General features: G+C 70.0%; 107 protein-coding genes and 6 pseudogenes (1 of these 113 only partly in view). 56 read left to right on the forward strand and 57 right to left on the reverse strand.

What is annotated here, in order from left to right:
- Positions 1–155: 155 nt before the first annotated feature.
- Both ABD357_RS07350 and ABD357_RS07355 read left to right on the forward strand, forming a co-directional pair.
- Positions 156–1,640: an NAD-dependent succinate-semialdehyde dehydrogenase gene (locus tag ABD357_RS07350; protein WP_344388396.1), complete on the forward strand. Its 1,485-nt coding sequence runs from the start codon at positions 156–158 to the stop codon at positions 1,638–1,640.
- 26 nt (positions 1,641–1,666) lie between these two features.
- Positions 1,667–2,365: pseudogene (locus ABD357_RS07355) on the forward strand (cytochrome P450 family protein); the annotation flags it as partial.
- A gap of 81 nt (positions 2,366–2,446) precedes the next feature.
- Here ABD357_RS07355 and ABD357_RS07360 read toward each other — a convergent pair.
- Complete coding sequence (locus tag ABD357_RS07360) at positions 2,447–3,673, reverse strand: cytochrome P450 (protein WP_344388399.1); 1,227 nt, start codon at positions 3,671–3,673, stop codon at positions 2,447–2,449.
- 151 nt (positions 3,674–3,824) lie between these two features.
- On the opposite strand from ABD357_RS07360, the gene ABD357_RS07365 reads away from it, so the two are divergent.
- Complete coding sequence (locus ABD357_RS07365) at positions 3,825–4,568, forward strand: maleylpyruvate isomerase family mycothiol-dependent enzyme (RefSeq protein WP_344388400.1); 744 nt, start codon at positions 3,825–3,827, stop codon at positions 4,566–4,568.
- A 21-nt stretch (positions 4,569–4,589) separates the two neighbouring features.
- On the opposite strand, the gene ABD357_RS07370 is transcribed toward ABD357_RS07365, so the two are convergent.
- Positions 4,590–4,997 (reverse strand): MarR family winged helix-turn-helix transcriptional regulator, encoded by a 408-nt coding sequence (locus tag ABD357_RS07370; RefSeq protein WP_344388401.1) that lies wholly within the window; start codon positions 4,995–4,997, stop codon positions 4,590–4,592.
- An 87-nt stretch (positions 4,998–5,084) separates the two neighbouring features.
- On the opposite strand from ABD357_RS07370, the gene ABD357_RS07375 reads away from it, so the two are divergent.
- Complete coding sequence (locus tag ABD357_RS07375) at positions 5,085–6,572, forward strand: MFS transporter (protein WP_344388402.1); 1,488 nt, start codon at positions 5,085–5,087, stop codon at positions 6,570–6,572.
- Positions 6,573–6,656: 84 nt separating this feature from the next.
- Positions 6,657–6,941 (forward strand): DUF6332 family protein, encoded by a 285-nt coding sequence (locus ABD357_RS07380; RefSeq protein WP_344388404.1) that lies wholly within the window; start codon positions 6,657–6,659, stop codon positions 6,939–6,941.
- Here ABD357_RS07380 and ABD357_RS07385 read toward each other — a convergent pair.
- Together ABD357_RS07385 and ABD357_RS07390 are read right to left on the reverse strand one after the other, a co-directional pair.
- On the reverse strand, positions 6,902–7,567 hold the full coding sequence (locus tag ABD357_RS07385; protein ID WP_344388405.1) for a response regulator transcription factor: 666 nt from the start codon (positions 7,565–7,567) through the stop codon (positions 6,902–6,904). The genes ABD357_RS07380 and ABD357_RS07385 overlap by 40 nt on opposite strands.
- Positions 7,564–8,904, reverse strand: coding sequence for a sensor histidine kinase (locus tag ABD357_RS07390; protein ID WP_344388407.1), 1,341 nt, complete (start codon positions 8,902–8,904; stop codon positions 7,564–7,566). Before ABD357_RS07390 ends, ABD357_RS07385 begins: the two co-directional genes overlap by 4 nt.
- 242 nt (positions 8,905–9,146) lie before the next feature.
- Between ABD357_RS07390 and ABD357_RS07395 the strand changes: the two genes are divergently transcribed.
- Positions 9,147–9,332, forward strand: coding sequence for a hypothetical protein (locus tag ABD357_RS07395; protein WP_344388409.1), 186 nt, complete (start codon positions 9,147–9,149; stop codon positions 9,330–9,332).
- Positions 9,333–9,622: 290 nt separating this feature from the next.
- On the opposite strand, the gene ABD357_RS07400 is transcribed toward ABD357_RS07395, so the two are convergent.
- The 3 genes from ABD357_RS07400 to ABD357_RS07410 all read right to left on the reverse strand — a co-directional run bounded on the left by ABD357_RS07400 (position 9,623) and on the right by ABD357_RS07410 (position 11,700).
- Entirely contained in the window at positions 9,623–9,865 is a 243-nt protein-coding gene (locus ABD357_RS07400; RefSeq protein ID WP_344388411.1) for a hypothetical protein, read from the reverse strand.
- Between the two features lie 2 nt (positions 9,866–9,867).
- Positions 9,868–10,773 carry a hypothetical protein gene (locus tag ABD357_RS07405; RefSeq protein ID WP_344388413.1) on the reverse strand — a complete coding sequence of 302 codons (906 nt, stop codon included), beginning with the start codon at positions 10,771–10,773 and terminating at the stop codon, positions 9,868–9,870.
- 183 nt (positions 10,774–10,956) lie between these two features.
- Positions 10,957–11,700 (reverse strand): TetR/AcrR family transcriptional regulator, encoded by a 744-nt coding sequence (locus ABD357_RS07410; RefSeq protein WP_344388414.1) that lies wholly within the window; start codon positions 11,698–11,700, stop codon positions 10,957–10,959.
- 215 nt (positions 11,701–11,915) lie between these two features.
- On the opposite strand from ABD357_RS07410, the gene ABD357_RS07415 reads away from it, so the two are divergent.
- Complete coding sequence (locus ABD357_RS07415; RefSeq protein WP_344388416.1) at positions 11,916–12,365, forward strand: nitroreductase family deazaflavin-dependent oxidoreductase; 450 nt, start codon at positions 11,916–11,918, stop codon at positions 12,363–12,365.
- 27 nt (positions 12,366–12,392) lie between these two features.
- Here the strand turns inward: ABD357_RS07415 and ABD357_RS07420 are convergent, their stop codons facing one another.
- A complete protein-coding gene (locus ABD357_RS07420; RefSeq protein ID WP_344388617.1) occupies positions 12,393–13,595 on the reverse strand; it encodes a geranylgeranyl reductase family protein in 1,203 nt (400 codons plus the stop codon).
- Positions 13,596–13,770: 175 nt separating this feature from the next.
- On the opposite strand from ABD357_RS07420, the gene ABD357_RS07425 reads away from it, so the two are divergent.
- Complete coding sequence (locus ABD357_RS07425) at positions 13,771–15,126, forward strand: dipeptidase (protein WP_344388418.1); 1,356 nt, start codon at positions 13,771–13,773, stop codon at positions 15,124–15,126.
- Positions 15,127–15,168: 42 nt separating this feature from the next.
- Here ABD357_RS07425 and ABD357_RS07430 read toward each other — a convergent pair whose 3' ends face one another.
- Both ABD357_RS07430 and ABD357_RS07435 read right to left on the reverse strand, forming a co-directional pair.
- A complete protein-coding gene (locus ABD357_RS07430; protein WP_344388419.1) occupies positions 15,169–16,212 on the reverse strand; it encodes an NUDIX hydrolase in 1,044 nt (347 codons plus the stop codon).
- A 271-nt stretch (positions 16,213–16,483) separates the two neighbouring features.
- Positions 16,484–16,687 (reverse strand): hypothetical protein, encoded by a 204-nt coding sequence (locus ABD357_RS07435; protein WP_344388420.1) that lies wholly within the window; start codon positions 16,685–16,687, stop codon positions 16,484–16,486.
- 204 nt (positions 16,688–16,891) lie between these two features.
- Between ABD357_RS07435 and ABD357_RS07440 the strand changes: the two are divergent.
- Positions 16,892–18,136: pseudogene (locus ABD357_RS07440) on the forward strand (glycoside hydrolase family 27 protein); the annotation flags it as partial.
- Between the two features lie 36 nt (positions 18,137–18,172).
- On the opposite strand, the pseudogene ABD357_RS07445 reads toward ABD357_RS07440, so the two are convergent.
- Both ABD357_RS07445 and ABD357_RS07450 read right to left on the reverse strand, forming a co-directional pair.
- Positions 18,173–18,992, reverse strand: a pseudogene (locus tag ABD357_RS07445) (IS5 family transposase).
- A 94-nt stretch (positions 18,993–19,086) separates the two neighbouring features.
- Positions 19,087–19,476, reverse strand: a complete 390-nt coding sequence (locus ABD357_RS07450) for a RidA family protein (RefSeq protein ID WP_344388421.1) — start codon at positions 19,474–19,476, stop codon at positions 19,087–19,089.
- A gap of 72 nt (positions 19,477–19,548) precedes the next feature.
- On the opposite strand from ABD357_RS07450, the gene ABD357_RS07455 reads away from it, so the two are divergent.
- On the forward strand, positions 19,549–20,457 hold the full coding sequence (locus ABD357_RS07455) for a LysR family transcriptional regulator (RefSeq protein ID WP_344388422.1): 909 nt from the start codon (positions 19,549–19,551) through the stop codon (positions 20,455–20,457).
- Here the strand turns inward: ABD357_RS07455 and ABD357_RS07460 are convergent.
- A pseudogene (locus tag ABD357_RS07460) lies at positions 20,454–21,397 on the reverse strand (IS481 family transposase). The gene ABD357_RS07455 and the pseudogene ABD357_RS07460 overlap by 4 nt on opposite strands.
- Before the next feature lie 231 nt (positions 21,398–21,628).
- The gene (locus ABD357_RS07465) at positions 21,629–22,588 is read right to left on the reverse strand and encodes an ROK family protein (protein WP_344388424.1); all 960 of its coding nucleotides are present in this window, start codon (positions 22,586–22,588) and stop codon (positions 21,629–21,631) included.
- A 285-nt stretch (positions 22,589–22,873) separates the two neighbouring features.
- On the opposite strand from ABD357_RS07465, the gene ABD357_RS07470 reads away from it, so the two are divergent.
- Positions 22,874–23,938: a LacI family DNA-binding transcriptional regulator gene (locus ABD357_RS07470; RefSeq protein ID WP_344388426.1), complete on the forward strand. Its 1,065-nt coding sequence runs from the start codon at positions 22,874–22,876 to the stop codon at positions 23,936–23,938.
- A 3-nt stretch (positions 23,939–23,941) separates the two neighbouring features.
- Entirely contained in the window at positions 23,942–24,703 is a 762-nt protein-coding gene (locus tag ABD357_RS07475) for a hypothetical protein (RefSeq protein WP_344388428.1), read from the forward strand.
- Here the strand turns inward: ABD357_RS07475 and ABD357_RS07480 are convergent.
- Complete coding sequence (locus ABD357_RS07480) at positions 24,689–26,389, reverse strand: serine/threonine-protein kinase (protein WP_344388430.1); 1,701 nt, start codon at positions 26,387–26,389, stop codon at positions 24,689–24,691. The genes ABD357_RS07475 and ABD357_RS07480 overlap by 15 nt on opposite strands.
- Positions 26,390–26,508: 119 nt before the next feature.
- Positions 26,509–27,813 (reverse strand): DUF6986 family protein, encoded by a 1,305-nt coding sequence (locus tag ABD357_RS07485; RefSeq protein WP_344388432.1) that lies wholly within the window; start codon positions 27,811–27,813, stop codon positions 26,509–26,511.
- Between the two features lie 212 nt (positions 27,814–28,025).
- Here ABD357_RS07485 and ABD357_RS07490 point away from each other — a divergent pair, with 212 nt between their 5' ends.
- Complete coding sequence (locus ABD357_RS07490) at positions 28,026–28,934, forward strand: endonuclease/exonuclease/phosphatase family protein (protein ID WP_344388433.1); 909 nt, start codon at positions 28,026–28,028, stop codon at positions 28,932–28,934.
- A gap of 81 nt (positions 28,935–29,015) precedes the next feature.
- Here the strand turns inward: ABD357_RS07490 and ABD357_RS07495 are convergent, their stop codons facing one another.
- From ABD357_RS07495 to ABD357_RS07510, 4 genes and pseudogenes are all read right to left on the reverse strand, one after another.
- Entirely contained in the window at positions 29,016–29,978 is a 963-nt protein-coding gene (locus ABD357_RS07495; RefSeq protein ID WP_344388435.1) for an electron transfer flavoprotein subunit alpha/FixB family protein, read from the reverse strand.
- A gap of 54 nt (positions 29,979–30,032) precedes the next feature.
- Entirely contained in the window at positions 30,033–30,818 is a 786-nt protein-coding gene (locus ABD357_RS07500) for an electron transfer flavoprotein subunit beta/FixA family protein (protein ID WP_344388437.1), read from the reverse strand.
- 214 nt (positions 30,819–31,032) lie between these two features.
- The gene (locus ABD357_RS07505) at positions 31,033–31,542 is read right to left on the reverse strand and encodes a flavin reductase family protein (protein WP_344388438.1); all 510 of its coding nucleotides are present in this window, start codon (positions 31,540–31,542) and stop codon (positions 31,033–31,035) included.
- 225 nt (positions 31,543–31,767) lie between these two features.
- Positions 31,768–32,164, reverse strand: a pseudogene (locus ABD357_RS07510) (TlpA family protein disulfide reductase).
- A 215-nt stretch (positions 32,165–32,379) separates the two neighbouring features.
- On the opposite strand from ABD357_RS07510, the gene ABD357_RS07515 reads away from it, so the two are divergent.
- Positions 32,380–33,108, forward strand: coding sequence for a lysophospholipid acyltransferase family protein (locus tag ABD357_RS07515; protein WP_344388440.1), 729 nt, complete (start codon positions 32,380–32,382; stop codon positions 33,106–33,108).
- Positions 33,109–33,150: 42 nt separating this feature from the next.
- On the opposite strand, the gene ABD357_RS07520 is transcribed toward ABD357_RS07515, so the two are convergent.
- Positions 33,151–33,627 (reverse strand): transglutaminase-like domain-containing protein, encoded by a 477-nt coding sequence (locus ABD357_RS07520; protein WP_344388442.1) that lies wholly within the window; start codon positions 33,625–33,627, stop codon positions 33,151–33,153.
- 83 nt (positions 33,628–33,710) lie between these two features.
- Here ABD357_RS07520 and ABD357_RS07525 point away from each other — a divergent pair, with 83 nt between their 5' ends.
- A complete protein-coding gene (locus ABD357_RS07525; protein WP_344388443.1) occupies positions 33,711–34,268 on the forward strand; it encodes a DUF2975 domain-containing protein in 558 nt (185 codons plus the stop codon).
- A complete protein-coding gene (locus tag ABD357_RS07530; RefSeq protein WP_344388444.1) occupies positions 34,268–34,513 on the forward strand; it encodes a helix-turn-helix domain-containing protein in 246 nt (81 codons plus the stop codon). The genes ABD357_RS07525 and ABD357_RS07530 overlap by 1 nt, the downstream gene beginning before the upstream one ends.
- A 17-nt stretch (positions 34,514–34,530) precedes the next feature.
- Here ABD357_RS07530 and ABD357_RS07535 read toward each other — a convergent pair whose 3' ends face one another.
- The 3 genes from ABD357_RS07535 to ABD357_RS07545 are packed head-to-tail and all read right to left on the reverse strand — an operon-like array spanning position 34,531 to position 37,789.
- Positions 34,531–35,601 carry a threonine aldolase family protein gene (locus ABD357_RS07535; protein WP_344388446.1) on the reverse strand — a complete coding sequence of 357 codons (1,071 nt, stop codon included), beginning with the start codon at positions 35,599–35,601 and terminating at the stop codon, positions 34,531–34,533.
- A complete protein-coding gene (locus ABD357_RS07540) occupies positions 35,598–36,353 on the reverse strand; it encodes an SDR family oxidoreductase (RefSeq protein ID WP_344388619.1) in 756 nt (251 codons plus the stop codon). Before ABD357_RS07540 ends, ABD357_RS07535 begins: the two co-directional genes overlap by 4 nt.
- Before the next feature lie 38 nt (positions 36,354–36,391).
- Entirely contained in the window at positions 36,392–37,789 is a 1,398-nt protein-coding gene (locus tag ABD357_RS07545; RefSeq protein ID WP_344388448.1) for a DUF6421 family protein, read from the reverse strand.
- 416 nt (positions 37,790–38,205) lie between these two features.
- Here ABD357_RS07545 and ABD357_RS07550 point away from each other — a divergent pair, with 416 nt between their 5' ends.
- Positions 38,206–38,889: a glycerophosphodiester phosphodiesterase gene (locus tag ABD357_RS07550; RefSeq protein ID WP_344388450.1), complete on the forward strand. Its 684-nt coding sequence runs from the start codon at positions 38,206–38,208 to the stop codon at positions 38,887–38,889.
- Positions 38,890–38,906: 17 nt separating this feature from the next.
- Here the strand turns inward: ABD357_RS07550 and ABD357_RS07555 are convergent, their stop codons facing one another.
- Complete coding sequence (locus ABD357_RS07555) at positions 38,907–39,452, reverse strand: GNAT family N-acetyltransferase (RefSeq protein WP_344388452.1); 546 nt, start codon at positions 39,450–39,452, stop codon at positions 38,907–38,909.
- A gap of 71 nt (positions 39,453–39,523) precedes the next feature.
- Between ABD357_RS07555 and ABD357_RS07560 the strand changes: the two genes are divergently transcribed.
- Positions 39,524–39,910 carry a VOC family protein gene (locus ABD357_RS07560; RefSeq protein WP_344388453.1) on the forward strand — a complete coding sequence of 129 codons (387 nt, stop codon included), beginning with the start codon at positions 39,524–39,526 and terminating at the stop codon, positions 39,908–39,910.
- Positions 39,911–39,921: 11 nt separating this feature from the next.
- On the opposite strand, the gene ABD357_RS07565 is transcribed toward ABD357_RS07560, so the two are convergent.
- Positions 39,922–40,293 (reverse strand): VOC family protein, encoded by a 372-nt coding sequence (locus tag ABD357_RS07565; RefSeq protein WP_344388454.1) that lies wholly within the window; start codon positions 40,291–40,293, stop codon positions 39,922–39,924.
- Positions 40,294–40,348: 55 nt separating this feature from the next.
- A complete protein-coding gene (locus ABD357_RS07570) occupies positions 40,349–41,314 on the reverse strand; it encodes an LLM class F420-dependent oxidoreductase (RefSeq protein ID WP_344388456.1) in 966 nt (321 codons plus the stop codon).
- 61 nt (positions 41,315–41,375) lie between these two features.
- Here ABD357_RS07570 and ABD357_RS07575 point away from each other — a divergent pair, with 61 nt between their 5' ends.
- The 3 genes from ABD357_RS07575 to ABD357_RS07585 all read left to right on the forward strand — a co-directional run bounded on the left by ABD357_RS07575 (position 41,376) and on the right by ABD357_RS07585 (position 43,349).
- Positions 41,376–41,618 (forward strand): DUF7218 family protein, encoded by a 243-nt coding sequence (locus ABD357_RS07575; RefSeq protein WP_344388458.1) that lies wholly within the window; start codon positions 41,376–41,378, stop codon positions 41,616–41,618.
- Between the two features lie 109 nt (positions 41,619–41,727).
- Positions 41,728–42,366: a diguanylate cyclase gene (locus ABD357_RS07580; protein ID WP_344388459.1), complete on the forward strand. Its 639-nt coding sequence runs from the start codon at positions 41,728–41,730 to the stop codon at positions 42,364–42,366.
- Entirely contained in the window at positions 42,363–43,349 is a 987-nt protein-coding gene (locus tag ABD357_RS07585) for an SMP-30/gluconolactonase/LRE family protein (protein WP_344388460.1), read from the forward strand. Before ABD357_RS07580 ends, ABD357_RS07585 begins: the two co-directional genes overlap by 4 nt.
- On the opposite strand, the gene ABD357_RS07590 is transcribed toward ABD357_RS07585, so the two are convergent.
- Positions 43,342–43,830, reverse strand: a complete 489-nt coding sequence (locus ABD357_RS07590; RefSeq protein ID WP_425584760.1) for a flavin reductase family protein — start codon at positions 43,828–43,830, stop codon at positions 43,342–43,344. The genes ABD357_RS07585 and ABD357_RS07590 overlap by 8 nt on opposite strands.
- A gap of 123 nt (positions 43,831–43,953) precedes the next feature.
- A complete protein-coding gene (locus tag ABD357_RS07595; RefSeq protein WP_344388462.1) occupies positions 43,954–44,322 on the reverse strand; it encodes a DUF6479 family protein in 369 nt (122 codons plus the stop codon).
- Between the two features lie 123 nt (positions 44,323–44,445).
- On the opposite strand from ABD357_RS07595, the gene ABD357_RS07600 reads away from it, so the two are divergent.
- Complete coding sequence (locus ABD357_RS07600; protein ID WP_344388464.1) at positions 44,446–45,495, forward strand: Ppx/GppA family phosphatase; 1,050 nt, start codon at positions 44,446–44,448, stop codon at positions 45,493–45,495.
- Positions 45,496–45,544: 49 nt separating this feature from the next.
- On the opposite strand, the gene ABD357_RS07605 is transcribed toward ABD357_RS07600, so the two are convergent.
- Positions 45,545–46,456, reverse strand: a complete 912-nt coding sequence (locus ABD357_RS07605; protein ID WP_344388465.1) for a GNAT family N-acetyltransferase — start codon at positions 46,454–46,456, stop codon at positions 45,545–45,547.
- A 167-nt stretch (positions 46,457–46,623) separates the two neighbouring features.
- Between ABD357_RS07605 and ABD357_RS07610 the strand changes: the two genes are divergently transcribed.
- Positions 46,624–47,385, forward strand: coding sequence for a VOC family protein (locus ABD357_RS07610; protein ID WP_344388466.1), 762 nt, complete (start codon positions 46,624–46,626; stop codon positions 47,383–47,385).
- 23 nt (positions 47,386–47,408) lie between these two features.
- On the opposite strand, the gene ABD357_RS07615 is transcribed toward ABD357_RS07610, so the two are convergent.
- The 6 genes from ABD357_RS07615 to ABD357_RS07640 form a co-directional block, all read right to left on the reverse strand.
- Positions 47,409–49,412, reverse strand: coding sequence for a glycoside hydrolase family 31 protein (locus ABD357_RS07615; protein ID WP_344388468.1), 2,004 nt, complete (start codon positions 49,410–49,412; stop codon positions 47,409–47,411).
- A gap of 99 nt (positions 49,413–49,511) precedes the next feature.
- On the reverse strand, positions 49,512–50,339 hold the full coding sequence (locus ABD357_RS07620) for a carbohydrate ABC transporter permease (protein WP_344388469.1): 828 nt from the start codon (positions 50,337–50,339) through the stop codon (positions 49,512–49,514).
- Entirely contained in the window at positions 50,336–51,298 is a 963-nt protein-coding gene (locus ABD357_RS07625; protein ID WP_344388471.1) for a carbohydrate ABC transporter permease, read from the reverse strand. Before ABD357_RS07625 ends, ABD357_RS07620 begins: the two co-directional genes overlap by 4 nt.
- 8 nt (positions 51,299–51,306) lie before the next feature.
- Positions 51,307–52,551, reverse strand: coding sequence for a sugar ABC transporter substrate-binding protein (locus ABD357_RS07630; protein ID WP_344388472.1), 1,245 nt, complete (start codon positions 52,549–52,551; stop codon positions 51,307–51,309).
- 25 nt (positions 52,552–52,576) lie between these two features.
- Positions 52,577–53,713, reverse strand: a complete 1,137-nt coding sequence (locus tag ABD357_RS07635) for a LacI family DNA-binding transcriptional regulator (protein WP_344388473.1) — start codon at positions 53,711–53,713, stop codon at positions 52,577–52,579.
- Between the two features lie 145 nt (positions 53,714–53,858).
- A complete protein-coding gene (locus tag ABD357_RS07640; RefSeq protein ID WP_344388474.1) occupies positions 53,859–54,389 on the reverse strand; it encodes a MarR family winged helix-turn-helix transcriptional regulator in 531 nt (176 codons plus the stop codon).
- Between the two features lie 213 nt (positions 54,390–54,602).
- Between ABD357_RS07640 and ABD357_RS07645 the strand changes: the two genes are divergently transcribed.
- The 5 genes from ABD357_RS07645 to ABD357_RS07665 all read left to right on the forward strand — a co-directional run bounded on the left by ABD357_RS07645 (position 54,603) and on the right by ABD357_RS07665 (position 58,524).
- Positions 54,603–55,154, forward strand: a complete 552-nt coding sequence (locus ABD357_RS07645) for a DUF5134 domain-containing protein (RefSeq protein WP_344388476.1) — start codon at positions 54,603–54,605, stop codon at positions 55,152–55,154.
- Positions 55,155–55,247: 93 nt separating this feature from the next.
- Complete coding sequence (locus ABD357_RS07650; RefSeq protein WP_344388477.1) at positions 55,248–56,183, forward strand: M56 family metallopeptidase; 936 nt, start codon at positions 55,248–55,250, stop codon at positions 56,181–56,183.
- A 68-nt stretch (positions 56,184–56,251) separates the two neighbouring features.
- Complete coding sequence (locus tag ABD357_RS07655) at positions 56,252–56,971, forward strand: phosphatase PAP2 family protein (protein ID WP_344388478.1); 720 nt, start codon at positions 56,252–56,254, stop codon at positions 56,969–56,971.
- 10 nt (positions 56,972–56,981) lie between these two features.
- On the forward strand, positions 56,982–57,674 hold the full coding sequence (locus tag ABD357_RS07660) for an HAD family hydrolase (protein WP_344388480.1): 693 nt from the start codon (positions 56,982–56,984) through the stop codon (positions 57,672–57,674).
- A gap of 139 nt (positions 57,675–57,813) precedes the next feature.
- Entirely contained in the window at positions 57,814–58,524 is a 711-nt protein-coding gene (locus tag ABD357_RS07665; RefSeq protein WP_344388482.1) for a TetR/AcrR family transcriptional regulator, read from the forward strand.
- On the opposite strand, the gene ABD357_RS07670 is transcribed toward ABD357_RS07665, so the two are convergent.
- Positions 58,503–60,014, reverse strand: coding sequence for an LVIVD repeat-containing protein (locus ABD357_RS07670; protein WP_344388483.1), 1,512 nt, complete (start codon positions 60,012–60,014; stop codon positions 58,503–58,505). The genes ABD357_RS07665 and ABD357_RS07670 overlap by 22 nt on opposite strands.
- A 213-nt stretch (positions 60,015–60,227) precedes the next feature.
- Here ABD357_RS07670 and ABD357_RS07675 point away from each other — a divergent pair, with 213 nt between their 5' ends.
- From ABD357_RS07675 to ABD357_RS07685, 3 genes are all read left to right on the forward strand, one after another.
- Positions 60,228–60,875, forward strand: coding sequence for a DUF305 domain-containing protein (locus tag ABD357_RS07675; RefSeq protein ID WP_344388484.1), 648 nt, complete (start codon positions 60,228–60,230; stop codon positions 60,873–60,875).
- Between the two features lie 206 nt (positions 60,876–61,081).
- A complete protein-coding gene (locus ABD357_RS07680) occupies positions 61,082–62,434 on the forward strand; it encodes an FAD-dependent oxidoreductase (RefSeq protein ID WP_344388485.1) in 1,353 nt (450 codons plus the stop codon).
- A 209-nt stretch (positions 62,435–62,643) separates the two neighbouring features.
- Positions 62,644–64,041 carry a nucleobase:cation symporter-2 family protein gene (locus ABD357_RS07685; RefSeq protein ID WP_344388486.1) on the forward strand — a complete coding sequence of 466 codons (1,398 nt, stop codon included), beginning with the start codon at positions 62,644–62,646 and terminating at the stop codon, positions 64,039–64,041.
- Here the strand turns inward: ABD357_RS07685 and ABD357_RS07690 are convergent.
- On the reverse strand, positions 63,961–64,320 hold the full coding sequence (locus ABD357_RS07690; RefSeq protein WP_344388487.1) for an ArsR/SmtB family transcription factor: 360 nt from the start codon (positions 64,318–64,320) through the stop codon (positions 63,961–63,963). The two genes, ABD357_RS07685 and ABD357_RS07690, sit on opposite strands and share 81 nt — an antisense overlap.
- Positions 64,321–64,512: 192 nt before the next feature.
- Here ABD357_RS07690 and ABD357_RS07695 point away from each other — a divergent pair, with 192 nt between their 5' ends.
- Positions 64,513–65,592, forward strand: coding sequence for an NADH:flavin oxidoreductase/NADH oxidase (locus tag ABD357_RS07695; protein WP_344388488.1), 1,080 nt, complete (start codon positions 64,513–64,515; stop codon positions 65,590–65,592).
- An 87-nt stretch (positions 65,593–65,679) separates the two neighbouring features.
- Here ABD357_RS07695 and ABD357_RS07700 read toward each other — a convergent pair whose 3' ends face one another.
- Positions 65,680–66,258, reverse strand: coding sequence for an Rv1733c family protein (locus tag ABD357_RS07700; protein WP_344388489.1), 579 nt, complete (start codon positions 66,256–66,258; stop codon positions 65,680–65,682).
- A gap of 211 nt (positions 66,259–66,469) precedes the next feature.
- Here ABD357_RS07700 and ABD357_RS07705 point away from each other — a divergent pair, with 211 nt between their 5' ends.
- From ABD357_RS07705 to ABD357_RS07720, 4 genes are all read left to right on the forward strand, one after another.
- The gene (locus tag ABD357_RS07705) at positions 66,470–67,555 is read left to right on the forward strand and encodes a WD40/YVTN/BNR-like repeat-containing protein (protein ID WP_344388490.1); all 1,086 of its coding nucleotides are present in this window, start codon (positions 66,470–66,472) and stop codon (positions 67,553–67,555) included.
- 132 nt (positions 67,556–67,687) lie between these two features.
- On the forward strand, positions 67,688–68,365 hold the full coding sequence (locus ABD357_RS07710; protein WP_344388491.1) for a uracil-DNA glycosylase: 678 nt from the start codon (positions 67,688–67,690) through the stop codon (positions 68,363–68,365).
- A gap of 14 nt (positions 68,366–68,379) precedes the next feature.
- The gene (locus ABD357_RS07715) at positions 68,380–69,402 is read left to right on the forward strand and encodes an N-acetylglucosamine kinase (protein WP_344388622.1); all 1,023 of its coding nucleotides are present in this window, start codon (positions 68,380–68,382) and stop codon (positions 69,400–69,402) included.
- A 119-nt stretch (positions 69,403–69,521) separates the two neighbouring features.
- Positions 69,522–70,445 (forward strand): sirohydrochlorin chelatase, encoded by a 924-nt coding sequence (locus ABD357_RS07720; protein ID WP_344388492.1) that lies wholly within the window; start codon positions 69,522–69,524, stop codon positions 70,443–70,445.
- A gap of 90 nt (positions 70,446–70,535) precedes the next feature.
- Here ABD357_RS07720 and ABD357_RS07725 read toward each other — a convergent pair whose 3' ends face one another.
- Together ABD357_RS07725 and ABD357_RS07730 are read right to left on the reverse strand one after the other, a co-directional pair.
- The gene (locus ABD357_RS07725; RefSeq protein WP_344388493.1) at positions 70,536–71,576 is read right to left on the reverse strand and encodes a lactonase family protein; all 1,041 of its coding nucleotides are present in this window, start codon (positions 71,574–71,576) and stop codon (positions 70,536–70,538) included.
- Between the two features lie 102 nt (positions 71,577–71,678).
- A complete protein-coding gene (locus ABD357_RS07730; RefSeq protein WP_344388494.1) occupies positions 71,679–73,196 on the reverse strand; it encodes an FUSC family protein in 1,518 nt (505 codons plus the stop codon).
- Between the two features lie 220 nt (positions 73,197–73,416).
- On the opposite strand from ABD357_RS07730, the gene ABD357_RS07735 reads away from it, so the two are divergent.
- Positions 73,417–73,893 (forward strand): Lrp/AsnC family transcriptional regulator, encoded by a 477-nt coding sequence (locus ABD357_RS07735; protein WP_344388495.1) that lies wholly within the window; start codon positions 73,417–73,419, stop codon positions 73,891–73,893.
- A 74-nt stretch (positions 73,894–73,967) separates the two neighbouring features.
- The gene (locus ABD357_RS07740; RefSeq protein ID WP_344388496.1) at positions 73,968–74,663 is read left to right on the forward strand and encodes an HAD family hydrolase; all 696 of its coding nucleotides are present in this window, start codon (positions 73,968–73,970) and stop codon (positions 74,661–74,663) included.
- Between the two features lie 42 nt (positions 74,664–74,705).
- Here the strand turns inward: ABD357_RS07740 and ABD357_RS07745 are convergent, their stop codons facing one another.
- Complete coding sequence (locus tag ABD357_RS07745; RefSeq protein ID WP_344388497.1) at positions 74,706–75,896, reverse strand: zinc-dependent alcohol dehydrogenase; 1,191 nt, start codon at positions 75,894–75,896, stop codon at positions 74,706–74,708.
- A gap of 113 nt (positions 75,897–76,009) precedes the next feature.
- Positions 76,010–77,038 (reverse strand): NAD-dependent epimerase/dehydratase family protein, encoded by a 1,029-nt coding sequence (locus ABD357_RS07750; protein WP_344388498.1) that lies wholly within the window; start codon positions 77,036–77,038, stop codon positions 76,010–76,012.
- 198 nt (positions 77,039–77,236) lie between these two features.
- Between ABD357_RS07750 and ABD357_RS07755 the strand changes: the two genes are divergently transcribed.
- From ABD357_RS07755 to ABD357_RS07775, 5 genes are all read left to right on the forward strand, one after another.
- Positions 77,237–77,662, forward strand: coding sequence for a PPOX class F420-dependent oxidoreductase (locus ABD357_RS07755; protein WP_344388499.1), 426 nt, complete (start codon positions 77,237–77,239; stop codon positions 77,660–77,662).
- Between the two features lie 234 nt (positions 77,663–77,896).
- A complete protein-coding gene (locus ABD357_RS07760; RefSeq protein ID WP_344388501.1) occupies positions 77,897–78,460 on the forward strand; it encodes a 2Fe-2S iron-sulfur cluster-binding protein in 564 nt (187 codons plus the stop codon).
- Positions 78,457–79,449, forward strand: a complete 993-nt coding sequence (locus ABD357_RS07765) for an FAD binding domain-containing protein (protein ID WP_344388502.1) — start codon at positions 78,457–78,459, stop codon at positions 79,447–79,449. Before ABD357_RS07760 ends, ABD357_RS07765 begins: the two co-directional genes overlap by 4 nt.
- Positions 79,446–81,587, forward strand: coding sequence for a xanthine dehydrogenase family protein molybdopterin-binding subunit (locus tag ABD357_RS07770; protein WP_344388503.1), 2,142 nt, complete (start codon positions 79,446–79,448; stop codon positions 81,585–81,587). Before ABD357_RS07765 ends, ABD357_RS07770 begins: the two co-directional genes overlap by 4 nt.
- Positions 81,580–82,866: an XdhC family protein gene (locus ABD357_RS07775; protein WP_344388504.1), complete on the forward strand. Its 1,287-nt coding sequence runs from the start codon at positions 81,580–81,582 to the stop codon at positions 82,864–82,866. Before ABD357_RS07770 ends, ABD357_RS07775 begins: the two co-directional genes overlap by 8 nt.
- Here the strand turns inward: ABD357_RS07775 and ABD357_RS07780 are convergent.
- On the reverse strand, positions 82,818–83,699 hold the full coding sequence (locus ABD357_RS07780; protein WP_344388505.1) for a fructosamine kinase family protein: 882 nt from the start codon (positions 83,697–83,699) through the stop codon (positions 82,818–82,820). The genes ABD357_RS07775 and ABD357_RS07780 overlap by 49 nt on opposite strands.
- A gap of 476 nt (positions 83,700–84,175) precedes the next feature.
- Positions 84,176–84,928: a LysR family substrate-binding domain-containing protein gene (locus ABD357_RS07785; RefSeq protein WP_344388506.1), complete on the reverse strand. Its 753-nt coding sequence runs from the start codon at positions 84,926–84,928 to the stop codon at positions 84,176–84,178.
- A 173-nt stretch (positions 84,929–85,101) separates the two neighbouring features.
- Between ABD357_RS07785 and ABD357_RS07790 the strand changes: the two genes are divergently transcribed.
- The 3 genes from ABD357_RS07790 (at position 85,102) to ABD357_RS07800 (ending at position 88,170) form a co-directional block, all read left to right on the forward strand.
- Positions 85,102–86,007 carry a glycoside hydrolase family 16 protein gene (locus ABD357_RS07790; RefSeq protein WP_344388507.1) on the forward strand — a complete coding sequence of 302 codons (906 nt, stop codon included), beginning with the start codon at positions 85,102–85,104 and terminating at the stop codon, positions 86,005–86,007.
- Between the two features lie 90 nt (positions 86,008–86,097).
- Positions 86,098–87,159 carry a Rieske 2Fe-2S domain-containing protein gene (locus ABD357_RS07795; protein WP_344388508.1) on the forward strand — a complete coding sequence of 354 codons (1,062 nt, stop codon included), beginning with the start codon at positions 86,098–86,100 and terminating at the stop codon, positions 87,157–87,159.
- Between the two features lie 120 nt (positions 87,160–87,279).
- Positions 87,280–88,170 (forward strand): glycoside hydrolase family 5 protein, encoded by an 891-nt coding sequence (locus tag ABD357_RS07800; RefSeq protein WP_425584762.1) that lies wholly within the window; start codon positions 87,280–87,282, stop codon positions 88,168–88,170.
- A 154-nt stretch (positions 88,171–88,324) separates the two neighbouring features.
- Here the strand turns inward: ABD357_RS07800 and ABD357_RS07805 are convergent, their stop codons facing one another.
- The 3 genes from ABD357_RS07805 to ABD357_RS07815 form a co-directional block, all read right to left on the reverse strand.
- Complete coding sequence (locus tag ABD357_RS07805) at positions 88,325–89,710, reverse strand: FAD-binding oxidoreductase (RefSeq protein WP_344388509.1); 1,386 nt, start codon at positions 89,708–89,710, stop codon at positions 88,325–88,327.
- 163 nt (positions 89,711–89,873) lie between these two features.
- The gene (locus ABD357_RS07810; RefSeq protein WP_344388510.1) at positions 89,874–91,571 is read right to left on the reverse strand and encodes a LuxR C-terminal-related transcriptional regulator; all 1,698 of its coding nucleotides are present in this window, start codon (positions 91,569–91,571) and stop codon (positions 89,874–89,876) included.
- A gap of 232 nt (positions 91,572–91,803) precedes the next feature.
- On the reverse strand, positions 91,804–92,949 hold the full coding sequence (locus ABD357_RS07815) for a ligand-binding sensor domain-containing protein (RefSeq protein ID WP_344388511.1): 1,146 nt from the start codon (positions 92,947–92,949) through the stop codon (positions 91,804–91,806).
- 466 nt (positions 92,950–93,415) lie between these two features.
- Here ABD357_RS07815 and ABD357_RS07820 point away from each other — a divergent pair, with 466 nt between their 5' ends.
- From ABD357_RS07820 to ABD357_RS07850, 7 genes are read left to right on the forward strand one after another with little or no spacing between them, the layout of a single operon-like run.
- Complete coding sequence (locus tag ABD357_RS07820; RefSeq protein ID WP_344388512.1) at positions 93,416–94,525, forward strand: amino acid ABC transporter substrate-binding protein; 1,110 nt, start codon at positions 93,416–93,418, stop codon at positions 94,523–94,525.
- A gap of 7 nt (positions 94,526–94,532) precedes the next feature.
- Positions 94,533–95,420: a branched-chain amino acid ABC transporter permease gene (locus ABD357_RS07825; protein WP_189322697.1), complete on the forward strand. Its 888-nt coding sequence runs from the start codon at positions 94,533–94,535 to the stop codon at positions 95,418–95,420.
- A 22-nt stretch (positions 95,421–95,442) separates the two neighbouring features.
- Entirely contained in the window at positions 95,443–96,537 is a 1,095-nt protein-coding gene (locus ABD357_RS07830; protein WP_344388514.1) for a branched-chain amino acid ABC transporter permease, read from the forward strand.
- Positions 96,512–97,279 (forward strand): ABC transporter ATP-binding protein, encoded by a 768-nt coding sequence (locus ABD357_RS07835; RefSeq protein ID WP_344388515.1) that lies wholly within the window; start codon positions 96,512–96,514, stop codon positions 97,277–97,279. Before ABD357_RS07830 ends, ABD357_RS07835 begins: the two co-directional genes overlap by 26 nt.
- The gene (locus ABD357_RS07840; protein WP_344388516.1) at positions 97,269–98,048 is read left to right on the forward strand and encodes an ABC transporter ATP-binding protein; all 780 of its coding nucleotides are present in this window, start codon (positions 97,269–97,271) and stop codon (positions 98,046–98,048) included. The genes ABD357_RS07835 and ABD357_RS07840 overlap by 11 nt, the downstream gene beginning before the upstream one ends.
- Before the next feature lie 37 nt (positions 98,049–98,085).
- Complete coding sequence (locus ABD357_RS07845) at positions 98,086–99,048, forward strand: hypothetical protein (protein ID WP_344388517.1); 963 nt, start codon at positions 98,086–98,088, stop codon at positions 99,046–99,048.
- Between the two features lie 22 nt (positions 99,049–99,070).
- A complete protein-coding gene (locus tag ABD357_RS07850) occupies positions 99,071–101,164 on the forward strand; it encodes a PQQ-dependent sugar dehydrogenase (protein WP_344388518.1) in 2,094 nt (697 codons plus the stop codon).
- Positions 101,165–101,205: 41 nt separating this feature from the next.
- On the opposite strand, the gene ABD357_RS07855 is transcribed toward ABD357_RS07850, so the two are convergent.
- The 5 genes from ABD357_RS07855 to ABD357_RS07875 form a co-directional block, all read right to left on the reverse strand.
- Positions 101,206–102,753, reverse strand: a complete 1,548-nt coding sequence (locus tag ABD357_RS07855) for an MFS transporter (RefSeq protein WP_344388519.1) — start codon at positions 102,751–102,753, stop codon at positions 101,206–101,208.
- A 138-nt stretch (positions 102,754–102,891) separates the two neighbouring features.
- Entirely contained in the window at positions 102,892–103,275 is a 384-nt protein-coding gene (locus tag ABD357_RS07860) for a hypothetical protein (protein ID WP_344388520.1), read from the reverse strand.
- Entirely contained in the window at positions 103,263–103,547 is a 285-nt protein-coding gene (locus ABD357_RS07865; protein WP_344388521.1) for a hypothetical protein, read from the reverse strand. Before ABD357_RS07865 ends, ABD357_RS07860 begins: the two co-directional genes overlap by 13 nt.
- 107 nt (positions 103,548–103,654) lie before the next feature.
- Positions 103,655–104,416 carry a PP2C family protein-serine/threonine phosphatase gene (locus tag ABD357_RS07870; protein ID WP_344388522.1) on the reverse strand — a complete coding sequence of 254 codons (762 nt, stop codon included), beginning with the start codon at positions 104,414–104,416 and terminating at the stop codon, positions 103,655–103,657.
- Between the two features lie 47 nt (positions 104,417–104,463).
- Entirely contained in the window at positions 104,464–104,784 is a 321-nt protein-coding gene (locus ABD357_RS07875) for a GYD domain-containing protein (protein ID WP_344388523.1), read from the reverse strand.
- 156 nt (positions 104,785–104,940) lie between these two features.
- Between ABD357_RS07875 and ABD357_RS07880 the strand changes: the two genes are divergently transcribed.
- Positions 104,941–106,263, forward strand: a complete 1,323-nt coding sequence (locus ABD357_RS07880; protein WP_344388524.1) for a hypothetical protein — start codon at positions 104,941–104,943, stop codon at positions 106,261–106,263.
- Between the two features lie 76 nt (positions 106,264–106,339).
- Here the strand turns inward: ABD357_RS07880 and ABD357_RS07885 are convergent, their stop codons facing one another.
- The gene (locus ABD357_RS07885; protein WP_344388525.1) at positions 106,340–106,774 is read right to left on the reverse strand and encodes a VOC family protein; all 435 of its coding nucleotides are present in this window, start codon (positions 106,772–106,774) and stop codon (positions 106,340–106,342) included.
- Between the two features lie 162 nt (positions 106,775–106,936).
- Between ABD357_RS07885 and ABD357_RS07890 the strand changes: the two are divergent.
- Positions 106,937–107,158 (forward strand): annotated as a pseudogene (locus ABD357_RS07890) (translocation protein TolB); the annotation flags it as partial.
- A gap of 51 nt (positions 107,159–107,209) precedes the next feature.
- On the opposite strand, the gene ABD357_RS07895 reads toward ABD357_RS07890, so the two are convergent.
- The gene (locus ABD357_RS07895) at positions 107,210–107,992 is read right to left on the reverse strand and encodes a dienelactone hydrolase family protein (protein WP_344388527.1); all 783 of its coding nucleotides are present in this window, start codon (positions 107,990–107,992) and stop codon (positions 107,210–107,212) included.
- Between the two features lie 270 nt (positions 107,993–108,262).
- On the opposite strand from ABD357_RS07895, the gene ABD357_RS07900 reads away from it, so the two are divergent.
- Complete coding sequence (locus ABD357_RS07900; protein ID WP_344388528.1) at positions 108,263–109,606, forward strand: ABC transporter ATP-binding protein; 1,344 nt, start codon at positions 108,263–108,265, stop codon at positions 109,604–109,606.
- Positions 109,607–109,675: 69 nt separating this feature from the next.
- Here ABD357_RS07900 and ABD357_RS07905 read toward each other — a convergent pair whose 3' ends face one another.
- Both ABD357_RS07905 and ABD357_RS07910 read right to left on the reverse strand, forming a co-directional pair.
- Positions 109,676–110,716: an MBL fold metallo-hydrolase gene (locus ABD357_RS07905; RefSeq protein ID WP_344388529.1), complete on the reverse strand. Its 1,041-nt coding sequence runs from the start codon at positions 110,714–110,716 to the stop codon at positions 109,676–109,678.
- Between the two features lie 79 nt (positions 110,717–110,795).
- Positions 110,796–111,423: the end of a class I adenylate-forming enzyme family protein gene (locus ABD357_RS07910; RefSeq protein ID WP_344388530.1), read on the reverse strand. Its footprint extends 899 nt past the window's final position; the window shows 628 of its 1,527 coding nt (coding positions 900–1,527); its start codon lies beyond the right edge, outside the window; the stop codon is at positions 110,796–110,798.

The following is a 111,423-nucleotide window of genomic DNA, read 5'->3' on the forward strand; positions in this document are numbered from 1 at the left end:
CCCTGGTGCGCTGGCTCGGCTCCGGACGGCAGGACTCCCTGCTCTCGGTCGAGAACACGGTAGGAGTCGCCGCCCCGGGAGGTGAGGCCGTATGACCACCCAGCGCTCATGCTCCCGTGGCACACCATCCTGCGATCATCGAAAGGGCCAAGTGCATGACTGACATGCTTGCCGCTCCCTCATGGGAGTCGGCAGTCCTGGAATCCGTCCCCCGTGGCTTCCTCGCCCACGACTGGCAACCCGCCGTCGGCGGTCGCGCCTTCGAGGTGCGCAACCCCGCAACCGAAGAAGTCATAGCCACCGTCGCCGATTGCGGCGCACAAGACGCGCTCAGAGCACTGGATGAGGCGGCCGCGGCCGCCGACCGGTGGGCCTTCACCAGCCCGCGGGACCGCGCGACCGTCCTGCACCGGCTCACCGACGCCATGCTCGAGCACCGGGAGCGTCTGGCCCGGATCATCACCCTGGAGGTCGGCAAGACGATCACCGAAGCCCGGGGCGAGGTCGACTACGCCGCAGCCTATTTCCGCTGGTACGCCGGGGAGGCGGTCCGCCCGCACGCTCGCAGCACCCCCTCCCCGGACGGCAAGAGCCACATCGTCACCATCGCCGAACCGGTCGGGCCCTGCCTGCTCATCACCCCATGGAACGTGCCCCTGGCCATGGCCGCCCGCAAGGCCGCCGCCGCCCTGGCCGCCGGCTGCACCGCCGTCCTCAAACCGGCCGAGCTCACCCCGCTGTCCTCCCTGGTGCTGGGCGAGCTGGCGCGTGAAGCCGGCGCACCACCAGGTGTCCTGACCGTGATCACCAGCAGCGACCCGGCAGCGGTCACCATGCCACTGCTGGCCGACCCCCGGCTGCGCAAGCTGTCCTTTACCGGGTCCACCACGGTCGGCAGGCTGCTGCTTCAGCAGAGCGGTGCCCGGGTGCTGCGCACCTCGATGGAGCTGGGCGGCAACGCGCCGTTCCTGGTCTTCGACGACGCCGACCTCGACCTCGCGGTCCGCGAAGCGATGATCGCGAAGATGCGGCTGGGCGGGCAGTCCTGTGTCGGCGCCAACCGATTCCTGGCCCAGGAGTCAATCGCCGACGCGTTCGCCGCGGCGATGGCCGAAAAGATGGCCGCCACCCGGGTGGGCCCCCCGGACCGGGAGGACACCGACCTCGGCCCGCTGGCCGACCACCGGGCGGTGGACAAGGTCCGCCACCTCGTCGAGGACGCCGTGGCCCGTGGTGCCGTAGTCATCGCCAAGGCGGACATCCCTGACGGGCCGGGCTACTACGCCGCCCCCACCGTGCTGGACCATGTCCCCGCCGACGCCGCGATCATGCACGAGGAGGTCTTCGGCCCCGTCGCCGCCATCCACCGGTTCTCCACCGAGGCCGAGGCCATAGCGGTGGCCAACAACACCGAGCACGGCCTCGCGTCGTACCTGATGACGTCCCACATCGACCGCGCCCGCCGGGTCGCCGCCCGTCTGCAGGCCGGAATGGTCGGCATCAACCGCGGCCTGGTCTCCGATGTCGCCGCACCCTTCGGCGGGATCAAGCAATCCGGCCTGGGCCGCGAAGGCGGCCCCGAAGGCCTCCACGAGTACCAGCAGCTCAAGTACCTGTCCCTGCCCGGCTTCCACACCTGAGCGAGCCGGACACAAGCGCAGGGCATCTGCGGATCTCCCTGGACACGGGCGAGGGCGAGGATCCGGTCGCCGCCTACGTCCGCGTACAGGAACGCATCCAGAAATCGGTCAAGGACAAGCGCGCGGAGCCCGGCGCGGACGTCGTCTCCCGCATGCTGGCCCACCCCGAGGGCCTGAGCGACGACGCGATCGTCCAGGACCTGATCTCGTCGTCGCGGCGGCCCAGCAGCCCACCGCCAACTGGATCTGCAACGCGCTGCGGCTGCTGCTCACCGACGACCGCTTCGCGCTCAACGTCTCCGGCGGCCGGGTCGGCGTCGCGGCGGCCCTCACCGAGGTGCTGTGGCTGGACACGCCCACCCCAGAACTTCATCGGCCGCTGGGCGGTGCGCGACACCCTGCTCGGCGGGCGCCGGATCAAGGCGGGCGACTGCCTGGTCCTCGGGCTCGCGGCAGCCAACACCGACCCGCAGATCTGGCCCGAGGGCCATGTCGGCGCCGGGGGGAACGGCGCCCATCTGTCCTTCTCCAACGGCGAGCATCGCTGCCCCCACCCGGCTCCGCTGCTCGCCGACGTCATCGCGCGCACGGCCGTCGAGACCCTGCTGGAACGTCTGCCCGACGTCGTCCTGTCGGTCGAGCCGGCGGAGCTCGTATGGCGGCCGTCCATCTGGATGCGGGGGCTGACCTCACTGCCGGTGGAGTTCACACCCACTCTGCGGTGAGGCCCGCCCGGGCCCGTAAGAGCATGTCCTACGAGCATGTTGTACGGGCATGTCGTACGGGCATGTCGTGGCCGGAAGGGATCAGGGCGTGGCCGGTGTGAAGCGCACCGGCAACGCCTGCGGTCCCCGCGTGAACACGCCCTGCTCGGCTGGCTGGAAACCATCGGCGAGCCGCAAGTCGGGCATGGCGTCCAGGAGTTGGCCCACCCCGATCTCGACCTCGGCACGGGCCAGCAGGGCGCCCACGCAGAAGTGGCGGCCCAGGGCGAAGGCGAGGTGGTCCGCCGCGGCGGAGAAGGCCTTCGTGGTCGTCAGATCGTCGCGGAAGATGTCGAAGCGGTCCGGCTCCCGGTAACGCGCGGGATCCCGGTTCGCCGCCCCGATCAGGCAGGTCACCGTGGCCCCCGGCGGAACGGTGCCACCGCTCAGCTCTACCTCCACGGCCGACTGACGCATGATCATGTGGACCGGCGGGGAGTACCGCAGGGTCTCTGCGAAGGCCCGGTCGATCAGTGAGCGGTCCTCCCGTACGGCCTGGAGCTGTTCGGGATGCGCCAGCAGGTTGGCGAAGATGCCCGCCAGCGCCTTGTCCGTGGTCTCCCCGCCCGCCGCGAGGAGCAGGCTGCAGAACGCCTTGATGTCCTCGTCGCTCATGCGCACGCCTTCCACTTCGGCGGCGCACAGCGTGGACAGCAGGTCGTCGCCGAGGTGGTCACGGCGGTGCCGGATGACCGGGATCATGTACTCGGCGAACTCCACACGGGTGCGCTCACCGGCCGCGGCGACCTCCGGATCGCCGGCGAGATTAGCGAGGAAGGCGATCACCGAGGTGTACCAGCGGTGGAAGCGGTCGTGGTCGGCCTTGTCCAGGCCCAGCATGTCCGCGATGACGTTGACGGGGAAGCGCGTGGCGAAGTCCGCGACGAGGTCGGCGCTTCCCGTGTGGCGGAAGCGGTCGATGAGCGCCCGGGCGTTGGCCTCGATGACGGGCAGGAACTTCTCCTGCAGGTCACGGCCGCGGAAGGCCGGGGCCACCAGGGCCCGTCGCACCGCGTGCTCGCGCCCGCTGAGCGTCAGGATCGTCCGGCCGTGCACCGGCTCGATCTGCCATGCGTAGTTGTCGGTGGTGAACTGTCCGTCGCGGTCCTTGAAGACCCGTTCGACGTCTTCGTAGCGCGACACGATGTAGCTCTGGGTGGCCTCGTGCCAGATCAGCGGGGCGCGCTCGCGCATGACCCGGTAGGCGGGATAGGGATCCTCGGCGAATTCGGTCGACAGGATGTCGGGCAGGTCCGGTGCTGTGGTCACGTGGGGGGACTCCTTGAAGCGTCAACCGGCAGACCGTCCAAGGTTATTGATCATGTGGGGCCGGGCACAGCCGATTACTGGCCGAGCCGCGCCCGGGAGACCAGGGAATATCCCTTCCCCTCGACCGCACTCCATCCGGCAGACTCACCACATGGAGACTGCGCAGTTCATCGGAACGCTGGACACCGAGGGTCAGTTGCTGGCGACGGCAGCCGAGGAGGCCGGGACCGACGCCAAGGTGCCCACCTGCCCCGGCTGGCAGGTGCGGGACCTGGTGCGGCACACGGGCATGGTGCACCGCTGGGCCACGGCGTTCGTCGCCGAGAGACACACCTCGTACCACCCCGGCGAGGGCCTGCCGGATCTGGACGGTACGGAACTGCTGACCTGGTTCCGCGAGGGCCACCGGCGGCTCGTCGACACGCTCGCGGGCGCCCCTGCCGACGTGGACTGCTGGAGCTTCCTGCCCGCACCCTCACCGCTCGCCTTCTGGGCACGGAGACAGGCGCACGAGACGACAGTGCACCGGTACGACGCGGAGTCCGCGCTCGGCGGGACCCCCAGCGCGATCACCGTCGACGTGGCGGTCGACTTCGCGGTCGACGGCATCGACGAGTTGCTCTTCGGCTTCCACGCGCGCAAGAAGAGCGCGGTGCGCACAGAGGTGCCGCGCGTGCTGAGGGTGCGGGCCGAGGACATCGACGCGGTGTGGACCGTACGGCTGTCGACCGGGACGCCGGTCAGCGAACGGGGCGAAGTGGCCGACGCCGACTGCGAGTTGGCGGGCCCGGCGGGCGAACTCTACCTGTCGCTGTGGAACCGCCGGCCGTTCCCGGGCGTGACCGGAGACCCCTCCCTCGCGACGCTGTGGCGCGAGAAGTCGGCGGTCACCTGAAGCGGCCCTGCGCGCCGGTGATCAGCCACCCGGACCGTCCGCCAGCATCCGCCCCAGCACCGCGCGCTGCACCGGCCGCACGTCGCCGTGCAGCGTGCGCCCCTTCGGCGTGAGCGAGACGCGTACACCCCGCCGGTCCTGGGGGCACATGCAGCGCTCCACCAGGCCGTCCTTCTCGAGCCTGCCGATCAGCCGGGACAGTGCGCTCTGGCTGAGATGGACCCGATCGGCGATCTCCTGGACGCGGTACGCACCGGCGCCATCCGAGGCGGCGCATCCTGCCAGCACGTCGAGCACCTCGAAGTCGCTGGCGCACAGGCCGTGTTGATGCAGTGCGCGGTCGAGCTCGGACACGGTGCGCGCATGCACCCCGAGGAGGTCGCGCCACTGGTCGACGAGCCCCTGCTCGGCGTTCTCCATAGCCGCCATGAGGTCGCAACGTAGCAGAGAACCGACTTTGTTGCATCCGAATTAAATGCGTTTGCATTGAATGCATGCGCATGTAGTGTGAGGCGCATGACCTCTCCGCTCACCAACTCCGCGGCCCAGGAACGCTGGACACCTCGCCTGTGGGGCACCCTCCTGGTGCTCTGCGCCGCGATGTTCCTGGACGCGCTGGACGTATCGATGGTCGGCGTCGCCCTGCCGTCCATCGGCTCCGAACTCGACCTCTCCACCTCGGCCCTGCAATGGGTCGTCAGCGGCTACATCCTGGGCTACGGCGGCCTGTTGCTCCTCGGCGGACGGACCGCCGACCTGCTGGGCCGCCGCCAGGTCTTCCTGGTCGCGCTGGCCGTCTTCGCGCTCGCCTCGCTGCTCGGCGGACTCGTCGACTCCGGCCCGCTGCTGATCGCCAGCCGCTTCATCAAGGGCCTGAGCGCGGCGTTCACCGCACCCGCGGGCCTGTCGATCATCACCACGACCTTCGCCGAGGGCCCCCTGCGCAACCGCGCTCTTTCGATCTACACCACCTGCGCCGCCACCGGTTTCTCCATGGGCCTCGTCCTGTCCGGTCTGCTCACCGAGGCCAGCTGGCGCCTGACCATGCTGCTGCCCGCACCCATCGCGATCATCGCCCTGATCGCCGGCCTCAAGCTTCTCCCGCACAGCGAGCGGGAGAAGGACCACAACGGCTACGACATCCCCGGCGCCATCATCGGCACGGCCTCGATGCTGCTGCTCGTCTTCACCGTCGTCCAGGCCCCGGAGGTCGGCTGGGCCTCGGCCCGTACGCTGCTTTCGTTCCTCGCCGTCGCCGTCCTGCTCGCGGTCTTCGTCCGGATCGAGCAGCGTTCGGCGGGTCCGCTGGTCCGGCTCGGCGTGCTGCGCTCCGGCAACCAGATCCGGGCCCAGCTCGGCGCGATGACGTTCTTCGGCTCGTACATCGGCTTCCAGTTCCTGGCCACGCTGTATCTGCAGTCGCTGCTCGGCTGGTCGGCCCTGGAGACGGCGCTCGCCTTCCTGCCCGCGGGCGCGCTGGTGGCGCTGTCCGCCACGAAGATGGGAGCCGTCGTCGACCGGTTCGGCACCCGGCGGCTGATCCCGGTGGGCTTCGCCAGCATGGTCATCGCGTACGCGCTGTTCCTGAACATCGACCTCAACCCCGTGTACGCGGCGGTGATCCTGCCGACGATGCTGCTGATCGGCGCGGCCTGCGCGCTGGTCTTCCCCTCGCTCAACATCCAGGCCACCAACGGCGTGGACGACCATGAGCAGGGCATGGTCTCGGGTCTGCTCAACACCTCGGTGCAGGTGGGCGGCGCGATCTTCCTGGCGATCGTGACGGCCGTCGTGACCGCGAGCGCCTCCGACGACGCCTCTCCGCAAGCCGTCCTGGACAGCTACCGCACGGGGCTGATCGTGGTGACGGCGATCGCGGTCCTCGGCCTGCTGATCACGGCCACGGGGCTGCGGACGCGGCGTGCTCCTCAGCAGACAGTCCTGGTCGCCAAGTCCGGGCCTGTTGAGGAGGAACAGGAGCAGCGGGTACCGGTCCGCGACTGACCCCTCTCGCATCCCTCTGCGCAACTACGCGCGCCCGGCGGGCAGTTCTTGCCCGCCGGGCGCCCTGCTGTGAGACTTCGGCGCATGGGGAACAGTGGGGGACGGCGGACTCAGGCCGAGCGGGACGCGATGACCGTCGAGATCGGATACGCGCTGTGCAGTGCGGCGGTCGCGGCCGCCCTCGTCTTCGGGGCCGTGTCCGGTCCGGCGCTGCTCTTCGACCTGCCTGCCGGCGCCGAAGACCTGCTGGTCATGGCCGGGAGCGGGCTTGCGGTCATGGTCTTCTTCGTACGGGTGGTCGGTGTGCTGGTCCGTTTCCAGCGCGGGCCTCAGCCCAGCCAGCCCGGCCGCACCAAGCCCGACTCGTAGGCCAGTACGACCAGTTGGGCCCGGTCACGTGCACCCAGCTTCACCATCGTGCGGCTCACATGGGTCTTCGCCGTGAGCGGGCTGACGACCAGGCGGCGGGCGATCTCGTCGTTGGAGAGCCCGATGCCCACCAGGGCCATCACCTCCCGCTCCCGCTCCGTGAGTTCGGCGAGCGGATGAGCGGCGGCCGGCTCCTTCGACCGGGCCGCGAACTCGGCGATCAGGCGCCGCGTCACGCCGGGCGAGAGCAGCGCGTCGCCCTCGACCACCGCCCTGACCGCGCGCAGCAGTTCGTCCGGTTCGGTGTCCTTGACGAGGAAGCCGGAGGCCCCGGAACGGATGGCCTCGAAGACGTACTCGTCGAGCTCGAAGGTGGTGAGCATGACCACCTTGACGTCCTGCAGGCCGGCGTCCTCAGTGATGCGGCGGGTCGCTTCGAGACCGTCGAGCACGGGCATACGGATATCCATCAGGACGACGTCGGGGCGCAGGTCACGCACCTTGCGCAGCGCCTCCTCGCCGTCGGCGGCTTCTCCGGCCACCTCGATGTCCTTCTGTGCGTCGAGGAGCGCCTTGAAGCCTGCGCGGACCAGTGACTGGTCGTCGGCGAGCAGTACGCGGATCACCGGTCCTCCTTGGGCTTGGCAAGCTTGGCCTGGTGCTCGAGCGGCAGTACGGCCAGTACCCGGAAGCCGCCGTCCTCGCGCGGCCCGGCCTCGATCGTGCCACCCAGGGCCGCGGCCCGCTCCCGCATTCCGGCCAGTCCGTTGCCGCTGCCGCCCGCGTCGGCGCCGGTCGCCGGTCCGTCGTCGTCGATACGCAGCTTCAGGGCGTCGTCCCCGTAGCCGACCAGCACGCGCGCGTGCCGCGAACCGGAGTGCCGTACGACATTGGTCAGGGCCTCCTGGACGATGCGGAAGGCGGCGAGATCGGCGCCCGGTGGCAGCACCCTGCGCTTCCCCTCGACCTCGACATCGACGGTCAGCCCGGCGCTCGCCGCCTGTTCGACGAGTTCGGGCAGCCGGTCGAGGCCGGGCGCCGGCGCACGCGGCGCATCACCGGAATCAAAGGGGGCTGCGCGCAGCGCATCGTTGGAAGGGTGGTGGCGGGAGACGGGCGGGCGGAGCGTGTCGAGCACCTGGCGGACTTCCCCGAGGGCCTCCCTGCTCGCCGCCTTGATGGTGGTGAGCGCGGTACGGGCCTGATCCGGGTCGGAATCGAGCAGTGCGAGCCCCACGCCCGCCTGGACGTTGATGACCGAGATGCTGTGCGCCAGCACGTCGTGCAGTTCACGGGCGATCCGCAGCCGTTCCTCGTCGGCGCGCCGCCGGGCCGCCTGCCGACCCTCGGCCTGCTCCCGGGCCCACTGCTCACGGCGTACGCGGACGAGTTCGGAGAGCGCGGCGATGGCCACCATCCAGGTGGCGACCGAGACGTCCTCGCCCCAGGAGCCCACCGTGTCGTCGTTCGGCGGCAGCCACCGGTAGAGCCAATGGCCCTCCAGGAGATGGGCCACCCACAGCATGCCGAGCGCCGCCCAGGCCGCCCGTCGGTGCCCGGCGACCACGGCGCTGAAGCAGGCGAGCGCAATGGTCAGGAAGATCGGGCCGTACGGATATCCGGCACCGAAGTAGACCAGCGACGACACCGCGACGCCGAACACCACGAACACCGGATACCGATGCCGCCACAGGAGCAGGAGGGTGCCCACGAGCAACAGCGCCCGGGCGAAGAAGCCGAGGGACTCGCGGACGCCTTCCTGCTCCTGCGCGGCAAAGTTGCTGCCGATCTGCACGAACACGGTGAGCAGCAGCGTCGAACGCCATGGCCAGCGGGGCCGGCTCTCCGCTGCCTCGTCGTCGCCGTCGTTCCACCACGGCGGCCCGTGCCGCCATCGCCACGGCGGCCCCCCGCCCCGCGCCCAGGGCGGACCACCGCTCAGGCGTGTGCGCTGCTCGTCCATGCCAGCCACGCTAGACGCCACGGCCGGACCGGGCGTCCGCCGAGCGTGGCGATCACAGGTACTCCCTGCGGAGTACCTCGTGAAGGGCGACGACGCCCCGGCGACGATGGGTGGGATGGTTGATCACAGGCTGCGGCGTGCGTCGTGGATGATCCGCTGGGCGGTCTCGACGATCACACGGCTGTCGTCATAAATCCAGAAGGCGGTGGCGGGCGGAGGGTGCAGCCGGATCAGGCGACCCGATGCCGACCACCATCGGCAACGTGCGCTTGGACGACGAAGCCCGCCCAACCGCCTACACCGCCGACTACGACTGGCGCGGGTCTGTGTTCAAGGGAAGCTTGCTCTTGCTCTTGGGGCTGGGGATGACGGTCATTCTGGTGACGGTGCTGAAGCGGAACGACCGAGCCGTCGCCGGTTCTTCGTGAGTGCCGCTTCCGGCTCTGGGCGCTGACCTGCCGTTTCGGGTTGAGCAGTTGGGGCCCGATCCCGTAGGGGCTACGTTCTCCGCGACCTCGACCCCGCGCTGAGGCGGGTCTCCCTGGACTCGACAGCGCGCTGCTGGTTCTGGGCCCTGCGGCCTCGCCCGTCGGCGGCCCCGCTGATGATGTGCTGCGACGGTTCGCAGAATGCACGGCATCCGCGCCGCTCGCAGCCACGGGATCGCTCCAAGCCGTCCTCACCCCCACCTCAACGCCTCAAGCTGAGGTGGAAAGGCTCACGGGCACGTCTTCCGCACGTCCTGTGTTTGCGGGTTTGTGGTGTGCCTTGTGTCCGGGGCGATCTGGGTGGTGGCGGGCGTGGTGACCAGTGCGCCGAGTGTCAGGAGGGCGTCACGCCGCCCGGTGGCGATGAGGACTGTTCGGTCACCGTCCCGGCATTCGATGACGACGGCGTCGTATTTCAAGGTCTTGTACCAGGCAATGTGGTCGTCGGGCCGCAGCGGTCGGATGCGCTGCACGGTCAGCGTCTCCGGAAGTGCCCTGCGGGCAAGGTGCCCGTCGGGGTCCGGTGTGGTCGCCGGACGCCCGTCCCCCACCACCAGGTGGTCGAAGCCGTCCAAGCTGTAGGGGACGTTTCCGCGTACGGTCGCGCGCACGCACCGTTTCCCCGAGGGGGAACCGGAACGATGTCGCTGGTGTCCGCGGCGCGGGTCGCGCGCCGCAGCAACCACCACGCGCACACGGCGGCAAGGCACGCGACCGGCGGAATGCCGACTGCCGTGATCAGGAAAGCGTCCCGTACACCGCCGCCCGCCAGGCCTCCGACAAAGCCGACACAGCCCAGGGCGGCGCCTGCCACAAGCCCCACGGCGAGCTGCCAGGCGCCGACGTGCGCTGCGGAGGGGTAGCGGTAGCGGTACCACCAGCCGGTCCACAGCACACCAAGCCCGAAGGGCAACGCCAGGAGACCGAAGGCCACAAAATTCCGCCAGTCGTCGGTCGGCGACCCCCAGGTCTCCTGGGCAGCGGCGCCGGACCTCACGATGCGGATCTCACCCCGCCAGTACGTCAGCGTCACCTTGTCACCGGCGCGTACGGCGTCGAACACCGGCTCCGGCCCGGACATGAGCACGCGCCGCACGGTGTCCGAGCCCCGTTCGGTGAGGAGGAGCCAGTGCTTGTCCGGGGCCTCGCGAAATCCGGGCTCGTGCTCCGTGCCCGCGACGATTGCCGGAACCGTCGTCGTGCACGAGTCCGACCGTGTGCCGGTCGGGCAGGCGGTCGCAGCGGCGTACGCGCGTTCGTCCACCAGCGCGCCCGGTACGGCGGCGAACAGCCCGGCGGAGAGCAGCACGAGGAGCAGACCGAAGCCGGCGAGCAGCAGCGGCTTCCACGCGCGGGGCGCTTCTTGTGTCCGGTCCGTCATCCCCGCCGCCCCGTTCTGCCACCCCACGACCGCAACCGGTCGCCTTCCTTCACATTCTGCCCTGCACCGGAGTTGAGGGCTGCGCGTCCACTGGTCGGGCGTAAGGTCGGAGGTCCCTCGCCGAGGCGATGGGCGCGGATCCGGGGCGCCCCCGCTGCGGTCACCGCACGCGCGGATTCTGCGTCAGGGCCCCGACCTGCTGCCACTGCCTCCCGTTCCTCCCGTGCCGGCGTCCTGAGGGAACACCAGGCCCACTCCATGGCCGAGTTGGGCGGCCGCGTGTCGGAAGAACGCCTCACGGTCCTCCACCACGCGGTTGAACTGGCCGAACAACTCGAAGCCGATCAGCCCGAACATCTGCGCCCATGCCGCGACAAGCGCCGTCACCACCTCCGGTGGCAGATCGGGGGCGAGGTCCTGGCCCAACCGCCGTGCCTCCGGCTTGAGTTCGGCGGGCAGGCGTGGCAGGGCGACGCCCACGCCCCGGTGTGCGTCGCGGACGATGTCGATGAGCAGCAGCCCGACGCGGGACGCCGCCCGTACGGTCGAGTCGGGGGCGGCGTATCCGGGCACGGGCGAACCGTAGATCAGCGCGTACTCGTGCGGATGCGCGAGTGCCCAGCCGCGCACCGCCTCGCACACCGTGGCCCAGCGCCGGATCGGGCCGGCGTCGGCGGCCTTCTCGTGCGCGGCCTCCGCACTCTCGCCGAGCGAGTCGTAGGCGTCGATGATGAGGGCGGTCAACAGGTCGTCGCGGCTGGGGAAGTAGCGGTACAACGCGGAGGAGACCATGCCGAGTTCGCGGGCCACGGCCCGCAACGAGAGCTTGGCGGCGCCTTCCTTCGCGAGTTGTCTGCGCGCCTCGTCCTTGATGGCCGCGGTGACTTCGATCCGGGCTCGGGCGCGGGCTCCTCGGGCTGTACTCATGCCAGGCAGTGTCCCACGAATTCGGAGCACTGCACACAAACGTGAGCGGTGCTCTGAAGTTGGATCGACGCTCTCGCATCAGCAGAACACTCACCCTGGAGAGCAGCGCACACATTTGAGAGCAGTGCTCTTGCTTTGGATCACCGATCTCGTGCACACTGCTCTCAAGCGAGAGCAGTGCTCTCGCAACCGACATCACCAATGGGGGTCCCGCGATGGCACAGCAGCGCTACATCAAGCCCGGCGGCTTCGAAGCCGGCATGAACCGCTTCATCGGCTGGCTCGCCCGCCGCGGCCTCAGCCTCGTCGGCAACGCCGAGCTTTCCGTCCGCGGCCGCAAGAGCGGCGAGTGGCGGCGCGTGCCGGTCAACCCGCTCCCCTACGAAGGCGGCCCGTACCTCGTCTCGGCGCGCGGCCACTCCGAGTGGGTGCGCAATCTGCGGGCGGCCGGCGGCGGGCGGCTCCAAGTGGGCCGTAAGACACAGGAGTTCACGGCCGTGGAGCTGCCCGACGAGGAGAAGCCCGTCGTCCTGCGCACCTACCTCAAGAAGTGGGGCTGGGAAGTCGGCCGTTTCTTCGGTGACGTCACAGCCAAGTCCAGCGACGAGGAGCTGCTCGCCGCGGCGCACAACCACCCCGTCTTCCGAATCACCGTCACGAGCTGAACTCCGGCCCTTGCGCTTCTGGTCAGGTCAGCGGTCGAGCGAGCTCAGGGCGCGCCCGGCCAGGGGATGCGTACGGACGATCTCGCCCAGCGAAGTCGCCCCACGGGTGATACCCGTGAAGGCCTTCCAGGCAGGCCTGAAGCCCGTGAGCGCCGCATGGAACATGCCGGGACGGCGCGCGAAGACCATGAACAGGCTCTTTCCCACGCTCATTTCGACGCCCAGGCCCGCCCTGATGGCGAAGGCGTAGTTCAGGGCCTGGCGCCGGGTGTCCACGGCGTCGTTCGCCTCGGCGATCCTTACCGCCCACTCCCCCGCGAGCCGCCCCGACCGCAGCGCGAAAGAGATTCCCTCGCGGGTCCACGGCTCGAGCAGCCCCGCCGCGTCTCCGCACACCAGCACCCGTCCGCGCGAGAGGGGCGAGTCGTCGGCGCGGCAGCGCGTCAGATGCCCCGACGAGATGCTCGGCTCGAAGCCGGCGAGCCCGAGCCGGGCGATGAAGTCCTCCAAGTACCGCTTCGTGGCGGCTCCTTCACCACGCGCCGAGATCACGCCGACGGTGAGGGTGTCGCCCTTGGGGAACACCCATCCGTAACTGCCGGGCATGGGACCCCAGTCGATGAGGACGCGCCCCTTCCAGTCCTCGGCGACGGTCTCCGGGACGGGGATCTCCGCCTCCAGGCCGAGGTCGACCTGGTCGAGCTTCACCCCGACGTGGGCTCCTATCCGGCTGGCGCTGCCGTCCGCGCCGACCACCGCCCGCGCCAGCACCGTCTCGCCGTCCTGCAGTACGACGGCCACGGTGCGCCGGTCCGGTACGGCCGAGCCGTGCTGTTCCACGCGCGCGACCGTGACGCTGGTGCGCAGTTCGGCGCCCGCCTTCTGCGCGTGCTCGACGAGCCGCTGGTCGAACTCGGGCCGGTTGATGAGCCCGAAGAGCATCTGCTTGGAGCGGCGGGTACGCGAGAACCTGCCGTCGAGCGAGAACGTGACCGCGTGCACCCGGTCCCGCAGCGGCAGCTCGAAGCCGGGCGGCAGGGCGTCGCGCGAGGGGCCGATGATGCCGCCGCCGCACGTCTTGTAGCGGGGCAGCTCCGCCTTCTCCAGCAGGAGCACGCGGCGCCCCGCGACCGCTGCCGCATAGGCTGCCGAAGCGCCCGCGGGCCCCGCACCGACCACGACGACGTCCCATACCCGCTGTGCGTCGTCCGAAGAGTTCTCGCCGCTCACGATGGTCTGCTGCTCCGATCCAGCCGCCTGCCGCTCCTGCCTCACGCATCCTACGGCGGACCTCGGCGAACACCGCTGTGGGAGTATCGGCAGCGTATGCACGGCGCGCATCCGTACGCGCGTGCATCACACACGTACCCATCCGTACAACGTCGCACCTACGAGGAGCGTGCCCATGTCGTCGAACCCGGTCGCCGAGACCGTCGCCTCGCTGATGCCCAGGGCGAAGGCGGAGCTCACCGAGCTGGTGGCCTTCAAGTCGGTGGCGGACTTCGACCAGTTCCCCCGCAGCGAGAGCGAGGGCGCCGCGAACTGGGTGGCCCAGGCGCTGCGCACCGAGGGTTTCCAGGACGTGGCGCTGCTCGACACCCCGGACGGCACACAGTCGGTGTACGGCTTCCTGCCCGGTCCCGAGGGCGCGAAGACGGTGCTGCTGTACGCGCACTACGACGTACAGCCGCCGCTCGACGAAACGGCGTGGGTGACACCGCCGTTCGCGCTGACGGAGCGCGACGGCCGCTGGTACGGGCGGGGCGCCGCCGACTGCAAGGGCGGCGTCATCATGCACCTCCTCGCGCTGCGCGCGCTCAAGGCGAACGGCGGCGTCCCGGTCAACGTCAAGGTGATCGCGGAGGGTTCGGAGGAGCAGGGCACAGGCGGTCTGGAGCGGTACGCCGAGGACCACCCGGAGCTTCTCACCGCCGACACCATCGTCATCGGTGACGCCGGCAACTTCCGGGTCGGTGTACCGACCGTCACCACGGCGCTGCGCGGCATGACCCTCGTACGCGTCCGGATCGACACCCTCGGCGGCAACCTGCATTCGGGGCAGTTCGGCGGCGCGGCGCCCGACGCGCTGGCCGCGTTGATCCGGGTACTGGACTCGCTGCGCGCCGAGGACGGTTCGACGACGGTCGACGGGCTGACTGGCGAGGCGCGCTGGGACGGACTGCAGTACGAGGAGGGCCGGTTCCGCGAGGACGCCAAGGTGCTCGACGGTGTGGAGCTGATCGGCTCCGGCACGGTCGCCGACCGTATCTGGGCGCGTCCTGCCGTGACCGTGCTCGGCATCGACTGCCCGCCGGTGGTCGGCGCCACCCCGTCGGTGCAGGCGGGCGCCCGCGCCCTGGTCAGCCTGCGCGTGCCGCCGGGCGTGGACGCGGTCGAGGCGACCAAGCTGCTCCAGGCCCACCTGGAGGCGCACACGCCGTGGGGCGCGCGGGTGAGCACCGAACAGATCGGCCAGGGCCAGGCGTTCCGCGCCGACACCACCAGCCCGGCGTACGCGGCGATGGCCGAGGCCATGCGCGTCGCGTACGACGGGGAGGAGATGCAGTACGCCGGGCAGGGTGGCTCCATCCCGCTGTGCAACACCCTCGCGTCCCTCTACCCGCGCGCGGAGATCCTCCTGATCGGCCTGAGTGAGCCGGAGGCGCAGATTCACGCGGTGAACGAGAGCGTGTCTCCTGAGGAGCTGGAGCGCCTGTCGGTCGCCGAGGCGCTGTTCCTGCGCAACTACGCGGCGGGCTGAGCGAGTTCGGGCAGCCCCCGACGGACGGTGGGGCTGGGGTGGCTATCCCACGGGCACGCCGGCCTCCAGATAGAGCGCCGCTCCCCGTTCCCGCGCCCGCAGTGCCCAGCGCAGCCGCTCGAAGCGGACCGGTGGCAGCAGGGTGGCGGCCTCCTCCTCGCTGGCGAAGCGCCAGTCGCGCAGTTCGGGGCCCGGCAGCAGCATCCGCCGGGCCTCGGCGCCGTCGAGCCGTCCGCCGTCGAAGAGGAGGCGCAGTCCGCCGTAGCCGGGCGGCGCGGGCGGCTCCCAGTCGACGACCAACAGGCTTGGTACGTCGTCGAGTTGGATGCCGGTCTCCTCGGCGACCTCGCGCATGCCCGCGCGCGCGGGTGCCTCGCCGCGTTCGACGACACCGCCGGGGAACTCCCAGCCGGCCTTGTACGTGGGATCGACGAGGAGTACGCGATTCTGCTCGTCGAAGAGGAGCACCCCGGCGGCTACGGTCTCCGCGGTGGGCTCCGGAGTCTGCACGATGTCGCAGACGGGGACGGCGCCGGTGCGTACGGCGTCGGCGATGCGCTCCGCGGACTCGTACGGGGTGAGCGCGCTGGTGTCCAAGAGGTGGGCGTCGGCGGTGAGCCAGCCGGCCAGGGCGCTGCGGTAGGGCTCGATGTGGTCGTACGACCACTGGCGCACGCGTATCTCCCCGTCGGGCAGGTCGGGCGGCACCTCCCGGCCGGCTATTCGTTCCCGCAGGATCGTTTCCGCCGGGGCGAGGAGCACATGCCGGACCGGAATCCTGCGAGAGGCGAGCCCGCCGAAGATCTCGTCGCGGTAGTCCTGGCGGAGCAGGGTCATGGGAATCACCAGGACGCCGCCGAGTTCGGCAAGCAGCGCGGCCGCGGTGTCGACGACCAGCCGGCGCCAGATGGGCAGGTCCTGGTAGTCACCGACCTCGGCGAGGTGCTTGGGCGGCAGCAGGTGCGTCAGCCCGGCTCCGATGACCTCGGGGTCGAAGAGTGTGCTGTTCGGGATCAGGTCGATCAGTTCCCGTGCGGTGGTGGTCTTCCCCGCACCGAACGCGCCGTTGATCCAAACGACGGTCACGGTTCCCCCTCTTCTGTTGACCCCCTGAGGCTTGCCCTCCACCTTGCCACGGAAACCAGGTCCTGATGAGGGCGCCTTCCGCCGCCCCGGAGACAGGGGCCGGCCACACGGGCGGACACAGGGTCGTACACATGCGGAAGCCCGGCCGTGGGCGGGCCGGGCTTCTGTTCGTGACACCGAGATGTCCGGATGTCGAGATGTCGAACTACAGAGATGTGGGGATACAGAGCTGTCGGGATGTCGAGCTACGGCCCCGCGTATCGGGGGTGATTCAGCCCGTCTGCCGCTGAGCGTTCTCGACCACGGGGCTGACGGCCGCCTCACCGTCGCCGACCGTCCCGTCCAGCGTGCTGAGCGTGTCCTGTACGTCGAACTTGCCGAGGCTGTCGCCCTCGAGTGAGTGGGACGGGGTGACGGCCGCCACCACGAATCCGGCGGCGAGGGACGCGACGGCGAGCATGCTTCGCTTCTTCATGCCTGGCTCAACTGCGAAACCGGGCATGAGTCACGGTCAGCCCTTCGCAAAGCCGGGCGTACGCCCGGACATCCGACGTTCCGCGATTCCGCTTCCCTTCTGCTTCCCTTCCAACGCAGCCAGAGGCGGCCTACCGTGACCCCGCGCCGATGACTTCCACTCCAGTAGTCGTCCCATCTTTCGCGAGTACGGAGGAACGTAACGATGCGCCATCTCACCTCCCGCACTACCCGACGAAGAGTGGTCGGAGCGCTCGCCACGGCCGCACTGTGCGCGACCGGGCTCACGGCGTCCGTCGCGGCACAGGTCCCGGGCGACGCGACGGGCGTCACCACCGGCCCCCTCCTCGACGACGGGCAGGCCCGCACCCCGCCGATGGGCTTCAACAACTGGAACGCCACGCACTGCCGGGCCGAGTTCAACGAAGCCATGGTCAAGGGCGTCGCCGACATCTTCGTCGAGAAGGGGCTCAAGGACGCCGGCTATCAGTACGTCAACCTGGACGACTGCTGGGCACTGCAGGAGCGCGACGCGAACGGCCAGTTGGTGCCGGACCCGGTCCGGTTCCCGAACGGAATCAAGGCAGTTGCCGACTACATCCACTCCAAGGGACTCAAGCTCGGCCTCTACACCAGCGCCGGCACCAAGACGTGCAACACGGCCGGCTTCCCCGGTGCGCTGGGCCATGAGTACAGCGACGCCCAGCAGTTCGCGGACTGGGGCGTCGACTACCTCAAGTACGACAACTGCAACAACCAAGGCGTGGACGCCAAGTTGCGCTACACGACCATGCGGGACGCACTCAAGGCCGCCTCGGAGAAGACGGGTCGTCCCATCGTCTACAGCATCTGCGAGTGGGGCGAGAACAAGCCGTGGGAGTGGGCCTCGGGCGTCGGGCATCTGTGGCGTACGACCGGCGACATCAGCGACAACTGGAGCTCAATGCTGTCGATCATGAAGAAGAACCTGCCGCTCGCCCGGTACGCCGGTCCCGGGCACTGGAACGACCCCGACATGCTGGAGGTCGGCAACGGCGGGATGACGGACACGGAGTACCGCACGCACTTCTCGATGTGGTCGATCATGGCAGCGCCGCTGCTCATCGGCTCCGATCTGCGGTCGGTCTCCGAGGAGACCTTCGACATCCTCGGCAACGAGGAGGTCATCGCGGTCGACCAGGACCCGCTGGGCAAGCAGGGCGCGGTCGTGTCCTCCGACGGCGGGCGTTGGGTCGTCGCCAAGGAGATGAAGGACGGCAGCCGCGCGGTGGCCCTGTTCAACGAGACCGGCAGCCCCCGGCGCATCGCCACGACGACGCGGGCCGTCGGGCTGCCGGCGGCCGACGCGTACACGATCCGCGACCTGTGGCAGCACACGAGCCACAACACGGCGGGCACGATCGCGGCGACCGTCCCGGCGCACGGCACCGTCCTCGTCCGCGTCTCGGCCGGCACCTAGGGGCTGTCCGGCGGATCATGGTCGGAGTCATAAGCGGATCGTGGCGAGGGTGACGGTGCCGTGGAAAACGTAGGCGCGCTTGTCGTAGCGCGTGGCCACGGCCCGGAAGTTCTTCAGCGCGTTGATGGTGCGTTCGACTTCGTTGCGACGTCTGTAGATCGCCTTGTCGAAGCCAACGGGTCGGCCGCCCCTGCGTCCGCGTCGCTGCCGGTTGGCCCGTTGGCTTCGCGGTTCGGCAATGGTGTGCTTGATCTGGCGTCTGCGAAGGTAACGGCGGTTTCGGCGGGAGCTATACGCCTTGTCTCCGCTGAGATGGTCGGGGCGGTTACGAGGGCGGCCGGTAGTGAGCCGGGGGACGCTCAGACGTTCCAGTACCGGGATGAGCTGCGGAGCGTCGCCCCACTGGCCCGGGATGATCAGGAATGCCAAGGCGCGGCGGCCGCCCTCGCCGACCAGACGAATCTTGCTCGTCAGACCGCCCCTCGAACGTCCAGCCCTTCATCTGGCCGATGCTGCGGGGCAGCGCCCTGCGCCCCGGGATGCGTGGGGGTGTCGTGCGCGCGCCGGCCTCGTGCTGATGGGCCCGGCAGGAGGTGGAATCGATGCCGACCACGCTCCAGTCGATCCAGTCTTCGGCGTCGGCGTGCGCCAGGAGCGAGCGGAGAATCTTGTCCCAAGTTCCGTCAGCGGACCAGCGTCGGTGACGCTCGTAGACGGTTTTCCACGGCCCGTACTGCGAAGGCAGGTCACGCCAGGGAGCGCCCGTCCGCAGGCGGAAGAGGATTCCGTTGATCACTGTGCGGTGGTCGTTCCACCGTCCGCCAGGCAGTCCGATGCCGGGCAGCAGTGGTTTGAGCCGTGCCCACTCGGCATGTGTCAGATCGCCCCGCCCGACATCGGGCACGGTACCCCCGTTCGCCCAGATCGGATTGTGCGGACGGTTACGCGGTGTTCCGCCGGGCGTACACCTCGATCTCGATCTTCATGCGGGGGTCGGCGAGGCCGCACATGAGCATGGTGGCGGCTGGCCGGACCTCGCCGAAGGCGCGACGCAGTACCGGCCAGCAGGGCTCGAAGTCGGCCCGGTCGGGCAGCAGGTAGCGCACCCGCACTACGTCAGCGAAGGTGCACTTCGCTTCGGTCAGGGCAGCCTCGATGTTGCGCAGGCACTGCTCGGCCTGCTCGACCACTTGGTCGGAGATCGTCATGGTGGTGTAGTCGAAGCCGGTCGTCCCGGACAAATGAACCCAGTCGCCGTCGACCACAGCGCGGGCATAGCCGATCTCCTCCTCGAACGTCGAGCCGCTGAGGATGGAACGTCGCTCTGTCATGCACCGAACGCTAAGTGACCAGCACTGATACGTCTAATACGCCTTCAGGCATGAACTGATATCTCTAAGAGTATGGAGCGCCCTGAACTTCCCCTTCCACAGCTGCACGCCTTCGTCGTACTCGCCGAGGAACTCCACTTCGGCCACGCCGCCACCCGCTTGGGCATCGCCCAACCGCCGCTGAGCCAGCAGATCCGCCGCCTGGAGGTCAAGGTCGGCTACGCGCTGTTCAGCCGCCAACCTGGGCGCATCGACCTCACCCCGGCGGGCCGGGAACTCCTTCCCGCCGCCCGGCATGCCCTCACCGACCTCGCAGAGGGCTTGGCCGCAGCCCGAGGGGTCGGCAGCGGCAGGGCTGGGCGCCTGCGGATCGGCTTCGCCGCCTCCCTCGCCCTCACCGTCCTCCCCAGCCTGCTGCGAACCTTCCGGGAACGGTTTCCCGCCGTGGACCTGGACATCCAGGAGATGACCACCACGCCGCAACTGGCCGCGCTACGCGAAAGGACGATCGACATCGGCCTGTTGCGCGAGCCGCCTGCCCACGACGCAGACCTCGGATTCGAGACAGTGCTGGCCGAACCGTTCGTGGCCGTGCTGCCCTCCTCGCACCCACTCGCAGCACAACGAACCGTCCGAGTCGAGGAGTTGGCGGACTGCCCCTTTGTGCTCCTGCCTCGCTCCGTCGGCCCGCCGCTGTACGACCAGATCACTAACCTGTGCATCGCCGCAGGCTTCGCCCCCCAAGTGACTCAGCACGCCGTGGAATGGCAAACCATCTGCGCCCTGGTGGAAACCGGCCTGGGCGTGTCACTGGCCCCGGAGAGCATCCGCCGCATCCGCCTCAAAGGCGTTGCCTTCCGCAGGATCGAGCCCAACACCGCGCGCACCCGAGTCGCCGTCGCTTGGCGCAAGAACGGTTCAAATCCTCTGGTCCCACGCCTCTTGACAGCTGTCAATCAAGATCCGCCGGACAGGCCCTAGTTGTATCGACCCGCAGCGTTGTTCACACGGCTGATCGGTGGCTGGCCTCCGAGTGCGGTGTGGCAGCGGTGGTGGTTGTAGGTGTGCAGAAAGTCTGGCAGGGCGTCGGTGCGTGCGGTGTTGCTGGTGTAGGGCCGCTGGTAGGCCCATTCGTCGAGCAGGGTCCGGTTGAAGCGTTCGACCTTGCCGTTTGCGGTCGGTAGGCACGGGTGGGCTTGTCGGTCGCGCCGAGGTTGGACAGGGCCTGCCGCCAGGCAAAACTCTTGCGGTAGGGCCAGGCGTTGTCGGTCAGCACCCGCTCGCTGCGGTCGATGCCGCAGGTGGCGAAGAAGGCTGCGGCCCGGCGCAAGAAGGCCGCGCAGGTGTCGGCCTTCTCGTTGGGGTGGATCTCGCTGTAGGCGAGACGGTTGTGGTCGTCGACGGCGGAGTGAACGTAGTCGTAGCCCATGCTGGCGCGGCCGGCCTGTCGGCCGAGGATCTTGTGGCCGCCGCCGTCGGGGATCCGGCCGAGTTTCTTGACGTCCACGTGGACCAGCTCGCCGGGCCGGTCGCGTTCGTAGCGCCGGATCAGCTGACCGGTGGGCCGGTCCAGGAAGGCAAGGCGGTTCAGGCCGTGGCGGGCAAGGACGCGATGCACGGTCGAGGCGCGCAGGCCCAGGATCGGGCCGATGCGAGCGGGCCCGAGCTTGCGCGTCTGCCGCAGTCGGCACACGCGCGCCTCCACCCTCGCCGGAGTGCGGTGCGGAGTCGTCCGTGGCCTGCTGGAGCGGTCGATGAGCCCGGCCTCGCCCTCGGAACGCCAGCGGTCGATCCATTTGTGGGCCGTGGCACGAGAGATGCCCATCTCGGCCGCGACATGCGCGATCGGGCGGCCCGAGCGGACTCGTTCGACCAGCAGCCGCCTGCCGTGAACGGTCAACCGGGCATTACGGTGGGACACGAAGACCTCCGTGCGGTGCAGTCCTAGACAGCTCCACCACACCGGAGGTCTTCGCCATGATCAAGCACGGCCAGTGTCAACAACGCTCGTGATCAATACACCTAGTGGGCCAGGCACCCGACCGCGCGGTCGAACTCGGCCTGGACGGCGGCCAATTGGTCGAGGCGGGCAAGCCGGCCGCCTCGCTCCGTTCGGCCCAGCCGCTCGCCGACGACCCCGCACGGCGCGGCGTCAGCCCCCCACCCCCGCCGCTGTCGCGCTCTGCCTCCCGCTGAGCGCTGCCGCCGCCGCGCCGACCAGCCCCGCGTCCGTGCCCATCTGGGCGGGCGCCACGGTGAGGCGCTGGACGAACGACAGCGTCGCGTAGTCGCGGAGGGCGGCGCGCAGGGGCGTGAACAAGAGGTCGCCCGCCTTGCCCACTCCCCCACCGATCACCGCGATGTCGATCTCCACCAGGGTCGCCGTCGCCGCGATGCCCGCGGCCAGGGCCTGGGCGGCGCGCTCGAAGGACGCCAGGGCGACGGGGTCGCCCGCGCGGGCGGCGGCGGCCACCGCGGCGGCGGAGGTGTCGCCGTCGGGGCCCGGCTGCCACCCGCCCTCGATGGCGCGGCGCGCGATGTTCGGCCCGCTCGCGATGCGCTCCACGCAGCCGCGGGACCCGCACGGGCAGAGGTCGCCGTCGAGGTCCACGCTGATGTGACCGATGTGGCCCGCGTTGCCCGTGGGCCCCGGATGCAGCCGGCCGCCCAGGACCAGGCCGCCGCCGACGCCTGTGGAGACGACCATGCACAGCGCGTTGTCGTGCCCGCGGGCCGCGCCCTGCCAGTGCTCGGCGGCCGTGATCGCCACACCGTCGCCGATCAGCTCCACGGGCAGCCCCTCGGTGGCGGCGCGGACCCGCCCGACCAGCGGGTAGTCGCGCCAGCCCGGGATGTTCACGGGGCTCACCGTGCCCGTCGAAGCGTCCACCGGGCCCGCGCTGCCGATGCCGACGGCGGTGGCGCGGCTCCACAGCGGCGAGCCGGTCAGCTCGCCGAGCACGGCCTCGACGGCCCGCATGATGGTGTCGCCGTCCTCCTGCGCGGGCGTGGCGCGCTGCGTGCGCAGGAGGATCCGGCCATGGCCGTCCACCAGCGCTCCGGCGATCTTGGTGCCGCCGATGTCGAGCGCGGCCACGAGGTCGGTGTGCATCTGTGTCTGAGTCTCCCGGTGCGGTGTCTTTCCTGCGGCGGCCCGCGGCGCGCCGCCCCCGAAGTCTTACCAGGGATGCCCCCGGCCCACCGGCCGGACGAAACAGGCAGCACGACTGGCCTCGAAGTCAGGCAGCACGACTGGTCCCGTAGCAGGGCAGGCCGGAGATTGCGGGGGATAGTGTCTCCCGCATCTGACAACGTTGTCCAGGCCCTATGCTCGACGCCACATCCGCAATGAGCACGTGTTGAGCATGTATTGAGCACGTCAGGACCAACGCATCCCGTGGACAACAGGACAGGACAGCGCATCGTGGCCGAGACCGCCCGCCGAACCGACAACCGCTACGGCAACCGTCCGACCATGAAAGACGTCGCGGCGCGTGCCGGAGTCGGCCTCAAGACGGTGTCGCGCGTAGTCAACGGTGAGCCGGGCGTCACCCCGGACACCGAGCGCCGGGTGCAGGAGGCGATCGACGCGCTGGGCTTTCGCCGCAACGACAGCGCACGGGTGCTCCGCAAGGGGCGCACCGCGAGCATCGGCCTGGTCCTGGAGGATCTCTCGGACCCCTTCTACGGCCCGCTCAGTCGCGCGGTCGAGGAAGTGGCCCGCGCCCACGGCGCCCTGCTGATCAACGGCTCCAGCGCCGAGGACCCGGACCGCGAGCAGGAGTTGGTCCTGGCGCTGTGCGCGCGCCGTGTGGACGGGCTCGTCGTCATCCCGGCCGGTGACGACCACCGCTATCTGGAGCCGGAGATAAAAGCGGGCGTCGCCACGGTCTTCGTGGACCGCCCCGCCGGTCAGATCGACGCGGACGTCGTCCTGTCCGACAACTTCGGCGGTGCGCGCGACGGCGTCGCCCATCTCATCGCCCACGGGCATCGCCGGATCGGCTTCATCGGCGACATGCCCCGCATCCACACCGCCGCCGAGCGGCTGCGCGGCTATCGCACCGCCATGGAGGCCGCGGGCATCCCGGTCGAGGAGGCCTGGACGTCCCTGGGCGTCACCGATCCGCAGCGGGTCCGCCGGGCCGCCGAGGCCATGCTGGCAGGGCCCTCTCCCGTCACCGCGATCTTCACGGGCAACAACCGCGTGACGGTCACCGTCATTCGCGTCCTCGCCGAACACTCCAGGCCCGTCGCCCTCGTCGGTTTCGACGACATCGAACTCGCCGATCTCCTCCAGCCCGGCGTCACCGTCGTCGCCCAGGACTCTGCCCAGCTCGGCCGCACCGCCGCCGAGCGTCTTTTCCGCCGGCTCGACGGCACGCTCGCCCTCCCTGAGCGCGTCGAACTCCCGACCAGGCTGATCACCCGCGGCTCCGGCGAACTGCCGCCGGCGAGCTGACCGATGACCCATCCGGATCACCGCACCCTGGCGGCGCTCGGTCTCGCCGAGGCCCCGCGCGATCACCCCCTGACCTATCCGGGCGCCTGGCCCGAGGAGTCCGGGCTCCTGGACGGCGACCGACTGTTGCCGCTGCCCCGCCTCACCTTCGAGGACCGCGTCCCCGTCCTCGCCATCGGTTCCAACGCATGCCCCGCCCAACTCCGGCACAAGATGCGGGAGTACGGGGTCACCGACCCCATCCCCCTGGTGAAGGCAAGGGTCACGGGCATCGAGATCGGTGTCTCCGCGCATATCACCGGGCTCGGTTACGTGTCCGCCTCGCCCTTCCGCGCTCCCGGACTCACCCGGGAGCTGTTCCTCACCTGGCTGAACCCGGCGCAGCTCGACGCGATCGACAGGAGCGAGGGCGTCACCGCGCCATCGGGTGCGTACGACCGTGTGCTGCTGCCCGCTGCCGACGTTCGGGTCGAGCTGGAGTCGGGCGAGCTGCTCGACGGCGCCCATCTCTACGTCAACCGGCGGGGCGTCCTCCACAACGGCTCCGGAACCCCGCGCAGGCATCCCGGCGAGCATGCGCTGCTCACCGAACTCCTCGCCGAATCACCGCGGTTGAGGGAACTGTTCGGCTCCACACCCGAGGAGTTCTGCGTGCGGGCGCGGGGCAACCAGGCCCTGTGCACGCGCGGCACGCGGCTGTTCGCCGAGGAGGGGTGGACGACGGCCTCCGGCCTGGAGAAGTACGTGCGCTCAGCAGACGGGTAGTCCCGGCACCGGTTTGTCGTTGTCGCCGCCTTTGATGTAGACGTCGCTGACGAAGACGTCTTTGTTGCCGCTGTCGTCGTCCGTCTTCGCCCACCAGATGTTCGTCCACTCGTCGTAGGTCTCGCGGCGGCCGAGGTTCTGCTGGCAGTAGAAGTAGTTGGTGCCCGCGTCGAGGCTGCCGACCGCGGCTCCGTCCGCGGTGTAGGACGTGGCGGCGCGCCAGACCTCGCAGTTGTACTTGCCGCCGCCCATGGAATTGCAGACGGGGGCGGGGTCGGCGCCGCCCCCGCCGCTGCTCGTGCCGCCCGAGTTGCCGCCGCCTGTGGTTCCGCCGTCGTCGGTGGCGCTCGGCGAGGGGGCGGGCTCCTTCGTCGGCTTGGCGGGCTCCGTGCCTTCGGGCTTCCCGGGCGCGGGCGTGGGCGAGGACTGCTGGTCGCCCTGCTGGGTGGGGTGGGGCTCGGGGTCGTCCGACGCGTCCACGGTGCCACGACTCGCGCCCGCGGAGGACAGGGAGTCGTCGGCTTCCCGGGTGGCCGAAGGCCCGGAAGCCGTCTTGGAGTCGCCGGAGTTGGTCACAAGGGCCACGGTGACGCCGGTCGCGGCCAGGACGACGGTGACGGCAGCGGCCGCAAGAAGGGCTCGGGTCTTACGACGCCCGGGGCCTCCGTCGGAGGCGGTTGATCCGTCCGCCGGCTGTGGCGCTCCGAGGCGAGGTCCGGCCGAGCCCGGAGCCCCGAAGCCGGGCGGTACCGCCGGGACGCTCCGCTCGGTGGCCTCGCGTTGCTTCGGTGCGGGTCCGCGCAGGCCGGTGGTCGGGGAGTCCTGTCCGTCGGCCCGCGCCGCCGCTTCCAGCAGCTCGCGTGCCCGGTCGGCGTCCGGCCGGTCCTGCGGCTGCTTCTGCATGAGCTCCTGCAGTACCGGGCCGAGCGGCCCGGAGGCCTGTGGCTCCGGCAGCGGCTCGGCCACGATCGCGGTGAGCGTGGACCAGGTCGACGTACGGCGGAACGGTGACGTGCCCTCGACGGCCGCGTACAGCGTGGCGCCCAGGGCCCACACGTCGGAGGCGGGCCCGAAGTCGTGGCCCTGGGCACGCTCGGGCGCCAAGTAGTCCAGGGAGCCGACCAGTTCACCGCTACGGGTGAGATGCGTGGTGGAGCCGTCGCCGGGGTCCTCCATCGTCGCGATGCCGAAGTCGGTGAGGACCACGCGGCCGGAGCGGTCGAGCAGGATGTTGCCGGGCTTCACGTCGCGGTGCAGGACTCCGGCCTGGTGGGCCGCGGCCAGTGCGTCCATGACCTTCGCGCCGATCTCGGCGGCCTCGCGCGGTTCGCGGGGGCCCTGCTCACGCAGGACGTCGTCCAGGGAGGGCCCGTCGACCAGCTCCATGACGATCAGCGGTCGCCCGTCGACCTCTGCCACGTCGTGCACGGCGATGACTCCGGGGTGGCGCACGCGGGCTGCCGCGCGCGCCTCGCGCTGCATCCTGCGTCCCAGGTCGGCCAGTTCGGGCGCTGCGGCGTCGGTGTACGTCCGCAGTTCTTTGACCGCGACCTCACGGCCCAGGACCTCGTCAAGCGCCCGCCAGACGACGCCCATGCCGCCGCGTCCGAGCTGGGCCACGACCCGATAGCGCCCGGCGAGCAGCCGGCCGATCCCGTCCGTGTGTTCGTTCTCCCCCGAAGACACCGCTGCCCCGTTCCTGTGACACACCCATCGCCTCCCGTACAGCCTAGGGGCCAGGGGTGACAGCGCGCGCCAGTGGCAACTCCTGTGACAGGCCCGCTACTTGACGAGGATGTTCTCGGTCACTTGGCGGAACCCGTCAGGTCTCCCCGCCTCGGCGCCGCATAGCCCTCCAGGTCCGTGCGGGTCAGGCCCGTCACACGCGCCACCTCCGCGATGTCGAGGGCGCCGCAGTCCAGGCCCCGCAGCAGGTAGCCGCTGAGCGCCTTGGCGGTCGCGGGTTCGTCCATCACGTTGCCGCCCGTGCGGTTGACGTACCGGGCGAGGCGCGCCGCGGCCTGCTCGAAGCCCTCGCGATAGTAGGCGAACACGGCGGCGTACCGGGTCGGGAGGTGGCGCGGGTGCATGTCCCAGCCCTGGTAGTAGGCGCGGGCGAGGGCGCGGCGGGTGAGGCCGTAGTGCAGCCGCCAGGCGTCGTGGACCTGCGAAGTCGGGCCGACGGGAAGGACGTTGGTGGAGCCGTCCGAGACGCGTACGCCGGTGCCCGCCGCCGCGACCTGCATGATCGCCTTCGCGTGGTCGGCTGCCGGATGGTCGCTCGCCTGGTGGGCGGCGCTGACGCCGAGGCAGGCGCTGTAGTCGAAGGTGCCGTAGTGCAGGCCGGTGGCGCGGCCCTCGGCGGCCTGGATCATCCGGGCGACGGTCGCGGTGCCGTCGGTGGCGAGGATGGCCTGGCTGGTCTCGATCTGGATCTCGAACCCGATCCGCCCCGGCTCGAGTTCGTGTGCCTTCTCGAACTCCTCCAGCAGCCGCACCATGGCGGTGACCTGCTCGGCGTACGTCACCTTTGGCAGCGTGAGCACCAGTCCGTCCGGAAGTCCGCCCGCCTCCATCAGCCCGGTCAGGAAGATGTCGAGGGTCCGGATGCCCCGGTCGCGTACCGGCGCCTCCATGCACTTCATACGGATGCCCATGTACGGGGCGGCCGTGCCCTTTTCGTACGCCTCCGACACGAGCCGTGCCGCACGGGCGGCGGCCTCGTCCTCCTCGGCGTCGGGGCGCGGGCCGTAGCCGTCCTCGAAGTCGACGCGCAGGTCTTCGACGGGCTCGTGCTCCAGTTTGGCGCGTACGCGGGCGTGGACGGGCTCGGCCAGTTCGTCCGCGAGGCCGAGGACGGCGGCGAACGAGACGGCGCCCGGAGCGTGTTCGTCGAGGGCGGCGAGGGCCTGGTCGCCCCAGGAGCGGATGGTGTCGGCGGCGAACACGTCGCCGGGGACGTAGACGGTGTGGACGGGCTGGCGGGTGGCGGGGTCTCCGGGGTAGCGGCGCTCCAGTTCGGCGTCGACCGGGGCGAGGGAGGCGCTGATCTCCTCGCTGACGGCGCCCGCGAGGCTCGTCGCCACCTTCTCCTGCGCGCCCTGGCCCATCCCGACACCCTCTCAGTTTCCGCTTGCCGGAATCAACAATCCGTACAGCGAAGTTATCCGCGGACCTTCCCGCTGGTCAACACCCACTTCCGCCCAGGCCCACCCCGGGACTTCCCTCTGTGGCCACCGCGGGCTCTCGACATGTTCACGCCCAACTCCGACACTGCGGTGCGCACGACTCGCCCGGCATCCGTCACCGAAGGAGCCCTCCCGTGCCCCTCAAGCACAGCCGAGTCACGCGTCGTCTGGGCCTGAAGACCGCCATCGCCGCCGCGGTCGCCCTGCCTCTGTCCAGTACAACACCCCTCACCGCGACCGCCGCGACGCCGGACAGATCCAGCCGCCGCCTGGAAGTCATGTCGTTCAATCTGCGGTACGCGAGCACCACCGAACCCAACAGCTGGGCCGCCCGCCGCCCCGTGACCCGCGAACTGCTGCGCCGTGAAAGCCTCCACGTCATCGGCACGCAGGAAGGCCTCTACCAGCAGGTGCGCGACATCGAGACCGACCTCGGACCGAACTACGAATGGATCGGCACGGGCCGCGCAGGCGGCAGCCGCGACGAGTTCATGGCGATCTTCTACGACATCCGCCGGCTCGCCCCCGTGGAGTACGACCACTTCTGGCTCTCCGACACGCCCGATGTGATCGGCTCGAACACCTGGGGCGGCGGCTCCATCCGCATGGTGACCTGGGTCCGCTTCCGCGATCTGCGCGACGGAGAGCGGGAGTTCTACTTCCTCAACACCCACCTCGACAACGCGAGCCAGAACGCACGCGCGCGTGCCGCCCAGCTGATCGCACAGCGCATTGCAGGCCTCGACCGGTCACTGCCGCTCGTCGTGACCGGCGACTTCAACGTCGCCGCGCACAAGAACCCCGTCTACGACACGATGCTGGGCGCCGGTCTCGTCGACACCTGGGACACGGCGGCCGAGTGGAGCAAGCTGTACGCGACCTTCCACGGTTACCGGCCACTGGTCCCGGACGGCGACCGTATCGACTGGGTCCTCACCACTCCCGGCGTGACCGCGCACCGGGCCTCGATCAACACCTTCTCCGTGAACGGCCAGTTCCCGAGCGACCATCTGCCCGTCCAGGCGTCGCTGGCTCTGGGCTGAGCACCGGCATGAGCCCGGGACGAGGCGAGGCCCCTGCGACCGTGCCAACGGTCGCAGGGGCCTCGTACCGCTCAGAGACGCTCAGCCCTTGCGGGTCTTGATCTCCTCGGTGAGCTGCGGGACGACCTCGAAGAGGTCGCCGACCACGCCGTAGTCGACCAGGTCGAAGATCGGGGCCTCGGCGTCCTTGTTGACCGCCACGATGGTCTTCGAGGTCTGCATACCGGCCCGGTGCTGGATCGCGCCGGAGATGCCGGAGGCGATGTACAGCTGCGGAGACACGGACTTGCCGGTCTGGCCGACCTGGTTGGAGTGCGGGTACCAGCCGGCGTCCACCGCGGCACGCGAGGCACCGACGGCCGCGCCGAGGGAGTCGGCGAGCGCCTCGATGATCGCGAAGTTCTCCGCGCCGTTGACGCCACGGCCGCCGGAGACCACGATCGCGGCCTCGGTCAGCTCCGGGCGGCCGGTCGACTCACGCGGCGTACGGGACGTGATCTTGGTGCCGGTCGCCTTGTCGGAGAAGCTCACCGACAGGGCCTCGACTGCGCCGGCGGCCGGGGCGGGTTCCACGGCCGCGCTGTTCGGCTTGACCGTGATGACCGGAGTGCCCTTGGAGACACGGGACTTGGTGGAGAACGCGGCGGCGAACACCGACTGCGTGGCCACCGGGCCCTCGTCGCCGGCCTCCAGGTCGACGGCGTCGGTGATGATGCCCGAGCCGATACGCACCGCCAGACGGGCGGCGATCTCCTTGCCCTCGGCCGAGGAGGGAACGAGGACGGCGGCCGGGGAGACGGACTCGTACGCGGCCTGCAGCGCGTCCACCTTCGGGACGACCAGGTAGTCGGCGAACTCGGGGGCGTCGGCGGTCAGGACGCGGGTCGCGCCGTGCTCGGCGAGCGCGGCGGCGGTGTCCGCGGCACCCGCGCCGAGGGCGACGGCGACCGGCTCGCCGATACGGCGGGCCAGCGTCAGCAGCTCCAGGGTGGGCTTGCGGACGGCACCGTCCACGTGGTCGACGTAGACGAGAACTTCAGCCATGGGACTTCTTCTCTCCTGCTTGCGAAAGATGAGGGGCGGTAAGCGGGTTGGGCCTTAGATGAACTTCTGGCCCGCGAGGAACTCAGCGAGCTGCTTGCCGCCCTCGCCCTCGTCCTTGACGATCGTGCCGGCCGTGCGCGCCGGGCGCTCCGCGGCGGAGTCGACGATGGTGTAGGCGCCCTCCAGACCGACCTCCTCGGCCTCGATGTCGAGGTCGGACAGGTCCCAGGAGGTCACCGGCTTCTTCTTGGCGGCCATGATGCCCTTGAAGGACGGGTAGCGCGCCTCGCCCGACTGGTCGGTGACGGACACGACCGCCGGGAGGGAGGCCTCCAGCTGCTCGGAGGCGGAGTCGCCGTCGCGGCGGCCGGTGACCGTGCCGTCCTCGACCAAGACCTCGGAGAGCAGGGTGACCTGCGGCACGCCCAGGCGCTCGGCGAGCAGTGCCGGGACGACGCCCATGGTGCCGTCGGTGGACGCCATGCCGGAGATGACCAGGTCGTAACCGGCCTTCTCGATCGCCTTGGCCAGCACCAGCGACGTACCGATGGCATCCGTGCCGTGCAGGTCGTCGTCCTCGACGTGGATGGCCTTGTCGGCGCCCATGGACAGCGCCTTGCGCAGCGCGTCCTTGGCGTCCTCGGGGCCGATGGTCAGGACGGTGATCTCCGCGTCGTCGGCATCTTCGGCGATCTGCAGGGCCTGCTCGACCGCGTACTCGTCGAGCTCCGAGAGCAGACCGTCCACGTCGTCGCGGTCGACGGTCAGGTCATCGGCGAAGTGCCGGTCGCCAGTGGCGTCGGGCACGTACTTCACAGTGACAACGATCCTCAAGCTCACGCCGGCTCTCCTACTGCAATCGTCATTTCCGAGCTGCCTTCTTTCAGGCAGCATAGGCGCCTCAAGCGGCCCGTCCCGGTTGGGGCGGCCTGCGCTCCGAACCAAATATTACTCGCCAGTACACCCAGTTCTTGCCCGCTAAGCAAGCGCTTTGAACTGTGACCTTTGCAACGCAGCGTAATCGGAACCCGACGCTCGCGCACAAGCCGGCCCCTCACTCACGCAGACCGTTGAAGCGCCCCTGGTGGTAGAGCAGCGGGCGCCCGGCACCGGCGGGATCACCGAGAACGACCTCGGCGAGGATCAGGCGGTGGTCCCCCGCGGGTACGCGCGCGACGATCCGGCATACGAGCCAGGCCAGCACGTCGTCGAGTACGGGCACACCCTCGGGACCCTCACGCCAGGCGGTGGGCGCGCCGAAACGGTCGGCGCCGCTGCGGGCGAAGGTGGCGGCCAGCTCCCGCTGGTGCTCGCCGAGTATGTGGACACCGACGTACTCCGTCTCGGAGATCACCGGCCAGCTGGAGGCGCGAGTGCCGACGCCGAAGGAGATCATCGGGGGCTCGGCGGAGACGGAGGTGAGCGACGTGGCGGTGAAGCCGACCGGGCTGCCACCACTCTGGGCGGTGATCACGGCCACTCCGGCCGCATGCCGCCGGAAGACGGAGCGGAGCAAGGCGGGAGAGGCGAGTTGAGGGGTGCCGAGGCCGGGCAGGGCCGTCATGGATTTTTCCTTCTGGGGGACGTCACGAGCTGGTCGTGGGCTGCTGTTCAACAGCTCGGACAGCGCGCGCTCGCGGTGCGACCGAGGTCCACATGGAGGCGCTCGTAGAGAAGGAGTTCCGGGGGCACAGGGTCAGGCTCACGATGGGTGGTGCTTGCAGTCAAGTGCGTTCCATCATCTGGGAGATGCGTCACCGGCATCGGCACGGAGCAAGTGCCCCTGCCGTCAGGGCGTTCCAACAGCCTCTCCCAGCGCTGCGATCACGTCCGCCCTACGGGGCTGCCCGGTGGCGCGCCGGACAACGCGTCCCTCCGAGTCGAGCACCAGCACGGCCGGGGTCTTCAGGATGTCCAGTTCGCGCACGAGATCCAGGTGGTCCTCGGCGTCGATCTCGACGTGGGTCACGCCCGGGACCATTCCGGCCACTTCGGCGAGCACTCTGCGGGTTGCCCGGCAGGGCGCGCAGAAGGCACTGGAGAACTGGACCAGCGTGGCCCGTTCTCCGAGGTTCTCCCCCAACTCGGCCGCGCCGAGCCGCCTGTCGCCGTCACGCGCGCGCACGTTCACCCTCCTGCTTCCGCTGCCGATGCGGCACTCCGTAGTCGCCCGCCACCGCGAGCACCACGCCTCTTCAGCACTTATGAAAGCCTGAAGATTCCCGGCCCACTGGAGTCGAGCTGTCCCCCGAAGTGACGAGAATCTCGCGGTTCGAAGGAACGAGGGCTGGCTACTCGTCCGTTCTTCGGGCACGATCTGCGCAATGCCGTAAACCTACGGCTGCGTAACTTCCCGCCGGGATCCCCCCTTCCCAGGCAGAGAGAAGGGTCCACTCCGTTCATGGCTGAGCTTGCCTACCGTCCCGCCATCGGTCTCGCCCGCACGCTGTTCAAGGCCTGGGACCTGAAGATCGACTGCAAGGGCTCGGAGAACATCCCGCGCTCGGGCGGTGCGGTGCTGGTGAGCAATCACATCAGCTACCTCGACTTCATCTTCGACGGTCTCGCCGCCCTGCCGCAGAAGCGCCTGGTCCGCTTCATGGCGAAGGAGTCGGTGTTCCGGCACAAGATCTCCGGCCCGCTGATGCGCAACATGAAGCACATCCCGGTGGACCGCAAGAACGGTGAAGCGGCGTACGCCCACGCGCTGGACTCGCTGCGTTCGGGTGAAATCGTCGGGGTTTTCCCCGAGGCCACCATCTCGCAGTCGTTCACGCTGAAGAGCTTCAAGTCGGGTGCCGCGCGCATGGCCCAGGAGGCAGGGGTCCCCCTGATCCCGATGGCCCTGTGGGGTACGCAGCGGCTGTGGACGAAGGGCCACCCGAAGAACTTCAAGCGCAGCCACATCCCGATCACCATCCGGGTGGGCGAGGCGATCGAGGCCTCCCGCGACAAGTACGCGGGCGCGATCACCCGCCAAGTGCGCGAGCGCGTCCAGGAACTCCTGGAAGCAGCCCAGCGCGCCTACCCCGTACGCCCCAAGGACCCGAACGACACCTGGTGGATGCCGGCCCATCTCGGCGGCACCGCTCCCACCCCCGAAGAGGTCAAGGCCGCCGAGGCGCGCTGATACACGTCGGCCTGGACGTGCACGGCTGTCTGGGCGCTTGCCTCAGAGTGCGGTGGGCAGCGTCTTCCACAGGTACTCCCGGCCGGGGGCGGCCTTGAGGGCGTGCAGAACAGCCGGGTGAGGTTCGGCATACAGAACCGAGTAGTCCATCTCAGCGGACTCCGGGTGGGGCACCCAGGCCAGGCGTTCGCCCTCGAGCGAGAACTGTGCGTCGACCCCCGGTTTGTTGCCGTGGCAGTCCTGCCGATGCCATGCCCCGTTGAACCGCACGGCGATGAGACCGTTGGCGTGGCAGATGCCGGTTCCCTGCTCCAGGACGCCCGAGGCGCGCCAGGTGACGCGCGGGTCATCGCTGTCGGCCGAGTGCGGGATGACGTCCCGGATGAACTCGTACGCCGCTCGCGCATAGGCATACGAGTCGGCGACCGTCGACGCAAGGCGCGCCGCCGTCTCCCGTAGGAGCGGATGATGGTGGTCTATGACCTCGTCGACGATCAAGTATGCGAACAAGTCGGACATTTCCTGAGAACTCCCTCGGATCCCTTTGCGGCGCCTATCGAATATCGATAGATTCTCATCGTGGTTCGATCGAGGGAGACGTGATGGGAAAGCTGACAGTGCTTGCACTGCGCGCCGTACTCGTGATGTTGCTCGCCGGCTCGGTGTTCGTTCAGGGGGTGATGGTGCCGCTGCTGGGCCGCGATCTGGAGGGCGTCGACTCGGACCTCGCGTACCCGCCCGCCGCGTACCTCGTGATCATCGTCCTGGGCATCGTGACGGTCCAGGTCGTCCTGGTCTGCGTATGGCGGCTGGTGACGATGGTGCGGCGCGGAACCGTGTTCTCCCACGCCGCCTTCCGGTACGTGGACGTCGTGACCGGCGCGATGGTGGCTGCCGCTGTCCTGGTGTTCGCGCTCGGGGCCCTACTGGCGCCGGGCGAAGCCGTCGCGCCGGGCATCGTCCTCCTGATCGGCGGGGTCGTCGTGGCGATCCTGGGTGTCGCGTTCATCGTGCTCGTGCTCGTGCTCGTGCTCGTGCTCGTGCTCGTGCTCGTGCTCGTGCTCGTGCTCGTGCTCGTGCTGCGGATGCTGCTCGCTCAGGCCGTCGCGCGCGACGTCGAGGCGACGCGGATGCAGGCCGAGCTGGCGGAGGTGATCTGATGCCGATCGCCGTCGACATCGATGTGATGCTGGCCAGGCGGAAGATGTCCGTGGGCGAGCTCGCGGACCGCGTCGGGATCACGCCCGCCAACCTGGCGGTACTCAAGAACGGCCGCGCCAAGGCGGTGCGCTTCACCACCCTTGCCGCACTCTGCGAGGTGCTCGAGTGTCAGCCGGGAGACCTGCTGCGCTGGGAGGCGGAGGACGCCCAAGGGGCGCCGACGGGCGAGTTCAGCCGTCGGTGAAGGTGGCCCCGGACGTCCTAGCGCGCCATCTCCTCCTTCAGTGCTGCCACGAATCCGTCGACGTCGTCCTCCGTCGTGTCGAAGGAGCACATCCAGCGGACGTCGCCTGCCGCCTCGTCCCAGAAGTAGAAGCGGTAGCGCTTCTGGAGGCGTTCGCTCACGTCGTGGGGCAGCCGGGCGAAGACCGCGTTGGCCTGGACGGGGTGGAGGATCTCGACGCCGTGCACCGCGCGAACGCCCTCGGCGAGGCGCTGGGCCATCTCGTTGGAGTGGCGGGCGTTGCGCAGCCACAGGTCCTTGGCGAGCAGCGCCTCCAACTGCACGGAAACGAAGCGCATCTTGGAGGCGAGCTGCATCGACATCTTGCGCAGGTGCTTCATATGGCTGACGGCGTCCTGGTTGAGGACGACGACGGCCTCACCGAACAGCGCGCCGTTCTTGGTGCCGCCGAAGGACAGGACGTCCACGCCGACCGCGTTGGTGAACGTCCGCATCGGGATGTTCAGGGAGACGGCGGCGTTGGCGATCCGGGCCCCATCGAGGTGCACCTTCATGCCGCGGGCATGAGCGTGCTCGCAGATCGCACTGATCTCCTCGGGCGTGTAGACGGTGCCCAGTTCGGTGTTCTGGGTGATCGAGACGACCTGCGGCATCGCGCGGTGCTCGTCCTCCCAGCCGTACGCCTGCCGGTCGATCAGCTCGGGGGTGAGCTTGCCGTCGGGGGTGGGCACCGTCAGCAGCTTGAGACCGCCCATGCGCTCGGGTGCGCCGCCCTCGTCGACGTTGATGTGCGCGCTTTCCGCGCAGATCACCGCGCCCCAGCGGTCCGTGAGCGCTTGGAGTGCCACGACGTTGGCGCCCGTCCCGTTGAAGACGGGGAACGCCTCGGCCGTCGCCCCGAAGTGACTGCGCATCACCTGCTGGAGGTGGTCGGTGTACGCGTCCTCGCCGTACGAGACCTGGTGACCGCCGTTGGCCAGGGCCAGGGCGGCGAGCACCTCGGGATGGACCCCCGCGTAGTTGTCGCTGGCGAAACCACGGACCTCCGGGTCGTGATGACGCCGCGCGTCGGTCTTCGGAGGGTTCACGGCTTCTTTGTCAGCCACAGACGCTGTCCGTTCACTTCGGCGGCGGGCTGCTCCCAGACGTCGGCGATGGCATCGGCCAGGTCCTTGACGTCCGTGAAGCCCGCGAACTTCGCGTTGGGGCGCTCGGCGCGCATCGCGTCGTGCACCAACGCCTTCACGACCAGGATCGCAGCCGCCGACGTGGGCCCGCCGGCGCCCTCGGCGATCCCGGCCTTGCGGAAGTAGTCGGCCAGGGCCAGTGTCCAGGCCTCGGCGGCGGCCTTCGCGGCGGCGTAGGCAGCGTTGCCCGCGGTGGGCTTGCTCGCCCCCGCGGCGCTGATCAGGACGTACCGGCCTCGATCGCTGCGCTGCAAGCCCTCGTGGAAGGCGAGGGAGGTGTGCGCCACGGTGCGGATGAGCAGCATCTCCAGGAAGTCCCAGTCATCGAGGCTCGTCCTGGTGAAGGTCTCGCTGCCGCGCCAGCCGCCGACGAGGTGGACCAGGCCGTCGACACGGCCGAAGTCCTTCTCGACGCGGGTGGCCCACTCCTGGGCAGACTGCCGGTCGAGCAGGTCGACCGTGTCCCCGATGACGGTCGCGCCGCCGTGTGCGTAGCTCGCCGCGTCCACAGCCTCCGCGAGCCGCTCCGGATCGTTGTCGGAGCCGATGACGACCGCTCCCGCCTCGGCGAGCCGCATCAACGCGGCCCGGCCGGCCGGACCACCCGCACCGGCCACCGCGATCACCGCGCCGTCGAGCGCCCCGTTCCCCATGGTCCTCGCCTCCTGAGCAATGTTGATGGCGACGTCGCTCACGCGGCGACCCGCTCGGCGCTCTCCGCTGTGATGCCTTTGGTGGAGGCGATCACGTTCTTGAGTTTCTTGGAGAGTGCTTCATAGAACATGCTCAGCGGAAACTCGTCCGGAAGCACGTCATCGACGAGTTTTCGCGGCGGCTGGCTCAGATCAAGGGCGTCCGGGCCCTTGGCCCACTTGGAGCCCGGGTGCGGGGCGAGGTAGGTGGAGACCAGTTCGTAGCCGGCGAACCAGTGGACCAGCTTCGGACGGTCGATGCCGTCGCGGTACAGCTTCTCGATCTCGGCGCACAGCTCGTTGGTGACCTGCGGGGCGCGCTGCCAGTCGACGGACAGCTTGTTGTCGGTCCAGCGGACGACATCGTGCTTGTGCAGGTACGCGAAGAGCAGCTGGCCACCGAGGCCGTCGTAGTTGCGGACGCGCTCTCCGGTGACCGGGAAACGGAACATCCGGTCGAACAGCACCGCGTACTGGACGTCACGGCCCTGGGGGACGCCGTCGGCCTCCAGCTTCACAGCCTCCTTGAAGGCGGTGAGGTCGCAGCGCAGCTCCTCCAGGCCGTACATCCAGAAGGGCTGGCGCTGCTTGATCATGAAGGGGTCGAAGGGCAGGTCGCCGTGACTGTGGGTACGGTCGTGGACCATGTCCCACAGGACGAAGGCCTGCTGGCAGCGGTCCTGGTCGGCGACCATGTCGCGGACGTCGTCGGGAAGTTCGAGCCCGAGGATGCCGACGGCGGCCTCGGTGACCCGGCGGAACCGGGCGGCCTCCCGGTCACAGAAGATGCCACCCCAGCTGAACCGCTCGGGGGCCTCGCGCACCGCGATGGTCTCCGGGAAGAGGACGGCCGAGTTGGTGTCGTAGCCGGAGGTGAAGTCCTCGAAGGTGATGCCGCAGAACAGCGGGTTGTCGTAGCGGGTGCGCTCCAGTTCGGCGAGCCAGTCAGGCCAGACCATGCGCAGCACGAGGGCTTCGAGGTTGCGGTTCGGGTTGCCGTTCTGTGTGTACATCGGGAAGACGACCAGGTGCTGCAGGCCGTCCCGGCGGTCGGCGGCGGGCTGGAAGGCCAGCAGTGAGTCGAGGAAGTCGGGCACCTCGAAGCCGTCGTCGGCCCAGCGGTGCAGGTCGCCGGCCAGCGCCTTGTGGTACGCGGCGTCGTGCGGCAGCAGCGGGGCGAGCGCCTCGACGGCGTCGACGACACGGCGTACGGCGCGATGGGCGTCGCCGGGATCAGGGGCCCCCTCGGCTTCGAAGTCGATCGAGCCGTCCTTGGACTGCCATGGCCGGATCCGCTCCACGGCATCCTTGAGCACGGGCCAAGCGGGGTGCTCCACCACCCTGCCACCAGGAGGAATCTGCTCCTCCGCACCCACCTGCACAAGAATTTCCGTCATGACCTCATCCTTCACGGGAGAACCTTGCGTACGCACACCGTATGCATGCGAGGTTCTCCGTCACAAGTGGAGGTCCGGGAAATCATCCTGTGTCATCCCCATCGTCACCGCTCTTTTTCCTGTCAGATGCCGTTTTGGCGATTACTTCCACCGCTTCCGGGGTACCAGCCCGGGCGATCGGCGCATGGTCCGTCAACCCACTTGGGGACTCGCCCACCCAGGCGTGAGCCGAGGTGCCGCGACAGGCTGCGTCCGGACGGCTGCACGGCGTGCTGACGAGCAGCTGGAAGGCGTGATTCCTCGCGTTCGGACCGGGTTCATCGCCGAGCCGGGCTATTAGGCTGCCGCCTGGCCGCGTGGGCACGGGACCGCAGCGCGCGGCCGCCGAGCCGCCGTCGACGGAAGCGGAGTCAGCCTTGAACTTCCTCACCATCGGTCACCGCGGAATCATGGGTGTCGAACCCGAGAACACCCTTCGTTCCTTCGTCGCCGCCGAGCAGGCGGGCCTCGACGTGATCGAACTCGATCTGCATCTGAGCAAGGACGGCGCGCTGGTCGTCATGCACGACGCCGACGTGGACCGTACGACCGACGGTTCGGGGCCGATCGCCGAGCAGACCCTCGCCGAGCTGCGCGCACTGGACGCGGGCCGCGGTGAGCGCATCCCGGTCTTCGAGGAGGTCCTTGACGCCGTCACGGCTCCGCTCCAAGCCGAGATCAAGGACGTCGCGGCGGCTCAGGCGCTCGCCGAGGTCATGCACCGGCGGGATCTGTCCGGCAGGGTCGAGGTGCTGTCGTTCCACGACGAGGCGATCGCCGAGATCGCCCGGCTCGTCCCGGGCGTACGCACCGGGCTGGTCGCCAGCCGGTACGGCACCGATGTCGTCGAGCGCGCCACCGCGGTCGGCGCCACCAGTGTCGTACTGAACATCCGGCGGCTCACCCTGGAGATCGTCGAGTGCGCACGCAAGGCGGATCTGCGGATCATCGGCTGGGTGGTGAACACACAGGACCATCTGCGGCTGGTACGCGCCCTGGAGCTGGACGGCGCGACCACCGACTACCCGGAGATCAAGCGCACCGGGCGCTTCACGGCCTAGGCCAGGCCTAGGCCGGTTCACGCAGCGAGCGCCTTCACCAGCAGCTCGAACTGCAGGTCGTCGCGCTGCGGAATGCCGAACCGCTCGTCGCCGTACGGGAAGGGCGTCATCTGTCCCGTACGGCGGTAGCCGCGCCGCTCATACCAGGCGACGAGGTCTTCTCGTGCGGAGATCACGGTCATGTGCATCTCCGCGGCGCCCCAGATCTCGTGTGCGTACCGCTCGGCCTCGGCGAGGATCACCTTGCCGAGGCCCCCGCCCTGCTCCGCCGGGCTGACCGCGAACATGCCGAAGTAGGCGTGATCACCGCGGTGTTCGAGCTGGCAGCAGGCGATCAGGGTGCCGTCGCGCTCGACGACGCGCAGCCGGCTGTCGGGCGACTTGATGACCTCACGCACACCCTCCGGGTCCGTCCGCTGCCCCTCCAGGATGTCCGCCTCGGTGGTCCAGCCGATCCGGCTGGAGTCCCCGCGGTAGGCCGATTCGATCAGCGCGACAAGGGAGTCGACGTCGGCGTCCGTGGCATCGCGGAAGGTCAGTCCGATGGAGGCGGCGGTGTCCATGGAAGAGTTCTCCGAATCTCGGCGCGGCCCGGGCACCGACGAGCGTAACCCTCCCACTAGGGTGCGACTCCATGGTGCATGTACTGAGCAGCCGGACCCTGCTCCGCCCGACCGACCCCGACCGCTCCCGCGCCTTCTACGGCGAGCAACTGGGCCTCGCCGTCTACCGCGAGTTCGGCACCGGCCCCGAACGCGGCACCGTCTACTTCCTCGGCGGCGGCTTCCTGGAAGTCGCCGGCCGCTCCGCCGAACCTCCCTCCCCCGCGGTCAAGCTGTGGCTCCAGGTGGCGGACGCGACGGCCGCGTACGAGGAGCTGACGGCTCGGGGCGTCGAGGTCCTGCGGCCTCCGGTCAAGGAACCGTGGGGTCTGATCGAGATGTGGCTCACCGACCCGGACGGGACCGAGATCGCGGTGGTGGAGGTGCCCGCGGACCATCCGCTGCGGTATCGGCCGTAAGGCTTCCCTCGTCAGTCCCAGCACAGGCAGAACGGATGACCGACCGGATCCGCGTACACGCGGAAGCGTCGGCGGCCGTTCTCGTCGTCCAGGTCGAGTGGGGTGGCGCCGAGGGCCAGTACCTGGGTCTCGGCGGTGTCGATGTCCTGAACGGTGAAGTCCAGATGCATCTGCTGGGAGTTGTCGTCGGCGCGCGGCCAGTCGGGCGGGCGGTAGCCGGGAGCACGCTGGAACGAGATGTGGTGGCCGCCGGGCACGTAGAGGTCGTACCAGTCGTCGTCGTACTGCTTCACGTCACCGCCGAGCACACCCGCGTAGAAGGTGGCGAGGGCCGGGGGATCCGGGCAGTCCAGGGCTACGAGGCGGTACTCGGCGATGGCCATGGTGGGTAGATCCTTTTGCTCGGGTCTCGCAGGGGTCTTGCGGAGCGGGTCTCCTTCACAGCTCCTTCAGCGCCGGCAGCAGCTCTTTCTCCGCCCAGTCCAGGAACGGCTGCTGGTGGTCGCCGCCGACCTGGACGAGAGCTATTTCCGTGAAGCCCGCCGTGACGTAGGGGCGTACGGCCTCGACGAAGGTGTCGACGTCGTCGCCGCACGGGATGGTCTGGGCGACGTCCTCGGAGCGTAGGTACCCGGTGGCCGCGTCGAAGTTCGCGGGGCCGGGGAGCTCGGCGTTGACCGGCCAGCCGCCGAGCGACCAGCGGAACTGCTCGTGGGCCCGGGTGACGGCGGCGTCCTTGTCGGGGTCGTAGCAGACGGGGAGTTGGCCCACCCTGGGCTTGCCCGTTCCGCCGTGGCGGTCGAAGGAGTCCACCAGCTCGGACTTGGGCTCGGTGGCGATCAACAGGTCGGCCAGCCGGCCGGCGAGTGCGCAGGAGTGCTCGCCCGAGGCGGCGATGCCGATCGGGGTCGGTTCGTCGGGGAGGTCGTACAGCTTGGCGTTGACCACGTCGAAGTGCTCGCCGTGGTGGTTGAGGGTCTCACCGGTGAACAGGGCGCGGATGATCTCCACGGCCTCTTCCAGCATGCCGAGACGGATGTGCGCGGCGGGCCAACCGCCGCCCACCACATGCTCGTTGAGGTTCTCGCCTGAGCCCAGTCCGAGCCGGAAGCGGCCCTCGGCGAGCAGCTGTGTCGTGGCGGCCTTCTGCGCGACGACCGCCGGGTGATAACGGGTCGTCGGGCAGGTCACGTACGTCATGAGGGGAATCGTGGAGGTGGCCTGCGCCGCTGCGCCGAGCACGCTCCACGCGTACGGGGCGTGGCCCTGTTCCTCGAGCCACGGGAAGTAGTGGTCCGAGGTGACGGAGAAGTCGAATCCGGCCTGCTCCGCGGCCACCACATGCCGTACGAGCTCACGGGGGCCGGCCTGCTCGGTCATCATCGTGTATCCGATTCGCACCATGCGTTCCGGGTGGCCGGTGGAGGGTACCCGAAACGTGCCGTCGAGGAAGGAAGGGATTTTCATGCCCAGGCCGCAGATCAAGGACGAGAAGACGTATCAGTCGCTGCGCCGCGAGGGCGCGGGCAAGGAGAAGGCGGCGCGGATCGCCAACAGCCCGACGTCCTCCTCCCGCAAGGGCGGCAAGCGCGGCAAGTACGAGGAACAGTCGAAGTCGGACGTCTACGAGGAAGCCAAGAAGGTCGGCATCAAGGGCCGTTCCTCGATGTCGAAGGACGAGCTGATCAAGGCGCTGCGGAACCGCTGACACCGAGCCCCCGGGCAAGCCCGGTGCGACAGCCGACGGCGAGTGTGCCCGGGCCGGTGCCGGGTACCGGAGCCGGGCACGCCACATCCTCGTGTTGACGGAGGTTTCCATGGCTCTGCCCGGCAAGTCCCTGACCGACTCGTGGAGGCACTGGCGGCGGGGACGCGCCCGGTTGCCGGTTCCCCTCTCGTCCACCGACGTGGAGGACGCGAACCGGAGGTTTCTGCTCTTCGGGATGCTGCCCCTGTGGGTCGTGCCCGCGGTCGCCGACTGGTGGATGCACCGGCACACCCGAATCGAGCACACGGCCGGCACGAAGGAGTCCGTCGTACACGCGCTCATGATGACCGAGGCCGGGGTCCCGGTCGCCATGGGCCTGCTGGCCCGGATCAATCCTCTTGTCCTGTCCGTCATGGGTGGCGCCGCGGCTGCCCACAGCGCCACCGCCCTCTACGACGTGACCCTGGCCACCGAGAAGCGCGAAGTCCGCCCCGTCGAGCAGCACATCCACAGTTTCCTGGAGGTGCTGCCGCTGTCGGGGCTCGCCTTCATCGGCTGCCTGCACTCGGATCAGGTGCGCGCGACACTGCGTGGTGGGCCCGGCCGCGACGACTGGAAGCTGCTGCCCAAGGAGAGGCCGCTGTCCGCCCCGTACCTGCTGGGCCTGAGCGTGGTGATCGGTGCCGGTGTCGCGCTGCCCTACGCAGAAGAGTTGACGCGCTGCATCCGGGCACAACGCGCTTCATGACACCGCGCCGAAACCCTCCTCGGCCGCTGCCGTCCCCGCGTCGGATCCTGCTCGGTGGCACGGGCCCGGAGGACGTGGTCCTCGACCACGAACGCCGTGTGGTCACGGGCGTCGAGGACGGTCGCATCCTTCGTGTCCACACCCACGGTCCCGCCCGGATGGAGCAGCTCGCCCGTACCGGAGGGCGGCCGCTGGGGCTCGAAGTCCTGCGGGACGGACGGCTGTTGGTGTGTGACGCGGAGCGCGGACTGTTGCGCGTCACCCCCGGCTCCGGCGGTCCAGGCGGCTCCGGTGAGGGCAGGGTCGAGGTTCTCGTGGACTCCGTGGCCGGTGCGCCGCTGCGGTTCTGCAGCAACGCGACCGCGGCGGCGGACGGCACCGTGTACTTCACCGCCTCCAGCACGCGATACGGCCTTCAGGACTGGCTCGGCGATCTCATGGAGCACACGGCTACCGGACGGCTGTTCCGGCTCCGGCCCGACGACGGCGCGCCGGAAGTCCTGCTGGACGGCCTCGACTTCGCGAACGGAGTCGTGCTGTCCGACGACGAGTCCTGTGTCGTGGTGGCCGAGACCGGCGCGTACCGTCTGACCCGGCTGTGGCTGTCCGGCCCGCGGGCCGGCCGCCGCGACACCCTGACCGAGAACCTCCCGGGCTTCCCGGACAACCTCTCCCGTGGCGCGGGCGGGACGATCTGGGTCGCCCTGGCAGGTCCACGGCAAGCTCCCCTCGACTGGCTGCGACACGCGCCGGTCCACGCTCGCCGGGTGGTCTGGCGGGCCGTACGCCCTCTGCGTATCCGCCCGCTGCCGGTCGCGCGCGTCATGGGCATCGGCCCCGACGGCAGCGTCCGCCACGACCTCAGGCGGCCCAGGGCGGGCTACCGGATGGTGACCAGCGTGTACGCACACGACGGAACCCTGATCCTCGGCAGCCTCTTGGAGGACGCGGTCGCCGTGTGCGAAGTGCCCGGCATCAACTGACCGGGTGCCCGGCAGTGATGTCGGCGATATCGCTCAGGCACAAGGGTTCGCGCTCCGTCGACGCCTGTGCCTCGCCCGCGACGGGGCTGAGCAGGAAGCCGATGTGGTCACCTGTGTCGATGTGCTCTTCGACCCGGCCCACGAACCAGGCGAGCGTGTCGTCCAGTACGGGAATGCCGCCGGGGCCCGGCGTCCAGTCCGTGCGGGCGAACTTGTCCACGCGGTCGCCGGTCTCGCCGCCGAACAGTTCCGCGAGCGCGTGCTGGTCGCGCCCGAGCAGATGCACCGCGAGCTGTTCGGCGGACCGTGCCACCCGGTAGGTCCTGTTCAGTGGCGACAGCCAGACCATGAAACGTGCGGGCTTGATCGAGCACGGCGAGGCGAAGGTCACCAGGCAGCCGGCTCGCTCTGCATCGGCCGTGACGGTCACCACGTACACGGGGTGGTCGAGCCGGTCGACGAACGGCTGCATGGCGGTCACGGCCGCTCCCTACTGGCGACGCCCGAGCGCCGCGGCTCGCACCTGTCCGGGTCGCCGGGGCAGCCCCCGACGGGACGGGGCTCCGTCACAAGCCCCGCCCCTTCGTGGACCGGCCGGCGACCCTCAGTGGTGTCCGGGGCTGCCGCTGCCGAACCCGCCGCTGCTGTTCGGACTCCAGCGCGGCGGCCTCTGGTCCTTCGCGGTGTGCGAGCGGATGTTGCCGAAGCCCCGCAGCTCGTGCGGGGCGAGGAAGCCGCCGTCATGCGGCACCTCGTCGGGCTCGCGCATCTCGCGGACCTCGTGGACGGGGCCGGAGTCGGGGAGATGGGGCTGGTCCTCCGGACGCGGCGGCTCGGGTTCCCGGGAACGCACGCGCATACCCAGCCACACCGCAAGGATCAGCATCGACGCGATCACCACCCCCATCGCGAAGGGGATGGCCCCCGCCGCGATCTCTTGAGGGATGGCCAAACCTCTGCCGAAGGTGTCCATGCCCTTCGTGTACCCCGAGGGACCAGCTGAAACGGCGCCCCGCGGGGCCCTTCTGGGGGGGCGCGCACTCGGGCGCGCGCGGGCCCACCGCATGGCGGACGCCGCCCCGGGTACGGGGAAGGGATGCGTATGGGAGTGCTCGATGTGGGCTCGAACACGGTACGGCTGGTCATCGCGGAGACGGACGGCGCTGTTCCACTGCCCGTGCACACCGCGAAACGGCGACTGAGACTCTCGGAGCACGTCGAGCGTGGCGGCCACCTGCCGGACGAGCAGGTGGCCCGGCTTGTCGGTGCCGTCACGGCCGCCCGGGACGAGGGCAGACGGTGGGGTGTCAGGCGGCCCTTCGCCTTCGCCACCGCGATCGTGCGGGACGCCCCGAACCGCACGGAGATCCTGCGACAGGTCGCCGCGGAGTCCGGGGTGCCGCTGCACATCCTGCCCGGCGAGGTCGAGGCCGAGCTGACGTTCCTGGCCGCGCGCCGGTGGATGGGCTGGCGTGCGGGTCCGCTGGCCATGCTGGACATCGGGGGCGGCTCGCTGGAGGTGGCGTTCGGCCGCAGCAAGCTGCCGGACTTCGCGATCTCGCTGCCGCTGGGGGCCAACCGGCTCACCCGCGAGTACTTCCGCGGTCAGGATCCGCCGTCGGAGCGCAGGACCAGGGCGCTGCGCCGCCATGTGCGCCACCAACTGCGCGATGTCGCGGCCCGCATACGCTGGGAGGCGCCGCGTACGACCGTCGCCACCTCGCGTACGTTCCAGCAGCTGGGCCGGCTGTGCGGGGCGCCGCCCGGCCGGTCAGGGCCCTTCACACCGCGCGGCATGACCCGTGCCGACCTGCGCCGGGCCACAAGCCGGCTCGCGGAGCTGTCGGCCGCGGAACGCGCCGATCTGCCGGGCATCTCCGCCGCCCGCGCCGGTCAGTCCCTGGCCGGGGCGATCGTCGCGCACACCACCATGAAGCTGATGGGCATCGACGAGGTGACCATCTGCCCCTGGGCGCTCCGCGAGGGAGTCCTGCTCCGCTGCATCGAGGACGGCAACGCCGACTGGTGGGACGGCACGGCTCCCTCCCTTCGCGGACATGAGGCGGTGCCGACACGGGTACTGCACCCCGTCGGCGGGGACGACGCCGCGACAGCTGGCGCTCAACTCCCGGGCGGCGCCGGGTAGTTGCCCGCCGGGTCGTGGGTCGGCGGACGATGCCGCCGGCCCACACGCGTCACTGGTGCACCCAGCCTCGGTCCGTGCGGGTCAGCTCGTGGAAGCCCGCGGCGGTCAAGCGTCCGATCGCCTCCGCATCCTCGGCGGTCTCGGCGTTCTCGTACGCGAGGAGCCGCTCCACTCCACAGAGGCGCAGCCAGTGGGCGGCCTGGGCGAAGAGCCAGGAGTCCAGGCCGCCGAGTGGCTGCTCGATGTGGAAGTTGCCGATGTCGGCGAGGCCGCCGCTTCGGGCGTGGCGCTCGGGGCGGCTCAGGGCGGTGTCGATCTCGATGAAGCCGAGAGCGTGCCGGTCTGTCCGTGCCGTGAAGCGGGTGCCGCACTCGCCGAGGGTGCGGTCGACGGAAACACCGGCAAGCGGCGTCAGCGACGGCAGATCGGCCACTTCGGCGATCAGGATGACCTCCGTGCCGCCCGTGTGCCGGAAGCCGGCCCGTTCGTATGCGGCGCGGATGTGCGGCCAGGGCCGGGGCACGCCGTACACGGCGGGGGCGGGCAGGGCGCCCTCGGCATACCGTACGCGGACGTTCCAGCGGGCGAGCTGGGCGACGCAGGCAGCCATCAGCAGCTCGGCGGCGTCCTCGGAGTCCGGCCAGAAGGAGGCGGTCGGATGGCAGACGAACCAGTTGATCTCGCCGGCGTCACGGTAGTCCTGGCCGACCTCGGCGTCGGCCCGGTAGCGCAGCAGATGCGCGCCGGCCACCACGTACTGGCGCTGCTCGGCGACGAGGGTGACCCGCTCGGCCACCCAGGGGTCGGTGATGAACTCGTCGGGCTGACGCTGGAGTTCGCTCAGCACGGTGTTCACGGAAACAGAGACACCGGGGAGAACGGCGGCGACGTGAGCGTTGACGAGCTCGGTGAGCTGGTCACGGTCGTCGCGGTGGAAGGGGCGCACCTTGAGCGCGGACATGCGGGGACCTCCGGGTCGATGAGCGTGAGGAGGCCGCCATGAGGTGCGGTACGACGCCGAGGGTACGCCGCTTGGGGCCCGCTCGCGATGGGGTTTCCGTCGGATGGCCGAGACTCCGGGGGCGGGTCTAGCGTGCAGGGAGAAGCGCTTCCGGCGGAAGGAAAGCCATGAAGTTGGACAAGGCGGTGCCCGGCGGGCCCTGCTGGACCGAGCTGGGGACCAGCGATCTGGAGGCGGCCAAGCGGTTCTACACCAACATCTTCGGCTGGCGCCCGGAGACGGATCCTCGTCAGGAGGCGGGCGGCTACACCATCGCGCACCTCGGCGAAGCACCGGTGGCGGCGCTGACCCCGCTGTACCAGGAGTCGCAGCCCGTCGCCTGGAACGTGTCGTTCTGGGTGCCCGACGCGGACGTGGCCGTGGCGGCCGTTCGGGCCGCGGGCGGTGAAGTCCTCCTGGAGCCGATGGACGTGTTCGATCTGGGCCGTTTCGCGGTGGTGACCGATCCGGGCGGCGCGGCCTTCCAGCTGTGGCAGGCGCGATCCTTCCCCGGTGCGGGGGTGTTCAACGCGCCGGGCTCGCTCGGCTGGGTCGAGTTGATGACGCGCGACCCCGTGGCGGTGACCGCCTTCTACACCGCGGCGTTCGGGTGGACGGTCCACGCCTCGGAGTCGTACACGCAGTGGGGCATCGAGGGATCCGACTTCGGCGGCATGGTGGAGATGGGCGACAAGTTCCCGCACGAGGTGCCGTCCCACTGGCTGCCCTACTTCGCCGTCGAGAACGTCGACAGGACCGCGCAGGACTGCACCGACGCCGGCGGCACCCTCCTCATGGAACCCACCACGATCGGGGACGGCAAGCGCATCGCCGTGCCACGGGATCCGCAGGGCGCGATGTTCGGTCTCTGTACCGCGGGCGAGGAATAGGCCTGGCCTCTGCTACCGGCGCATCACTCGCCCTCCTGCTTGAGGGGCAGCTCGGCTCCCTGACTGGTGAAGAGGGGGATGCGTTCGATCGGCGCCTCGACGGTGAGCGTCCGGCCGCCCTCGTACGCGTCGCCCGTCCAGGCGTCGGTCCAGGCGCGGCCCGCGGGGAGGTACACCTCACGGCTGCGCGTGCCCGGTTCCGTGACGGGTGCGACAAGGATGTCCGGTCCGAAGAGGAACTGGTCCTCGACGGCCCAACTCGCCTCGTCCTGTGGGAAGTCGACGAAGAGCGGCCGCATGGGCGGCACACCGTCGGCCGCCGCGACCCGCATCTGCTCGTGGAGGTAGGGCCGCAGCCGCTCGCGCAGGAAGAGCTGTTCCTTCAGAATCCCGTACGCCTCCTCGCCGTACGACCAGACCTCGTTGGGGCCGCCGGTCTGCGCGTACCCCCAGGGCATACGGGGTTCGCGGTCGCCGTGCAGGCGGAAGAGGGGGCAGAAGACGCCGTACTGGAACCAGCGGATCATCAGTTCGCGGTACGCCGGATCGTCCGGGTCTCCGCCGTGGAAGCCGCCGATGTCGGTGGTCCACCAGGGGATGCCGGAGACGGCGATGGACAGCCCCGCCCGCACCTGTGCGCGCAGCGAATCCCAGGTCGCGGGGATGTCTCCGGACCAGACGGCCGCTCCGTACTTCTGGGCGCCCGCCCAGGCCGAGCGGGACAGCAGGACGGTGCCGGGTTGTCCGGCGGCGGCCATGCCGTCGGCGAAGAGGCGGGCGTTGTCGCGGGGGTAGACGTTGACGGTCTGGGCGCCGGGACCTGCGTACAACGTCGTGTTTTCGTGGTGGGCCGGGTCGAGTTCGGGCTCGCAGGCGTCCAGCCAGAAGACGCGGATGCCCAGGTCGAGGTAGTTGCGCCGGATCAGGTCCCAGACGTACGCGCGGGTCTCGGGGTTGGTCGGGTCGTAGACGGAGACCTGCATGCGGGCCGCCATGCCCTTGTCCTGGACGAGGTGGTGCACTTCGGCGCCCTGGTCGGAGCCGAGGAGCAGACCGCGGTCGCGGAAGTCCTCGTAGTTCTCCGACAGGGGGGACACGGTGGGCCAGATGGAGACCATCAACTCGATGCCGAGTTCGGCGAGTTCGTCGATCATGGCCTGGGGGTCGGGCCATTCGTCGGGGTCGAAGCGGTAGTCGCCCATCGCCGACCAGTGGAAGTAGTCGGTGACGATGACGGACATGGGCAGTCCGCGTCTCTTGTGCTCGCGGGCCACGGCGAGGAGTTCGTCCTGGGTGCGGTAGCGGAGCTTGCACTGCCAGAAGCCGCTGGCCCAGTCGGGGAGTTCGGGTGCGTGGCCGGTGGCGTCGGCGTACCGGGCGAGGATGTCGCGTGGGGTGGGCGCGGCCGTGATCCAGTAGTCGATTCCGCGGGCCTGGTCGGCGGTCCAGCGGGTCGCGTTCTCGGCGAACTCGACCCGGCCGAGGGCGGGTTGGTTCCACAGAAAGCCGTAGCCCCGGCTGGAGAGCAGGAAGGGGATGGACACTTCGCCGTTGCGCTGGACGAGGTCGAGCCGCAGGCCCTTGTGGTCGAGGCGGCCGTGAGTGTGCTGGCCGAGACCGTAGAGCCGCTCGCCCTCGTACGCCGCGAACCTCTGGTGGATCTCGTACGCGCCGGACCGGTTGCCCTTGAACTCCCGGGCACCTGGGGCCCATGGGTGCTCCGGCTGCTCGGCGAGCAGTTCCTCGCCGGTACTGGTGCGGGTGAAGGTCAGCTGTGACTCGGCGCCGTGGAAGGCGACCGTGACGGTCAGCTCGCCGTTGACCAGCTGGGCCGTGGTCTTCTCGGCGCCGACGGTCACGGTGCCGCCGCGCTCCGGCGCCGTGTCGAGGGCGCCGACGCTGTCCGTGGGGATGCGGTACTGGGCGACCCGGACGCGGGCACTGTCCGTGCCCCAGGCCTCGACACGCAGCACCTCGTGGCGGTGCCGCACTTCCAGGGCCTCGTCGAGCACACGGAAGACGGGCATGGATCTCCTTGCGTACGGGCGGAGCTACTTCAGTCGCTGAGGGAGTTGTGGTGGATCTCAGGACGGATCTCAGGGGTCTCAGTGGTCTCAGGAGTGGTCTCAAGATTTGACGCTGCCGGCGGTCAGCCCGCCGACGATGTAGCGCTGGAGCATCGCGAAGACGCATACCACGGGGATGCTGACGAGCGTGGCGACCGCCATGAGCGGCCCCCAGTCGGTACCCGTCTGGCCGACGAAGGTGTTGAGCAGGACGGTGACCGGCTGCACCTTCGGATCGCTGTTCAGCGTGATCCCGAAGACGAACTCGCCCCAGCCGAGCAGGAACGAGAAGCCGCCGATCGCGATCAGTCCGGGCCGCATCACGGGCAGCACGACCCGCCACAGCACCCCCGGCAGGCCGCAGCCGTCGACCAGCGCCGCCTCCTCCACCTCGACGGGCATGGCCCGCACCAGTGGCCGCAGCACGATGACCGCGAAGGGCAGCGTCAGCGTCGTATCGGCGATCACCAGGCCGATGAGGGTGTTCGTCAGCTCGACCTGCCGCAGCACGATGAACAGTGGCGCGGCCAGCACGATGCTCGGCAGCAACTGCGCCACCAGCAGCGACAGGACCATCGCGCCGGAGCCCCGCATCCGGATCCGGGCGACGGCGTACGTCAGGGGCACCGCGAGCAGCAGCGTCAGCGCCACCACGCCCAGCGAGATGACGACGCTGTTGAGCAGCGCCTGGCCGAGCATCTCCTTGTCGAGGGCCCGCGAGTAGCTGTCTCCCGTGAACGGCGAGGGGATCCACTGCGGTGGCGAGACGAGCACCTGGTCGGGCTTCTTCAGCGAGGTGGCGATCATCCAGTACAGCGGCAGCAGGAAGAAGGCCGTGATGACGCCCGCGACGAGCGTGAGCAGCCAGGGCCGTTTGGTACGGGTCATGAGGCGGCTCCTTCCTTGCGCAGGCGCCGTACGTAGACGATGGCGACGATCAGTGGGATGACCAGCAGGAGCGCGCCCGCCGCCGCGCCCCGGCCGAGCTGGAAGAGTTTGAAGGCGATCTCGTACACGTACAGCGGCAGGACTCTCGTGCTGTCGACGGGCCCGCCGCCGGTGAGGACGAAGACCAGGTCGAAGACCTTGAAGGTGTAGATGAGGCCGAGCAGCAGCACGGCCGCCGAGACCGGCTTCATCATCGGGACGGTGATGTGCCGCAGCCGCTGCCACGGTCCGGCGCCGTCGATTTCGGCCGCCTCGTAGAGCGTCGGGTCGATGGACTGCAGGCCGACCAGAAGCAACAGCATGTTGAAGGGCACGCCCACCCAGATGTTGGCGGCGATGACGCCGGGCAGGGCGGTGCTGGGGTCGGTCAGCCAGTTGTGGGCGAGGGAGTCGAGGCCGACGAGGCGCAGGAGTTCGTTGTACGCGCCCGCATCGGCGTCGAGCATCCAGCGGAAGAGGGTGCCGCTGACGATCGGCGGCAGCAGCCAGGCCACCAGCATCAGCGAGCGGAACAGGCCCGCGAGCGGGAACGTCTTCGCGAACAGCAGCGCCAGCGCGAAGCCGATCGTGAACTGGAAGAACAGCGAGCCGGCCGTGAACACCAGCGAGATGCGCATCGCGTGCCAGAAGGCGCCTTCGGAGGCGACGCTGTCGTAGTTGTCGGCGCCGCTGAACTGCCAGTCCCCGGTGAGGAGATCACCGATGGCGACGTCGTGGACGGACGTCCAGAAGTTGTAGGCGAGCGGGAAGAGCATGGTCGCGCCGAGGAACAGCAGGGCCGGCGCCGACATGACGTACCCGGCCCGCGTGCGGCGCACCGCCAGTGAACGGCCGCGCCGCACGGTCTCCGTCTTCTCCACCGCCTTCAGCGGCTCGCGGGCTTTCACCTGAAGGCTCATTCCCTGCCTTACTTCTGCAGCTTGGGCGTGATGGCGGACGCGGCCTTCCGCGCGGCGGCCTGCGGGCTGGAGCTGCCCGTGAGGGACGCCTGGAGGGCCTCGGCCATCGCCTGCGACAACTGCGGGTAGTTCGGGCCGTAGGAGCGGGGGCGGGCGTTGGCGAACTCCTGCACGAAGACCTTCAGAGTGGGGTCGGTGGCCCACTTGCCCGCATCGGCCATGTCGGAGCGGGCGGGCAACAGGCCGAGCCCGTCGAGGTACTTGGCCAGGACCGTCTTCTCCTGGCTGCGCACGATGGCCTCCCAGCACTGGTCGGCCTTGCCGCTGGTCTTGAGGATCACCCAGTTCTCACCGCCGAGGCAGCTCGCCGGCTCCTTGTCGACGGGAATCGGTACGACACCCCACTTGACCTTCGTCTGGTCCTGCAGGGCGGGCAGTTGCCAGGGCCCGTTGATCTGCATGGCCGCACGGCCCGACACGAACTGGTTGTTGGCGTCCTGCTGCGTCCAGCCCACGCACTGCTTCGACAGCGAACCCGCGTCCACCAACTCCTTGAGGAACCCGAGCGCCTTGGCGCCGTCGGTGCCGAAGGTGTCCAGGTCACCGCCGGTGGACCAGAGGAAGGGCTCGAACTGGAAGACGCCCTCCTCGGTCTTGATCGCACTCATGGCGAACCCGAACGTGTCACCCTTGGTGAGCTTCTTCGCCGCCTCGGCGAGCTCGTCCCAGGTCTTCGGGGGCTCGACGCCCGCGGCCTCGAGCATCTCGGTGTTGTAGTACAGGCAGAGGCAGTTGGAGTTGTTCGGTACGGAGTACGTCTTGCCGTCGATGACGCCGCTGTTCCACGGGCCCTCGTAGTACGCCTTCGACTGGCCCCACTTCTTCACGCGGCCGGTGAGGTCGGTGAGGAGTCCCTGCGGGACGAAGGAGTTCATCGAGGTGTTGTCGATGATCGCGATGTCCGGCAGGTCCCCGGAGGCGGCGCCCTTGATGATCGCGGGCTCCAACTCGGCGAAAGGGAAGGTCCGTCGGGTGATCTTCACGCCGACCTGCTTCTCGATGTCGGCGATGAGGGCCTTCATCCCGGGCTGACGGGCCTCCTCGACGAGGTAGTCCCACCAGACGAGCTCGTTGGAGCCGGACGAGCCGCTCTCCGAGCCGCCGCAGGCGGTGAGCGGGCCGGCCAGGCCCGCGGCGAGAACTCCAGAGCCCGATATCCGCATGAACGAGCGGCGGTCGAACCGGTTCGACATGTGCGTCTCCCAGAGGGTGCGTGGATCAACTGCGCGTCTGCGCGGGGCCGGTGCTCGCGCGGACCGTGAGTTCGGGGGTGAGCAGGTGCTGCCGGGGCTTCGCCGTCGAGGAGCCCTCCAGCCGTGCCAGCAGGAGGTCCACGGCGAGCCGGCCCATGACGTCCGACGAGTTGTCGAAGCCGGTCATCATCGGGGTGACCGTCTCGGCCCAGCGGGCGCCGACGACGCCGGTCACCGAGACATCGCCGGGCACGGACAGTCCGGCCCGGTCGAGCCCGCGGTACAAGCCCACGAGCGCCGCCTCGTTGAGCACGACGAGCCCGGTCGTCAGCGGGTCGTGGTCGAGGAGTTCCTGCACGACCGCCTCGCCGGAGGCCGCGTCGTCCCCGCAGTGGTGGATCTCGCCGGTCAGCCCCAGCTCGTCGACGGCCACCCGGAAGCCGTCGACGGCTCGGTGCGCCGCCTCGTAGCCCACGGCGAACAGCTCCCGCGGCCGGTTCACCAGGGCGAGCCTCCGGTGACCGAGCTCGGCGAGATGCCGTACGCAGCGGGCGGTGAGTTCCGTCCAGTCCATGTCGACCCAGGACAGGGCGTCGGGGTCCGCGGTCCGCCCCATGGTGACGAAGGGGAACCCGGTGCCGAGGAGCCGGTCCACCCGCGAGTCCTGGACGCGTATCTCCATCAGGATCGCGCCGTCCACGCGGCGTTGGCCCACCAGCCGGTCGAAGGCCTCGTCCCAGCCCTCACCGCTGCGGGACAGCAGTACGTCGTGGTCGTGCGCGGCGGCGGCGTCGATCACCGCACTGAGGAAGTCGAGCTGCATGTCGGTGTAGCGCCGTCCGGCCGGCGGGAACACCACGCCGATGGTCTGGGTGCGGCCGTGGGCCAGGGCGCGGGCGCTGGCGTTGGGCTGGAAGCCGTGTTCGTCGATGACCTGCTGGATGCGCAGCCGGGTCCGTTCCGAGATCGGCCGCTTGCCGCTCAGGGCGTACGAGACCGTGCTGCGCGAGACACCGGCGAGGCGGGCGATCTCGCCGATGTTGACGGGTGTGGGGCTGCCGCTGTTCACGGGTATGCGGCTGCCTGTGGGCGCAGGGGTGCCGCCGCCTGCCTGCACCGAGGTGCGGCTGCTTTCGGCCACCTCGTCGAACCGGTTCGACATCGCGGACACACCTCCCCCACACCCAGAGCTGTTCGACATTTCGCACGTCAGCCGGATCACCGAACCGGCGTGCCTGAACGTAGGAGTGACATAGCTCTCATGTCAACGGTCGGTAACCAAAAAGTTTCTGACGCGACGGGAGCGCTCAGACCTGCGGCGCGGCCAGCCGCTCTTCGAGCCGACCCAGCAACTCCCCGAGAAGCGCGCCGAGTTCGCCTTGCTTCGATGAGTCGACCCCGGACAGGACGGCCGTCTCGTACGCGAGTTGTTCGGGGAGGATTTCGTCGACGAGTTCGCGTCCGGCGTCCGTGAGACGCAGATGGGCGACGCGCCGGTCACGGCTGTCGCCGCGGCGCTCGACGAGGCCGCGCCCGGTCAGCTGCTTGAGCCGCTTGGTGACGGCGGCGCCGGAGGAGAAGGTCTCCCGGGCCAGCTCACTGGGGGTCAGCTCACGGCCGGTGCGGCGCAGGGCGGCCAGCAGCTCGTACTCGGGGCGGGTGAGACCGGCATGGCGCAGCGGGGCGTCCTCCGCCTGCTGGAGCAGGGCGGCACAACGGTTGATGCGGCCGATGATCTCTATGGGTCGGGTGTCGAGGTCGGGACGGACCGTCCGCCACTGCCGTACCACCGCCGCGACGGTGTCCCCCGCTATCGTCCGCCCGTTCACTGTCGTCATGCCTGTGCGCCCCCGAGTGCCCGCAGTCCCTGCCGTCGTACCGTCGCTGCGAGCGTACGGTGTCCGGCCTGCCCGGCGCGCAGCACCCGCTCCCGAGGCAGGTGCACCCCCGCACGCTCCCCGTACACATCCCTGCGCTCGCGTGCACGCGAGCAGGCCGGGGCATCTCTTCGACCGGGCTGTCCGAAACACCGTCGATCGGGGAGGTGCGCGGTGCACGGACCGGTGTCGGCGCTCTGGCTGCTCGTAGCGTTGTGCGCGGCGACCGGGGCCTGCTGTCTGCTGCGGATGCGCAGTTCCGTCGAGGAGCAGCGGCGCACGGCGGGCGGTGAGGCCCTCATGGGATTCGGCATGGCCGCGATGGCCGTGCCCGCCGCCGTACTGACGCCCCCGCGCTGGGCCTGGCTCGCCTGTGCGGCCGTGTTCGGTACAGCCGCGCTGCAGGCCCTGTGGACGGCGCGGGGCGACCGGCATCACCTTCACCACCTCGTGGGCGCGTCCGCGATGGTCTACATGGCGGCGGTGATGGCAGGCGGGGCGCACTCCGGGCCGCCGGTGCTGACGGGGGCGCTCCTCGCGTACTTCACCGGGTATGTGCTGTGGACCGGCACGCGCCTGGTGCCGGTCACCGTCGCCGGACCCGAGGGGGTCAACGGAGGCGCTCGAGCCGCCCGCACGGCCGGACTGGCCGATCGCCCGGAGCTGGCGCGGGCCTGCCGGCTCTCGATGGGTATCGGGATGCTGGCGATGCTGCTCACCATGTGACGTGCAGGCCGGGGCTGTACGAGATCGTGGTCTGTGTCACTTGGCCCGGCAGCCCGTATCCTTCGGCGACACCGCGCAAATAGGCTTGCTCTCATGATGGTCCCCGCGGCACTGCTGCTGCTCGGCGCCCTGGCCGCCGTCCTGGCTCCGCGGCTGCTCGCCCGAGCCAGCTGGGCGGACCGCGAACCGGTGGTCGCCCTGTGGGTGTGGCAGTGCGTGGTCGTGGCAATCCTGCTGTGCTGCGTGCTCTCGATGACCCTCAGCGCGGCTGCCGCCTGGCAGGCGGTGCGCGGTCATGTGTTCGCCCCCGCCCCGCACGACGTCGTGGACGCCTACGCGCTCGCCGAAGCGAGCCCCTGGGCCGCGGCGACCGCCGTGGCGCTCGCCTGTGGCGGCGTGTGGAGCGCGGCGATGCTGGTCCGCGAGATCGTACGGGCCCGTGGGCGACGCCGCCGCGAGCGGGCCGAACTCCGCGTACGTGCCCCGCTGTTGCCCGGCGAGGAGCCCGCCGGCGACCGGCTCGTCGTGCTGGAGGGCGAGCGTCCGGATGCCTGGTGGCTGCCCGGGGCGGCGCCCCAACTCGTCATCACCACCGCCGCGTTGCGCCGCCTCAAGGGGAGCCAGCTGGACGCCGTGCTCGCGCATGAGCAGGGGCACGCGCGGGCCCGGCACGACTGGCTGCTGCACTCCTCGGCAGCGCTGGCGAACGGCTTTCCGCAGGTACCCGTGTTCGCGGCGTTCCGCGACGAGATGCACCGGCTGGTCGAGCTCGCCGCCGACGACATGGCGTCCCGCCGCTTCGGCCGGCTGACGACCGCCCTCGCGCTGGTGGAACTGAACGAGGACCGGGGTGTGTTCGGCCCCTGCCCCACACCGCAGGCCCACGTCCCGCAGCGCGTCAACCGCCTGCTCACTCCTCCGGACCGCCTTCCGCCCGTCCACCGGCTGCGGCTCACGGCGTCCGCGGCGCTGGTGCCGGTGATTCCACTGCTGGTGGCGTTCGTGCCGGGGCTGCGGGCGCTGGGCTAACCAAGCGCACAAGAGGATGTACGCACCGGAGTTGGCCTTCCGCCCCACCGGTCGGCGAGGATCAATACATGCACTCCCCCACCCTCGACTCGCCACCCCGCACAGCGGCCCCCACAGCCGCCGTCCGCGCCGCGGTGGCCCTCGCCGTTCCCTCCGTGCTGCTGATCGCGCTGATCACCCTCTCCTGGGACCCGCTCATGGACCTGGACAGCGACATCGCGCGTACGACGCACGAGTGGGCGGTCGACGAGCCCGACGTCACGCAGACGGCTCGCATTCTGACGGACTGGGTGTGGGACCCCTGGACCATGCGTGCCCTGGCCACCGCGACCGTGCTCTGGCTGATCACCCGCCGCTCGGCCTGGCGGCCCGCACTCTGGCTGGGAGCCGTCACCCTGCTCGGCACGCTGCTTCAGCAGGGCATGAAGGCCGCGGTCGGCCGGGAGCGCCCCGTGTGGCCGGACCCTGTGGACTCGGCCCATTACGCCGCCTTCCCGTCCGGCCACGCCATGACGGCGGCGGTGGTCTGCGGCCTGTTGCTCTGGCTCCTGCACCTGTACGGCGCCGGGCGCGTCCTGTGGCGTATCGCCCTCACCGTCGCGGCGGTCTCCGTCATCGGCGTGGGCCTCACCCGCGTGTGGACGGGCGTGCACTGGCCGACGGACGTGCTCGGCGGCTGGCTGCTCGGCGCCCTGACCGTCGCGCTCACGGTGGTGGTGTACGAGCGGTGGCCGACGCCTTCGACCGATGCGCCACAGCGGCCACTCGCCGGACAGGAACACCGGTAGGGTCCAGCGCGTGGCTGCTGTCTTATTCGACTTCTCCGGAACGCTCTTCCGTATCGAATCCACCGAGTGCTGGCTGCGCGCGGTGCTGGCCGAGGCCGAGGTCTCCTTCCCCGAGTCCGAGTTGATCCGGGCGGCCCGGGACCTGGACACAGTGGGCGCGCTGCCGGGCGGATCCTTCCCCTTGGGGCCGATCCCCGATGAACTCGCGCCCCTGTGGGAGATCCGCGACAAGAGCGCCGAGCTGCACCGGGCCGCGTACACCGGCCTCTCACGTCAGGTGCCGCTGCCTGATCCCGCCCTGCACGACGCGCTGTACGAACGCCATATGACACCGGCCGCCTGGCGCCCGTACCCCGACACGGCCGAGGTGCTGGGCGCGCTGCGTGAGCGCGGTGTGGCGGTCGGTGTGGTCAGCAACATCGGCTGGGATCTGCGGCCCGTCTTCCGTGAGCACGGCCTCGACCCGTACGTGGGCGCATACGTCCTGTCGTACGAACACGGCATCCAGAAGCCGGACCCACGCCTGTTCGCGACCGCCTGCGACGCGCTCGGTGTCGATCCGCGGGATGCACTGATGGTGGGCGACGACCGCCGCGCGGACGGCGGCGCGGCGGTGCTGGGCTGTGGGGTGCACTTCGTCGACCATCTGCCGGTTTCGCAGCGTCCGGACGGGCTCCGCCCGGTCCTGGAGCTGGTCGGCTGAGCGGCTGAATTTCCCGTCCGCCTGGACGATCCCCCGCGTCGCCCAGGCGGACGGCAGCCCCAAGGGACCCCTGGGAAGGGGCCGCCATGGACCCGCTGAGTATAGTTGGCTGGCAGCCAGTCAACCCAGGAGTTACAGGATGTCCCCCCGTAGCCGCTCGGTCAATGAAGAGTTGCGGCGGCGATCCCGGGAAAGGCTGCTGCAGGCGGCACTTGAGCTGGTCAGCGCGCATGGTTACGAGGCGACAACACTTGGCGACATCGCGGACCGCGCGGGCTCCGCGCGCGGACTCGTCTCGTACTACTTCCCGGGCAAGCGGCAGCTCGTACAGTCGGCTGTCCACCGGCTGATGGCCTGCACGCTCCAGGAGGCGCTGGAGCGCGAGCCGCGCACCGAGGACGGCCGGGAACGCATGGCGCGCGCCATCGACGCGATCCTGGGCCTTGCCCGGGACCATCCCGTGCTGATGCGCCAGCACATGGCGGGCATCCTGCAGGCCGAGGGGTTCGTGCAGTGCCCGGAGCAGCAACGCCTGGCGGAACTGCTCAGGGACACCGTCACCCGGTACGGTTCGGCGGATCCCGCCACCGACTATCCGATGCTGCGGGCGCTGCTGATGGGCTCGGTGTTCGCGGCCCTGGTGCCGGGCGTCCCGATGCCTCTGGCGCCCCTGCGGGCGGAGCTGTTCAAGCGCTACCGGCTCGACTGGGAGCTGGGTGTCCCGCCGGACGCCGAGGCGCCCGGCGGGACTTCCGGCGAGAACCTGTCACGGTTTTTCTCGCCCCAGGACAGCGAAGCCGACGCGGCAGGCCTGGCCGGCCAGGCTGGTCAGCCTCGCCAGTCGAAGTAGTCCGGCTGTGTCTGCACGTTCAGCTCGGACATCCGAATCCACCTCGCCGGGTCCGTGCGCCGGTCGCTGATCTTCAGGACGTCGAAGCCCTTCACCATGTCGTTCGAGTAGATGTGGCCGTTGTAGTAGTACGCCGACCACGCGCCGCCGCCGACGAGGGTGTCGGTGGAGATCGGACCGCGCTCGAAGTAGGCGATCTCCTTGGGCTTCGAGGAGTTGGTGAAGTCCCAGACGGAGACGCCGCCCTGGTACCAGGCCTGGACCATGATGTCCTTGCCCTTGACCGGGATCAGCGAGCCGTTGTGGGCCACGCAGTTCTCGGTGTCCGCCTGGTGGCGCGGGATCTTGTAGTAGCTCTTGAAGACGAGCTTGCCCTTGTCGCCCTTGCCGACGATGTCGTAGATGCCGTCGGCGCCGCGGTTGGGTCCGATGGCCGCGTTGCAGGTGGCTGCGCCACCGCCGCCCAGCTCGTCGGTGAAGACGACCTTGTTCGCCTTCTGGTTGAAGGTCGCCGAGTGCCAGAACGCGAAGTTCACGTTGTCCTGGACCTGGTCGATGACCTTCGGTTTCTCCGGGTCCTTGATGGAGAACAGGATGCCGTCGCCCATGCAGGCGCCTGCCGCGAGGTCCTTGGAGGGCAGCACGGTGATGTCGTGGCAGCCGGTGGTCTTGGAGACACCCGGGTTGGTGGGCGAGCCCGGGTTGCCGCCACCGTCGGGACCCTCACCCGGGAAGATCACCGGGAAGCCGACGACCGCCGCCTTCTGGGGCGCCTTGCGCGGCACCTTGATGACCGAGATGCCGTCGTGCGGCGGCTGGCAGTCCGGGAAGGTGGCGCTGGGCGAGTACGAGGAGACGTACACGTAGACGTTCCGGCGCTCGGGCACCAGCGTGTGCGTGTGCGAGCCGCAGGCGGTCTCGACGGCGGCGACGTACTTGGGGTTGCGCTTGTCGCTGATGTCGAAGATCTTCATGCCCTCCCACGAGGACTTCTCCGTCGCGGGCTGCGAGGTGCTGTTGCAGGAGTTGTCGCTGCGCGAGGAGTCGGTGGAGAGGAAGAGCAGGTTGCCGGAGACGGAGATGTCGTTCTGCGAGCCGGGGCAGAGCACCTGGGCGACCGTCTTCGGGGCCTTCGGGTTGCTGATGTCGAAGACGCGGAAGCCGTCGTAGTTGCCGGCGTACGCGTACTTGCCCTGGAAGGCCAGATCCGAGTTGGTGCCGGGCAGGGCGTCCTTGGGGATGTTGCCGAGGTGGGTGATGTTGTCCGAGTGGACGATCTCGTCCTTGCCGGGTATGTCGCCGCTCTCGATCGCTTCCCTGACCTCGGCCGCCGTGCTCTTGGAGACCTTGTCCGGGGTGGCCGGCGTGTCCCCCGGGTCCGGGGTGGCGACCGCCGGACCGGCCGTGAGCAGCGCGGCCAGGAGTCCGGCCGCGGTGGCGACAACTCCCAGGCGTCTGCGCCGTGTTCGGTGGTTGTTCAACAGGGTCACTGCGTCCTCCCTTGTAGCCGTTCGCAGTTGAACGGTTAAGGCACCACCGCAGTATCGTCTTCATCATGCTCAGAACAACAGGGCGCAATACAGCCTTAACGAATGCTTCTGATCATTCACGAACGGCAACGCGTCATTGACGATCGGCAACGGGTAGGACGGTTCTCAACACCCACAAGGTGTCCGCCACTTCATGTGCCACAGGAGGCCGCTGTGCTCATTCGTCTTACGTACCGTCACGTGGTCACCGCCTCCGTGACGGTCGCCGTGCTCACGCTCGCCGGCTGCACCGGTTCGGACGACGAGCCCAAGTCCGCGTCGGACAAGGGTCCTTCGGTGATCGCCCCGGGGAAACCGGGCGAGGCGGCTGAGACGCTCTCCGCCGAGGACGCCGAGAAGCGGCGGCCTGACGACTCCCCCAACTCGGCGGACTTCGCCTACGCGCGGATGATGATCGAGCATCACACCCAGGCCCTGGACATGACCGAACTCGCCCCGAAACGCGCCGAGTCGACCCAGGTGAAGCGCCTCGCCGAGCGGATCGCGGCCGCGCAGGGGCCGGAGATCGAGGCCATGAAGGGCTGGCAGCAGGCTCACGGCGGCGAGAAGAAGGGCCAGGGGCACAACCATGAGGCGATGCCGGGCATGGCGACCGAGGCCCAGCTGAAGAAGTTGCGCGCGGCGGAGGGCAAGGCCTTCGACGAACTGTTCCTCAAGCTGATGATCACCCATCACGACGGCGCCGTCACCATGGCCACGGATGTGCTCGCGCAGGGCAACAACGTCCAGATCGGCGAAATGGCCGACGACGTGATCGCCCAGCAGACGACAGAGATCAACAAGATGAGGGACATGCCCTGACCCTGACGACTCGGCCCGGTGTAGGCGGCGCCCGGCGAGGTGACGGGCGCCGGTGGCGCGCGCCTTCGGAGTGGGTCATGCCGGCCGCGTGGTGGTGCACTCAAGTGGCGTAGTGACGCGTTCCTGGCCTCCCGTGGGGGGCGGGTCGGTGCGATTCTGGAAGGAGCAGCGATCTCCTCGTTCTCCTGCCGGGAGGGAGTTCCGCCGTGCTGCATGTCGCCGTGGTCGGTTCGGGGCCGAGTGGGGTCTACGCCGCGCAGAGTCTCGTCCAGCAGAGCCAGGTGCCGGAGGTCCGCGTGGACGTCCTGGACCGGCTGCCATGCCCGTACGGACTGGTGCGGTACGGCGTGGCGCCCGACCACGAGAAGATCAAGTCACTGCAGAACAATCTGCGTACGGTCCTGGAGCACGAGCGGGTGCGGTTCCTGGGCGGCATCGAGGTCGGCCCGCACGGACTGCCGGCCGCCCGGCTGCGGGAGCTGTACCACGCGGTCGTCTACTGCGTGGGAGCCGCCACCGACCGGCATCTCGGAGTACCCGGCGAGGACCTGCCGGGCAGCTGGTCGGCGACCGAGTTCGTTTCCTGGTACAGCGCGCATCCGGATGCCATCGCCGACGGCTTCGTGCTCGGCGCGCGTGCGGCCGTCGTCATCGGAGTGGGGAACGTGGCGGTGGACGTGACCCGGATGCTGGCCCGCGGCGCTGCGGAGCTGAGCCCCACGGACATGCCGCAGGGAGCACTCGCCGCGCTGGCCCACAGCCAGGTGCAGGACATCCAGATGGTGGGCCGGCGCGGCCCGTCGCAGGCCCGCTTCACCACCAAGGAGCTACGGGAGCTGGGCGCGCTGCCCGACACCGAAGTGATCGTGGACCCCGAGGAGTTGGCGCTCGATCCGGCGTACGCAGACCCCTCCGCGCTCCCCGCCGCCCAGCGCCGCAACGTGGAGGTGCTGCGCGGCTGGGCCACACAGCCACCGCGTGGCGGTTCCCGGCGGATCCGGCTGCGCTTCTTCCTTCGCCCGGTCGAGTTCCTCCCCGACGGGGAACGCGTGGGCGCGGTGCGCTTCGAGCGGACGGCGCCGGACGGGCACGGCGGTGTGACGGGCACAGGCCAGTACGAGGACGTGGAGGCGCAGCTGGTCCTGCGCTCGGTCGGCTATCGCGGAGTACCGCTCGAGGGCCTGCCGTTCGACGCGGAGCACGGCACGGTGCCCCATCTCGCCGGACGGGTGCTGCGCGACGGCTCGGTGGCGCCGGGCGAGTACGTGGCCGGGTGGATCAAGCGGGGCCCGACGGGCGTCATCGGCACCAACCGTCCCTGCGCGAAGGAGACGGTGACCTCACTGCTGGAGGACGCCCCCGGACTCGTACAGCGTGAGGTGCCAGAGGATCCGCTGGCGGCACTCCATGCGGAGGGCCTGCGGCCGGTCGAGTGGTCGGGCTGGCTGGCGATCGAGCGGGCAGAGGCGGAGCTGGGGGCTTCGCTCGGGCGGAGCGTGGTGAAGCTGCCCGACTGGCACTCACTGATGGAAGCGGCCCGGGCAGCGAGCGCCCCGTAGGGGCGGCGGGGCTGTATCAATCTTGCGGCTCCGCCGCGTGGGCGCGACCAGCCACAGCCGACCCGCGGATTCCATACGGCCCCTCCCGCGTAGCCGAGTCGCAGGCGCTTGGGCATGACACCTGGTGGCAACAGGCAGGAAATCAACAAACTGTTTAAGCCCTCTACGGTCACGAACAGTCCCCGCTCCCCGCCGCTCCTGGAGTACCCATGCCAACCACCACCCCCGCACGCCCAGTGCACCCCGTGGACGAGGTCCCACCCGTCCGCCAACTCGCCGCCTTCGGGCTGCAGCACGTGCTCGCGATGTACGCCGGCGCCGTGGCCGTCCCGCTGATCGTGGGCAGTGCGATGAAGCTGTCGCCCGCGGACATGGCATACCTGATCACGGCCGACCTGCTGCTGTGCGGTGTCGCGACGCTCATCCAGTGCGTCGGCTTCTGGCGCTTCGGGGTGCGGCTGCCGATCATGCAGGGCTGCACCTTCGCGGCCGTGTCGCCGATGGTGCTGATCGGCACGGGCGGCGGCGGACTGCCCGCGATCTACGGGTCGGTGATCGTCGCCGGACTCGCGATCATTCTGCTGGCACCGGTCTTCGGAAAACTGCTGCGGTTCTTCCCGCCGCTGGTCACCGGCACGGTGATCCTGATCATCGGACTCTCACTGCTGCCGGTGGCGGGCAACTGGGCGGCCGGCGGCGTGGGCGCGGAGGACTTCGGCGAGCCGAAGAACGTGGCGCTGGCTGCCTTCGTGCTCGCGGTGGTGCTGGCCGTGCAGCGGTTCGCCCCGGTGTTCCTGCGCCGCATCGCGGTACTGATCGGCATCGCCGTGGGCCTCGCCGTCGCGGTGCCCTTCGGTTTCACGGACTTCGGCGGGGTCGGGGACGCGGACTGGCTGGGGATCAGTACGCCGTTCCACTTCGGCGCGCCCACCTTCGAGGCGTCGGCGATCGCGTCGATGCTGGTCGTAGCCCTGGTAACCATGACCGAGACAACGGGGGACTTCATCGCCGTCGGCGAGATGACGGGACGGAAGGTCGAGCCTCGCCCGCTCGCCGACGGTCTGCGCGCCGACGGCCTGTCCACGGTGCTCGGCGGTGTCTTCAACACCTTCCCGTACACGGCCTACGCGCAGAATGTCGGCCTCGTCGGCATGACGCGGGTCCGTAGCCGCTGGGTCGTGGCGGCGGCCGGCGGCATGCTCGTTCTGCTCGGCCTGCTGCCCAAGCTGGGTGCGGTGGTCGCGGCGATCCCGGCACCGGTGCTCGGCGGCGCGGGCCTGGTGATGTTCGGGACGGTCGCCGCGAGCGGTCTGCGGACGCTGGCGCAGGTGGACTTCAAGGGCAACGACAACCTGACGGTCGTGGCCGTCTCGGTCGCCGTGGGGATGCTGCCGGTCGGGGTGCCGACGGTCTACGAGAAGTTCCCGGACTGGTTCCAGACGGTGATGAACAGCGGGATCAGCGCGGGCTGCCTGACGGCGATCGTGCTGAACCTGCTCTTCAACCACCTTCCCTCGAAGGGCGGTTCAGCTGCCCCCGAGACGGACGGCCTGGCGGGCGGCGGCGGTCAGGACGCTGTCGACAAGTCCCGGGAAGAGATCGTCTAGGTCGTCCCGGCGCAGCCCGTTCATCTTGGCGGTGCCCCGGTAGACCTGCCGGATCACTCCGCTCTCGCGCAGCACCCGGAAGTGGTGCGTGGTCGTGGACTTGGTGACGGGCAGATCGAAATGCGAACAGGAGAGCTCGTCGCCGTCGGCGGCGAGCTCTCGTACGACCTGGAGCCGCATCGGGTCGGAGAGCGCGTGCAGCACGGGTTCCAGCCGGATCTCCTCGCGCGTGGGGTGCGGGAGTTCACGGCTGCTGCTGGTGGGGGCGGCGGTCGTCACGGCGGCTCCAGTCCTTGTGCTCAGAGTGCTCGGGCCTTCTGGTCCGGAGGTTCCGGCGGCCTCCGAGGCTTCTGGGTGCTCCATCGCTCCGGAGGATTTCATTGTACGAGATCTCTCGTAGTTTGACATCTCCCGTACTACGATGCCTATCGTACGAGTCGTAACCCGGCCCCGTAACGAATGGAGTCCGCCGTGAGCGCGCTCTTCGAGCCCTACACCCTGCGCGATCTGACCATCCCGAACCGGGTCTGGATGCCCCCGATGTGCCAGTACTCCGCCGCGCCCGAGGGCCCGGACATGGGCGCCCCGAACGACTGGCACTTTGCCCACTACGCAGCGCGCGCCACCGGCGGCACGGGCCTGATCGTCGTCGAGGCAACGGCCGTCAGCGCCGAGGGCCGGATCTCTCCGTACGACCTCGGCATCTGGAACGACACACAGACCGAGGCCTTCCGGCGGATCACCCGCTTCCTCAAGGGGCAGGGCACCGTTCCGGCCGTGCAGCTCGCGCACGCCGGCCGCAAGGCCTCGACCGACCGCCCCTGGAAGGGCGGTGCTCCGGTCGGCCCCGACGCCCACGGCTGGCAGCCGCTCGGGCCCAGCCCGATCGCCTTCGACGAGAAGCACCCGGTGCCGACCGAGCTCACGGTCGAGGAGATCCGGGAGGTCGTCGGCCAGTTCGTCGACGCCGCGCGCCGTGCCCTCGCCGCCGGCTTCGAGATCGTCGAAATCCACGGTGCGCACGGCTACTTGATCGGTGAGTTCCTCTCCCCGCACTCCAACCGGCGCACGGACGCGTACGGCGGCTCGTACGAGAACCGCACGCGCCTGGCCCTCGAAGTGGTCGACGCCGTACGGGCCGTATGGCCGGACGACAAGCCCTTGTTCTTCCGCATCTCGGCCACCGACTGGCTGGAGGGGAACGGCTGGACGGCCGACGACACGGTCCGCTTCGCCGCCGAACTGACCGCCCATGGCGTCGATCTGCTCGACGTCTCCAGCGGCGGCAACGCCTCTGGTGTCCGCATTCCCGTCGGCCCGGGCTACCAGGTTCCCTTCGCGGCCCGCGTGAAGAACGAGACGTCCATGCCCGTCGCCGCCGTCGGCCTCATCACCGATGTCGAGCAGGCCGAGAAGATCCTGGCCAATGGTGAGGCGGATGCGGTGCTGCTGGGCCGGGAGCTGCTGCGCAACCCTTCTTGGGCCCGGCACGCGGCGCGCGAACTCGGGAGCGAAGTGCACGTACCGGACCAGTACCACCGGTCTGTCTGACCACCCGCCGTACGGTCCGCAATGGCACCGGCCGGCGGCCGTACGGTTCCGCGACGGCACCGGGCCGGTTCGACCCGGCCCCTCGGCTCAGCCCGTCTTCCACCCCCACTGAGGGCCGAACTTCTCCCACTCGGCGTCCCACTGCTCCATACGCCGCCGGTCCAGACGCCTGCGCAACAGCCGTCCGCCGCCGAGGGGCACGGCGGCGGCACTCGCCCCCACCAGTACCCCGGACAGTCCGGCCCGCAGTCCGGCCTGGTGCGCGCTGGCGGGCTTGGTGACAAGGCGGCCGTCGCGGTCGGTCCACACGACGACGGGGGTACCGGCCGTGCTGCCGGGCTCGACTCGCGCCTGGCCGGTGTGCGGCGAACCGTCGGCCGCGGTCCAGCGCACCTCGGCCCAGATGCGTTCGTGGCTGGCCGCGGAAGTGCTTGCGGCGGGCGTGTTCTCACTGGTCAGGGCGAGGACCGGATGCCACTCGGCGCGCTGCTGGGCGAGGCTGCTCTCGACCGCGTGCGCCGTCGCCAGTCCGGCGAGCAGACCGGTGACCAGCACCAGGGTCCAGGTGGCGAGCAGGAGCCAGCACTCCAGTTCATCGCTGCGGCGCCGCAGCGGGTTGCGCCGCCATCGCCACAGCCACACCCTCTGACCACGGAATGCCGCCATCGAACGCCCCAATCTCCTCACCGACACACCAGCCCCCTCCCTCCCATACGCGAGCGATCGCCCCGATGCTCACGGGGAGACGAGCCCCACATCGCCGTTGGTCGCCGAAGTGCCCTCTGAGCTGCCCGGATGGCGCGTCCAGAGGTGATTGTCAGTGCCTGGGTGCAGACTGACCCGTGTCTGCTGACAACGACGTCCGGAGGTGGTCGGCATGGCCGACGTACTGCTCACCGTAGGCACGCGGAAAGGCCTGTTCATCGGGCGACGGCGCGGCGGCGCCTGGGAGTTCGACGACAGTCCGTACTTCAACGCGCAGGCCGTCTACTCGATCGCCATCGACACCCGCGGTGATGTGCCGCGGCTTCTCGTCGGCGGGGACAGCGCGCACTGGGGCCCGTCCGTGTTCCACTCCGACGACCTGGGCCGCACCTGGACCGAACCGGCCAAGCCCGCGGTCAAGTTCCCCGAGGACACGGGGGCTTCGCTGGAGCGGGTGTGGCAGCTGCATCCGGCGGCGGCCGAGCCGGATGTGGTGTACGCGGGCACGGAACCGGCCGCGTTGTACCGCTCCGAGGACCGCGGGGAGACCTTCGAACTCGTCCGCCCGCTGTGGGAGCACCCGACGCGCTCGCAGTGGGTGCCCGGCGGCGGCGGAGAGGGCCTGCACACGGTCATCACGGACGCGCGCGACCCGAGGGCGGTGACGGTCGCCGTCTCCACGGCCGGTGTCTTTCGTACGACGGACGGCGGTGAGAGCTGGGCGCCCTCCAACTCCGGTGTCTCCGCGGTGTTCCTGCCCGATCCGAACCCGGAGTTCGGCCAGTGCGTGCACAAGATCGCACAGGACGCTGTGACGCCGGACCGGCTGTATCTGCAGAACCACTGGGGTGTCTACCGCAGCGACGACGCGGGCGCGCACTGGACGGACATCGGCGAGGGCCTGCCGTCCACGTTCGGCTTCGCCGCGGCCACCCACCCGCACCGCGGGGACACGGCGTATCTGTTCCCGATCAACGCCGACGCGGACCGGGTCCCGGCCGAGCGCCGATGCCGGGTCTTCCGCACGGCGGACGCGGGCAAGACCTGGGAGGCGCTCTCGGCGGGACTGCCGCAGGAGGACCACTACGGCACGGTGCTGCGCGACGCGATGTGCACGGACGGCGCGGACCCGGCGGGCGTCTACTTCGGCAACCGCAACGGAGAGGTGTTCGCATCGGCCGACGACGGGGACAGCTGGCGGCAGTTGGCGTCGCATCTGCCGGATGTGCTCTGCGTGCGCGCGGCGGTGATCGACTGAGGCCCGGCAGTTGGCAGTTAGCAGTCACAAGGGGAGCCCCTGCGCCCTCTCGCCGTCAACGGACGTATCACTCTTGGTCGTTCCTCGGCCACCGGTTGATCGGGTCCGCCCGCACGGCAGTAGGGTGACGCCGTGGCACCACGACCCTTGCATGAAATCGTAGAAGCGGGCTGGGCCAAGGCCCTGGAACCCGTGGCCGGACGGATCGCCGAGATGGGTGACTTCCTGCGCGCGGAGATCGCCGCGGGACGCACCTACCTCCCGGCCGGACCGAATGTGCTCCGTGCCTTCCAGCAGCCCTTCGACGACGTCCGGGTCCTCATCGTCGGCCAGGACCCGTATCCGACACCGGGACATGCGGTGGGGCTGTCGTTCTCGGTCGCGCCCGGGGTACGGCCGCTGCCCGGCAGCCTCATCAACATCTACCGGGAGCTCAGCAGCGACTTGGGGCTGCCGCAGCCGTCCAACGGCGACCTGACGCCCTGGGCCGAGCAGGGCGTGCTGCTGCTCAACAGAGCGCTCACCACAGCCCCGCGCCGTCCGGCCGCGCACCGGGGCAAGGGCTGGGAAGAGGTCACGGAGCAGGCGATACGGGCGCTGGCCGGGCGCGGCCGGCCGCTGGTGTCCGTCCTGTGGGGGCGCGACGCCCGTAACCTCCGGCCGCTTCTCGGTGACCTGCCGTCGGTGGAGTCGGCGCATCCGTCACCGATGTCGGCGGACCGGGGCTTCTTCGGTTCGCGCCCGTTCAGCCGGGCCAACGACCTGCTGGTCCGTCAGGGCGGGGAACCCGTGGACTGGCGGCTGCCGTGACCGGTCCCGGCGAGATGTCGGGCGTTCTGGGTGTGGACTCCGGAGGTTCGGGACTGCGGGCCGTACTGGCGCTCAAGGTTGGCCAGGAAGGCCGGGGCACGGCTCCGCTGGAATCCGGGGAGCCGGTGCGCACAGGAGCGCGCGGCATCGACGCCGGGCACCTGGTGGAGCAACTGGTGCCGATGGCCCGGCAGTTGATGGCGGACGCGGGGATCGCCACGCTTCGCGCCGTCACCGTAGGGGCGGCGGGTTACACCTCTCTGGGTGACTCCTTGCGCGCCGACCTGCCGTCCGCGCTGGCCCGCGAACTCGGTGTGCGCAACCTCGCGTTGGCCGCCGACGGGGTCACCGCGTATGTGGGCGCGCTGGGGCAGCGACCGGGTGCGGTGGTGGCGGCCGGCACCGGACTGATCGCGATCGGCACGGATCTGACGAGCTGGCGCAAAGCGGACGGCTGGGGCCATCTGCTGGGCGACAACGGCAGCGGAGCGTGGATCGGGCGAGCCGGACTCGACGCGGCCCTGCGCGCGCACGACGGACGGTCGGGGGGCTCGGCCCCGCTCCTGGCGCGCGGCGAGGCGATGTTCGGCCCGGCCGGCACCTGGCCTGGGCAGCTCTACCCGCGCACCGACCGCCCCGCCATGCTGGCGTCCTTCGCACCCGAGGTGGCGGCCTGCGCCGACGGCGACCCGGTGGCCGCGGACATCCTGGCCGAGGCCGCCCGGCACATCGCCGACGCGGCCCGCGCGGTCTGCCCCGCCGGCGGCGAGGTCTCCGGCGAGGTCCAAGTCGCTCTTACGGGTGGACTGTTCAAGATGGGCGCTCCCCTGCTCGTACCCCTGCGTGCCGCGCTGACGGACCGGCTGCCGTACGCGCGGCAGGTTGCGGCCGGAGGCGATCCGCTGGCCGGCGCCGTACGCATCGCCGTCGACCTGGCCGAGGACCGGCTGACGCTGCCGCGCGAGGAGGACATGCTGTACGTGATCGGGGAGCCCCCCGCGCCCGAGGCCCACGCACCCAAGTCCCCCGCGCCTTGATCCGTACGTACGCAAAGAGATCAATCCGCACGTAACTCATCAGACAAAAGTGGACGTATACCGTTCACCTGCACCCTCCCCGAACAGGGGAGCCCAAGAAACCAGTAACATGCGGCGCCATGAGCTCCCCCACTGGGCCCGCGTCCGGCCTGCCAGTACGAATGCCGCGACCCCGCCAGCCCGGGCGGCACCGCCGTCCGGAGCCGCTGGCGGCTCCCGAGGGCGCGCCCGCGCTCGTCCTCGCGGTGCCCGGCACGCCCAGCGGTGCCGTGCGCAGCCTTGCCGACGAGGTCGTGAGCATCGCACGCTCCGAGCTGCCCGGCCTCGACGCCCGGATCGGGTACCTCGACGGTGACGACTCGGAGTTCCCCACGCTTCAGTCGGTGCTGGTGCACGCCGCCGAGGAGCGCACGGCCCGCTTCGAGCAGGCCCGCGCCGCCGGTGTCGACGTCAGGGAGCCGGAGGGCCCCGTCGCCGTCGTCGTGCCGCTGCTCGCCGGTCCGGACAACGCGCTGCTGCGCCGAATCCGCCAGGCCGTCATGGAGAGCCGTGTCGCGGCCGAGCTGACCGATGTGCTGGGCCCGCACCCGCTGCTCGCCGAGGCGCTGCATGTACGTCTGTCCGAGGCGGGTCTGGCGCGTGCCGACCGCGCCCGCCTGTTCACCGTGGCGACCGCCGCGGACGGCATCATCCTGGCGTCCGTGGGCGGCGAGGAGGCCGTGCAGGCGGCCGGGATCACCGGCATGCTGCTCGCCGCCCGGCTCGCCGTGCCGGTGATGGCGGCGGCGCTCGACGAGGAGGGCGCGATCGCGTCCACCGCCGAGCAGCTGCGTTCTTCGGGCTCGCAGCAGCTGGCGCTCGCGCCGTACCTGATCGGCCCCGAGCTCGACTCGACGCTGCTCGACGCAGCGGCGAAGGAGGCGGGTTGCTCCGCCGCCGAGGGGCTCGGCGCCTACCCGGCGATCGGCAAGCTCGCGCTCTCCAAGTACACGACGGCACTGGGCATCGCCCCGCAGCAGCCGCAGGGCGCGCCGGTTCGCTGACGCCGGCACACACCCTCCCGTACGACGAAGGGCCCGCTCCTCTCACAGGAACGGGCCCTTCGTCGTGTCCGCCGTCGTACGGGCTGGTTGCTAGTCGAACACCACGCACGACGCCGCAGGCGCCTCGATCGAGCCGCCGCGGCGCGGGATGCCGGTGTCCGGGTCGAGCGCGAACCAGGTCACGTCGCCGGAGCGTTCGTTGGCCACGTACAGGAAGCGCCCCGAGGGGTCGAGGGCGAGTGCGCGCGGCCAGTTGCCGCCGCAGGGCACCGTGATGACGGGGCGAAGCTCGTCCGCGTCGGCCGCGAGCACGGAGAGGACGTCCTGGCCCCGGGTGGCGGTCCACACGAAGCGTCCGTCGGGCGACACAACGATGCCCGAGGGATACGCGTCGCCGTCCGGGGCGACCGGCAGCACCGGCGTCTCGCCGACCGGCCGCAGGGAGCCGTCGGCGGCGTCCCAGCGGCAGACGGTGACGGTGGGCGCGAGTTCGTTGACCACGTACGCGTGCTCGCCGTCCGGATGGAACGCGAGGTGGCGGGGCCCCGACCCGGGACGCAGCGCGATCTCGCGGTGCACCTCGAGCGTCCCGTCCCGCAGCGCGCACACCCGTACGGAGTCCGTGCCCAGGTCGACGCTCACGGCCCACCGGCCGCTCGGGTCGGGCTGCACCTGGTGGGCGTGCGGGCCCTGCTGGCGCGGGCTGTGCGGGCCCGAACCGGAGTGCTGGAGCACACCGGACGCGGCTCCCTCCAGGCTGCCGTCGGCGCGGAGGGGTACGGCACTGACGCTGCCGGAGCCGTAGTTGGCGGTCAGTACGTGTCCGGCGTGCACGCAGAGGTGGGTGGGTCCGCTGCCGTCGACCGGGACCGGCGGGCCCGCGAGTTCCGGCTTGTCACCTTTGACGCGGTACGCGGCCACCGCGCCCTCGGCCGTCTCTCTGACCGCGTAGAGCATGTCCCCGGCGGGCGACAGGGCGAGGTACGAGGGGTCGGGGACGCCGTCCACGCTGCTCAGGACTATCAGCGCGCCGCTGTCCTCGTCGAGGGCCGCGGTGAGCACACCGTGCCCTCCCGCCGCCGTGAACGAGCCGATGAACGCCCGCCGTTCCCGCCTGCCGCCGTCTGCCACTGCCGTCCCCTCTCGGTGCCGCGCTGTCGGGGCGACGGTAGCAGCAGACGATCAAAGGTCTGGACCAAGGCGGGGCCGCTTGTGCGACAGCGTGGTTCGTGTTCACGCCCTCGCCGTCGAGGAGTTCCGCAGCGGTGTGGCCAGCGCGGCGAGCGCCCGCTCCAAGCCATGGAGGTGGGCGAGGGCCTGCTCGGCTCCCGGGTCGTGACCCGGCACACCAGTACCCGGAACCCCCGCGCCCGACACGCCCGCGGCCGACGGCACGGCACGCTCCGGCACCGCACCGACCAGAACCTCGATGGTCGCCTCGACGCGTCGGCAGGCGGCGGTGAGGCGGGCGTCGTGCGAGGCGGCGGGGTCGGCGGCGACGGCCGCGAGACCGCGCAGCTCGCGGGCGCAGTCGTCGAGGAGGGCGAGCACCTGACAGGCCCTGGCCTTGCGAGCCCGCATCGGGTTGAGCGGGTGGACCAGCGGGGCGAGCGCGAACCGCACGCGTCCGAGCAGCGCCTCCAGCTCCGCGGCCGGCGGCGCGGGATCGGCGCCCGGGTCACCGGCAAGGCGCCGGGCCGCCGCCGACGTGCAGTCGTGTACGGCGTGCACGGCCCGGGCCACCCAGCGATCGGTCACCGCGTGTGTGGTGACCGGCAGGATCAGCGCGACTGCGAGGGCGGCACCGAGCGCACCGGCCGCGGTCTCCGCGAGACGCAGCCCCAGCAGCCCGGGATGCAGCACGCCGAGGAGCCCGTACAGCAGGCCCGCCATGACGGTGACGAAGAACATCATCCAGCTGTACGAGAGCGCCGCGGTGTAGAAGATGCCCCACACGCACACGGCGACGATCACTGCCGTGGGCGTGGGCGCACCGTGCAGCGGTACGGCGATCAGCAGGCCGGCCGCGATTCCGGTGACCGTGCCGACGAGGCGCCGGAAGCCGCGTACCAGCGTCTCGCCGCGCGAGGCCGTGTTGACGAAGATCCACCAGGCGGTGCCGACGGCCCAGTACCAGCGCTCGTGCGACAGGAACTGGCCCGCCGCCATCGCGAAGGCGCAGGCGGCCGTCGTCTGGAAAGCCTGCCGGGTGGTCGGCCGGGCGAGCCCGCGACCGCCGAGCGGGGCGGGAACCGAAGGCGGCGGAGTACGTCGCTCGATGCACCACGCGCCGAAGCGCACGGCCGAGGAGGCGGCCAGGGACAGCGCCACCGCGGCGTACAGCTGCGGCAGTTGGCCGGGCACGGCGTGCAGGAACTGCGTGATGAAGAAGGTCATGAACGCGAAGATGCCGAGCGCGTGCCCGCGCGGCCCCCAGCGACGGGCGTACACACCGCAGAACACCACGGCGAGCCAGACCGCGTCCCGCACGGCCGGCACCGAGTGCAGCACGGTCGCGAGGGCGAGCACGGGGAAGCCGACTACGGGCAGCAGAGCCGTGGTGGCCACCTGGCGGCGCACGGTCGCATCGCCGACCGTGAACAGCGCGAGAAGCGCAGCGAGCCCGCCGGTGATCGAGGCGGGCAGCGAGAGCCCGGCGAGTTCGCAGGCGGTCACCGCGAGGCTGACGCCGAGCACCGCCCGCAGCGAGACCCGCAGCCGTACCAGGCCCGGATCCGGAGCCATGAACATCTTCTTCACCGTCGGCAGCCCGCCCCCCGCTTCGCATCTCTTCACATGGGAAAGGCGCCGCGGGTCCGGATCCGGCTTCCTTGCCGTCCGGCGCTTCGCGACGCCATGTATACCGCCAAGGTAAGCAAGAGACGGGTACTGGCTCAACAGGCTCCTGATCGGCTGGGCCATTGGTACAGTCGTGAGCGATCAGTCAAGACCGCAGGGAGGCCAACGGACCATGGCCGTCGACGAACTCGACACCCGCATCCTGCGACTGCTCCTGGAGCAGCCCCGCACCAGCGTCCGCGAATACGCCCGCACCCTCGGTATCGCCCGCGGCACGCTCCAGGCCCGGCTCGACCGGATGGAACGGGACGGCGTGATCACCGGCACGGGCCCCTCGCTCTCCCCCGCCGCGCTCGGCCACCCCGTGCTGGCCTTCGTTCACATCGAGGTCACGCAGGGACATCTCGACGAGGTGGGCGATGCCCTGGCCGCCGTACCGGAGATCGTCGAGGCGTTCTCCATCACCGGCGGCGGTGACCTTCTGACGCGGGTCGTCGCTCGCGACAACGCCCATCTGGAGGATGTGATCCAGGCGCTGATCAGCCTGCCGGCCGTCGTCCGCACGCGTACGGAGGTGGCGCTGCGCGAGCGCGTGCCGCACCGGCTGCTGCCGCTCGTGGAGGCGGTCGGACGCGCGGCCAGGAACTGACCGGCGCAGAAAGACCGACTGACGGCCGAGAGCTGTTCAACGGCCGATAACCGGTCCTTGGCATCCTGGAGGCCATGAGCTCTCTCGGCGGAACCGCGGTCATCTTCGATCTCGACGGCACGCTCGTGGACAGCGAGCCCAACTACTACGAGGCGGGACGGCAGACACTCGCAGGGCACGGCGTCACGGACTTCACCTGGACGGATTTCGAGCAATACGTCGGCATCAGCACCGCGGAGACGGTCGCTCACTGGAAGGAGCGGTACGCCCTCGAGGCCCCGCGGGACGTGCTGCTCGCGGAGAAGAACCGGCACTATCTGGCGCTGGCCCGCACCGCCACGCACGTCTACCCGGAAATGCGGAAGTTCGTGGAGCTGCTGGCCGCCGAGGGCGTCCCCATGGCCGTGGCCTCGGGTTCCTCGCGGGAGGCCATCGAGGCGATCCTGGCGGGCACGGGCCTGGGCGCCTCGCTGCGCACCGTCGTCTCGGCCGAGGAGGTCGCCCGGGGCAAGCCCGCTCCGGACGTCTTCCTGGAGGCGGCACGCCGACTGGGAGCGGCCCCGGCGGACTGCGTGGTCCTCGAGGACGCCGCTCCGGGCGCGGCGGCGGCGCACGCGGCCGGGATGCGCTGCATCGCGATCCCGTACCTGGCCGCGCAGGCCGACGACCCGGCGTTCGCCACGGCCGGGTTGCTGTTGCGCGACGGCCAGAGCGAGTTCACGGCACGGGCCGCGTACGACTGGCTCGTACGCTCGGCTCCGGCGTCCTGATCCGCCGACCTGATGTGCCTGTGCCCGACGCCGGCCCGTGCTTCAGGGCTGGAAGAGGATCTTCACCGCTTCCTCTTGCTTGCGCTGGAAGATCTCGTATGCGTGCGGGGCCTCCTCCAGCGGGAGCCGGTGGGTGGCGAAACCGTCGACTCCGAGGGGGTCCTCGTCGGTGAGCAGCGGCAGGATGTCATCCACCCAGCGCCGTACGTTCGCCTGGCCCATCCGCAGCTGGATCTGCTTGTCGAACATCGTCATCAGCGGCAGCGGCGAGGCCATGCCGCCATAGACACCGCTCAGCGAGATCGTGCCGCCGCGCCGCACCAGCTCGATGGCGGTGAGAAGCGCGGCCAGCCGGTCGGTGCCCGCCCGTTCGGCGAGCCGGGCGGCCCACGCCCGGGGCAGCATCGAGGACATCTGCTGGGCGGTCCGTCCGACGGGGCTGCCGTGGGCCTCCGTTCCCACCGCGTCGATCACGGCGTCGGGGCCACGGCCGTCGGTCCGGTCGCGGATCTCCTCGATGAGTTCCTTACGTCCCTCGTACCGCCGCAGGTCGTACGTCTCCACGCCCCGCTCGCGCGCCCGGCGCAGTCGCTCCGAGACCAGGTCGACGCCCATGACGACCTCGGCCCGCTGGAGCCGGGCGATCCGGCAGCACATGTCGCCGATCGGTCCGAGGCCGAGGACGGCGACGGAGCCGCCGGGCGGGATGTCGGCGTACTGCACGGCCTGCCAAGCCGTCGGCAGGACGTCCGAGAGGTAGACGAAGCGGTCGTCCGGCGGCCCGTCCGGTACCTTGATCGGCCCGAACTGCGCCTGCGGGACCCGCAGATACTCTGCCTGGGCGCCCGGCACGCCGCCGTACAGCCTGGTGTAGCCGAACAGCGCCGCACCCATGCCCGAGTCGTGCACCTGGGTGGTCTCACACTGCGTCGGCAGTCCGGCGCCGCACATCCAGCAGTGCCCGCAGGCGATCTGGAACGGCACGACGACCCGGTCGCCGGGCTTCAGCCCCGTCACCTCGGAGCCCACCTCCTCGACGACACCGATGGGCTCGTGCCCGAGTATGTCCCCAGGTGTCATGAACGCGGTAAGTACTTCGTACAGATGCAGATCGGAACCGCAGAGCCCGCTGGAGGTGATGCGTACGATCGCGTCAGTCGGTTCCTCGATCTCCGGGGCGGGCACGGTCTCCACCCGTACCTCGCGCTTTCCCTGCCAGGTCACGGCCCTCATCGTGCGCTCCCTTCACCGCTGCCCGTCGGCTACCTCGGCCGTCGACTGCACGTCATCGAGGCGCTCGCCGAGTACCCGGGTTGGCGTCACTCACCCGCCGGCGCGCGGGCTCCTCAGCCGACCTTCTGGCCGGCCAGCGGAGCGGTCTCCTCGCCGGCGCCCTCGCGCATGCCCTGCAGGACTTCCTCGACCGCCTCGATCGCGGTGTACCGCGGCTGCCAGCCCAGTTCGTGGCGGGCCCGGGTGCAGTCCATGAGGGGCAGCCGCAGCACCGCGTCGAACAGCTGCGGCGAAGCGGGCACCAGGTGCAGGCCCCAGGCCGCGGCAAGGGCGGACCGCGCCGCCTTGCGAGGCATCCGCACCGGCCGGGAGTGGAACAGCTCGCCCAACACCTCGGCGTCCAGCGGCGGTTCGGCCGCCAGGTTGAACGCGCCACGGACGTCGCTCGTCACCGCGAGCCGGTACGCCTCCGCCGCGTCCTCGGTGTGCAGCGCCTGTACGCGCAGACCGCGGACGTCGGGGAGTATGGGCAGGAGTTCGGGCCGGGCCAGCGGGCCGGGCTTGAAGCGCCCGGCGAACAGGCGGCGCTGCTGGCTTCCCGACTCCTCCTTGAAGAGGAAGGCGGGCCGCATACGGGCCACGCGGGTCTCCGGCCGCTCGTACTCGAAGGTGTCCAACACCCGTTCCACATAGGCCTTTTCACGGCAGTACGCCGCTTCCGGCCAGCCGTGCGTCGGCCAGGACTCGTCCACGGCACGCTCCCTCGGGCCCGGCGAGTAGGCGCCGACCGAGGAGGCGTACACCAGCGCCGGCACCTTGGCCGTGGCCGCCGCGTGGAACACCTTCACGCTGCCGAGCACGTTGGTGCGCCAGGTGACCGCCGGGTCCCGGGCGGGCTGGAGCTTCCAGGCCAGGTGGACGACGGCGTCGGCTCCCTCGAAGTGCTTGGTCAGCTCGGACTCGGCCGTCAGATCCACCGCGGCCCACTCGGCCGACGGCACCGGCGGCTCGTCGGGCAGCCTGCGCGCGATACCGAGTACGGAGTCCACCTGCGGATCCTCGCTCAGAAGACGCATCACGCTGGTGCCCACGTTCCCGGTGGCACCGGTGACGACGACCCGCAGTCCGGTTGCGCTGCTCATGATCGGCTCCTCTCCTGGCTCCGTCACCGTGACGCGTTCCCCCTGCGCGGGAGGCAAACGTGCGGGGGGATCCGGGTGAGATCGAACCGGCAACGTGCGGGCCTGAATGTGGCAGCGTGGAGTCGTAGTCCGCGGATCAACGCCACGCGGCTGTGCACCCCATGAGGTACTCGAAGATCACGACCAGCAGGAGGACTTATGTCGAAGCCGCCGCTTCCCGAGGCCGCCGTCGCCATGCTGAAGAAGCCCAATCCGGCTGTCATCGCCACGGTGCGGTCCGACGGGCAGCCGGTGTCCACGGCCACCTGGTACCTCTGGGAAGACGACGGGCGGGTGCTGGTCAACATGGACGAGGGCCGCAAGCGGCTCGACCACATGCGCAACGATTCCCGGATCACGCTGACGGTGCTCGACGAGGGCAACTGGTACACGCACCTCACGCTCATCGGCCGGGTGGTGGCGCTGCGCGACGACGAGGGACTGGCCGACATCGACCGGTTGTCCCGGCACTACGGCGGGCGCCCGTACCCGCAACGCGACCGGGGCCGGGTCAGCGCCTGGATAGAGATCGACCGCTGGCACGGCTGGGGCGACCTCCGGGACAGCAGCCAGGCGGCCGGCTGAGGACTGCCCCTCGAAGCCGTCCGCTCAGCGCCCCGGAGCGCTCCTTCCGGGAATCACGTCAGGGCCCGCCTTGTTGAGCGGACAGCTGACCGTTAGGTTCATGATTACCGGACAGCCGTCCGCTTAGGTTCACCTCAGCGGCGAACACTCCTGCGCGGACGGCAGGAATCGATCGTCGACCGCATCGTCCCGTCCGGCTTCGACGCGCACCACCCACGCGAAAGAAGGCTGATCATGGCTCCAGCTCCCTCGACATACAGTGCCATCACCCTCAACATCAACGGCGAGAAGTACACGCTGCCTGTCGACCACCGCACCACCCTGCTCGACGCATTGCGCGAGCATCTCGATCTGACAGGTACCAAGAAAGGCTGCGACCAAGGTCAGTGCGGTGCCTGCACGTTACTGATCGACGGACGCCGTGCCGTCTCCTGTCTCCAGCTCGCAGTGGCCGCCGAGGGGCGTGAGATCACCACCATCGAAGGGGTCGCCGAAGGCGATCAACTGCACCCTGTACAGCAGGCGTTCCTCGATCTCGACGGCTACCAGTGCGGCTACTGCACGCCAGGTCAGATCTGTTCGGCCCTCGGGGTGATCGAGGAACACGCGGCGGGCTGGCCGAGCGCCGTCACCGACGACGTACGACCCGAAGCGGGACCCCCGCCGCTCAGCGCGGAGGAGATCCGGGAGCGGATGAGCGGCAATCTGTGCCGCTGCGGTGCGTACGTGTCCATCGTGCAGGCAGTCGCACAGGCGGCAGAGGTGCACGCGGCCGAGGCCGGGGAGGCTGCCGCATGAGGGAGTTCGGCTATCAGCGTGTCCTCGACGTCTCCGGCGCGGTCGCGCTGCTCGACGCCGATCCGGACGCGCGCTTCCTGGGCGGCGGCACCAACCTCGTCGACTTGATGAAGGCCGGCGTGGAACGGCCCGCGCGGCTCGTCGACGTACGCGAACTGCCGCTCGACCGGATCGAGTCGACGACAGACGGCGGTCTGCGCATCGGCGCCACCGTCACCAACAGCGACCTCGCCGCCCACCCCGAAGTCCGGCGCCGCTACCCGGCGTTGACGCAGGCCGTGCTGGCCGGCGCCTCCGGGCAACTGCGCAACATGGCCACCGTCGGCGGCAATATGCTCCAGCGCACCCGCTGCGGCTACTTCACCGACGTGACCAAGCCGTGCAACAAGCGCGTCCCCGGCAGCGGATGCCCCGCCATCGAGGGCGAGCACCACAACCACGCCATCCTCGGCGCCTCCGAACACTGCGTGGCCACCCACCCCTCGGACATGGCGGTGGCGCTCACCGCCTTCGACCCCGTCGTCTCGTACGAAACGGCGGACGGGCCGGGCGAGTTGCCGCTGGCCGAGTTCTATCTGCCCGTGGGTGACACCCCGCACCGGGAGACCGCCCTGCCGCCCGGCGCGCTGATCACCGGCATCACCCTGCCGCCGGCCCCGGTCGCCGCCCTCTCCCGCTACCGGAAGGTGCGCGAGCGCGCGTCCTACGCGTTCGCGATCGGCTCGCTCGCCGCCGCTCTCGACATCGAGGACGGGGTCGTACGCGAAGTGCGCCTCGCCTTCGGTGCGGTCGCATCCCGGCCGTGGCGGGCCACGGCGGCAGAGCAGACCTTGACCGGAGGCCCGGCTACGGCCGACGCCTTCGCCGCCGCCGCGGACGCCGAACTGGCGGCCGCCAGGCCGCTGCCCCACAACGCCTACAAGGTGACGCTGATGCGCAACCTGGTTGTGGCCGTGCTCACCGAACTCGCCGAGGAGGCCTCCCGATGACCACGACGACTCAGGCCACTGCGGTGACGGGTGCCGTCGGGACCGCGCACACCCGCGTGGAGGGCCGCGACAAGGTCACCGGAGCCGCCCGCTACGCCGGCGAGATCCCCTTCGACGAACTGGCCCACGGATGGCTGGTGTTGTCGACCGTCGCCCGCGGCCGCATCCGCTCGGTGGAGACCGCTGCCGTCCTCAGGATGCCGGGTGTCCTCACCGTCCTGCACCACGGGAACGCCCCGCGGGTCGACAGCGACTACGTCGGCATGCTGGGCGCCCCGGACCCGACCTCCGCCGTGTTCCAGCACGAGCGGGTGCCGCACATGGGCTGGCCGGTGGCGCTGGTCGTCGCCGAGACGTCCGAGCAGGCCAGGGAGGCCGCCGAAGCGCTCGTGGTGCACTACGAGGAAGAGCCGCACGACGTCGCGTTCTCGGCCGGACACCCGGACGCATACCAGGTGGACGGCTTCATGCCGGCGGTGACGGAGAAGGGGGACCTGGAGGCGGAACTCGCCGCGTCCGCCCTCGTCGTCGACGCGGAATACACCACGCCGGAAGAGCACCACAATCCGATGGAGCCCCATGCGGCGACGGCACTCTGGGACGGCGGCCGACTGGAAGTGGTCGACTCGAACCAGGGCACCGCCTGGGTCGCGAGCGAGATCGCGAACATGTTCTCCCTCGACCCGGCCTCGGTACGGGTGCGATCCGAGCACGTCGGCGGCGGCTTCGGCAGCAAGGGCCTCCGCGCGCACCAGGTGGCCGCCGTGATGGCCGCGACAGGCCTGCGGCGTCCGGTCCGGGTCGTCATGACCCGCCGTCAGATGTTCTCGCTCGCCGGCTACCGCAGCCCCACGACGCAGCGGATCAGGCTCGGCGCCTGTGCCGACGGACGCCTGCGCGCACTGGACCACAGCTCCCTGAGCCTCACCTCGACCGTGCACGAGTTCGTCGAGCCGAGCGCAGGGGTGGCACGGGTGATGTACGACGCCGACGCCCACCACACGGCCAACCGGGTCGTACGGCTCGACGTGCCGACCCCGACGTGGATGCGCGCGCCGGGCGAGGCGCCTGGGTCGTTCGCGGTGGAGGCGGCGCTGGACGAGCTCGCCGAGAAGTGCGGTATCGACCCGATCGAGCTGCGCGTACGCAACGAGCCCGAGACGGGCCCCGTGTCCGGGCTGCCGTTCAGCAGCCGCAACCTGCTCGCCTGCTTCCGGGAGGGCGCCCGCAGGTTCGGCTGGGCAGACCGGGACCCGCGTCCGGGCCTGCGCCGGGACGGGCGTTGGCTGCTCGGCACCGGTACGGCGGCGGCCTCCTTCGGTGCCGGAGCCGGACCGTCCACGGCGGCCATGACAGCGGAGGCGGACGGCACGTTCACCGTGCGGATCAACGCGGCGGACATCGGCACCGGGGCCCGGACCGCGCTCACCCTGGTCGCCGCCGACGCGCTGGAGGTGGCACCGGACCGTGTCCAGGTCCGCATCGGCGACAGCGACTTCGGACCGGCGTGGATCGCCGGCGGTTCGATGGGCACCCGCTCCTGGGCGTGGGCGGTCACGGCCGCGGCAGGCGAACTGCGGGAGCGTCTCGCCCTGAACACCGGCATCCCACCTGAGGGCATCACGGTACGGTCGGACACCACCGCGGCCATCGGCGCCCTGGCCCAGAAGGAACGGCACTCCTTCGGGGCGCAGTTCGCCGAGGTCGCCGTGGACCCCGACACCGGAGAGGTGCGTGTACGGCGCATGCTCGGCATCTTCGCGGCGGGCCGGATCGTCAACCCGCTGACGGCGCGCGGCCAGTTGGTCGGCGGGATGATCTGGGGCATCTCCATGGCCCTGCACGAGGAGGCGGTCCGGGACCGGGCCTCGGGCGGCCACTACGGCGCCGACCTCGCGGGCTACCACGTCGCCGCACACGCCGACGTCCCGTTCGTCGAGGCGGACTGGGTGGACGACCCGGACCCGGACGACCCGGTCGGGATCAAGGGCATCGGCGAGATCGGCATCGTGGGCGCCGCGGCGGCGATCGCCAACGCGGTCTGGCACGCGACCGGCGTACGCCACCGCCACCTCCCCATCCGGCCCGACCGGGTCCTGCTGGCGGGAGCCGAAGCGGAGGCCGAGCGGGATGCTTGACATCGCCGACGAGCTGAACGGCTGGATCGAGCAGGGCCGCGCCTTCGCCGTCGCCACCGTCGTGGCCGTGGGCGGCAGCGCGCCGCGCAGTCCGGGTGCCGCCCTCGCCGTCGACAGCGAGGGCACAGCCATTGGTTCGGTCTCCGGCGGCTGTGTGGAAGGGGCGGTGTACGACCTGTGTGTCCAGGCGCTCCAGGACGGCGAGGTGGTGCGCGAGCGGTTCGGCTACAGCGATGAGGATGCCTTCGCGGTGGGACTGACCTGCGGCGGAGTCATCGAGGTCCTGGTCACTCCGGTCGGTGCGGACGCGCCCGGCAGGACGGTGTTCGCGTCGGCGCTCTCGGCCGCCGCCCAGGGCGAGGCCGTGGCTCTCGCGCGCGTGGTCCAGGGCCCCGTCGAACTGCTGGGCAGGGCGCTGCTCGTCCGCCCGAGCGAAGCGAGATGGGGGTCCCCCCGGACGGAGTCCGGGGCAGGATCGTTCGAAGGCGAACTCGGCGGGCATCCCGAGCTGGACCGCACAGTGGTGCACGAGGCCCGCGCCCTGCTGAACGACGGCCGCACGGGCACGTTCGACATCTCCGCCAGCGCAGCGAGATGGGGGTCCCCCCGGACGGAGTCTGGGGGAGGATCGCGCCGCGGGGCCGCCCTGACGGTGTTCGTCGAGTCGCGCGTGCCGCCGCCCCGCATGATTGTCTTCGGTGCCATCGACTTCGCCGCGGCGCTTGTGAGGGCGGGCAAGTTCCTCGGTTACCACGTGACCGTGTGCGACGCCCGTCCCATCTTCGCCACACGGGTGCGGTTCCCCGAGGCCGACGACATCGTGGTCGACTGGCCGCACCGCTACCTCCGGCGCACCGAGACGGACAGCCGCACGGTCCTGTGCGTGCTCACCCACGACGCCAAGTTCGACGTACCACTGCTGGAGGCTGCCCTACGGCTACCGGTGGCATACGTCGGTGCGATGGGCTCGCGTCGCACCCACGACGACCGTAACCGGCGGTTGCGTGAAGTCGGCGTCACCGAGCGGGAGTTGGCCCGCTTACGCTCCCCGATCGGCCTCGACCTCGGTGCCCGTACGCCGGAGGAGACCGCCCTGTCCATCGCCGCCGAGATCGTCGCGGTACGACACAACGGCTCGGGCGTTCCTCTGACCGGTTCGGCGACACCGATTCACCATGACGTGCGGTCCGCGTCGATCACGCCCGGAGAGCGGGGTGTCCCGTCAGCGGGTCACCCGGCCAGTGCCGACCGGGCCGCCGCGAGGGCCTGCTCGGCGTAGCCGCGGCCGAAGAGTACGGCGTGCACGAGCAGGGGGAAGAGCTGGTGCAGGCCTACGCGGTCCGTCCAGCCGTCGGCGAGCGGCGCCGCTTCCTGGTAGCCGTCCAGTACCCGGTCCAGGTGCGGGCAGCCGAACAGGTGGAGCATGGCCAGGTCGGTTTCCCGGTGGCCGCCGTGCGCGGCCGGGTCGATCAGCCAGGCGTGTCCGTCGGCGCCCCACAGCACGTTGCCGTTCCACAGGTCGCCGTGCAGCCGGGCGGGCGGCTCGGCAGGGCCGGCCAGTTCGGGCAGGCGCTCACAGACACGCTCGACGACGGTCGCCTCGGTGCGATGCATCGTGCCGTCGTCGACCGCTCGGCGCAGATACGGCAGCACGCGGTGCTCGGCGTACCAGCGTGGCCAGTCGGTGCCGGGGACGTTGCGCATCGGAGCGAGCCCGATGTACGCGTCCTCGAGGCCGCCGGGTGGTGCGGCCCCGAAGTGGGGCGCGCCTGTGGCGTGCAGGGCGGCCAGGTCTCGGCCGAACCGGACCGCGGCCTGGGCGCTCGGGCGCCCGGACGGGACGCGGTCGGACACCAGCCAGCGCTCGTCGTGGCCGTGCACCGCCGGAATGCGAACCGTGCCGGTGTCCGCCAGCCAGCGCAGTCCCGCCGCCTCGGCGCGTACCGCGCCCAGGTCGTCGGCGCGCTTGACCACCACCAACTGGCCGCCATTCAGGGTGACTTCGGCGAGCGCGCCGGACAGCCGGCGCTCGCCGGTCGCCGGGCGCCCGGTGAGCCGAGCCGCCGCGGCAGCCGGGCCCTTGCCGTCTTGGGCGGGTGGACGGGCGGTCATGCGGGTTGCCTCCGGCGGTTGGGCGGGTGGTTCGTTTTTGGGTGCGGGTGCGTTGTGGTTGCTCGCGCCCCGCGGCGGAGCCGCTGATGTCACAGCCCCGCGCCCCTTAGGTGGGTGGGTCGGGGCCGTGGGCCGGTGCGTCAGCCCGTCGCAGGGTGGGCATACGGGGCCCTTTGCTGGTACAGGGTGCGGGTCTCCTGAGACAGAAGCTACGCGACGGGCATACGACGCACCGGCCCAAGTCCCCTCCCGCCGGTGGGAGAGCGTGGGTGGTTGGGGGTACGGGCTTTCCCGGGGCGCGGGGTTGCTCGGGGCGCCGGGAGTCGCAGGCTGTTGCTTTTCAGGGGCGCGGGGAACTGCGCGACCAGCCACGACGCACCCGCAGCCGCGACACGACTGTCACTCCCCACCCCTGCGGGGGTCTGGGGCGCAGCCCCAGTTTCGGGAAGGGGCGGGCTGGGGAACTACGCGACCAGCTACGACCGACGCCGAGGCTTCCCCCGCTTGCCGCCCTTCGCGCCGCCGGCGCCGCTTCGGGGGCTTCTGCCGGTCGATGTCGGCTTCCGGCGGGCGTCCGCCGCTTCGCGGCGCTTGGACTTCGGCTGTGCCGGAGGCGGCGTGCGCCCGCGTGTGCTGTTGGCCGTCCGGCCGCGGACGATACCGATGAAGTCCTCGACCAGGTCGGTGGTCGCGTCCTCGGGCCACGCCAGCGCGACGCCCGACTGAGGGGCGTCGACCACTGGTCGGTACGTGAGGTCCTTGCGATGGTGCAGACGGGCCAGCGACTGGGGGACGACGAGGAGACCCACGCCCGCCGCCACGAGTTCGATGGCGTCCACCGTCGTGGCGGGGCGCTCGATGGCGGGGCGTCCCGGCAGCCGCTCCCAGTCGAGGACATCGTCGAGCGGGTGGAACACGATGTCGTCGGCGAGATCCGCGACGGTCACCTCGTCCGCCGCCGTCACCAGGTGATCCTTCGGGACCACGACCACCGTCGACTCGGTGTAGAGGGGGATCGCGCTGAACACCGTACGGTCGACCGGAAGCCGCACCACGCCCACGTCGGCTCCACCGCTCCGCAACACGTCGGTTGCCTCGGCAGCCGGCACGTCGACGAGGGTCAGCGGGACGTCGGGCAGTCGCTCGCTCCAGATCCGCACCCACTTGGCGGGCGTCACCCCCGGAACGTACGCGAGGCGGAACGTAGAGGATGCTTCCGAGCCTGTCACCCCGCCAGGCTACCGGGCGTGGCCAAATGCCTCCTACGCGGTCGGCAGCGGAGCCGGACGGTCCGGTACGGGTCCCGTTCGAGGGATGGCGTTACCCCTGCCCTACCGCGAGGATGCTCCTTCGCGCAGCACGTCCCACCGACCGCGGGCCGAGGAGCCGGAGGAGCCTTCCGATGGGTTCACACGCAGCGCCGAGCCGCCGTAAGCGCACCCTGTTGGTGCCCGTCGGGCTCATGCTCCTGGCCGTGCTCCTCGGCGTCCCCCGTGCCGACGGGGCGCCCGCGCCTGCCGAGGCCTGCCGCACCACGGGCACCGAACTGCCGCGCGGCGACTGCGGCCCGTTCTGGCAGGTCCTCGCGGAGGACTTCAACGGAGACCGGGTGCCGCTGGGCGCGTTCAGCGACTGCGATCACCATGTCGACACCTCGGCCGCGTACTGCGGCGGCCTGAGCGGTACGTACCGGGACAACTGGTGGGCGTATCCGACCGGTTGGCCCGACACCGCGCGCGACCGTAACCGGGATGTCGTGGGTGTCTACCACCCGGAGGACACCGTGAGCGTAGGTCCCGCGGAGAACGGCGACGGCAGGATGCGCATCCGGATGTGGCGGCCCGCCGACGGAGGTCCCGTGCATGCCGCGGCAGTGGTACCGCGTGCTGTCATGCAGATGAAGTACGGCAAGTACAGCGCCCGTATCAAGGTGACGAAGCTCGCTCCGGGCTACAAGTCAGCCTGGCTTCACTACGGCGGAGGCTGCGAAATGGACCACCCCGAAGGCGAGTGGACCGGCGAGCTCACCGCCTTCCACCATCCGTGCGGCGGGGGCGAGCAGGGCTACTTCCCGGGCGCCGACGACTGGACCGAATGGCACACCGTCTCGACCGAGTGGACACCGGGGCATGTGCGGTTCTTCGTGGACGGCCGGCAGACGGGACACGACACCCGAGGCGTACCGAACCGACCCCTGTCCTGGGTGCTCCAGAACGAGAGCGCCCTGCAGGGTCCGGGTGCGGCTCCGGGCAGCAGCGCCCAACTCGAAGTCACGTGGGTCGCTGCGTACGCCTACGGCTGGAAGTGATCCCGTACGGGATCAGGAAGGGGCTGGATGGAGATCGCCCTTGCCTGATGGCCCATCAGTCGGACGGGCGGGGCAAGTTAGCCTCAGCACATGCTCTTTCGTCGTAGCCATGACAGCCTTTCCGTCCTGCCGCGTGATCCGCGAGCCGACGAGTACCCGATGCCGCCCGTGCCCTACGGGTGGTACGCCGTTCTCCGCAGCGCCGAGCTGCGCCTGGGCAGGGTCGTCAGCCTGCACTACTTCGGACGTGCCCTCATCGCCTTCCGCGGTGCGGACGGACAGCCGGCCGTACGGGACGCGCACTGCCCGCACTACGGGGCGCATCTGGGCGTGGGCGGGAAGGTCGTGGACGGCACTGTGGAATGCCCGTTCCACGGTTGGCGATTCGGTGCGGACGGCCGGTGCGTGGAGGCACCGTTCGCGGTCCGGACCCCGAAGGTGTCCATCGGCGGCTTCCCGGTCCGTGAGCACAGCGGGCTCGTCTTCGTCTACGCCGGACCGGGCGAGCCGACGTGGGAGGTGCCGGAGATCCCGGAGGCGGCGGACAGGGACTTCGCCAAGCCGATCGACGACACCTGCCATGCGCGTATCCACGTCCAGGAGATGCGCGAGAACATCGTGGACGAGTCCCACTTCCACTTCATCCACGGCCAGAGCGAACCACCCGTACAGGACCTGCGGCCGGACGGGCCCTTCGCCGAGGTCCGCGGCCGGATCGTGCGGCGCGTTCTCGGCTGGGACATCCACAACAGCTTCGATGCGTTCATGTACGGACCCGGCGTCATGGTGGTCCGCTCCCATGGCCCCGTCCTCTCGGTCACCGCGGTCGCCCTGACCACCCCCGTCGACGACCGCACGAGCGAGATGCGAATGCTGTACTACCTCCGCAAGCCGGCGCGGCTCCCGTTCCTGGTCCCCCTCCTCAAGCTCGTCTTCCGGGCGGAAGCCCTGGGCGAGGTGCGCGAGGAGGTCCGGATCTGGGACCACAAGATCCACCAGCCGCGCCCGGTCCTGCTGCCCCACGAGAAGGGCATCAGGGCGCTGCGACGCTGGTACGCCCAGTTCTATCCGTCCGAGGTCCCGGCCGAGCAGCTGCGCGACCTCACCTCACGTTCCGAGGCGGAAACCCGGGTCGGGACGGGGAGCGACTAGGCGACCCTTTCCTCAACTGCGACTCCTTCGCCGCCCGCCACCCAACCTCTTGACGCGTCACTGACAACAATGGCTTGATGAATCGGGAGCGCTCCCACCTCACTCGGGGAAGGGAACACCATGCGCAGCACCCGCCACATACCCTTACGGCTCGTTCCGGTTCTCGGCCTTGTCGCCGCCCTGCTCCTCCCCCTGCTCGGCCTCAGCGCCCCGGCTCATGCCGCCCCCACCGGCTTCCGCATCGAGAGCGGCCGGCTGCAGGAGGCGTCCGGGAACGACTTCGTGATGCGGGGCGTCAACCACGCCCACACCTGGTATCCGGACCGGACCAGCTCCCTCGCGCACATCAAGGCGAAGGGCGCCAACACCGTACGTGTCGTTCTCTCCAGCGGTGACCGGTGGACCCGTAACGACACCGCCGATGTGGCGAACGTCGTCAGCCAGTGCAAGCAGAACCGGCTCATCTGCGTCCTGGAAGTCCACGACACGACCGGTTACGGCGAACAGAGCGGAGCCGTCACGCTCTCGCGGGCCGCGGACTACTGGATCAGCGTGCAGAGCGCCCTGACCGGCCAAGAGGACTACGTCATCGTCAACATCGGCAACGAGCCGTACGGGAACACCAATTACGCGAACTGGACGGCCGACACCAAGGCGGCGATCCAGAAACTCCGGGGCGCCGGATTCGACCACACGATCATGGTCGACGCGCCCAACTGGGGCCAGGACTGGGCGTTGACCATGCGCGACAACGCCGCCTCGGTCTTCGCCGCGGATCCGGACGCCAACACGATCTTCTCCACCCACATGTACGGCGTCTTCGACACCGCCGCCGAGGTCGGCGACTACCTGAACCGCTTCGCCGCCGCGAAACTCCCCATCGTGGTGGGCGAGTTCGGCCACGACCACTCGGACGGCAACCCCGACGAGGACGCCATTCTGGCCACCGCCCGGCAGCTCGGGCTCGGCTACCTCGGCTGGTCCTGGAGCGGCAACGGAGGCGGAGTCTAGTACCTGGACATGGTCACGAACTTCGACCCGAACCAGCTCACCAGCTGGGGCCGGCAGATCTTCAACGGCGCGAACGGCATCGCCGCGACCTCCGAGGAGGCTGCCGTCTACTCGTCCTGACAGCGCCCCGGGGAGGCCGACGTCAAGCGACCTCTCAGGGAGCGATGTTGTGGTTCAGGCGGAACAGGTTGCCGGGGTCGTAGCGCCGTTTGAGCGACGCCAAGCGGTCATAGTTCTGCCGGTAGTTGGCTCGCACCCGGTCCTGGTCGTCGGCGTCCATGAAGTTCACGTAGCCGCCCCCCGTCGAGTACGGCTCCAGTGCTGCTGCGAAGGCGCGCGCCCAGTCGATGTTCGCCTCGCACTGGGCGCGGGTCAGCAGGGTGGGGCTGAGGGCGGTGGAGAAGTCGGCGTCGCGGTAGGCGAACGCGGTCTCCTCGGGGCCCACCCGATGGCAGGCACCGTCGATGGGGAACACGACCGTCGCACTCTGGATGGTGGGCGTGGTCGCGCCGTACTCGGTGTAGGCGTCGATCGCACCGTCGGGCAGGCCTCTGCTGAAGGAGCCCTTCCAGTAGTGGTAAAGGCCGGCGGGCAGCAGCTCGTCGAAGAGCGTGTTGATCACGGGGTACGGCATGCGCGCGACGTGCTGTCCCACGACCGGGCCGAGGCCGGCGAGCCGGGCCAGGATCCGGTCGTCCTCGTCCTCGGGGCCGCTGAAGCACGTGAGCACCCCGCACATCGGCCGACCGTGCCAGCGCTCCGGCAGGAACGGCAGCGGCGGACCGAGCCCGACGACCAGCAGGGCGTTGAACTCCTCGGCGGAATCGGCGATCAGTTCGCGGTAGGCCCCTATCACGTCACCGTCGAGCGGATAGAACGTCGGTCCGCCGAGAATGTCGGCCACCGGGTGCAGCCGGTACTCGAAGGATGCGACGACCCCGAAGTTGCCGCCTCCGCCGCGTACGGCCCACATCAGGTCGGCGTTGTGCTCGTCGGTGCAGGTCACGAATGATCCATCGGCCGTGACCAGGTCGACGGAGATCAGGTTGTCACAGGCCAGCCCGCACCGCCGGGCCAGATGGCCCATGCCACCTCCGGTGGTCAGCCCGCCGATTCCCGTGGTGGAGACGACTCCGCCGGTGGTGGCCAGGCCGAAGGCGTGCGTGGCGTGGTTGAAGTCGGCCCAGGTGCAGCCGCCCTCGGCCCGAGCCGTGCGCCTCTCGGGATCGACCCGGATCCCGCGCATGGCGCCGAGGTCGAGTACGACACCTTCGTCGCAGGTGCCGTAGCCGGGGACGCTGTGGCTGCCACCGCGCACGGCCAGCAGCAGTTCGTGGTCCCGGGCGAAGTCCACGGTGGCCCTGATGTCGCCCGCGTCGGCGGCCCGCACGATGATCGCCGGCCGCTTGTCGTGCATCGCGTTGTAGACGGTGCGCGCCTCGTCATAGTCCGGGTCCCCGGGCTCGATGATCTTGCCCCGGACTGCCTCCCTCAGTCGCTGCGTCAGCGTCTCCTCGAGGGCGGGTGTGTAGGTAGTCATGGCCGCCACCGGCTTTCCGTGTGGTCGGGGAAGGAGTACGGCACCGTTGTAGGCACAGAGCCTGTCTCCGCTCATCGCCCGAACGGCCCATGTCGCCGGGACGGGTATGGCAAGAACAGCCCATGCGGCCGGTCGGATGCGGAGCCAGGCCTGGAGGCCTGGCCTAGGCGAGGCCGTGCGTGTAGGCGTACGCCGTGGCCGCGGCCCGCGACGGCACATCGAGCTTGGCGAAGATGTTGTTGAGGTGTCGCGCGACGGTGTGCTCGCTGATCATCAACTCGGAGGCGATGGACCGGTTGGTCCGGCCGACGGCGACAAGGCGCAGCACCTCGGCCTCCCGCTCGGTGAGCCGGCCCGGGAGCTGATCCCGCACTGCGCTGAGCAGGGCTGCCGCCCGCCGCGCGTCGGGCTCCGCGCCCAGCCGCTCGAAGGCCGCGTGCGCGGCCTGCAGCTCCAGCCGTGCGCCTTCGTCGTCCCCCGCCGCCCGGTCGGCGGCGGCGAGTGTCATACGGACCTGAGCCGCCTCGTACGGGACACCGAGTTCCTGCCACAGGGACAGCGCCCGCCGCAAAAGGGGCCGCGCGCGGTCGAGGTCGCGCTCGGCCAGTGCCACCGCGCCGCTCGCCCGCGCGGCGGTCGCGTGCAGCACGGTCGTCCCTGACTCACGCCGCTGCTGCCACTCGCGCGCGGTCGACGCCAGTTCGCCCGCCGCCGTGCGAGCCTCATCCATCTGACGGAGGGCAAGACAGACCTCCACCTGAGCCGCCAGCAGCCGACAGCGCTCGAGGCGGCCGGGTCCTCCGCCGTCCTCCCCGGCGAGGGCGAGCCGCAGGGCGGCGGACGCTGTGGTGGCCTTGCCCTGGGCGAGCCGCAGCAGGGCAAGGCCCGGCTGCGGCTCCCGGCCCAGTTCGTGGGCGCGCTCGTAGGAGGCCTCGGCCGCGGCCAGGTCGCCGCGCCGCCGCTGGATACCACCGGCCAGATAGAACGCCTCGGCGGCCATCCGGGCCTCATACGGCAGCAGCTCCCGGCAGGTCACGGTCGCCTCGCTCTCCGCGGCGGGCCAGTCACCGCGCAGCTCGAGCACTTCCACCCGATGGACGCGGCACAGTCCCCGGAAGTTGTTCTCCGCGGGCATCGACGCGCACCAGGCCATCGCGGCGTCGGTCCACTCGACGGCGCGTTCCAGGTCGGCGCAGGCCATGCACTGCTGAAGACCCAGGCAGTAGATCCACCCGGTGAAGAACGGACTGAGCTCGCCCGCCATCACCGAGCACATGACCTCGTCGAGCAGGTCGAGCCCACTGGCGATCCGTCCCTGGGCCAGCAGGACACTCGCCTGCGCCTCGATGCTCATGGCCAGCAGATCGGCGCTGCCGCAGCGCTCCGCGATGTCGGCCATCCGGCGCGCGCTGCTCATGGCCTCGCCGAACGCGCCACGCCGCTGCGCCTCCTCTGCCTCGACCCAGGCGAGATAGCACTGTTCGATACACTCGGGCTCGCCGCTCAGATGGCGGCGCGCCCGGTGCAGCCAGCCCGCTGCCGCTGCCGTACGGCCCGCCAGTTGATGCTCGTAGAAGAGCATCCAGGCGCAGTACCCGGCCCGGCGGTCGGCTCCCGCCGCGGCATAACCCGAGTAGGCCGCCGTCCGTGCCTCGATCGATTCCGGAACACGGCTGGTCCACCAAGCGGCGTCAGCGAGCGCGGCAAGGTCGTCAGGAGTCAGCTGGTCTTGGCCGAGGTCACGCAAGGCGGCATACGCCTCGGCCCAGGCCTCACGGGCGACCGCGTTCCTCGCCTGCTCGATCTCGTGGCAGAACGCCTGCGGGGCCGCCTGTCCGCTGCCAGTGGTCTCCTCGGACACGGTGCCTCCCTCCTCGCCCGAAGCGAGCCGGACACCACTCACCAGGATAAGAGCGCGCGGCCCTGGCAGGCACGAGAACGCACAGCTGCCGAATCCACGCCTCCGATTCACACAAGGAGGCCGATGGCTCCGCCGCCCACCGAGACCGCGGCGTATGAGGTTGGTGCCGGAGTGCCCCGCTTGTCGTGCGCTCACAGGAATCATCCGCACGCTGTGCCCAACGGCGGCCCTGTCACCGTTCGATGCGCACCTGCGCAGGCGGGTAGGGCGAGGACGACGTGGTGCCGGCCGACCAGTACCCACCGGAACCGGGCACGGCGACAAGGGCGTTGACCACCACGGGAGTCGTGGCGGCCGGACCGCGCTCGCTCACCCAGGCCCCGCCGTCCCACCGCAGGTAGTGGGCTCGGGTCTGGTCCCAGAAGTCCCAGCCCGAGATGCGGTCCGGCCGTCCCTGCTCGTCGCAGACGATGCCGGTGAGCATGCCGACGGTGAACGGCGTCGTGATGCTGCGCCACGTGCTGCCGTCCCCGTGGAAGAGGGTGACTGCCGGAGGCTTGCCCGCGGGACCGCCTACTCCGTAGGCGTAGCCGGTGAGCCAGATGTCGTCGTCGGCCACAGGGAGCAGCCCGGTGACAGTGGCGCGTATGCCGCCGGGCGGAGGCAACTCGGTCCATGCGTCGCCGTCCCAGCGAGCGACGAGTCCGCTGTCGTACACCCAGACCTCGCCGCCGGGAGTGACACGGACGCCCCACGCGGTGGCTCCGGACCCGCTCGGGAGGGGCGCGGACCACGTCCAGCTCTTGCCGTCACCGTGCAGCAGCACAGAGCCGTCGCCGTTCCGCCCGGAGATCCAAGCATGGCCGTCGGGGCCCACCGCGACATCGGTGAGAAGAGTTCCGGCTGCCCCCCGCCCGGGGAACTCGGCTTCCTGCCACGTACGCCCGTCCCACGCCAGGAGATGAGCGGCGCCGACGGCGTCGGTGCCCACGGCCCAGGCAGAGCCGGCCGATGTGCCGGCGACGGAGTTGAGGGAGCCGCTGAATCCCAGATGGGCGAGGCTGATACGCGCCCACGCCTCGCCGTCCCACACCAGGGCCAGCGGCGTCCCGCGGGTTCTGCCGGAGCGTCCTTCCTCCCCCACCGCCCAGGCGAGTGCGGGCCCCGCGGCGGCCAGGTCGGCCAGCTGGGCGGCCTCCGCGCATTCCGGCGCCACGACGGCCTGCCACTCGTGGGCCTCCTGCATGCCCTGGCCGAAGGCGCCCGTGTCGCGGACCAGGTCACCCGAGGAAGCCCCGGCAGCCCCACCGCTCGCCGAGACGAGCCCCATCCCCGCCCCGGCACCGATCACTCCACTGATGAAACGCCGTCTTCGCACGAGGTCCCCCCTCTTCGGCGGCCTGCAGAGACAACACCGTGGACCAGCGCGCCGGGGAACGCAACAACTCCACACGAAACCGGCCCAGTTGCGGTCGGCGATCGAGATCCTGAAGCCGTACTCACGACTCGTGCGTTGCCTCTGTCCTGGGAGTGGCCGCCCCCTTCGACGCACTCACGGACAGCACGCCCGCCAACGCCACACGAAGGACAACTGATACGTGCACGACTGTTGTCCAGACCGGTGGGACACGGCTTACATAGTATGAAAGCTCCCCCGAAAGCGCTTTCGTGCACCACGGATTCCGGCCAGCCCATGCGGGTGTCCAGCCGATGAGGGGTGTCCATCGATGAGACCAACACGCCGTCTACAAGGGAGAATCGCCGCAGGCACACTCACCCTGGCGATCGCCGCCAGCGGCTGCGCCGGTGGTTCCGGTTCCGGAGATTCATCCGATGACTCTATCGTGATCGGTGTCTCCTTACCCCTCACCGGTGACTTCTCCGAACCCGGCAAGGGCGTCGAACGCGGCTACAAGGCCTGGGCCAAGATCGTCAACGACAAGGGCGGGCTCCTCGGCCGCAAGGTCGAGTTGAAGATCCTCGACGACCAGTCGAATGCCGACCGCGTCGTCTCCGACTACGAGCAGCTGATCGGCCGGGACGAAGTCGACCTGGTCTTCGGCCCCTTCTCCACCCGGCTCGTCGTCCCCTCCGCCCGCGTTGCCGAGGAGTACGGCATGCTCTTCGTCGAACCGGCGGGAGCCGCGCCGGAGGTCTTCGACCAGGGCTTCAAGAACCTCTTCTACGCCGCGCCTGCCGTCGCCAACGACCACTACAACCACCTGGCCGACTACATCCTCGCGCTGCCGGCCAACGAGCGTCCCAAGACGGTTGCGTACGCCGCCATGGACGACCCCTTCGCCCAGGGAACCGCGTACGGACTCAAGGAGAAGCTGGAGAAGGGCGGCATCAAGACCGTCGTCGACGAGGTCTATCCGCCCAACACCACCGATTTCGGCAGCATCGCGGCCAAGATCGCCGACTCGAAGGCGGACATGGTGGTGGGCGGTTCGCAGTACCAGGACGGCGTCAATCTGATCGTCGCCCTCCAACAGCTCAACTACCAGCCGAAGATGGCCGCCTTCTCCACCGCGCCCACCGAACCGGAGTTCGCGAAGGCCATCGGCAACAAGACCGAGGGCATCCTCGCGCCCACCGGTTACACACAGAAGGCCGACTATCCGAGCAACAAGGAGTTCGTCGAGAAGTACACGAAGCAGTTCGGCAAGGCCCCGGAGGAGGACGAGGCCAACGCCTACACCACAGGACAGGTGGTCGCGGCGGCCGTCGAGGCCGCCGACTGTGCCTCCCAGGACCCCGAATGCCAGAGCAAGTTGGTCGACTGGCTGCGCGGCAACGAGGTGGAGACCGTCGTCGGACCGCTGAAGTGGGACGACAAGGGCCGCCCGCAGAGCGCGCACATGATCCAGCAGTGGGTCGACGGTGAGATCCAGATCGTGCTCCCGGAGGCACAGAAGGAAGCCGATCTGATCCACCCCAAGCCGGCGTGGTGAGGCCGGCGTGCCCTCCGCGAGCCTCGTCTTCCAGAGCGTCGTCCTGGGCGTGCTGCTGGGAGGGCTCTACGCCCTCCTCGCGGCAGGCCTGACCCTCTACTTCGGCGTCATGCGCGTCGTGATGATCGCCCACTCCGCATTCCTGATCCTCGCCGCCTATCTCGCCTGGTACGCCCACCGGGAGACCGGGATCGATCCGCTGCTCACCCTGGTCGTCACCGTGCCGCTGTTCTTCGCGGCGGGCGTCGCCATGCAGCGGCTGCTGCTCACCCGGCTCCGCCCCGCGACCCTCACCATGATGTCGGTGCTGCTCACCTTCTCGGTCGCCCTGACCATCGAAGGCCTCCTCGGGTACGCCTTCAGCGGCACCCAGCGCCGGATCCGGCTCGGCTACAGCTCGGCCGGCTTCGAGTTCCTGGGGGCGAGAATCGCGGCGGTCAAGCTGATCGCCTTCGGTATGGCCGCGCTCGCCCTGCTGGGGCTCTATGTGCTGATGAAGCACAGCCGGTTCGGCCAGGCGCTGCGCGCCACCATCCAGCACCGGGAAGCCGCCCAGCTGCTCGGCATCGACACCGACCGGATCGCCGGCTACGGCTTCGGGCTCGGCCTCGCCACGGCGGCCGTCGGCGGCACGGCACTCGCCCTCGACACCACCATCTACCCGTCACTGCACTGGCATTGGATCGGCCCACTGATGGCCATCATCGTCGTCGGCGGACTCGGCAGCGTGCCAGGAGCCGCCATCGCCGCCATGACACTGGGCATGCTGCAGAGCCTGCTCCAACTGGAGCTCTCCACCACCTGGGCGCAGACCGTCTTCTACGTCGCGCTCTTCGCCACCCTGGCCTTCCGGCCCCAGGGATTCTTCGGGGGGCGGCTTGCGCAGAGGTTCTGAAACCCCGTTCCGGGCGGGCAGGTTGCGTACGAGCACACTGCTGCACGTCGGCGCCCTGCTGGCCGCCGTCGCGGTCGCCCTGTCCTTCCCGTCGATGGCCCCGAGCCCGTACGAGATCACCGTGGGCATCGCCATCCTCAACTACGCGGTGCTGTCCACCTCCTGGAACTTCGTCGGCGGCTTCACCGGCTACATCTCGCTCGGGCACGGTGCCTTCGCCGGACTCGGCGCCTACGGGACGGGATTGCTGGTCACGAAGGCCGAACTCCCGCCGTTCGCCGCGCTGTTCGTGGCAGCCGCACTGGTGGGCGCGCTCGCCGTGCCGGTCGGCTATGCCGCCCTGCGCGTGCGCGGCGCCTCGTTCGTCATCGTCTCCATCGCCCTCGTCCTCATCCTGCTGCTGGTCTTCCAGAGCTGGGCCTCCTTCACCGGCGGCTCCCGGGGACTGGTCGTACCGCGGCCGTTCCCGGGCATGCTGCGCTCCGAGCACCACCGGACCTTCTACTTCCTGTTCGCCGCGCTGCTCGCGGTGGCCCTGCTGACCTGGTGGATCATCGACCGTTCGCGGTTCGGCATGGGTCTGAAGGCGATCCGTGAGGACGAGGACAAAGCGCAGTCCCTCGGCACGCCTACCTTCACATACAAGCTCGTGGTCTTCGTGGTCTCCGCCGCCTTCACCTCGCTGGCCGGCGGGCTCTACGCACTCTGGTTCGGCGATCTCGACCCGGTCTTCCAGTTCTCCATTCTCAGCGGGGCGTACATGGTGCTGATGGCGCTGATGGGAGGCGTACGCCATCTGTACGGGCCGTTGCTCGGCGCTGTGATCGTCGGGTACGCCCTGGAGTACTCCAAGGTCGAGTACGGCGACACTCCTCTGCATCTGGTCGTGGCGGGGCTGCTGCTGGGCGTCGTCGTGATGTTCATGCCGGACGGGGTCCTCCCGGCCGGCAGCGCGCTGTTTGGCCGGTTCCGCAAGGCCGATGAGACCTCCATTCGCGAGGTGACCGCCGCCGAGCTGAAGGAGCGGCACGGAAACCAGCGCGACGGAAACGACGGAAGCGACGCAACGGACGGTTCGGAGGTGAGGGACAGTGAGCGAAGCGGAAGCGGCGGCTGAGCCGGGGATTCGGCCGAGTCTGGCAACCGTCGGCCTCAGCAAGGCCTTCGGCGGTGTCACCGCGCTCGACTCCGCCGCCGTGACCTTCCACCACGGCAAGGTCAACGCCCTGATCGGTCCCAACGGCTCCGGCAAGACCACCTTCTTCAACTGCGTCACCGGGATGATCCGCGCGGATGCCGGCCGTACCACCTACCGCGGGCGCGACATCACCGGAAAGCCTCCGCACCGGATCGCCCGCGCCGGCATCGGACGTTCCTTTCAACTGTGCCGCGTCTTCCCGCGGATGACCGTGCTCGACAACCTGCTCGCCGCCGTACAGCCGTCCACCCTCGCGGGGCAGCTCGCCCGCGCGGGCCGGAGGGAGGAGACCGAGCGGGCCCGTGGCTGGCTGTCGCGGATGGGCATCGAGCACCTGGAGCGGGCCGAGGCACGCCAACTCTCGTGGGGGCAGCAGAAGTTGCTGGAACTCGCGGGTGTGCTGATGAGCGAGCCCGAACTGATCCTCTTGGACGAGCCGGCGGGCGGGGTCAACCCGGCGCTCATCGACCGCATCTGCGACCTGGTGCGCGAACTCAACGCCGAGGGACGCACCTTCCTGATCGTCGAGCACAACATGGACCTGGTCATGAGTCTCAGCGACCACGTCGTCGTGTTCGACCGCGGCAGGCCGATAGCCGAGGGCCCGCCCTCCGTGATCCAGTCCGACGAACGAGTCCTCGGGGCATACCTTGGCGTCTGACACTGACCCTGCATCTCCTGACTCTGCACTCCCTGACTCCCCGTTCCTTCTCGAACTCGACGACATACGGGCCGGATACGGCCGGGCGGCCCTCGTGCTGCGCGGGCTGACCGTCCAGGTCCCCGCCGGGGCGATCGTCTGTCTGGTCGGGCCGAACGGAGCGGGAAAGTCCACCGTCCTGAAGGTCGCCAGCGGACTCCTCGCCCCGCGCTCGGGCCGGGTTCTCGTCGACGGCCAGGACCTCACCGGCCATGGACCTCAGCGGATGCTGGCCGCCGGAGTCGCCCACGTGCTCCAAGGACACAGCGTGTTCCGGGAGATGACGGTCGCCGAGAACGTACTGCTCGGCGGCTACACCCTCCGGGACAAGCAACTCATCGCCGAGCGGGTGAAGTTCGTACGGGACCTCTTCCCGGTCGTCGGGGAGCGGTGGACGAGCCTGGCCGGGCTGCTCTCCGGAGGCCAGCAGAAGCAGGTGGAGTTCGCGCGTTCGCTGATGGTCAAGCCCCGGGTGGTGCTGCTCGACGAACCGTCGATGGGGCTCGACCCCAAGGCGACCGGCGTCGTCTTCGAGCAGATCGTACGGATGCGGGATGCGGGCACCGCTGTCCTGCTCGTCGAACAGAACGCGCGGCGCGCCCTGGAGGCCGCCGACACCGGCTGCGTCCTCGACCTCGGCCGGGTCCATGTCTCGGGCCCTGCACGGGAGTTGCTCGCCGATCCGCAACTGGGCGAGCTCTATCTCGGAGGCCGGCCCGCACGCCGCTGACACGCCTCGTAGACACGCCTCGCAAAGGAGCGAGTGGATGTTCACGCAACGCAGGCGGAACACGGCGGTGGCTCTCGCCGGCTTCCTGACGGCCCTGACCGCACTGGCCGCGGCACCTGCCGAAGCCGGGGCGGACCGCGGTGCCGTACACCCTTCTCTGCGCCCGCACTTGGCGGCGTACTACGACTTCGAGCACCCGGTGCGCGGCAACCCGGCGAGGGAGCGGGACCAGGGTTTCTCGCGCACCGACATCGACCTGGTGGGCGGCGGTGCGGCGATGCGCACGCGGGACGGGGCGCACCGGGGCAGCCGGACCTCGCTCCAGGTGCGGCAGGTGAATCCGGAGGCGGCCGGCAACGACGACTGGAAGGCGGGCGTGTACGGGGCCTCGGGCGTGCCGAGCCTGCGGGCCTTCAACGCCGCCAAGGGGATCACCGTCATGGGCTGGTTCAAGGCGACCGGTCCGAACCCGGGCCGGAACAGCAACACCGCCTCCCCGGACGACTACTACAACGCCGTCGGCCTGGCAGGCGTACTGTCCGGGGACTCCGACGGCCACGCGGTCCGCGGGCTGCTGGAGATCATCGAGGTGAACGGCGAACTGCGGCTGGTCGCCCTCGGCCGGCGCATCGACGGGGCGAGCTCCCAGACCTTCGCCGCGTCCGGGGACTGGCGGACCCTGCTGCCGGACGGTGAGTGGGTGTTCCTCGCCGCCACATTCGACTTCGACACCGGAGCCATGGCACTCTACCGCAACGGGCAGCGGCTGGACGGTTTCTACACCGTCCCCGGCGACCCCTGGGACCTCTCGGGACCCGGACCGCACCGGGCCTCACCGACCGATCCCCGGGGCATCAAGATCGGCGGGAGCTTTCCGCAGAACACCGGTGAACGCAATCCCTGCGACTGCCGCATGGACAGCTTGATGTTCCTCAACCGTGCCGTGGACGGCGACCGGATACGGGCTCAGTACCACCTGTCGGACTCCGGTCGGCGCTGAGCGCACCAAAGGAGTGATACCGATGACCACATCCCCCGGCGCCAGACCGAGAACCCTCGTACTGGCCCCTCTCCTCGTCCTCTCCCTACTGCTGTCGGCCCTCGTCATCCTGCCCGGCACGGCGCACGCCGCGGCCGAACCCATCACCGACCCCATCCCCGAGCGGCCCGCCACCTCCGGTATCGGGCTGACCGTCGAGGAGTACGCCTCCTTCCCGAAGACCGAGCCGCCGCCCGGCCCGGTCACCGATCCACGGCTGGTACGGCACGCCCGTATCAACTACTTGAGCGAACTCCCCGACGGTTCGGGCCGGAAGGCCGTCCCCGACCTCAACGGCAAGCTGTATCTCGTCGAGGACAGCGGCAGCCCGCAGGTCTATCTCGACATCGCCGCCACCTTCTCCCCCGCCTTCTTCGCCAGCCAGGGCCTCGGCCAGGGCTTCGGGTTCGTCACCTTCGACCCGGGCTTCAAGCGCAACGGCCGCTTCTACACCGTCCACACCGAACTGGCCTCCGCCACCGCCGCCGTACCCGACTTCCGGCAGCAGGCGACGACCAACTACCACGGCATCATCACCGAGTGGACCGCCAAAGACCCCTCGGCCGACACCTTCCAGGGCAGCCGCCGCGAGGTCCTGCGCATCGGCTTCGCGGGCCGGATCCACGGCATCCAGCAGATCGACTTCGACCCCAACGCCCGGTCCCACAGTCCCGATCAGGGGCTCCTCTATGTCGCCGTCGGCGACGGCGGCCAAGGTTTCAGGAACACCGAGCCGCAGGACCTCTCCCTCCCCCACGGCAAGATCCTGCGCATCGACCCACGCGGCACGAACAGCGCCAACGGCAAGTACGGCATCCCGGCCCGGAACCCGTTCACCCGCACCCCCGGCGCACTGGGCGAGATCTACGCGTACGGCATGCGCGACCCGCACCGCTTCAGCTGGGACACCGGTGGCAGCCGGCGCATGTACCTCGGTCACATCGGACAGCACGCCGTCGAATCCGTCTACGAGGTGCGCGCGGGCGACAACTTCGGCTGGAGCGAACGCGAAGGCGCGTTCGTCTTCGACAAGACGGCCGCCGATCCCTGCGACCAGATGCTCCCGCTCCCCGAGGACGACGAGAAGTACGCCTACACCTATCCCGTCGCCGCCTACGACCACGACCCGCCCGCCGACTGGAACTGCACCTCCGACGTGGGCCGCGCCATCGTGGGCGGCTTCGTCTACCGCGGCCACGACCTGCCCGAGCTGCGCGGCAAGTACGTCTTCGGGGACATCGTCGACGGCCGTCTGCTCTTCGCCGACGCCTTGGACATGCGGCGCGGGGAGAAGGAACTGGCCCAGCTCTACGACCTGATGCTGTACGACGCGAGCGGCAAGCGCGTCACCATGCGGGACCTGGCCGGGGACACCCGGGTCGACCTGCGCTTCGGGCAGGACGCGGACGGCGAGCTGTATCTGCTCTCCAAAGCCAACGGCAAGATCTGGAAGGTCACCGGGACCCGGATGTTCGCCTCCTGCCATACGGGGGGCTCCACGCTCAGCCATGTCATGGCCGGACGGAACTGGGCTCCTGTCACCCCGTCGAAGTGGCGGTTCCCGGGCCACGAGGCCGTCCTCGCCGAGCCCGGGGTCCAGCGGCCCGGCCCGCGCCGCCCCTTCGAGTACGCCGTACTGACCGCGGGCCCGGCGGCTCTGGGCTCCGTACGGATCGACGCAGAGGTCCGGATCGACACTCCCGTCGAGATCACCAACCGGGACGTGATCATCGTCTTCGACTACCAGTCGGACACGAAGTTCTCCTACGCCCATCTGTCGACGGACAACACCATCTATCCGCACAACGGCATCTTCGTGGTCGACGACGCCGACCGGCTCCGGATCGAGGACCAGTGGAACGGCAGGACGGGCGCCCCACCGGCCATCACCGACAGCGACTGGCACAAGGTGCGGGTGGTGCGCTGTGCCAGCAGCGGTGAGATCGCGGTCTACGTCGACGGCTCGAAACGTCCGCTGATGACCGCTGTCGACAACACGCTCGCCTCCGGCAGGGTGGGCTTCGGATCGTTCGACAACATCGGGCGACTGCGCGGCCTGAAGGTCTCGTACCGCTGACCCTCGTACCGCTGAATGTCCCACCCTGAAGGGCCTCGGTCTCAGACCGGACCGAGGCCCTTCCCGCCCAGGCGTTCCAGGTCGGAGGGGCGGACCTGGATGACCACGACGGCGATCAGTGCGGCGAGCACGGCGAAGATCGCCGCCATGATGAAGGCAGCCGAGGCACCGGCGGTGAGGACCTCGTCGGCCCAGGGCGGCGGGAGGTCCCCGGTGCGCTCGAACCGCAGGCGTTCGGCCGGGGTCGCCTGCTCCAGGAACCGAGGAACCTGCTTGTCCGCCTCGTTCCCGCTGGCCGTGCCGAACATCGTGACCAGGATGGACAGGCCGAGCGAGCCGCCGACCTGCTGGGTGGCATTGAGGAGTCCGGAGGCGGCGCCGGTCTCGTGCGTGGGGACGTTGGAGAGCGCCATGAGCGTGAGCGAGACGAACTCCATGCCCATCCCCAGGCTGAAGACCAGGATCGGGCCGAGGACGCTGCCCGCGTAGGTGGAGTGGACGTCGGTCTGGGTCAGCCACGCAAGGCCGGTCGCCGCCAGGATCCCGCCCACGACCATGAAGGGCTTGGGGCCGTATCTGGGCAGGAACCGTGAGGCCAGCCCGGCGCCGATCGCGATGACCGCGCTGACCGGCAGGAAGGCGAGACCGGTCTGCAGCGGGCTGAAGTCCAGCACGTTCTGTGTGAAGAGCGTGAGGAAGAAGAACATGCCGAAGATCGCGGCGGCCAGGCACAGCATCATGCCGTAGGTGCCCGCGCGGTTACGGTCGGCGAACATGTGCAGGGGCGTGATCGGCTGTCTGGACTGCCTCTCGATCAGGATGAACACCGTGAGGATGACGACGGCCGCCGCGAACGAGGCGATCGTGAGCCCGTCCCGCCAGCCGTCCTGCGCGGCCCTGATGAATCCGTAGACCAGCAGCACCATACCCACGGTGGACGTCAGCGCACCGACGATGTCGAAGTGGCCGGGGTGGCGTTCGGACTCCCTGATCCAGCGGGGTATGGCGAGGGCGATGAGCAGCCCGATGGGGACGTTGACGAAGAGCACCCACCGCCAGTTCAGCCACTCGACGAGGACTCCGCCCGCGAGCAGGCCGATGGCTCCGCCGCCTGCCGAGACCGCGGCGAACACCCCGAAGGCCCGGTTGCGTTCGGGGCCTTCGCGGAAGGTCGTACTGACCAGGGACAGGGCGGTCGGGGACGCGATGGCACCGCCGACGCCCTGGAGGGCGCGCGCGGCGAGGAGTTGGCCGGCGTTCTGGGCGAGCCCGCCGAGCAGCGAGGCGAGCACGAAGAGCAGCACGCCGAAGATGAAGACGCGCCGCCGGCCGAGGATGTCACCGGTCCGGCCGCCGAGCAGCAGCAGCCCGCCGAAGGTGAGGGTGTACGCGTTGACCACCCAGGACAGGCTGGTGGTGGAGAACTCCAGAGAGCGCTGAATGTGCGGCAGCGCGATGTTCACGATGGTGATGTCCAGGACCACCATCAGCTGACAGGACGCGATGACCAGCAGAGCCATCGCGTTTCCGCCACCGCCGGTTTCCTTGGTGGCCTGCGCTGAAGGGGCCGGCTGCGGGCTGCTGGTCATGGCGTGTCGCACCCCCGGAGGTCGAACCCTCGCGAGGGATCAGCGAGCGGTTCCGTCCACTCCTGCTTCCACCGTTCGACGGTACGCCCGTCGCGGGGGCCTCACCACTCGATCAGCGGTAGGAGACAGCGGCTTCCGTCACGGTGCCGAGCATTCCGGGTCGTCGACGATCACCGCGTTCGCGGGAATGATCACGACGTCGTCCTTGTCCTCCGCCTGCTCGAACTTTGTGGTGGCGTAGCCCCGCTTGCCGTCCCCGACACACTTCGTGGCGAGGTTTCCGAAGCCGTCCGGGAAGTTGTAGACCTCCGCCGCGCTGTCCTCGCCCGCCCTTCCCTTCACCGGGGCGTCGCCCTTCCCCCGCTCGTCGTCGTGCGCCTGCGAACAGCCGGTGAGCAGGACGGCAAGCAGCAGCGCACCGCAGGTGGCGACGCCCGCTTGCGCCGGCCGTCGACGGCGCTGACAACGCCTCAGGCGGCGCTTCCCCGACTGCGGCCCTGCCGTCATGTTCAGCCCGCGCATGATTTGTCCTCGACGATCTGGACGTTCGACGGAGCGCCGGCGTTCGTCGTGACATACGCGCGGAAGCCGTGCCCCACGCACTTGGTGGCGAGATTCCCGAAGCCGTCCGGCATGTTGTACACCTCGGCCGGACTGTCGTCACCCTTGCTGCCCTGCACCGGGGCGTCGCCCATGCCCCGCTTGTCGTCGTACTCCTGAGAACAGCCCACAAGAAGGCTTCCCGCAGTCAGCGCCAGGGCCGCAGCCCAGACCGATGCTCGTACACGCCTCATCAGAAGTCCCCCGTACCGGCAAATCGGATGGTGTCTGCGAAGACAGCGCGGTGGCTTGGTCCGGTTCCCCTGTTGGTCTGTGGGTCTCCGCGTGGTCTCCGAGAGCGTTATGCGTGGAACGGCTGATCGTCCGAGATGCGTACGAGGGCGAGCGTGATGTTGTCGGGGCCGCCTGCCTCGATGGCGGCCTTCCACAGCTCAAAGACGGCACGGGCGTCGTCGTGCTCCCGCAACAGGCCGTCGAGGACGTTGTCCGGCAGTGGGTCGGTCAGGCCGTCGGTGCAGATGAGATACCGGTCGCCGGGCGCCAGGCGCGAGGTCGTCAGGTGAGGGGTGACTTCGCGGTACCTCAGGGCGCCGCCGAGCGACTGCGTCAGCCGGGAGGTGGTGCGCTGCCCCGGTTCGAGCGGCGGGTTGTCGTCCACGCTCACCTGGCGCAGTCCGTCCTGCGGGGCGGCGAAGACCCGGCTGTCGCCCACGTTGAACGCCAGCAGCGATTCGGGCATCACGACCACACCTGCGACGGTTGTGCCCATGGTGGCGAGATCGTCGCGGTGGACGCCTGCCGCTTCGTAGATCTCACGATTGCACGTGCGCAGCGCATCACGGACGGCGTCCTCGCTGCTCAGGACAGGGCCTGTCACCGCGAGCCGGTGGGTGACGAGAGCACTCGCCACCTCTCCCCCGGGATGCCCGCCCATGCCGTCGGCGACCGCGACGACCAGAGGCGTACCGAGCGGGAACACCAGCGTCTGCGGATTTTCGGTCACGGTACAGGGCAACGTCCACGGGCCGACGACAAGGCTGTCCTCGTTCCGGACGCGGATCAGCCCGGGATGGCTCAACGCGCTCACAACGACGTGCGGCACCGCATGCCACCGCCTTCATTGGCCATAGCCGTTCGAGGAGCGGTGCGTCACGCACCAGGCGCGCGGTAGTCCACCTTCTGACGGACCGCATCGTCGATCTCGTCGGGCGACAGCAGGACGACCGTGCTCGTGCGTACGCCACCGGCCGCCGACGTGATCAGGCCCATGGCCGCGGCAGAGGTGTTGCTGGGCAGGTCCACGGTGACGTAGGCGTCTTCGTCGCCGAAGGCCCAGTACATCGACTCGACCCGGCCACCGAGGCTCTGGACCATGCGATCGACGACCTCGCGGCGTGCAGTACCGCCCTCCTTGAGCAGTCCGTGCAGTCCATCCACGGTCAACTTGACCTTGAAGAGGTATTTCGACATCGGATCGGCCTTTCACCCAGGGAATTACGCTTCCTCCCCACCTTCCTTGCGTGGTGCGCCCCCGTCGCGAGCAGGGCCGCCATACGGCTTACTGCCGCCCGGCCGAGGCTCCTGCTGCCGTGGCCCTCGTCACGCCGATGGACTTAGGGTTCTTGTGTGAAGGCCTTCGCGCGGGCAGAGCTGCGGCGCGACCTGGCCGGTGTCGTGTACGTGCCTGCCGCGCAGGACCCCGACCGGCTCGGAGCGGCGCTGCACGCCGAGGGCGCGCTCGTCGCGCTGAAGGTGCGGTACGGCGGATCCGACCCGGAGCGTGCTCCCTGGCTCGTTGCCGCGCACCCTTTTCCGCTCGGGCCGGATCTGACACGGCAGCTCGAGCGGCTGGGGGCGGCCGTCTTCGCGCTGTGCGACACGGCGCAGGACCTGTACGCGGAGGGGGATCCACACGTCCGGGCCGCTCTGGACATCGGTGTGCCCGAGGATCTGCGCGGTCGCGACCTGGACCGCCGCATCGAGTTGTTCCGGCTCGATGTCGTCGTGAGCCAGAGCGTGCCGCAGGTGACGGAGATCGAGGAGGCCTTCGGCAACGTCGGAAAGATGCACGCCTTCGAGCGAGCGTACGGCGTGGGTGCCGGCGAACTGTTCCGGGCCTTCCACCGGCGCGGGATCGAGCGGATCTGGATGGACGACCAGTACCCGACGTACCGGCCGGAGAACGAACTCGCCGCCTGCCGGATGCGGGAGCAGTTCGGCCGCCCCGTGGAGGTGGAGTTCTTCTCCCGCTTCCGTGACGACGGGCGCAGCGGCTGGCGCTTCTGCTACGTCAAAGAGCTGCGGCAGTACGGGGAGCGACTCCGCCGGGAGATCTTCGCGGCGGCGGACCGGCTGATCAACCCTCTCTTCCACGGCTTCGGCACCAAAGCCCTGCTCTCGCTGGTCTGGGACCCTGCCCTGGAGTCCGCGATCGCCGGGCGGCTCGGTGCGCAGACCATGACCGTGCTCCGCACCTGCGTCCCTCGGTCGCTGGTGCTGCCGGCCAGGCCCGACCCGGCGCTTGTGGAGCAGCTCAAGGCGTGTGGCCGCGAGAAAGTGCTGAAGGTGATCGACTCCGACGCCTCGGAGTTCACCTGGGGAAGCCGGGGCGTCTTCTTCGGCGACCACTCGGCCGGCCGCTGGCGCAGCGCGCTGGACGCGGCCGCCGCCGGCCAGGTCCCGGGTCGCCCCGAGGCCACCGGCTCCCGTTTCGTGATCAGTGACCTGGTCGACAGCGACCGGTTCGACGTGGAGTTCCTCCACCCCCGGAGCAGGCAGCTGTGCCTGCTGCCGAGGGCGCGTATCCGCCTGACCCCGATCTACGCCCGAGAGGGGCGCGGCAGCGAACTCCTGGGTGGCCACGCCACGTTCGTCAACACCAGCCGCAAGGTCCACGTGGGCCACCATGCCGTCTGCACGCCTTTCGTCCCCTCCTTCACGCAGGCCTGACGCCGCCGACACCGCGTCGTGCGGGCGCGGTCCGTCACTGACCGCGCCCGCACGATGTCATCCAGCCGTGCGGCGGTCAGCCGCCGACGGCTCCCGGCACCTCTTCCGTGACGCCGTTCAGCTCAGAGGACGGATCAGTGCCGTACGGGCGGGTGATGACCTCCAGGCCGTGTCCGGCCGGATCCGGGAAGTACACGCCCCGCCCGCCGTCGTTGCGGTTGATCCGGCGCGGGTACCTGCCGTGCGGGTCGGCCTGGATCGGAACCTCGGCGGCCACGAGGCGCCCGAGCACCTGGTCGAACTCCTCCTCGGAGACGAGGAACGCGTAGTGCTGCACGGGGATGTCGATGTCGACGGTCGCGAAGTCCAGCGTGACGCCGTTGGCGGTCGTCACCGGCAGGAACATCCCGGCCGGCTCACCGACCGCAAGGCCCAGGAGCTCGGCGAGGAAATGAGCGGACTTCTCCCGGTCACGGGTGAGAACGATGGTGTGGTTGAACTCGACTGACACTGGTCAATGCCTCCACAGGCATCTCCGCGGCACCTCCATGCCTCACCCGACCGGTGACCGACACGCGATGCCGCGGCAGGGATCGTAGGCACCCTTCTCCGGCCACGTCGAGCGGTTTTCGTCATCTGCCCACCGGTTGGCCAGGAAGAGTTGGTCCAACGCGTCGCCGAGGACGGCGGCAACATGGAGATCTGCATCATCACCCCCGATGACATCGTGGCCCCCTTCCTGCGCATCGCCGGCCAGTCCGGCTCGGAGATCTGCGGCCCGGCCTTCTCGCCCGACGGAAAACGGCTGTACTTCTCCAGCCAGAGCGGTACGAGCGGCAGCTCCTCCGGGGGTATCACCTACGAGCTGACCGGTCCGTTCCGTACCACCGCCTGATCGCAGGTCTGTGACGGTTGGGGCGGCCTGCAGAAGGTACCGCCTCAACCGTCACGGGCCTGTCCCTGAGCGACGTCCGCTCTCCAAGTGGGATACGAACCAGTGCCGAGCCGCAGTGGCAATATCCTCAAGGGCACCTGGCTCATGGAACAGATGCGTTGCACCGCGCACGACGTGGATCTGGCTCGGCGCGCTGAGCTTTCCGGCAGCTTCCTGGTTGATTCGCACGTCCGTCTCGTCGCCGCCGACCACGAACAGCACCGGGGCCTGGACGCGCTGCAGCAAGTCGTACGTCAGGTCGGGACGCCCGCCTCGGATGACCACTGCCGAGACGCGTTGGGGCCGCTCGGCAGCCGCCAGCAGGGCCGATGTATCGGCACCGAACAGACACAACGGGACATGGGCGGTCTCCGGCCGCTGCTCCAGCCAGTCGATGGCAGCCACCAGCCGCTGGGCCAGGAACGGGATGTCGAAGAGATGCCGGGCCGAGCGTGCGTCTTCCCGCTTCTCCAGTTCGGTGAGGAGATCAAGGAGAAGTGTGCCCATTCCTGCCCGGTGGAACGTATCGGCGAGCGCGCGGTCGCGCGAACTGCCCCGGGAGCTGCTACTGCCTTCGGTGATGACCACCACCGACCGCACCGGGCCGGGGACGACCAGATCGCCAGCGAGCGGGGCCCCGCTTGCGGGCACCAATACCAAGTCGGAGATCATCTGCTTCCTCCCAACGTGATACTCGTTGGGCTCTTGGTCTCCCGGGTACCCAGGGAGAGATCGGGTACGCGCCGCCGCACTCCCAGCAGGCGCTTCCCACATCCGCCGGACGATCTTGCTCATCCCAGCTCCGTGACTCTGGCGCCCTCCACGCCCGCGGCCCATGCCCCCCGGTGCGTGCCGGACCGCGGGCTGAATCAGTCAGTCCGCTTTCTCAGCTGCCGGGACGGGACCATTCGATCCCGGCAGGGTCTTCCCCCCGACGTGTGCGGTCCGTTAATTTCCGTGACTCAAGTCGCGTGCGATTCCCGTGACTCAAAGGTCCCGTGCGACCCGCCCGGGACCTCCGACAGCGAAGCATCAGCGCTCAGCAAGCCCTCGGGGGCATCTGCCATGACACGCGCCATCTCTCTGCGCCACGTGAGCAAGGCCTATACGCGGGGCGTCCGCGTGGTGGACCGGCTCTCGCTCGACATCGCGCCCGGCGAATTCCTCGTGCTGCTCGGGCCGTCCGGCTGCGGCAAGTCCACCGTGCTCAGGATGATCGCCGGCCTCGAGGAGATCACCGAGGGCGATCTGCTGCTCGACGGCGAGCACGCCAACGATCTGCAGCCATCGGAGCGGGAGATGGCGATGGTGTTCCAGAACTTCGCTCTCTACCCGAACATGACCAGCCGCGGCAACATCGGCTTCCCGCTGCGCATCGAGAGCCCCGGTGAGGACCGCGGCCCCCGCGTGGACGCGACGGCCCGCATGCTCGGCATCGAGGACCTCCTCGACCGCTACCCCCGCCAGCTCTCCGGCGGCGAGCGCCAGCGCGTGGCCATGGGCCGGGCCATAGTGCGCCAGCCCACCGCCTTCCTCATGGACGAACCGCTGTCCAACCTCGACGCCAAGCTCCGCAACCACCTGCGGGCCGAGATCTCCACGCTGACCCGGCAGCTCGGCGTCACGACGGTGTACGTCACTCACGACCAGGCCGAGGCCATGTCGCTCGGCGACCGGGTCGCCGTACTGCGCGGCGGCGTGCTCCAGCAGGTGGGCTCCCCGCGCTCGGTGTACGCGCTGCCCCGGAACGTCTTCGTCGCCGCCTTCATCGGCACGCCGCGCATCAACCTGCTGCGCGGCCTGGTCCGTGCCCCGATCGACGGCGCGATGTCCATCAACCTGGGCCGCCAATACCTGCGCCTGCCCGAACCTCTGTCCCTGGACCACCAGTTGCTGCGCGTCCAGCAGGGCCGCGAGGTCATCGTCGGGCTGCGCTCTGAGGCGATCCGCATCGCCAAGCCCGCCGCCGCACGTCCCGGAGAGGTGCCCATCAGCGGCCTGGTCGAGCACATGGAGTTCCAGGGGCACGAGGTCCTCGTCCACTTCAACACCGGCTCCCAGCCCGCCGTCGTGCCGGACCTGGAGGCCCCTTACCCCGCCCGCGCCATCCGTCGCCGCCGCCGTGAGGGCACGGTCCTGGACCGCCTCCGGGAGCGCGCGGGCGCCCGGCGCGCCGGCCCGGTCGTGGTCCTGGACGACCCGCACGACGCGCAGCCCGACCAGCCGGCACCGACAGCGCAGGAGAGCCGCCTCCCCGGTGACCTGGTGGTCCGCACCACCCCCGACATCGAACTCCGCCTCGGCATGCAGATCCCCCTGCTCGTCGACCTCGCCCACCTCTTCGTCTTCGACCAGCACGGCGACCGCATCAGCCCGTCCGCGGCGCGGCTGCCGGACCTGGACGAGTGATCTCCTGAGTGAGTTCCAGGGCGTGACACGCCTGTGCCCTTGGTGCCGGAACCGCACAGGCCCGTGGTGTCATCGCACGCGCCTGTACTGGTTCACGCCGCCCACGAACGCCACCGTCGCCCGCCCCCGCAGCACGAGGACATCCAGGTGCGCCGCCGTCTCGTTGACCGCGAGCATCTGATTGAAGGCGCTGAGCTCGCCGAACGGTACCGCCCGGCGCGTCCAGCCGAGCTTGCGCGCCGCCGCGTGGGCGTCGAGCGTGTCCTCGCCCAGCGCCGTCAGGCTCTTGGCCAGCCTGTCGTCATGGTGGTCGAGCAGTTCGGCGACCCGGGTGTGCGCGCTGTCGGAGACCGGCCCGTGCGCGGGCAGCAGTCGGGCGTCGGCGTAACGGTTCATCAGCCGTAGCGAGTCCAGATAGTCGGCGAGCGGCCGGCCGCCCGGCTCGGCCAGCTCGAAACCGATGGACGGGGTGATGTGCGGCAGGACGTGGTCCCCGGAGAACAGCAGCTCCCGCTGCTCGTCCAGGAAGACGACATGTCCCTTGGTGTGTCCCGGAGTTGGTACGACATGCAGTTCGCGCTCGCCGAAGCGGAGCGTCTCGGCGGCGAGCCAGCGGTCGGGGGCCTCCCACACACTCGGGTCGTAACCACCGTGGTCCATCGCCTGGATACGGTCGGCGAGTTCGCCGGCGCCTGCCCTGCGCAGGGTCTCCAGTGAACCGGCGGGTTCGTCGCTGCGCAGTCGGTCGAGCATCTCCAGGCCCGGGCGTTCACCGGCGCCGAGGTAGACGCGCGAGCCCAGCAGCCGGCGCAGTTCCACCGCGTTCGTGTAATGGTCGCGGTGAATGTGGGTGACGAGGATGTGGCTGATGTCGCCGAGGTCGCGGCCGATGGCGGCCAGCGCCTCCTCCAGCGCCTTGCGCGCCTCGGGGATCGCCCAGCCGCCGTCGATCATGACGATGCCGCCGTCGTCGGCCAGGTCTTCCAGCAGGTAGACATTGACGGCGTGCAGGCCGTCGTTGGGAAGCGGCAGAGGAACGCGGTGCACCCCGGGCTGTACGGTCTGGACCCCGGCTGTGGCCCACGGGCCCTGGTCGAACCGCGTTGTCATGATCCTCCTTGGTTGATACACCGCCGTGGATGACCCCGGATGGCGTCGTGGCGGCGCAGTTCACGAATGAGTTGCCTCGTCAGACCTGGTCAGTCCGGTCGCCCTGATCGGACGTACGGGCGTGCAGTCTGACCGCAAGGTCCCGGGCTCCGCCCCGGTCGAGCTTTCCCACCTTGGTCTGGGGCAGTTCCTCGACGCCGTACACGAATTCGGGCCACTTCGTCTTGGACAGGCCGACACCCTCCAGGTGCCCGGTCACCTCGGCCAGGTCGATGCCTCCTCCGTTCTCGGTGACGACGAGCAGCGCCACGCGTTCGCCGAGGACGTCGTCGGGAACCGCCGCGACACAGGCCCTGGCCACGCGCGGGTAACTGGCGACCGCGCGCTCTATCTCGGTGATGTCGATGTTGCGTCCGCCTCGGATGATGATGTCCTTCTCGCGGCCCATGATGCTGATGGTGCCGTCCTCATGGGTCATCAGCAGGTCGCCGGTGGGCAGGTAGCCGTCGTCCGTCAGCGCCGGCGGATCGACCCTGCCGTCGCGGGCGTAGCCGAGGAAGAGGGAAGGGCCGCGCACCTGCGCCCGTCCGGTCACGCCCGGCCCGGCCACCCACCCGTCAGGGGTGAGCGCGCGCACGTCCGTCCCCGGGAAGGGCCGGCCGTCCCTGCCGAGCCGGATCTCCTCGGGTTCGTCGGGGCTCGGCGAG

Origin of the sequence: Streptomyces vastus (genome assembly GCF_039532825.1) — a bacterium.
GTDB classification, from domain to species: domain Bacteria; phylum Actinomycetota; class Actinomycetes; order Streptomycetales; family Streptomycetaceae; genus Streptomyces; species Streptomyces vastus.

Bases quoted from the DNA above. Each gene is read 5' to 3' on its own strand.
- ABD357_RS07350 (WP_344388396.1), top strand. From the start codon at position 156: ATGACTGACATGCTTGCCGCTCCCTCATGGGAGTCGGCAGTCCTGGAA.
- ABD357_RS07365 (WP_344388400.1), top strand. From the start codon at position 3,825: ATGGAGACTGCGCAGTTCATCGGAACGCTGGACACCGAGGGTCAGTTG.
- ABD357_RS07370 (WP_344388401.1), bottom strand. From the start codon at position 4,997: ATGGCGGCTATGGAGAACGCCGAGCAGGGGCTCGTCGACCAGTGGCGC.
- ABD357_RS07375 (WP_344388402.1), top strand. From the start codon at position 5,085: ATGACCTCTCCGCTCACCAACTCCGCGGCCCAGGAACGCTGGACACCT.
- ABD357_RS07380 (WP_344388404.1), top strand. From the start codon at position 6,657: ATGGGGAACAGTGGGGGACGGCGGACTCAGGCCGAGCGGGACGCGATG.
- ABD357_RS07390 (WP_344388407.1), bottom strand. From the start codon at position 8,904: ATGGACGAGCAGCGCACACGCCTGAGCGGTGGTCCGCCCTGGGCGCGG.
- ABD357_RS07395 (WP_344388409.1), top strand. From the start codon at position 9,147: ATGCCGACCACCATCGGCAACGTGCGCTTGGACGACGAAGCCCGCCCA.
- ABD357_RS07405 (WP_344388413.1), bottom strand. From the start codon at position 10,773: ATGACGGACCGGACACAAGAAGCGCCCCGCGCGTGGAAGCCGCTGCTG.
- ABD357_RS07410 (WP_344388414.1), bottom strand. From the start codon at position 11,700: ATGAGTACAGCCCGAGGAGCCCGCGCCCGAGCCCGGATCGAAGTCACC.
- ABD357_RS07415 (WP_344388416.1), top strand. From the start codon at position 11,916: ATGGCACAGCAGCGCTACATCAAGCCCGGCGGCTTCGAAGCCGGCATG.
- ABD357_RS07425 (WP_344388418.1), top strand. From the start codon at position 13,771: ATGTCGTCGAACCCGGTCGCCGAGACCGTCGCCTCGCTGATGCCCAGG.
- ABD357_RS07435 (WP_344388420.1), bottom strand. From the start codon at position 16,687: ATGAAGAAGCGAAGCATGCTCGCCGTCGCGTCCCTCGCCGCCGGATTC.
- ABD357_RS07450 (WP_344388421.1), bottom strand. From the start codon at position 19,476: ATGACAGAGCGACGTTCCATCCTCAGCGGCTCGACGTTCGAGGAGGAG.
- ABD357_RS07455 (WP_344388422.1), top strand. From the start codon at position 19,549: ATGGAGCGCCCTGAACTTCCCCTTCCACAGCTGCACGCCTTCGTCGTA.
- ABD357_RS07465 (WP_344388424.1), bottom strand. From the start codon at position 22,588: ATGCACACCGACCTCGTGGCCGCGCTCGACATCGGCGGCACCAAGATC.
- ABD357_RS07475 (WP_344388428.1), top strand. From the start codon at position 23,942: ATGACCCATCCGGATCACCGCACCCTGGCGGCGCTCGGTCTCGCCGAG.
- ABD357_RS07485 (WP_344388432.1), bottom strand. From the start codon at position 27,813: ATGGGCCAGGGCGCGCAGGAGAAGGTGGCGACGAGCCTCGCGGGCGCC.
- ABD357_RS07495 (WP_344388435.1), bottom strand. From the start codon at position 29,978: ATGGCTGAAGTTCTCGTCTACGTCGACCACGTGGACGGTGCCGTCCGC.
- ABD357_RS07505 (WP_344388438.1), bottom strand. From the start codon at position 31,542: ATGACGGCCCTGCCCGGCCTCGGCACCCCTCAACTCGCCTCTCCCGCC.
- ABD357_RS07515 (WP_344388440.1), top strand. From the start codon at position 32,380: ATGGCTGAGCTTGCCTACCGTCCCGCCATCGGTCTCGCCCGCACGCTG.
- ABD357_RS07520 (WP_344388442.1), bottom strand. From the start codon at position 33,627: ATGTCCGACTTGTTCGCATACTTGATCGTCGACGAGGTCATAGACCAC.
- ABD357_RS07525 (WP_344388443.1), top strand. From the start codon at position 33,711: ATGGGAAAGCTGACAGTGCTTGCACTGCGCGCCGTACTCGTGATGTTG.
- ABD357_RS07530 (WP_344388444.1), top strand. From the start codon at position 34,268: ATGCCGATCGCCGTCGACATCGATGTGATGCTGGCCAGGCGGAAGATG.
- ABD357_RS07540 (WP_344388619.1), bottom strand. From the start codon at position 36,353: ATGGGGAACGGGGCGCTCGACGGCGCGGTGATCGCGGTGGCCGGTGCG.
- ABD357_RS07545 (WP_344388448.1), bottom strand. From the start codon at position 37,789: ATGACGGAAATTCTTGTGCAGGTGGGTGCGGAGGAGCAGATTCCTCCT.
- ABD357_RS07555 (WP_344388452.1), bottom strand. From the start codon at position 39,452: ATGGACACCGCCGCCTCCATCGGACTGACCTTCCGCGATGCCACGGAC.
- ABD357_RS07560 (WP_344388453.1), top strand. From the start codon at position 39,524: ATGGTGCATGTACTGAGCAGCCGGACCCTGCTCCGCCCGACCGACCCC.
- ABD357_RS07565 (WP_344388454.1), bottom strand. From the start codon at position 40,293: ATGGCCATCGCCGAGTACCGCCTCGTAGCCCTGGACTGCCCGGATCCC.
- ABD357_RS07570 (WP_344388456.1), bottom strand. From the start codon at position 41,314: ATGGTGCGAATCGGATACACGATGATGACCGAGCAGGCCGGCCCCCGT.
- ABD357_RS07575 (WP_344388458.1), top strand. From the start codon at position 41,376: ATGCCCAGGCCGCAGATCAAGGACGAGAAGACGTATCAGTCGCTGCGC.
- ABD357_RS07580 (WP_344388459.1), top strand. From the start codon at position 41,728: ATGGCTCTGCCCGGCAAGTCCCTGACCGACTCGTGGAGGCACTGGCGG.
- ABD357_RS07585 (WP_344388460.1), top strand. From the start codon at position 42,363: ATGACACCGCGCCGAAACCCTCCTCGGCCGCTGCCGTCCCCGCGTCGG.
- ABD357_RS07595 (WP_344388462.1), bottom strand. From the start codon at position 44,322: ATGGACACCTTCGGCAGAGGTTTGGCCATCCCTCAAGAGATCGCGGCG.
- ABD357_RS07600 (WP_344388464.1), top strand. From the start codon at position 44,446: ATGCGTATGGGAGTGCTCGATGTGGGCTCGAACACGGTACGGCTGGTC.
- ABD357_RS07605 (WP_344388465.1), bottom strand. From the start codon at position 46,456: ATGTCCGCGCTCAAGGTGCGCCCCTTCCACCGCGACGACCGTGACCAG.
- ABD357_RS07610 (WP_344388466.1), top strand. From the start codon at position 46,624: ATGAAGTTGGACAAGGCGGTGCCCGGCGGGCCCTGCTGGACCGAGCTG.
- ABD357_RS07615 (WP_344388468.1), bottom strand. From the start codon at position 49,412: ATGCCCGTCTTCCGTGTGCTCGACGAGGCCCTGGAAGTGCGGCACCGC.
- ABD357_RS07620 (WP_344388469.1), bottom strand. From the start codon at position 50,339: ATGACCCGTACCAAACGGCCCTGGCTGCTCACGCTCGTCGCGGGCGTC.
- ABD357_RS07625 (WP_344388471.1), bottom strand. From the start codon at position 51,298: ATGAGCCTTCAGGTGAAAGCCCGCGAGCCGCTGAAGGCGGTGGAGAAG.
- ABD357_RS07630 (WP_344388472.1), bottom strand. From the start codon at position 52,551: ATGTCGAACCGGTTCGACCGCCGCTCGTTCATGCGGATATCGGGCTCT.
- ABD357_RS07635 (WP_344388473.1), bottom strand. From the start codon at position 53,713: ATGTCGAACCGGTTCGACGAGGTGGCCGAAAGCAGCCGCACCTCGGTG.
- ABD357_RS07640 (WP_344388474.1), bottom strand. From the start codon at position 54,389: ATGACGACAGTGAACGGGCGGACGATAGCGGGGGACACCGTCGCGGCG.
- ABD357_RS07650 (WP_344388477.1), top strand. From the start codon at position 55,248: ATGATGGTCCCCGCGGCACTGCTGCTGCTCGGCGCCCTGGCCGCCGTC.
- ABD357_RS07655 (WP_344388478.1), top strand. From the start codon at position 56,252: ATGCACTCCCCCACCCTCGACTCGCCACCCCGCACAGCGGCCCCCACA.
- ABD357_RS07665 (WP_344388482.1), top strand. From the start codon at position 57,814: ATGTCCCCCCGTAGCCGCTCGGTCAATGAAGAGTTGCGGCGGCGATCC.
- ABD357_RS07685 (WP_344388486.1), top strand. From the start codon at position 62,644: ATGCCAACCACCACCCCCGCACGCCCAGTGCACCCCGTGGACGAGGTC.
- ABD357_RS07700 (WP_344388489.1), bottom strand. From the start codon at position 66,258: ATGGCGGCATTCCGTGGTCAGAGGGTGTGGCTGTGGCGATGGCGGCGC.
- ABD357_RS07705 (WP_344388490.1), top strand. From the start codon at position 66,470: ATGGCCGACGTACTGCTCACCGTAGGCACGCGGAAAGGCCTGTTCATC.
- ABD357_RS07715 (WP_344388622.1), top strand. From the start codon at position 68,380: ATGTCGGGCGTTCTGGGTGTGGACTCCGGAGGTTCGGGACTGCGGGCC.
- ABD357_RS07720 (WP_344388492.1), top strand. From the start codon at position 69,522: ATGAGCTCCCCCACTGGGCCCGCGTCCGGCCTGCCAGTACGAATGCCG.
- ABD357_RS07730 (WP_344388494.1), bottom strand. From the start codon at position 73,196: ATGTTCATGGCTCCGGATCCGGGCCTGGTACGGCTGCGGGTCTCGCTG.
- ABD357_RS07735 (WP_344388495.1), top strand. From the start codon at position 73,417: ATGGCCGTCGACGAACTCGACACCCGCATCCTGCGACTGCTCCTGGAG.
- ABD357_RS07740 (WP_344388496.1), top strand. From the start codon at position 73,968: ATGAGCTCTCTCGGCGGAACCGCGGTCATCTTCGATCTCGACGGCACG.
- ABD357_RS07745 (WP_344388497.1), bottom strand. From the start codon at position 75,896: ATGAGGGCCGTGACCTGGCAGGGAAAGCGCGAGGTACGGGTGGAGACC.
- ABD357_RS07750 (WP_344388498.1), bottom strand. From the start codon at position 77,038: ATGAGCAGCGCAACCGGACTGCGGGTCGTCGTCACCGGTGCCACCGGG.
- ABD357_RS07755 (WP_344388499.1), top strand. From the start codon at position 77,237: ATGTCGAAGCCGCCGCTTCCCGAGGCCGCCGTCGCCATGCTGAAGAAG.
- ABD357_RS07760 (WP_344388501.1), top strand. From the start codon at position 77,897: ATGGCTCCAGCTCCCTCGACATACAGTGCCATCACCCTCAACATCAAC.
- ABD357_RS07765 (WP_344388502.1), top strand. From the start codon at position 78,457: ATGAGGGAGTTCGGCTATCAGCGTGTCCTCGACGTCTCCGGCGCGGTC.
- ABD357_RS07770 (WP_344388503.1), top strand. From the start codon at position 79,446: ATGACCACGACGACTCAGGCCACTGCGGTGACGGGTGCCGTCGGGACC.
- ABD357_RS07775 (WP_344388504.1), top strand. From the start codon at position 81,580: ATGCTTGACATCGCCGACGAGCTGAACGGCTGGATCGAGCAGGGCCGC.
- ABD357_RS07780 (WP_344388505.1), bottom strand. From the start codon at position 83,699: ATGACCGCCCGTCCACCCGCCCAAGACGGCAAGGGCCCGGCTGCCGCG.
- ABD357_RS07790 (WP_344388507.1), top strand. From the start codon at position 85,102: ATGGGTTCACACGCAGCGCCGAGCCGCCGTAAGCGCACCCTGTTGGTG.
- ABD357_RS07795 (WP_344388508.1), top strand. From the start codon at position 86,098: ATGCTCTTTCGTCGTAGCCATGACAGCCTTTCCGTCCTGCCGCGTGAT.
- ABD357_RS07800 (WP_425584762.1), top strand. From the start codon at position 87,280: ATGCGCAGCACCCGCCACATACCCTTACGGCTCGTTCCGGTTCTCGGC.
- ABD357_RS07805 (WP_344388509.1), bottom strand. From the start codon at position 89,710: ATGACTACCTACACACCCGCCCTCGAGGAGACGCTGACGCAGCGACTG.
- ABD357_RS07845 (WP_344388517.1), top strand. From the start codon at position 98,086: ATGTTCACGCAACGCAGGCGGAACACGGCGGTGGCTCTCGCCGGCTTC.
- ABD357_RS07850 (WP_344388518.1), top strand. From the start codon at position 99,071: ATGACCACATCCCCCGGCGCCAGACCGAGAACCCTCGTACTGGCCCCT.
- ABD357_RS07855 (WP_344388519.1), bottom strand. From the start codon at position 102,753: ATGACCAGCAGCCCGCAGCCGGCCCCTTCAGCGCAGGCCACCAAGGAA.
- ABD357_RS07860 (WP_344388520.1), bottom strand. From the start codon at position 103,275: ATGCGCGGGCTGAACATGACGGCAGGGCCGCAGTCGGGGAAGCGCCGC.
- ABD357_RS07865 (WP_344388521.1), bottom strand. From the start codon at position 103,547: ATGAGGCGTGTACGAGCATCGGTCTGGGCTGCGGCCCTGGCGCTGACT.
- ABD357_RS07875 (WP_344388523.1), bottom strand. From the start codon at position 104,784: ATGTCGAAATACCTCTTCAAGGTCAAGTTGACCGTGGATGGACTGCAC.
- ABD357_RS07895 (WP_344388527.1), bottom strand. From the start codon at position 107,992: ATGAGCAAGATCGTCCGGCGGATGTGGGAAGCGCCTGCTGGGAGTGCG.
- ABD357_RS07900 (WP_344388528.1), top strand. From the start codon at position 108,263: ATGACACGCGCCATCTCTCTGCGCCACGTGAGCAAGGCCTATACGCGG.
- ABD357_RS07905 (WP_344388529.1), bottom strand. From the start codon at position 110,716: ATGACAACGCGGTTCGACCAGGGCCCGTGGGCCACAGCCGGGGTCCAG.